Consider the following 115,343-nt stretch of genomic DNA (forward strand, 5'->3'; position numbering starts at 1 on the left):
AGATCCTGTAATTTCTTTTACAGCCTTTTTCTGCCCGAACCCAACCATTACCACCTCTTCAATCTGAGTTGATTTAGTAGCTGTATCCTTTTTTGCTTGTTGCTGTGCAAAAGCAGCCTGTCCCATGAAGAACAATGCTCCAGCACTTAATACACGTAGTTTAACATTCATATTAACAAATTTTAATATATTTTAATGGGCAAATATGTTAATAAATATTAACACTTGCAAGTTTTTAGGAAGCAGTTGCAACACTTTTTTTTCCATTTTAATATAAAAATTACATTAAACAAATAGGATTTAACAACAATACTTAATTTTTATTTCATAAAATATAAATTTTTTACGTCTTCATTTTTTTTTAACGCATTATTACTAATTCAAAAAATATTATTTAGAATCAATATAAATTACAAAAATATAATCCTTTATGAAAATTTACATTTATAAAAATATGAATTTCACGTATTTATAAGAATAAAATTTCGTTTTAATTTTAAATACCGGAATCTGTCATTTCTTGATGAGCACGAGTTTACCCCTACAAACACTTCCACAATATTATAATCAATATAGCCTGTGTTAAAGGTTTAATAGTATCAGAATATTCACGCAAGTTGCAAAGTTTCAATACAAACCATTACATATTTGCAACAAAATAAAATTCATTTTATAACAAATATTACGTCATAAAAATGTGAATTAACAATAATTATAAATTTATATTTAAATAAAACAGAAAATATTAAAAAATGGATAAAAAAAAAGCTGCCTCAAACTGAGACAGCTTACTTTATCTGTATAGAATATATTACTTCAATTTCTTCTTAACAGCTACTTCTTCGTAAACTTCAAGAATATCTCCGGTTTCAATATCATTGTACCCTTTCAGGTTCAGACCACATTCGTAACCTTTTGTTACTTCTTTCACATCATCTTTGAAACGTTTCAAGCTTTCAAGCTCACCATCGAATTTAACGATACCGTCTCTCAACAAACGTACTTTCGACTGTCTTGTAACTTTTCCGGTAAGCACCATACATCCTGCAATTGTTCCAACCTTAGAAATCTTAAATACTTCACGGATCTCAACATTACCGATTACCTGCTCCTGAATTTCAGGAGAAAGCATTCCTTCCATTGCTTCTTTTACTTCATCAATTGCTTTATAGATTACAGAATAGGTTCTGATTTCAATTTCCTCACGGTCTGCAAGCTCTTTTGCATTCGCACCGGCCCGTACATTGAATCCGATGATAATCGCATCTGATGCTGCCGCTAAGTTGATATCAGATTCCGTGATCTGCCCTACTCCTGAGTGAAGAATCTTCACACTGATTTCCTCAGTTGATAATCTTTGCAACTGATCAGAAAGTGCTTCTACGGAACCATCCACGTCTCCTTTAAGGATAATATTCAATTCTTTGAATTCACCTAAGGCAATACGTCTACCTAATTCTTCAAGGGTTGTATGCTTTTTCGTTCTGATCGAAAGTTCTCTCTGAAGCTGTTCTCTCTTATTGGCAATAGCTTTACCTTCACTTTCGTCAGCATAAACACGGAATTTATCACCGGCTGTAGGCGCTCCGTCCAAACCTAAAATGGTTGCTGGAATTGAAGGACCTGCTTGCGCAAGGTTTTTCCCTCTTTCATCGAGCAAAGCTTTTACTTTACCGTGGTTTTTACCTGCCACTACGTAGTCCCCCACTCTTAAAGTTCCGGTTTGCACCAACATGGTAGCAACATAACCTCTACCTTTGTCCAGAGATGCTTCAATAACAACACCGTTTGCTGAACGATCTGGATTGGCTTTTAGTTCAAGCATTTCGGCCTGTAATAAAACTTTCTCCAATAATACATCCACATTATTACCAAACTTAGCAGAGATTTCCTGCGCCTGAACATTTCCACCCCATTCTTCTACCAAAACCGGAGGGTTTAAGCCTGAAAGCTGTTGACGGATATTATCCGGATTCGCGTTAGGTTTATCAACCTTGTTAATTGCAATGATCATTGGCACCTGTGCCGCCTGGGCGTGGGCAATAGCTTCTTTCGTCTGTGGCATTACATCATCATCGGCAGCAATTACAATAATTGCAATATCCGTGATCTGCGCACCTCTAGCTCTCATCGCTGTAAAGGCTTCGTGACCTGGTGTATCTAAGAATGTGATTCTCTGACCGTTTTCCAGCTTCACATTATAAGCACCGATATGCTGTGTAATACCTCCGGACTCACCTGCAATTACGTTAGTCTTTCTGATGTAATCCAATAATGAAGTTTTACCATGGTCAACGTGTCCCATTACGGTAACTACCGGTGCTCTTGACACTAAGCTATCTTCAGTATCGATTTCATCTTCTGAATCTGTATCTTCAAGATCAGCATCAGAGAATTCAATTTTATAACCGAACTCATCCGCTACCAATAATAAGGTATCAGCTTCCAGTCTTTGGTTCATGGTAACCATTACCCCAAGTGAAAAACATGCAGAGATTACTTCAGTTGGAGAAACGTTCATTAAGCTCGCTAATTCTCCTACTGTAATAAATTCTGTTACCTTCAGCGTTCTGTCCTGTGCCTCAAGTTCCTGCTGACGTTCATCCTGCTCTCTACGGAAGGTTCTTTTATCTTTTCTGTGTTTAGCAGATTTTGACTTACCTCCTTTATTGGTAAGTTTTTCAAGTGTTTCCTTGATCTGATTTTTAACCTGCTCATCAGTAAGCTCTACAGGCATTACTCTTTGCCCAGGCCTGTTATTCTGGCCTCCTTTCTTGAATCCGCCGCCCTGGCCTGCCGGACGATTGCCCTGGTTTCCTCCAAAACGGTTTCCACCCTGGCCTCCTTGACCTTGAGGACGGTTGCCCTGGCCACCCTGACCCTGGCGGTTTCCACCCTGAGCTCCCTGGCCCTGAGGACGGTTCCCCTGACCTCCCTGGTTGTTGTTATTTCCTGAGTTTTGGTTATTGCCCTGGCCCGACTGATTATTCTGCCCGCCCGGCTTTTCAATTCTCTTTCTTTTCTTTTTGGCTCCGGAGCCTGGTTTTGGCGCAAACTGAGTTAAGTCAATTTTTTCACCTACAATTTTAGGACCGTCTAATTTTTGGTAGACAGTCTCTATTTTCTGAGGTTCCTGAGATTCCTGAGATTCGGTCTCAGTTTTTTGAGGTTCAGCAGATTTTACTTCAGCAACAGGTTCTGGTTGTTTAGGAGTTTCCTTTACAGGTTCTGCAGGTTTTTCCTCTTCTTTTTTCTCCTCCATTTTTGGTTTGTCTTTTTTCACTGGTCTGTTCCTGGATTCTATCTGAGACAAATCAATTTTATCCAGAACTTTAAATTCCTGTTTTTCAGGGGCTGCTTTCACTTCGGATTCAGCTACAACTTCTTCTTTCTTTTCTTCAACTGGCGCTGGTGCCGGAGCTGCTGCTGGAATTTCAGGAGTTTCTTCCACTTCAGGTTTTGCAGAATCAAGATCTATTTTACCTAAAATTTTAGTTTCTGGTTTATTAGCTTTAGCTCTTATTACTTCAGGGGTTTTCTTTTCTTCAATTTCCAGTTTTTCTTCCGGAACTTTAGTTATTACCACCTCATGGGAAGCTTTACGCTGTTCACCGTCTTTGGCAAACTCAGCCTCCAATGCAGAATATGCCGCTTCTTCTAATTGAGCGTTAGGATTGCTTTCAACCTCGAAACCCTTTGACTGTAAAAACTCTACTAATCTGGACATCGAAATGTTGAATTCCTTAACCGCTTTATTTAATCTTATTTTTGGCATCTATATATTTACGTATTTTTTTAATTCTTAAAATTAAAGTATTTCCTTTTTACTGTTTATTAAAATTTATTTAAAATCTTAATCTTCAAATTCTTCTCTCAGAATACGTTTTACCTCTTCAATTGTCTCTTCTTCAAGGTCAACCATATTTAAAAGACTCTCGGTATCTTTATCCAATACTGATTTCGCAGTAGTAAGACCTACTTTCTTAAATTCATCCAAAATCCACTGCTCGATATCGTCATTAAATTCTCTCAATTCAACGTCGTCATCCTCGCTGGACTCTCTGTATACATCAATTTCATAACCTGTCAACCAAGAAGCCAGTCTGATATTCTGTCCCTGCTTACCGATCACTTTAGAGATCTCTTCAACCGGAGTGTATACTAATGCATAATTCTGCTCCTCATTGATATCAATCTTGTTGATCGTAACGTTTCCTAAAGCTCTTTTTACCAGGATTTCAGGATTTTTAGACCATTGAATAACATCGATGTTTTCATTTCTCAACTCTCTTACAACGCCATGAATTCTGGATCCTTTAACACCCACACAAGCACCAACAGGGTCAATTCTGTCGTCATAAGCATCTACTGCGATCTTCGCTTTCTCACCAGGAATCCTCACTACTTTTTTAAGCATGATTGTTCCGTCCTGAATTTCAGGAATTTCCAGCTCTAATAATTTCTCAAGGAATTTCGGAGCGGTTCTGGAAATAATGATCTGCGGCTTAGATCCTTTAAAATCTACTGTTTCTACAATAGCTCTGATATTTTCTCCTTTTTTAAAGAAATCGGATGGGATCTGGTTTTCTTTCGGCAAAATAAATTCATTCCCTTCATCATCCAATAAGATCACATGTTTGTGACGGATGTGGTGAATTTCTCCTACAACAATTTCCCCGATTTTATCTCTGAACTGCTCATACAGCATAGCATTGTTATGCTCCTGAAGTTTTGTCGCTAAAATCTGCTTCAGAGTAAGGATATTCCTTCTTCCTAACTGAGCAACAGGGATCTCCATGGTAAAATCTTCCCCCACTTCAAAAGTAGGATCGATTTTCTTTGCTTCAGAGATTTCAATTTCAAGATCATCGTCTTCAGACATTTCGTCTTCTACGATAGTTTTATTTAAAAATATCTGAAAATCTCCTTTATCCGGGTTTACAATTACATCGAAGTGATCATCTGAATCAAACCTCTTTCTTAAAAGGGTTTTCAGTGAATCTTCAATAATTGCCATAAGATCAATCTTACTGATCCCTTTTTCGTCTTTAAAATCACCGAAGGATTCAATCAACGCTATATTATCCATTTATTCTTTTTTCTTTTTAAAATTTAATTACTACTAATGCTTTCTTTATCTCAGAGTAAGGAATTTCTTTTTCCTCCTCTACATCCACTTTTCCTTTTCCGATATCTTTCGGCTTCCGGTAGCGTAAAATAAGGGTGATTTTATCATCATCCACTTTGGCAAGTTCGCCCTCTGTTTTGGAAGAGTCTGTTAAAAGCACTTCAATTTCTCTTCCGATATTCTTCTTAAACTGTCTTGGAGTAGACAGTGGCTCGCTTAATCCTGCAGACATCACCTGGAGACTGAAGTCATGTTCTTCACGGTCCATATTGAATTCCACGGCACGGCTTGCATCAAGACAGTCCTGCAGCGTAACTCCGTTATCTCCATCTAAAATCACAGTAATATCATCCCCTGCAGAAATCTTTAAATCAATAAGAAATAAATCTTTTCTAGTTTCAAGGAATTCATTTAATAATTCTTCAATTCTGTTTCTAAACTCCATATTATTGATCTTGATTTACCCGTACGAAAAAAGGCTTTCTTCCGAAGCCTTCCCATTTTTTTCCGTAAATCCAGTGCAAATATACGTATTTTTTTCTATAAATACAAAATGAACTTATTATCAAGCAAATAACACAAAAATTTTATTACAGGAAATTAAGAAAGCCGATGAAGGTATTTTTATTACTTTTGCGTTAGAATTTTAAAAAACAGACATTGTGAATATAACGATTGTAGGAACGGGTTATGTAGGGCTGGTTACAGGAACTACCCTGGCAGAACTCGGCAATTCAGTATACTGTGTTGATATTGATGAAAAAAAAGTTGAAGGCATGAAAAACGGCATTGTTCCCATCTATGAGCCGAACCTTGAAGAAATGTTCCTGAGGAACATCCAGTCTGAAAGGTTGTTTTTCACCACCAACCTCAAAGAAGCTTTGGACAAAAGCGAAGTTGTTTACCTGGCACTGCCAACTCCTCCGGGAGAAGATGGTTCTGCCGATCTTTCCTATGTACTTCAGGTTGCGAACAACATTGGAGAGCTGATGACAGAATACAAGGTAATTGTTAATAAGAGTACTGTTCCCGTAGGAACTGCAGACAAGGTAAGAGAAGTAATCGCTTCTAAAACAGAAATCCATTTTGATGTAGTGTCCAACCCTGAATTTTTAAGAGAGGGTTTTGCCGTAGAAGATTCTATGAACCCCTCAAGGGTTGTTGTAGGGGCGAGCTCTGATAGAGCAAAAGACATCATGTCTAAAATCTATCAGCCGTTTACCAATACAGGAATCCCGATCATTTTTATGGATGAAAAATCATCGGAACTTACCAAATACGCCGCCAACTCATTCCTCGCTGTAAAAATTACGTTTATGAATGAGATTGCCAATTACTGCGAAAAAGTAGGGGCGGATGTTGATAAAGTAAGACTGGGAATGGGAAGTGACGACAGAATCGGACACCGTTTTCTATTCCCCGGAATCGGATATGGCGGAAGCTGTTTTCCTAAAGATGTAAAGGCACTGATTAAATCCGGAAAGCAGGAAGATTTTAATTTCCAGATTCTGGAAGCTACAGAAAATGTTAATGTTGCGCAAAAAGTTATCCTGGTTTCAGAAATTGAAAAATATTTCGGAGGAGATCTTAAAGGTAAAAAAATTGCCATGTGGGGATTAGCTTTCAAAGCCAATACGGACGACATCAGAGAAGCTTCATCTTTAGACAACATCGCTCTTCTGCTGGAAAAAGGCGCAGAAATTGTAGCCTACGATGCTGTAGCTGAAAATAACGTGCAGAAAGTTCTGGGCAGCAGCATTCAATACGCCAAAGGAATGTATGATGCCCTGGAAGATGCGGATGCTTTATTCATCGCTACCGAATGGCCGGAATTTAAAAATCCTAATTTTGAGCTCATGGCTAAAAAAATGAAAAACAACGTTATTTTTGACGGAAGAAATATGTACCCGCTGGAAGTTCCGGAACAAAACGGGTTTTATTATAAAAGTATAGGAAGAAAGACCATAGAAAATAAATAGATGAAAAATATAATCATTACCGGAGGTGCCGGATTTATCGGCTCACATGTCGTAAGAGAGTTTGTAAAAAATAACCCTGATACTACCATCATTAACCTTGATGCGCTTACCTATGCCGGAAACCTGGAAAATCTGAAGGATATAGAAAATGAGCCTAATTATGTTTTCGAAAAGGCTGACATTACAAAACCGGAAGAATTAAGAAGAGTATTTGAAAAATACCATCCGGACGCTGTTGTTCATTTAGCTGCAGAGAGCCATGTAGACAGAAGCATTACAGATCCGATGGCCTTTATCAATACCAATGTAAACGGAACCGCTAACCTTCTGAATTTGTGTAAAGAATTCTGGACACTGAACCCGGATCATACACACGGCAGGTTTCCGGACGAAAAAAGAACGAACCTTTTCTATCACATTTCTACCGATGAAGTATACGGAAGCTTAGGAGAAACAGGATTCTTTTTAGAAACGACTTCTTATGATCCGCAATCTCCTTATTCAGCATCAAAAGCCGCTTCAGACCATTTGGTGAGAGCTTACGGAAACACATACGGAATGCCGTTCATTGTTTCAAACTGCTCCAACAACTACGGACCGAATCATTTCCCTGAAAAGCTGATTCCTCTTTGTATCTCCAATATCATTAATGAAAGACCTTTACCTATTTACGGTGACGGAAAATATACAAGAGACTGGCTGTTTGTGATTGATCACGCCAAAGCGATCCACCAGATCTTCAATGAAGCTAAAACAGGAGAAACGTATAACATCGGAGGCTTCAATGAATGGCAGAATATTGATCTTGTTAAAGAACTGATTAAACAGATGGATGCTAAATTAGGAAAGCCTGAAGGATATTCCGAAAAACTGATCACTTTTGTAAAAGACAGACCAGGACACGATAAACGTTACGCTATTGATGCAGGCAAACTTAACAAAGATCTTGGATGGAAACCGTCCGTAACTTTTGAAGAAGGACTGGGCAAAACCATCGACTGGTATCTTGAAAATAAAGAGTGGCTTGAAAATGTAACCAGCGGTGATTATCAAAAATATTACGAAAATCAATACCATTAATTAATGAAAAAAATCATTTTTATCATTCTTTTATCAATAATCCCGACAGCCATTTCCGCACAGGCAGGTTTTCCCAGACCACTTGATGAGAAGCCCGAAGGAAAGAAACTGGAATTAATTAATACTTTTATAAAGGAAACGCATTATCAGGCAAGGCTAAAATCTTTTTTATCCATCTCATTATCTGCTTATTCTGATCAATATTCCCATGATGAAGCAAAAAAAATATATGATCAGTTTAATCCGGATGAATTTCTTAAAGATAATCAGGCTTTTTATGCCATGTTTAAGCATCTTTCGCTTGAGGACATCAATAAAATCATTAACTTATACCGGAGTCTCGAAGGGGGTGTAAGCTCTGTCCCTATGATCTCTGACAGCCTTATAGGTCAACTTAATGATTATGCTAAAAGAGAACTTAAAAAACTTAATAAATAATAATCCTTAAGATTAAGGAGAACTCCAAATTACAAATGAAAGGAATAATATTAGCCGGAGGTTCCGGAACCAGACTTTACCCTCTTACGATTGCCGTAAGTAAGCAGCTGATGCCCGTTTATGACAAACCAATGATCTATTACCCGCTTTCAACCTTATTGCTGGCAGGAATCAAGGATATTCTGATCATCACAACCCCTCATGATCAGCCTGGTTTTATTAAACTATTAGGGGATGGATCCCAGATCGGATGTAATATAGAATATGTAGTACAGCCGAGCCCGGATGGACTTGCCCAGGCCTTTATTTTAGGTGAGCAGTTTATTGGTAATGACCCCGCCGCACTGGTATTGGGTGATAATATATTTTACGGCTCAGAAATGGGAACACTTCTGAAGAATAAAACCAATCCGGACGGAGGAGTTGTTTTTGCTTATCACGTTTCTGATCCCGAAAGATACGGGGTTGTAGAGTTTGACAATGATTTAAAAGCCGTTTCTATTGAAGAAAAGCCTTTAAAGCCCAAATCAAACTATGCCGTTCCGGGACTTTATTTTTATGATAATGAGGTAGTGGAAATCGCAAAGAACATTCAGCCTTCTGCAAGAGGAGAACTTGAAATCACAGACGTTAATAATGTATACTTAAGCAAAGGAAAACTTGAAGTAGGTGTTCTTGACAGGGGAACGGCCTGGCTGGATACCGGAACTTTTGACTCCCTTCACGATGCTTCCGAATTCGTCAGTGTTATTGAAAAAAGACAGGGCTTTAAAATCGGATGTATAGAGGAAATTGCTTTCAGAAATAAATTCATCAATGAAGAAAAACTTCTTGAAACTGCTGCCAAATATGGTAAAAGCGGTTACGGTGAATACCTGAAGCAGTTGGTAAGAAAATAGAAGCATAATCTTATAAAATCTATAAACTATTGGCCTTATGGTCAATAGTTTTTTTAATGGGGTCATATTAACATGCTCATTATATTCTGATATACAGATTTTAATCACAGCCGAAAATATCAGATTTTCTCTGATAGTAATTTTATAATTAACTTTGAGGAATTTAAAGAACTATTTAAATACATTAATGGAGAACAATAAACCACAGATAATAACTTTCGATAAAATAGGATCGTCACAGCTGGGCTACATTACCATAGCCGAGGCTCAGAAGAATATTCCTTTTGATATTCAGCGTGTATACTGGACCTACTTCACCCCTCATGATGTAACGCGCGGAGGACATGCTCATAAAGAACTCCAGCAGGTTATATTTGCTGTTTCCGGTATTATTACCTTTAATACGGAGGATAAAGACGGGAATAAAGAAACATTTGTTCTGGACCATCCTACCAAGGGGCTCTATATTCCAAGACTGGTATGGAGGGATATCCAGTTTTCCCATAATGCGGTATTGCTGTGCCTTGCCTCAGAAATCTATGACGAAGAAGATTATTTCAGAGATTATGAAAGCTTCAAAGAAACAATCGGTAAAAATCTATAAAAATTCATTAAAATGATCATTGAATACAAAGGAATTAAACTGAGATTTGTTGATGCAGATGATGCTGAATTTATCGTTTCCATCAGAAACAATGAAAAAAAATCAAGGTTTATTTCAAAAACCTCCCCGGATGTGGAAGCACAAAAGCAATGGATCTCGAACTATAAAGTGCGTGAACAGGAACAAAAGGAATACTATTTTATAGCCTATGACGAAAACAATGAAGATTTCGCAACATACAGGGTGTATAAAATAGAATCCGGACTGCCGGAAATAGGAAGCTGGGTTTCCAAACCTGATTATGCCAACATCAAAAACTCAATAAAAGTAGACATGGCTGTAAAAGACTATGTCCTGAATGAACTGAAATTTGATACCATACAGTTTGAAGTAAGAAAACTGAATACCTCCGTCAACAGCTACCACAGGCTTTTCAAACCTGAACTGGTAAAAACTGATGACGAAAATAATTATTATCTGCTCAGCAGAGATACTTTTAATTCCGTACTTCCGGATATTCTTAAAAAATTTAAAATTTAATCATATGTCAATTAACGAATTCATTGAAAAATTTCAGTCTCAGCTGGAAAATACAGACGTAACGATAGCCCCTGAAACAGAGTACAGTAAAGAAAGCTACTGGGATTCCCTTACGGCAATGGTCATCAAAGTAATGATTGAAGACGAATACGGTGTTGATATGGAGCCTGAACAGATCACGGCTCTAAATACTATAAATGCTCTGTATTCGTTTGTTTCTGAGAAAAAACAATAAATACTGAACAATGGCCTTTATCAAACATATTTCAACGTACATCCCCGGAACGGTTGTTTCCAATGAAGAAATTTCAGCCAGATTTCCGGATTGGGAAAGTGATAAGATTCTTGAAAAAATAGGAATCAGAAACAGAAATATTACCGGTGATGACGAATATACTTCCGACATTGCAGTGAAAGCCCTCAACAAGCTTGTGGAAGAATACAGCATTGATAAATCTGAAATTGATTATCTTATCGTCTGTACACAAAGCCCTGATTACTTCCTGCCTGCCACAGCCTGTCTCGTTCAGTCCCAGGCCGGCCTGAGTACAGGCTGCGGAGCCATTGACATTAACCAGGGGTGTTCCGGATACATTTACGGCCTATCACTGGCCAGCGCTCTTGTTGATGCTAAAATGATGAAAAATGTGGTTTTAATAACGGCAGAAACCTATTCAAAGCACATTCATGAAGATGACAAAGGAAACATCAGTCTTTTCGGTGATGCCGCTACAGCAACCCTGATTTCAGAAGACGGAGATTTTGAAATTCTGAAATTCTCAGTAGGGACAGACGGAGAAGGCGCCAAAAACCTCATCGTAAGAAACGGGGCTGTAAGAAATAAGAAGACTGACGACAAAGAGGATAAAGACAATTATCTTCATATGAACGGTCCGAAAATTTTCGACTTCACTTCAAAAGCCATTCCGGGCCTTGTCAAAGAAAACCTGGAAAAGAATGGTTTTGAAAAAAGTGATATTGATACCTTCATCTTCCATCAGGCCAACACCTTCATGCTGGACTTCCTGAGAAAAAGAATCAACATTCCTGTGGAAAATTTCGTAATTGATATGCTGGATTACGGAAATACGGTGTCATCAACAATTCCCATTGCCTTTAAAAACTCAATGAATGCAAGAGATTTAAAAAACATCATGCTTGTAGGCTTCGGAGTAGGTTATTCCTGGGGAGCAGTGTGTTTAAGAAAAAAATAATGAGCATAACGCCCTTTTCAGGGATGTTATCATTAAAAAAAATAATACTATGGTAAAATTTCTTGATCTTCAGAAGATCAATTTACGGTATCAGGAAGAAATAGAAAACAAATTGCTGGAAGTTTTCCGAAGCGGCTGGTATCTGCTTGGCGGTGAGCTTAAAAACTTCGAAACCAATTTAGCTACTTACATCGGGGCAAAATATGCCGTGGGAGTAGCCAACGGACTGGACGCACTCCGTCTTATCTTCCGTGGTTATATTGAAATGGGCGTTATGAAGCCCGGTGACGAGGTTCTTGTTCCGGCTAATACCTATATAGCTTCTGTACTGGCTCTGTCAGACAACGGGCTGGTTCCTGTTTTTGTGGAACCGGATGCAGACACTTACAATATGGACATTTCAAAGATCGAAGAAAAGATCACTTCCAAAACAAAAGCAATTCTGATCGTTCACCTTCAGGGAAGGATTGTTTTCTCCGAAGAACTTAAAAATATAGCTCAGAAATATGACCTGAAGATCGTGGAAGATAATGCACAGGCTATTGGAGCAGAATGGAACGGCATTAAATCGGGAAATCTGGGTGATGCTTCCGGTTTCAGCTTCTATCCGGGCAAAAATTTAGGAGCTTTAGGAGATGCAGGAGCTGTAACAACCAATGACAAGGAGCTGTACGAAGCCATCCGCGCACTGGCCAACTACGGTTCAAACGAAAAATATGTAAACATTTACAAAGGGCTGAATTCAAGGCTGGATGAATTGCAGGCTGCCGTTCTGGATGTAAAACTGAAATACATCAGCCATGAAAACGATACCCGAAGAGAAGTAGCTAAAAGATTCATTTCCGAAATCAACAACCCGAAGATTACTCTTCCTGAAAATCCCGCAGACGAAAAAGAGCACGTATGGCACGTTTTTGTGATCAGAACGGAAAAAAGAGATGAACTTCAGGCTCACCTGACGGAAAAAGGAATTCACACGATCATCCATTATCCTATTCCTCCCCACAAGCAGGAAGCATATAAGGAATATAATAATCTGTCCTTCCCTATTACCGAAAAAATGCATGAAGAAGTACTAAGCCTTCCGATTTCTTCAGTTCTGGAAGAGGAAGAAATCCAGGCCATCATAAAAGCAGTAAACGAGTTTTAGTACACTCGGATTATTACGAAATATAAAAACTATTAGCTTTACAGCTGATAGTTTTTTGCTCATAATAATGAATATTAATATATTAGTTGCTGTTTTCAGTTTATGTGAATAAATATTCACCTATTAAGAAAACGAGATAAAAATTAAATAATTAAATTTGCAAAAACTTACACAAATGAATGAGCCACAACAAAAGTGGACAGATACAATTGAGGACAGTCATTCTCTATTCGACCTGAAGCTTAAAGAGGTCTGGAAATATAAAGATCTGATCTATATGTTTGTAAAAAGAGACTTTGTTTCCAGTTTCAAACAAACAATATTAGGACCGATCTGGTTTTTTATTAATCCGATCTTAACGACGATCGTATATCTTGTTGTATTTGGCAGAATAGCAAAACTACCGACTGATGGTGCGCCTCCCCTTATCTTCTATCTTGCCGGTGTTACTCTCTGGAATTATTTTTCAACCTCACTTTTAGCTACTTCTTACACATTTGTAGGAAATGCAGGAATATTTGGAAAAGTATATTTTCCAAGACTTGTTACCCCTCTTTCTATAGTTATCTCCAATCTTATGCGGTTTGGGGTACAATTTGTTTTATTTATTGTGGTCTGGGCCTATTATCTCAGTAAAGGGGAAGTTCAACCCAACATCTGGATTATCGCCACTCCTTTTCTGATACTTCTTATGGCTTTTTTCGCCTTAGGAGTAGGAATGATTTTTTCGTCACTTACAACAAAGTATAAGGACCTTAGTATGCTACTGGGATTTGGAGTTAGTTTATATATGTATTCTACACCGGTAATCTATCCTGTATCTTCATTGGAGGGCATTTTCAGAAAGCTGGCTTACTACAATCCCCTGACAGGAATTTTTGAATGCTTTAAATACGCATGGCTTGGTGTGGGAGATTTTTCTCCTGCAATGCTGGGAATCAGCTCTGTAATTATCATGATCCTTCTTATGATAGGAGTTGTTGTCTTCAATAAAGTTGAAAAAACTTTCATGGATACTGTATAACGGACATATTAATTCTAAATCAATACAATATGCTGGCTTTAAAAGCAGAAAATATATCAAAACAATACCGACTGGGACAAGTGGGAACCGGTACCTTATCTCATGACCTGAACCGGTTTTGGCATAAAGTAAGAGGAAAAGAAGATCCTTATCTGAAAATTGGAGAAGCCAATGACCGTACCACAAAAGGGAATTCCGAATATGTGTGGTCACTGCGTGATATCAATTTCGAAATCGAACAGGGAAGTGCGGTAGGAATCATCGGCAGAAACGGTGCTGGAAAATCTACCCTGCTTAAAATCCTCAGTAAAGTAACCAAACCTACTACTGGAAAAATACGCACTAACGGAAGAATAGCCTCTTTACTGGAAGTAGGAACGGGATTTCATCCGGAAATGACAGGAAGGGAAAATGTTTACCTCAATGGTGCTATTCTGGGAATGACCAGAAAAGAAATCACCAGAAAATTTGATGAAATTGTCGCTTTCTCAGGCGTTGAAAGATACATTGATACGCCGGTTAAAAGATATTCTTCAGGGATGTATGTCCGTCTTGCCTTTGCAGTGGCCGCGCACCTGGAGTCCGAAATCCTGATTGTGGATGAAGTACTGGCTGTGGGAGATGCTGACTTTCAGAAAAAATGTCTGGGAAAAATGGGAGATGTAACCAAAGGAGAAGGACGCACAATCCTGTTTGTAAGCCATAATATGGCTGCTGTAAAGCAACTGTGTAACTCCGGCATCCTTTTGAAGCATGGGCAGCTTGCCGATCAGGGAAGTATCAATAGTGTTATGGAAAACTATATTGTTAATGAACTTTCGCCGAATTCAGAGTTCCAGTACATTGAAGATTTAAGTAAAAAAGCCCAGATTCATAATGTCAAAATTTTCAATAACAAAAATGTTGAAACCACTGAATTCAGCCATACCGATGACATCAATGTTAAAATAGATTATATCAACCGAAGCGTTACAAAAGGAGTCCGCGTTAATATCGCTATTCTTGACAAGTTTGAAAACGTGATCTTCATTACCCGGAAAACATTTGACAACCTGCATGAGAACAGCTTATCAATACAGATTGAAGGCAACAAGCTCATTCCCAACACTTACATACTTTCCGTTGCATTAGATACCCCGGCGGTTGAACTTTATGATTATATAAAAGGAGGTATCCAAATCAATATTGTTGAAACAGGACATGAAAACTTTCTTACAGGAGATACAGATAACGGAATAATAAATCCTCCTGTAATATGGATGTAAGCATGAAAAAAAAGATATTGGTTTTGTCAACAGGCGACGTAAACGGTGCGTATGAAGCGATGTACAAAGTGGCTCAGATTTTGAAAAATATGGGTCATGAAGTAGTACTTTGTGTCAAGAATAAAACAAAAACCGATGATTTCATAAAGCCGTATATCCACGTACAGCACCAACCTTCTGTTAAAAATCCTTCTTTACTGGAAAGAATCATCCGAAAAATAAAGAAAAAATTCACACAGCAGGAGCCTGATAAAACCATTAAAAAAAAATTAGTCACAGACAGTAAATATTCTTTTTTAAGCAAAGATGAAATTACAGAAAACATCAATGTAGACAGCCTGCTAAAATCAGTTGGATTTACTCCTGATTTCATTTTTACAGGCATGACCATTGATTTTCTCAACAGTACTGATCTTCTCAATATATATAATGTTACCCGGGCAAAAATATATAATATCACAGTAGATATGAACCACTTTACAGGAGGATGTCATTTTTCCTGGGGATGCGAAGGCTATACAAACAACTGTGATCACTGCCCTGCAATCCAGGATGAATCTCAGAAACTGATTGCAAAGAATAATTTGGAAAGAAAATATCAAAATGCGCAGAAAGCTTTTTTCAAAATTATAGCAGGTTCCGGTTTAACCCTTGAACAGGCGAAAAAATCAAAAATATATAGAGATCAGGAGATAATATATAATGTTAACAGCCTAATAGACACCACCCTTCTCAACGACAAGAACAAAAATATTGCTAAAAATATTTTTTCTTTAGCCAATGATCATTTCTATATTCTTACCGGAGCACAGAACATGGACGATCCGAGAAAGGGTTTTAAATATCTCATTGAGGCTTTGGAAATACTGGATCAGCAGCTTCCTGAGGACATAAAACAAAAAATCTGTCTTTTAGTAGTTTCCAATAGCATCAACAAAGAGTTTGAAAGGGTTACGTTTAAGAAACAAAAAATAGATTATATAAAAGACTACAGACTATTATCACTGCTATATCAGGCTACAGATGTTTTTATCAATTCATCTATTGAGGATTCCGGCCCCATGATGGTCTCTGAAGCACTAGCATGTGGAACCCCTGTTGTTGGGTTTGATACTGGAGTAGTAACCAATATGGTCATAGATGATTACAACGGATATAAAATCCCTATGAAAGACAGCCAAAAGCTAGCAGAGGGAATACTGAAGATATTTCAACTTGATCCGTACCAATATTCTGTTTTCTCAAAAAATGCAGTAAAGCAGGTAGAGGAATTTTCATCATATGGATATGTTGAAAATATTTTCACTAAAATTCTGGAATAAAATAAGAGCGGAAAACTCTATAAAAAGATTCCGGTTTTCAAAAATTGAAATTTGACAAAGTTTTCTTCCGGATCATCTAAATATTTAAACAATGAGAAAAATTGCAATATTGGGAGCAAGCTACTTACAACTGCCACTTGTTCAGAAAGCAAAAAAAAATGGATTGGAAGTTCATTGTTTTGCCTGGGATGATGGCAAAGCGGTTTGTAAAGACGTTTCCGACTTTTTTTATGACATTTCAGTTTTAGATAAAGAAAAAATTCTTGAAACCTGTGAAAAAGTTAATATCAATGGTATCATTACTATTGCAACAGATATTTGCATTCCTACCATTTCATATGTAGCCTCTCATCTGAATCTTATTTCCAATACCGAAGAATGCGCCCTGTTAACCACAAACAAATCTGCCATGCGGAAATGTTTTTATGAAAACAGTATTCCTTCACCAAGATTTACAACACTACGATCCTATATGGAAGATTCAATTCAACATTTGAATTATCCTTTGGTAGTAAAGCCTTCAGACCGTTCTGGTAGTCTTGGCGTCGTGAAAGTTTTTAATGAAAGCGAATGTCAGGAAGCAATTGAAAAAGCAATTGAAGTTTCCTTCAGTAAAACCTGCGTTGTTGAAGAGTTTATCGAGGGCAGCGAAGTTAGTGTGGAAACGGTCAGCTGGCAAGGCTGTCACCACATCATTACCATTACAGATAAAATCATAACCGAGGAACCCTATTTTGTAGAACTGGCCCATCATCAGCCAAGTAACCTACCGCAATCCATCCAAAACCAGATAAAAAAGATCACCCTGGAAGTCTTAAAGGTTACAGAAGTTGAGTACGGAGCATCTCATATAGAATTCAAAATAACAGCAGAAGGAAAAGTATATGTTGTTGAAATAGGCAGCAGAATGGGCGGCGATTTTATAGGTTCTGATCTTGTAGAATTATCAACAGGATTTGACTACGTACAATCTGTAATTGATATTGCGATGAATGAATATCAAGAAAAGAATATGACATTTTCCGGACAGCATTATTCAGGAGTGTATTTCTTATCAAAAAACACAGAAATAATTCTGAATTATTTTAAAAATGATCCGATCAATGATGATTTCTCAGTTATAAAAAAAGAGATTCAAAACGATGAACTGAAAGATGTAAAAAGCAGTAACGACCGGTCTGGTTATCTCATTTATCAGGCAGATAAAAGAATAGATTTATTATGAAAAAAGTTGTTTTCCTTGTTTCTGGAGGAGGTGGAACTCTGATATTCATCAATGAAATAGCATCCCTATTAAAGCTTCCCATCAAAATAGTAGGTGTAATAAGCGACAGGAGCTGTAATGCTTTGGATTATGCCCAAAAAAACAATATTCCTTCCCATCAGATAGAGTACAGCAGGCAAAATAATGCCGGTCTTAAAAATATATTACTACAAATTTCGCCGGATATTGTTATAACCAATATTCATAAAATCATTGATAAGGAAATTGTAGATTTGTTTCAGTCGAAGTTGATCAACCTTCATTATTCACTTCTGCCCTCTTTTTCAGGTTTTATAGGAATGAAAACAGTAGAAGCGGCAAAAAAGGCAAACTCAAAATTCATAGGAGCCACTGTACATAAGGTAGACGAGATTGTGGATCATGGTGAAATCTTGGCACAAAGCTGCTTTCCTGTAGATTGGGATACAGCCGGTTTAGTGGAAGATACTGTATTCCGCTCGGCATGTTTGTGCCTGCTGAACGTTTTATTATTCGATGGTTCCAATAAAAAGGAATTCCCTTTCATCAAAATACATAATACTGATGTATCATTTTCTCCTTCTTTATGTTTTGATGTCTCGGATATTAATGAAAAATTTTGGGATCGAATAAAAGAATTAGCATGATGCTCTCTGCTACAAAAGACAGGTTTAAATGCCGAAAAAGTAAATTATTAAGGATATAACACTCCTAAAAATTACTGTCAGCCATTAATACAACAAACTAAATCCAGAAAATCCTGCGGAGATTGTACTATAGAATGTAAATTTGTCTTTGTATCAAAATTTTAAAAATTTGTAAATTCAAGATTCAAAAAATTAAAACACTATGATTCCATTTAATAAGCCGTTTATAGTAGGAAACGAACTTAAATATATTGAAGAAGCGGTAAAAAGCGGCAAAATTTCAGGAGACGGAATTTTCACAAAAAAATGTCATGCTTTTTTTGAAGAAAAATTTGGCTTTCAGAAAGTACTGCTTACCACATCCTGTACCGATGCTTTGGAAATGGCGGCTATATTGTGTGATATTCAGGAAGGTGATGAAGTTATTGTTCCCAGCTATACCTTCGTTTCCTCTGCCAATGCTTTTGTATTGCGGGGTGCTAAAATAGTTTTTGCAGACTCTTATGCCAATAATCCCAATATTAACCCTGCGGAAATTGAAAAATGTATTACAGAAAAAACAAAGGTTATTGTTCCCGTACACTATGCGGGAGTTGCTTGTGATATGGAAGCCATCATGAATTTGGCGAAAAAGCACAACCTTTTTGTTGTAGAGGATGCAGCACAGGCCATTGACAGTTACTATACATTTTCTGACGGTACAAAAAAAGCATTGGGATCCATCGGAGATTTCTCTGCCTTTTCATTCCATGAAACAAAAAATATCATTTGCGGAGAAGGAGGGATGCTTGTCATCAACAATCAGAAATACAATACACGCGCTGAAATAATCCGGGAAAAAGGGACAAACAGAAGTGCTTTTTTCAGAGGAGAAGTAAATAAATATGGCTGGGTAGATCTTGGTTCATCATTTCTTCCATCAGAAATATTATCAGCATTTTTATATGCACAGCTTGAAAACCTTCCGACTATACAGGCTAAAAGAATCAGCATCTGGCAGAATTATTACAGCAGTCTATCTGATTTACAGAAAAAAGGACTGATAAAACTACCGGAAATTCCGGGTTATGCGACGAACAATGCCCATATGTTCTATATTATCTGCAGAAACTACGGGGAAAGATCAAACCTGATCCAATATCTGAAAACAAGAGATGTTCATCCCGTTTTTCACTACCTGAGCCTGAATAAAAGTGAATTCTTTTTGAAAGACAATTCCCCTATTGATATTCCCAACTCAGATCATTTTACAGACTGTCTTTTAAGACTGCCATTCTATTACGAGCTGAAAAAAACAGAACAGGAAAACATCATCAGTCTCATTCTTGAGTATTATTCAACACTGGAAAATTAGCAACAGGAAATATGGGCTTCATAAAAAAACATATTATTAAATTCATATTCAAAATCCTGCATTCAGACGCTTATAAAAAGTATAAGCAGCAACAGAATGACAACTGGGCGAAAAACAACTTCAAAGCCTTTGGAAAACAGTCAAGTCTTCCGGAGATTTTTTGGATCAAAAACCCTAAATATATAGCAATTGGGGATAACTTCAGCTCATTATTCAATTTAAGACTGGAAGCATGGGATAATTTTTACGGAGAATCTTTTCACCCTGAAATCATGATCGGGGATAATGTCATTTTTAATTCTGATGTTCATATTGGAGCCATCAATAAAATCAGTATTGGCAATAACGTATTAATGGCTAGCAGAATATATATTTCCGACCACTCACATGGAAATATCAGTATTGAGGACCTGGATAAAACTCCGGGAGAAAGACCACTATATTCCAAAGGCCCCGTTATTATTGAAGATAATGTATGGATTGGTGAAGGAGTCTGCATATTGCCGGGAGTTACTATTGGTGAAAACTGCATCATAGGGGCTAATTCGGTAGTTAATAAAAGCTTTCCAAAAAATTCGGTAATTGCAGGAATCCCTGCTAAACTGATAAAAACATTAGAAAAATAATTTATGAAAAAAATAAAAACACTTGCATTTTATCTCCCTCAATATCATCCCATTCCGGAAAATGATGAATGGTGGGGAAAAGGATTTACAGAGTGGACCAACGTAGGTAAGGCAAAACCTTTATTTGAAGGGCATGAACAACCCATTTACCCTGCTGACCTGGGGTATTATGACCTACGTGTTCCCGAAGTAAGAGAACAGCAGGCTCAAATGGCTCGTGACTATGGAGTTTATGGCTTTATTTATTATCATTACTGGTTTGGAAACGGAAAACAATTGCTTGAACGTATAGCCTATGAAGTACTGAAATCCGGCAAACCGGACTTCCCATTCTGCTTCTGCTGGGCCAATGAAACCTGGTCCGGAATATGGCACGGTTTAAAAGATAAAGTTTTGGCCGAACAAATATATTCTGATGAAGATCTTATAGCCCATTTTGAATACCTCCTGCCCTTTTTTAAAGACAGCAGATATATCAAAGTAGACAATAAGCCTGTTTTGGTGGTATATGATCCTATTCACCTACAGGACAAAGCCCCGGAATACCTTGAAAAATTCAATACTCTTGCAAAAGAAAACGGATTCAGCGGACTTTATCTTATTGCCAGCAACAAAACTGAAGACAACTATGGCTATCACCACCTGGGATATCAGGCTAAAATATCGAATGCATTTATGAGGGCATGGCGACCCCATATGAATAAAAGACCTTCTATTTCAGCAAAACAATATTACACGAATAGAATCAAAGGAATTTTAGGATTCAAAACGGTCAGCTTTCAAAAACCTGTTGATATTCAAAATGCACCCGATGTAGTGAATGATCTGCATTTTGATGAGACTGATGTGGATACCTTCCCATGCCTTATCCCTAATTGGGATAACACTCCAAGAAGTGGCAACCGCGGAATTATTTTAGGAAACAACAGTCCTGAACTTTTTGAAAAACAGGTAGAAAAAGCTGTAGACTTCCTGAAAGATAAACACTACCCTGAAAATTTTTTAGTTGTAAAATCATGGAATGAGTGGGCAGAAGGAAATATTCTGGAGCCGGACCGTAAAAACGGATTTGGATATTTGAATGCTCTTAAAAAGATTTTGTCAAAAAAAGGGCAACTATGAGTAAAATAAGTATTCTGATTGCGAATTACAATAACGGACATTTTTTTAAAGAATGTTTTGACAGTCTTATTGCTCAGACATTTACAGACTGGGAAGCTGTTATTCTGGACGATGCATCAAAAGATAATTCTCTTGAGCTTATTAAAAACATAATTCAGGATGATTGCCGTTTTAAGATTTATACCAATGAAACCAATAAAGGAGTGGGTTACACAAAAAGAAGACTTGTGGAACTAAGCAATTCTGAAATTTGCGGATTTCTGGATCCTGATGATGCACTGGTAGAAGAAGCATTGGAAATTGTATTTACAGCCCATTCGGAAAATCCTGATGTAGGACTGATATATTCCAATTTTATTTTCTGTGATCATCTGCTCAATAAGATAAAGGTTCATAAAGCCACACAAATCAATGATTTAGATGAAAAATACCTAAACTTTAATGCTGAAATTTCCCACTTTGCTACATTCAAAAAATCCGTTTACAACAAAACATCAGGCATTGATACCTATCTAAAAATGGCTGAAGATAAAGACTGGTATATGAAGATATGTGAAGTGGCCCCGGTAAAGCATATAGACAAAGATCTTTATCTTTACAGAATACATGGCGGTGGAATATCTAATAAAAGTGAAAACCAAGCGAATTATTGGCATTGGCTTGCATTGATAAAAATGGCAGAAAGAAGAAATATTGACATTGAAAGTCTATTTCTTGAAAATTTTGTACGCAGAAAAGAATATGATAAAGAAACTGTCCAAAATAACAACCTTAAAAAGGAACTAAAACAATCCCGCTGGATAAAACTGGGGCATCTACTGGGATTCTGTAAATTTTATAAACACCTGTAATGAATTATACAAAAGTCTCCGTCATCGTTCCCTGCTACAACCAGGCCGTCTATCTGGACGAGTGCCTGCAGTCGGTTCTTGATCAGACCCACCAGAACTGGGAATGTATTATTGTGAATGATGGTTCTACAGATCACACGGAAGCTGTCGCCAAAAAATGGACGGAAAAAGACAGTCGTTTTCAGTATGTGCATAAAAAGAACGGAGGCTTATCTTCAGCCAGAAATGCAGGGCTCGAAAAAGCTTCCGGAGATTATATTCAGTTTCTGGATTCGGATGATACAATTCATAAGGAAAAATTTTCAAAAGGCCTTTCCTCGGATAAAGAGTATCCGTTGATTGTAAGCCAGTTCACCATCTATAAAAACGGCATGCACCTTTCCGGATACAACCGGGTTGAACAGAAATTTTTAACATTTGAAGGCATTGTATTCGGATGGGATCTAAAATTCAGCATACCGATCCACTGTGCTCTGATTTCCCGTAAGCTCCTGGAAGGATTTCTTTTTGATACCTCATTAACAAGCTGCGAAGACTGGCTCATGTGGATTCATATCACCAAAGACAATCCGGAAGCTCTTCTTGTGGATGAACCTTTGGCCCATTATCGCAAAGAAGACAATACCAACAGCATGTCCTCTGATCTTTATAAAATCCTCCAGCAGAGAATCAGGATATTCCCTACTCTGAAAAAACTGTATGGGGATGATCTTCATGACAGACTGATGTATCACATTATAGAAGTACGTTCCAAACAGTATATTCAGCAGAGAAATGAATTCAACAAAGTGACGGGCGGAAGAGCAGTATCCGGATACCTTGCTTTAAAAAAGTATTATTACCGCCTTTTTCAAAAAAAGAACTGATCTTTAATACACACAAATGACCTCATCCGTAGCCCTTTGCACCTATAATGGTGAAACCTATATTGCCGAACAGCTGGACAGCATCCTGAGCCAGACACTTCCGGTATCTGAGATTATCGTTTGTGACGACCAATCTTCAGACAATACGGTAAAGATCCTGAAAGAATATTCGGAAAAATATCCGCACCTCATTAAAATTTATGAAAATCCTGAAAACTTAGGCTATGTAGGAAATTTTGAGAAAGCAATGAGCCTGTGCACAGCTGATCTTGTTTTTCTCTGTGACCAGGATGACCGCTGGTATCCTCATAAAAATGAATACATCACCCGGATTTTTGAAAATAATCATCATACCAATATCATCTGCCACAATATTAAACTCTTCGGAGAACCGGTGAGCAGTATCGAAGAAATCACCTACTGGGATCTTGATCATAACGGACCGGATCAGTTTACCGGACCTCAGGACCTTATTAAAAGAATTTTATTTCAGGGAAATATATTCCCCGGAATGAGTATGGCTATCCGGAATACATTTCTAAAAAAACATCTTCCTTTAAAGAAAATAAATCCTGTTATTATTCACGATTATGAACTGCTGCTGCTGGCTGCTGATAAAAATTCGGTACAGACAGTCTCAGCTATTCTGGGAGAATACCGGATTCATCCTAAACAAAGCATTGGATTTAAAACATTTTCCAGGCTCAGCCCTTCCGAAAGACCTCAGATAACAAGAGATGCTCTTTTTTCGGTATTCCGGAGAAATACTTTTGTAAAGGAAACTGTTTCCGGCCTTCAGCTGGATCCTTCTCTAAAAAATGGATATAAAGAATACTGTTTTCAGTATTACAGAAACTATCTGAAAAGCCTTTCCCCTTTACAACGCCTTATAGCCGGAATAAAAATGAAATACTATTTTCATATCTTTGATTACCTTAAATAAAACTGCCTGGCATCCGTGCCGTAAAAGATATGAAGTATTGTTCCCTGCACATAACACAATTAATGAAAATATTTAACCCATGATCATTGGTAATGGTATCATAGCAAATGCAGTAAGGCCCTATGATAAAGAAGACATTGTCTTTTTTGCATCAGGCGTTTCCAATTCCCTGGAAACCAGAGCCGCAGAATTTGAAAGAGAACTATCTCTCCTTAAATCCGTTCACGAAGAAAACAAAGAAAAAAAGATCATTTATTTTTCCACATTAAGCATCCACGACCAGTCCAAGCAGAACAGCCCGTATGTTCTGCATAAAAAGTCAGCTGAAGATTACCTTATAAAAAGCTCCGGTAATTTTCTGATCCTGAGAATAGGAAACATTGTAGGAAAAGGAGGCAATCCGAATACCCTTTTTAATTTTCTGAAAAAGCAGATTGCTGACCACCGCGAGTTTGCCATGCACCTTAAGGCCAGAAGGTTGCTGCTTGATATTGATGATATTTCAGGATTTCTGAGTAGGCATTGTCTGAATGTTCACAATGAAATCATCAATCTTGCTTTCCCTTACTATTATAACCTGAAGGAGATTGTTCATGCTATAGAAAAACAGGCAGGGCAGAAAGCGAACTATTCAGAAACTGATGAAGGAGATTTCTACAAGGTGGATTTCGATGAAAATATAAACACATTTTTTTCAGGAATAAGTCCCGAAGATTATCTGGAAACCTTAACCCGGAAGTATATTTAAAAGCATCTTATATTTAATGTATAACAAAACCGGACTGAACCTAAAATCCCTATCTGAAAAATGCCAAAGATTCACATAATTATTGTTACCTACAATGCCATGAAATGGGCGGAAAGGTGCTTCACCAGCCTGCGGAACTCTTCAGTTCCCGTAAAATGTTTCGTCATAGACAACGGATCTTCAGACGGTACGCAGGATTATATCAGAACCCATTTTCCTGAAGTAGATTTTACACAGTCAGAAACCAACCTTGGATTCGGGAAAGCTAATAATATAGGCATTGAAAAAGCATACAAAGAAGGAGCAGAATTCTTCTACCTCATGAATCAGGATGCATGGCTGTATCAGGATACCATGGAGAAAATGACTGAAGTATATAATACCCATCCGGATCAGGACAGCATAGGTATCCTAAGCCCTGTTCATATTGATGGTACAGAAAAATACCTGGATATTTTTTTAGATCAGTATATTGCCGCCAATTATGAAAAAACAAGAATGATCTCTGACCTTTATTTTCAGACCCTGAAACCCTATTATGAGATCAGGTTTGTGAATGCTGCCCACTGGCTTCTTCCAAGAAAAACTATTGAAACAGTAGGAGGTTTTAATCCTTATTTTTTCCATTATGGTGAAGATAATGAATTTGTAAACCGTATTCATTTTCATCAGAAGAAAGTATTATTAATACCGGGCAGCAAAGCTGTACATGACGGAATACAGAATCTCCATAAAATAGATTACACAAAATTTGAAAATGTCCGGATTGAGATCAATGCTATGAACCCTAATCTTCCTGATGCGGTGCGTCTGGAAAAAAAAGCACTCAGACAGAGTATGATCAAGAATTTTATCCTTGGCAACATGGCCCAGTATAAAATCTTATCCCGGAAATATAAAAAAATCTCTTCCGATGAAAAGCAATTGATCAGTTTCAGAAATAAGGTAATCCAAAAAGGAGCTACTTTTCTTAATCTGTCGTAAATTAGCACAGACATAAACGAGAAATTAATGATGAAAAACGAAATATTATGTGCGGAATAGCAGGAATTATATGCAGTAATGCCAGAAATTATCAGGAAGAGATCCAAAAGATGACCGATTCTCTGATCCACCGCGGCCCCGATTCCTCACACTTTGAATTTTATGATCATGCAGCTCTGGGACACCGCAGGCTTTCCATTATTGACCTTTCTGACAATGGAAAGCAGCCCATGTTCTCCAATACCCGGAATGAATGTATTGTTCTTAACGGTGAAATTTACGGCTATCAGGATCTTAAGAGAAAATATGCTGAATATCCTTATCACGGCAGTTCAGATACAGAGGTTATTCTGGCGATGTACCAGAGAAAACAGGAAGACCTTATTCATGATCTTCCGGGTATGTTTGCTTTTGCGCTCTGGGATGACCAGAAACAAAAGCTCTTCTGTGCAAGAGACCGTTTTGGAGAAAAACCGTTTTATTATGCTATTGGAAATAACAATGAATTTATTTTTGCCTCAGAGATCAAGGCAATTCTGGCTTCAGGGCTAATCAGGCCTAAAGTAAGCAACGATGCCCTTTCCCACTATCTTCAATACGGATATGTAAGCACTTATCAAAGCATTTACAGCAATATATTTACCCTTCCTCCGGCTCACCAGCTGATCTGGAAAGAGGGAAAATTTACCGTCTCCCGGTATTACAGCCTTCCTGCAAAAGACAGGACCATCAGCCTTTCCGATGCTAAGGATGAATTTCTTTACCTGCTGAAAAATGCAGTAAAAAAGCAGCTTATTGCTGATGTGGAAGTAGGAAGTTTTCTAAGCGGAGGATTAGATTCTTCATCTGTAGTTGCTTTAGTTGATGAATTCCTTCCAAGACAGACCACCATCAGTTTCGGATATGATCATAAAGATAATGAGCTGAAATATGCAAAAGAAATTGCTGATAAATACAATACCAATCATATAGAAGTTCATGAGAAGAAAGAAGATCTTGCCGCATCGCTTTTAAAGATCTCCCCTTTTTTTGATGAACCTTTTGCTGATGCTTCATTCATTCCTCACTACGAGATCTGTAAATATGCACGGGAAAAGCTGACTGTGGTATTATCCGGAGATGTAGGTGATGAACTCTTTGGAGGCTACCATTTCTATACCGTTGAAAATAAATTAAGAAATCATTTCAGCTACAAAAATATTGTTGCCCAGTTTGGTCTGAAACTGTATCAGAAACTGAGAACAACCTCTTACCTTACCCGGAAAAATATAGAATATCCATCCATCATGGATTTCCATCTGAATTCCGTAAGAAATGCCTTCAATAAGCAGGAGCGCTATCAGCTGGGAATCAACTCTGATTATATACAGAACTATAGTTTTACGCCTGACTCCGACTCCCTGAATGATATTATGCGGATAGATCTTGAAAATTATGTCCCGTCTAATATGCTGGTAAAATCAGACCGGATGGCTATGGCCAATTCACTGGAAGTTCGTACTCCGTTCCTTGATCTGGATTTTGCAGAGTTCTGTATACAGCTTCCGGATCAGCTGAAACTGGATGATACTAACGACAAAATCATTCTTCGTGAAGCAATGGGCTCCTATTGGACAGAAACTATCAGAAAACGGCACAAACAAGGCTTTGGACTGGGTGTAAAAAACTGGTTTGCTGAAGACAATCTGATGCAGCTTTCTGATGACCTGCTGAAAAACCCGGATCATAAGGTTTTCAGTTATATAGATTTTAAAGCAGCACAGCAATTCCTGAATAAGGATGAAAAGCACTGGAACATCCTGCAACTGGCGCTCTGGGCAGATAATAACGCAACCATACTATAAGATAATGATTAGAGTTTCAGTTATCATACCCGTTTATAATGCGGCTGAATTTTTAGAAAAAGCAGTAGGATCTGCTCTTCAGCTGGAAGAAGTAAAAGAAATTATCCTTATTGAGGACGGATCAGCAGATGACTCTCTCACGGTATGCCGGAAACTGGCAGCCGAAGACTACAGAATCAGGTTTTTTCAGCATCCTAACGGAGAAAACAGAGGGGCGGCTGCCACCAGAAATCTGGGAATTGAAAAAGCATCTGAGGAATTTATTACATTTCTGGATGCAGATGATTTCTATCTTTCCAACCGTTTTGATGCAGAAAAAGAAATTTTTAAAAACGCTGATATTGAAGGTGTTTTCGGTGCTATAGGCACGGAATATTTAACAGAAAAAGGAAAACAGGAGTTCCAGTCGAAATTTAACAACATCTCACTGAGTACTGTGAATTATCCTGCAGAAGGAGAGGAAATTTTCCGGGGCCTTTTAAGGCTTACCCCTAAATTTTTCGCCACATCAATACCTCTGAATACACTGACCATAAAGAGACAGTCTCTGGACCGTCACGGAATACGTTTTAATCCTGCTCTCCGCCTCCATCAGGATACAGAATTCACCATCAGGCTTGCTTATCATTGCCATCTGAAAACAGGCATTATAGATAAGGCCATTGCTATGAGAGGCATTCATGACAACAACAGGATTACCAAAATTATCAGGTATACCCCGGAATACAATCAACGGCAGCTTTTATACTGGACTTCCCTCTATAACTGGTCTGTATCCCGGAAGTTACCCAATGAGTATAAAAAGAGAATTTATCTCATTTATAAATCATTTGATCTTGCTTTAAAACATGGAGCAGGTAAATATGCCTGCATACTTCTGGAAGCCATTAAAAACCCTGAGATCTTAAAGACGAGATATCGTTTTACCTATTACCGCCGATAAAATGAACATATCAGTAATCATTCCTGTATACAATGCCGAAAAATATGTATCCAAGGCTGTAGAATCGGCCCTGCAGTTTGATGAGGTACAGGAAGTTATTCTTGTGGAAGACCGGTCTCCGGATAACGCACTGCTGGTATGCCGGGAACTTGCCGGAAAATATGAAAGAGTAAAGCTTTACCAGCATCCTGATCAAGGAAACCATGGAGCCGGAGCCAGCAGGAATCTGGGAATGAAAAAGGCTTCTTCTGATTTTATTGCGTTCCTGGATGCTGACGACTATTTCCTTCCCAATCGTTTTGACGCAGAAAAAGAAATTTTTAAAGATCCTGAAATTGAAGGCGTTTTCAATGCCATAGGAACAGAATATCTCACAGAAAAAGGGAAAAAAGAATGCTTGTCTAATATTAATGATCAGTATCTTTTAACGGTTAATTACCATGCAGAAGGGAAAGAAGTCTTCAGGGGACTTTTAGGGCTTACTCCGAAAAAATTCGGTTCATTTTTTACATTGGATGCTCTTACTGTAAAAAGGTCTTCCGTTGAATCCAGGAATCTGTATTTCAATAAGAATCTGCGCCTGCATCAGGATTCTGATTTTATTATTAGGCTGGCTTTTCATTGCCATCTGAAATCCGGAATTATAAATCAGCCCGTAGCCATCAGGGGAATGCATGATGATAACAGGATCACCCAAATTGTAAAATATTCTCCACAATATAATGAGAAGCAGTTTCTCTTCTGGAACTCCCTCTTTCAATGGTCTCAGGCAGTGCAGCCGGATGCAGATGCAGCCCGGCATATTAATCTACAGAAAAAAGCTTTTGAACTCTCTCAAAAAAAAGGGCTTTCTAAAATTTACAAACTATTCACGGCTATTCTTAAAGATCCCCGGATATTAAGAACGAAATACAGGTTTACATATTTGCATTATTAACGGCTTAATTATTGCTGAAGGTGCCAGAGTTTCTATGACTGTCAGCATGAAAAATACATTAATAATATTTCACAAAAACTAGAATTTTAAAATTATTTTTAACTATTTTTGAAAGGAAAAAACAAAAACCATCAACACCGTCTGTTAAAAATACTGATTATGGTTACGGTAAAAGAAACACCGTTTCTATAAATTAAAGGTTCTGTTTTTTAATGAATTCAAACGAGTAATCATTATAAGAAAAAACGCAAATCATTCAAATCTCCACAACAGAAAATGAAGATCTCAGTAATCGTTCCCGTTTATAATGTAGAAAAATTTGTGACTCAAGCTGTTGAATCGGCTCTGCAATTCGAGGAAGTATATGAAATCATTCTGATTGAAGACCAGTCTCCGGATAATGCCCTGGAAATATGCCGCGGTCTTGAAAAAAAATATGACAAAGTAAGACTATATCAACATCCGGATCAGAAAAATCATGGTGCCGGCCCCAGCAGAAACCTGGGAATAGCAAAAGCAACCGGCGATTTCATTGCTTTTCTGGACGCTGACGATTACTTCCTTCCCAACAGATTTGACGCGGAAAAAGAACTTTTCAAAGATCCTAATGTAGAAGGAGTTTACGGTGCCCTTGGTGTACACTACTACTCAGAAAAAGCAAAAGAGCAATATTATCAGCTATTCAGAGACAGGCTGACTACCGTTTACAAAAAACACAGTCCCGATGAACTTTTCCTGGGCCAGATCCATATGCTGGGCAGTTTCGGGCTTTTCAGCATTGATACCCTTACCGTACGGCGGGATTCCTTAATGGAAAAAATGGATACTCTCTTTAAACCCTCCCTAAGGCTTCATGAAGATACCGAATTCCTCTTCAGACTGTCCTATTATCTTAACCTTTATCCCGGCATACTGGATAAAGCAATTGCCATGAGAGGAGTTCATGAAAATAACAGAATTACTAAAGTTGATACGGGCATTGTAGATCCTGCTATCTCAAGAGCCCTTCTTTGGAATGAAGTACGCCGGTGGTCTCAAAGTGAGGACACAATTCCTGACCATGTAAAACTCCACATTAAAAGGATGCAGCGGAGTTTTAAAATTGCCAATGCTCCCAGAACGCACAAGTGGGGAATGGTCATAAAATATTTGTTTACCGATTTCAGGAGCATACGATCCGGATTATACAACATCAATTTCAAACATTCCCTGTTTTCATGAGATGGAGGATGTAAAATGACCTCATACCTTGTCCTCCCAGCTTTAAACCCTGGAAATCAGAAATTGTTATCCCGAACTTAGGCTCAATACTATTCTGTAGCAAATTATAGAATAAAGAATCCATATAATCTTCTCCACTTTATTATATTTGCTGTTGGAAAACTAACACATAAAATGAAAATATCGGTCATTATCCCTGTTTATAATGCGGAAAAGTTTATAACCCAAGCCGTAGAATCTGCACTTCAGCTTGATGAAGTACATGAAGTGATTCTTATTGAGGATAAATCTCCCGACAATGTGCTTCCGATATGCATACAGCTTGCCGGGAAATATGAGAAAGTAAAGCTATTCCAACATCCTGATAAAGGCAATCACGGCGCTGGTCCCAGCAGAAATCTGGGCATAGAAAAGTCCACCGGAGACTTTATTGCATTCCTGGATGCAGACGATTACTACCTTTCCAACCGATTTGAAGCTGAAAAAGAACTTTTTAAAAATCCTGAAGTAGAAGGGGTTTATGGTGCTCTTGGCGTACAGTATTATTCTGAAAAAGCAAAAGAACAGTATTACAACCTGTATAAGGATAAATTAACAACGGTTTATAAAAAGCACAGTCCAAAAGAAGTTTTCCCCGGACAGCTTCATATGCGCGGGAGCTTTGGCTTATTCAGTATTGATACATTAACTATCCGGAAAGAGTCGTTAATGAAAAAAATGAACCCTCTATTCAAAACTACTTTAAGGCTTCACCAGGATTCTGAGTTTTTATTCCGCCTGTCCTTTTATCTTGATCTTTATCCCGGCATTTTAGATAAGGCAGTGGCAATAAGAGGAGTTCATGAGGATAACAGGATCACAAAAGTGGAAGCTAAAGCAGTGAAGCCCGCCAAAACCAAAGTATTGCTATGGAAAGAAGTTAATGACTGGGCTTCAGCCGAGGATGCTATTTCTGATGACGTAAAACTGCATATCAGAAGAATGCACCGTAGTTTTCAGATTGCAGAAGCTCCTGTTGTTAAAAAATGGGGACTGATTTTAAAATATCTTATTACTGATTATCCAAGCATCCGTTCCGGCCTCTATAATATTAATTTCAGGAATTACCTGCTTTAATTTTTACGTTCTGCCCGGATAGAATCTCCAATACGGGCAGTAAGATCTTTACTTGATTCTTTGTACACATGATTTCCGTCTGTATATTGAAACTCACTATACTGATCCGCAAAATTATAATATTTCAAATGGTGTTTCTCTGAAACCTCTTTCATAATACTATTAAATTCCGGAAACTTTTCATTTTCTATCTCTGTAAGATTTTTAGAAGTGGGAATCCGAACCAGATACACTGTTCCTTTATCTTTAAGGTAATGGATGATATCATTCAAAGCCTTTAACCGTTCATCCGAAAGGCTGTAATTCTCCATCATAGCCCTGTATTCCTTTGCTTTCACCACTGTTCGTGCCGCTACGGAATCTTTGTTCATATCCACGTTTACTTCCATCCACCCATCTTTATGAAGAAAGGTATTGGACCTTCCAACCTCTTCACGGTCTGTATATATCTTAAACCAGCTTTTGGTATAGTTTCTCAACAGATATTCATAATTCGGCGACATATCATAAAAATACATGTTCTTAAGCGGTGATTTTTCTTCCGGAAAATCCTCTTCTTTCTTTACAATATGATTCAGGGAAAGATTCCACGGATTTACAGTAAGGATAAAAATTCCGTTTTTTGTTTCCGGATTCAGTTTCCTTTTTAAAGCTTTTAAATAAATCCGGCCGTATGGCGAATAGACAATATTAAGGGAAAAATTATCAAAAGGAACGGCCAGCTTCTCTTTCAAAACCGATGGAACAATTCCCTGTGCTCCTCTGGAATCTCCCAAAATAATATTGTGGGGTTTTTCAACTGCGAAATGCATATAGTCATCATCCGTATTTCCATCTGCATAAGATCCCAGAATAAGGAGAACAGCCGTAATTCCTATGATATAGAATGATATTTTAAATAAAAATTTTCCCATATTAAAATTGTTCATAGATGTAATTACCATTACCAAATACTCCGAAATACATGATCAGAAAAATCAAAGAAATGTAGACCGCTCTTCTGGCTAAAGGATGAAATCTTTTAATATCAAGCCCATGCTCCTGGTCTTTATTGATCCAGTCGATAATCACCAGAATTCCAATCAGCCCTAAAATTTTGATTTTTATAAACTGTGGAACAGAGAATAGGGAGAGGCTGAATATTTTCCCATACATCCCCAGAGCAGCTTTCAGATCGGGGGAAGCAAAAAGTACCAGTGCAAAGCATACTAAAAGCATTGTGAGTACTATATTCCCAAATTCTTTTATTGTAGGAACCGATCCGGAGAACTTTTTCTTTTTATTCAGTTTATCTTTTACAATGAGAGGAATATAATACAGTCCGTGCAGTAAACCGAACAGAACAAAAGTAAATTTTGGGCCATGCCATGCTCCTATCAGAACAAAATTCAGAATAATAGCTGCAATCAGTCCTTTTTTACCATAATCTCTGAACTGAATGACCAACGGAGTAAATACATATTCTGTAAGCCATGAAGTAAGCGACATATGCCATTTCCTCCAGTATTCCGCAATATTCTGGGCAAAAAGTGGAAAAGCAAAGTTTTTAGTGATTTTAAAGCCAAGAAGCCGGGCCAATCCTATAGCCATATCAGAATACCCGGAAAAATCTGCGTACAGTTCAAACAGGAAAAGAATGGCTCCGAAAGCTATTGTACTTCCGGAAAGATGTTCATAATTCTGGAAAATCCCTTGTGTAACGGGTGTAATTGTATTGGCTACAACCAATTTTTTAAAAGCACCTAAAAGAATCTGTCTCGCCGCATCGGCTCCTGATTCAGTGGTAAAGATTCTTTCCTTTTTCAGCTGTGGCAGCAACAGACCTCCTTTATCAATCGGGCCTGAAGTCATACTCGGAAAAAACGCGATATAATTAAAGAATGCCAGTGCATCGTTTTCCGGTTTCAGTTTATTGTTTTTAATATCCAGAAAGTAGCTAATAATCCTGAAGGTATAAAAACTGATTCCCAGAGGCAGAATAATTTCCAGCGTAAGTTTATTTTTAATCCCAAACAAATCTGCAAAAGAATCAATAAAAAATCCGAAATATTTAAAGTAAAAAAGTGTTCCTAAAGCCAGAGTAATCCCTAAGTTCAGGTATATTTTTCTTTTTCGTCCTTCACTTTCTTTAATCTTCGGACCAAGATAATAGGCTATAGCAGAGCTTCCGGCCAACAGAATCATAAACCTCCAGTCCCAAAAACCGTAAAAAACATAACTTGCCGCAAGCAACATACAATTCTGCAGTCTGAGATTCTTTTTACCTACAGACCAGTACAGCACAAAAACAGTACTAAAGAAAAGTAAAAAGGTAATAGAGGTAAATTGCATTGTTATTATTTAAAATCCGTCATTAGAAATGAGAAGCATCTACAAAAAGGTGATTCCCGTTAAAATGCTTCCCGCCGTTGATACAAAGATCAATCACCTGTGCTACATCTCCTCCTTCCAACTTTTCTTTCAGCGGGTAACCTGACAGGATCATATCCTTCATTCTTTCATCCATATTCCTGTGAAAATCTGTAGGAATAAAAGAAGGTGATACAGAATTGCATGTAATTCCGAATTTCACATTTTCCAAAGCCCAGCTTTTACTCATCTGCAGCAGATAAGCCTTATTGGAATTATATACCGAAGTTCCTACAGCTGGCGAAACCAATGATGATGAAAGAATATTAATAATTCTTCCCTCCTTTTTCTTCCTGAAAATATGGATGCATTTTTGAGTAACCTGAAGGGTGGGAACCACATTATTTTTAAAATCTTCAAGAATTTTCTCTGCATCTGTTTTATGGAAATAGGTATCAATAAAAGTTCCGCTGTAATAATTATTAATCAGAATATCCGGATCAAATTCATCTATTGCCGTAAAAAAATCATGCATGCAGCTTTTTGAAGTAAAATCTATCTGAAAAGCCTTTGCCCCGGTATAAGTCTGTTCAATCTCCTTTGCAGCCTCTTCAGAGCGGCAATATGTGAACAGTACTGTATATCCTTTCTCAAGAAGAAAGGTATTGATCTCTTTTCCTATTCCGGATGAACCTCCGGTTAATACCACTTTTTTCACAACAGTTCTTTGATTTGGATTTTACCTGAAGCAACGGTCTGAAGCTCATCATTCACAAATTTAAACTTAAAGGTATTCACCTGTACAGCCTCTGACTGCTCAGTAACTACCGCTTCAAAATGTAAAATATCATTAAGATAGACCGGCTTTTTAAAATTGATAGTCTGTGAAAGAATCATAACATCTTCTATAGGAAGCAGTTCTCCGATAAAGAAGGACAGGAAACCATTCAAAATATTGCCGTGCATCACTTTAGAGCGAAACCCCTTGTTTTTAGCAAATTCTTCATCGGTATGCAGGGCGTTCCGGTCCTCAAAAACAGAGATAAAACCTCTGTAAACATGCTCATTCACTTTGAACTGATGCTGAAATGTCTGATTTTCCTTCAGTATCATTATTTTGTCAATATACAGTCTATCATTTCTCCTACATTATTCCAGCTTTGGATCTCTGAAGAAGTAAAGCGTACTCCAAATGCTTTCTCAACAGCTACAATCAGTTGGATATGAGACAGGGAATCCCATTCTTCAATATCATCGGCTGTTGTTTCAAAATGAAGGACAATATCGTCATTATCCAGTTCGCTATGGAAAATACCTGTGAGCTTAGCTAAAATTTCATCTTTGTTCATAATATTATAAATGTGTGTATTTATTGTTAATATAGACTTCTTTAGACTGATAACGGCTTACATCCAGAACCCATCTTCCGTTTTGTTGTACAAATCCCAGTTTCTCATAATGATCTTTTACCATTTGATTCTTAGCCGTCGGGATATATTCTCCTTCCACATATTGATAGCCGTTTTTTTCCGCAATATCTACAATGGTGTTCAGGGTAAAATCTTCCATTCCTCTCTTCAGGACGCGGCAGCTCATCAGCCAGGTATCAATGAACAACGTTTCGGGAGTTTTCTTTTCGAGAACAACTACACAAATCAATCCGTTATCTCCATATTTGTCTTCTAAAGTGAAGGACAGTGTATAGTGTTTATCAGAGCTAATCATATTCTCTACATCCTGTTCTGTATACCTTACGGTTCTTAAGTTGAACTGGTTGGATCGCTGGGTAAGCTGTGATACCCTTGGTTTTGAAAAGCTGTTGAATGCCTGAACGTCAGAAATCATATCCATACTTTTCAGGAAATCCTCTACATTGGTAAAGCTTTCCAGGTCGTTTGTCCTTTGCGCTTCTACCTGATACTGCCTTGTACGTTCTGCATCATTTTCAGAAAAGCTTGCTGTTTCAAAAAGATTCAGGCTGTACAGGTATTCCAGATATCCGGCCGGATCTTCCGGCAGTTCCGGAACACAGACCTCGGGAAGATTTTCACGAACAATATTTCGTTCAAACGGGTTATCATCCAGAAATACCATAGAATCAAATCCTATATTCAATATACTCTGGATCTTTCTGATATTATCAGCTTTATTGTCCCAGTTGGCTATGAAAACAGCGATATCATCCAATTTAAGAACCATGTCCGGATGTTTTTCAAAGGGTTCTTTTGCTTTGTCTTCATCATTCTTACTGCAGACTGCCAGAATCACACCTCTTTTCTGAAGTGCTTTTACCCAATATTGAAATTCTGTGAATGCTTTTCCAATTCCCAGACTTCCGATCAGAATTTTCTCCAGACCGTCATCTCCAATAATTCCGCCCCAGGTTGTATTATCCAGATCCAGAATCAGACATTTTTTAAATCTCCCTTCCAGAGAAGAAATAATGCCGGTCAGATGATGGGCAACAACAGGAAGGGAATCCAGCGAAAGTACCATCTCTGTATTCACATAAATGCTGGGAGAAAACATAAAATCTCTGCCCCACTTATTCTGAATGGAAAGAAAATCAGCAATGAAGAAATTATCATTTTTTACAGCCAGTTCTGCCGAAAGAAGATAATTCAACTTATTCAGCTGAAAAACAAAGGAAGACTCTACTTTATTGGAAAAGTTTCCAAAAACCTGGTTGTCAATCACCGGAAAATTACAGAATATTACCCTGCTTTTTGTTCTGTTTTGGATTGTGCGGTAAAGTTCTTCAATATAAGATATTTTGCTTTCTGCAAAAACAGAATGAGAATCATAGGATTTATAGTACTGTGCTAATAATTTATGAGAAGACTCAAAAATAATGGTGTAATCTGCGTTAAAATCATAATATTCAGAAGTCGGGTCCAGAATTTGACGGGATATCTGTCCAAAATCTGCCTCGAAAATATCAAAATCAAAGCCTTCATTTACAGCTGTACCCTTTAGAGCAATATTCAGAAACTGAGTAGCGGTATCGCCCAGCAATGCCACCTTAATCTTCTTAAGCCCTTTTCTTTCTTTGCGGAGTTCTTTTTTAAGTTCCGAAAATGTTTTGTACATAAGTTATATGATATTAATTCTTAATGTACCTTTCTTCGTCCAACTCTACAGGATTGATTTTTTTATTCTTTAAACAGATACCCTCCGGTACCAGGATTTTATTGAAAATATGTGAAGTATATAGGTTGGGATTGTTTTTAATTTTCATAATTGTGTCTGTTTTGTTACAAAAATAAAGATTTTTATCAGATTTTCAACCTTTTCAGATAATCTCTCAAAGGTTTTTCAATAAATTGATAAAACAATATTGAGGTCATGATAAGAACGGGAATATAAATCAGGAATATAGTATCGCTGTCCAGATAATATGTTCTCAGAACCTCTCTCAGAATATACAGTACCGGAATATGGGTAATATAAACGGCATAACTTGCTTCACCCAGATATTCCAGCGGTTTTAAAGAAAACAGCTTTGTCAGAAAGCCATTGTTTCCGGATATTAAAATAATAAGAGGGATGAAAAGCAGGGCCATTAACCCGTTATGATAAAAAAGCGGTACAAAGATCATCGCAAGAAGTATGGCTGCAAAAATCAGAATGACCGGAATATCATAATTTTTCTGTTTAAAATTCCTGATAAAGAAAATCCCTGCAAGGTTTCCTACAAGAAATTCGTTAATATGCATCAGGGGGAAATAATACAGAAATTCATGGCTTTCGGTATGGGGTCCTTTATAGGAAGGGGAAGCTTCATAAAGATGAGAAAACACCTGACTGACAATCCAGATCACTCCGGCAGCCACCCAAATGGTTTTATTCTTTTTTGAATAAAAGTGGTTATACAGCAGAGGAAAGAGCAGATAAAATAAAAACTCTACAGAAATAGACCATCCCGGGAAATTCAGAATCATTGCTTTACCGGGAATCCAGCTCTGTAATCCAAAAAGATACAGAAAACTATCAGTTATATTAAATTTCGAATACCGGGTTACCAGATAAAGCACCAATCCAAGCACATATAACGGATAAATCCTGGCAAATCTGTTTTTGTAATAGTTAACATATTCTATCTTCTCCTTTTTATGATAAGCTATAATCATAATAAATCCGGACAGGATAAAAAAGTAGCTTACCCCTACATTGGCTTTCAGAAAGATGTTTGAAATATAATCAATCTTATACAGAAACATATCTTTATTGAAATGGGAAATGACAATCGCCATAGCTGCCAGAAACCGGGTAAAAGTGATCTGAGTTATCTTCATTCACGAAAACTGTTCAACAGCCTCTCGTATTTTTTAGTTAGATTAACGAATAGCTTCCGGAAATTTATTTGATAAAAACACCGATATACTTCCCTTCATATTCTACAACGGTGGTTTCTATATTATTTTTCTCACAAAAATCCTGATAGGCAGAGTTATCACCGATATCATCGCTGATGAAAACACCTCCTTTTCTCAAATGCTGATAAAGTTCGCCATAGGCCCACATTCTTCCGTTATAACTTTTATCAGAATCATAATGCAGGACATCAAAAACCTGATTTTCAGAAAATATTTTCGGAAGTGACTCCCTGTCTGCAAAACGAAACAGCTTCCAGTGGCCTTTAAGCTGTTCCGGAACCACATATCCTACGTACTGGTCGCCATCCTGCGCCAGATACGGCATATCTGAACTATACAGGGTTCCCTCTCTTTTTACCAGCGAAAAAAGGGAAGCCAGTGATGACCATCCGTAAGCTACGCCAGTTTCTACCACATTTTTGGCATTGGTAAATTCACAGGCATAATAGATCAGTTCCAGAGCTCCGGGACCGCCCATTTTCACAGGACATGCTTTCTCTTTCTGTTCTGCCACCGATAACGCTTCTCTGTAATCGGTACGGAAAGGATCAATATCAAGTCCGAATAGCCTTAAAACAGCTTCTTTTTGAGAAACAGCCCTTTCAGCAGCCCAGGAATTGGTTTTTTCCTTCCCCTTGAATGCATTGCTCCTGTTTACTGTATTTTTAATGATTTTCCGGCCAAGCTCCGGATAAAGGTCAGGTCTTTTAAGATACCCTATAAATGTTTTGAGAACTCTTGTTATTTCGCTCACTGTGTTGTCTTTAATACCGCAAAAATAAATATTTTTTTTTCATTTATCTAAAAACCGATTATATTTGTGATACTCAAGTGAAATGAAAAAAAATAAAACTCAGCTATGTTCTACAATTTTTTCGAAAAAATATACAGAAAACAGCAGCTTTCTATCTTGAAAAAGCACCCCGGCGTATTTTTTGAAAATATCAAACTAGGTACCGGCGGACGCTTTGTTCTTGACAGGAATTTAAAAAAAGTAAGCATCGGAAAGTCTGTAGAGTTTAGAAATTACACCTGTATGCTTGTGCTGAAAGATGCCACCTTAGAAATAGGAGACCGTTTTTTTATGAACAACTTCTGTTCAATCAACTGTCTGGAGCGTATTTCAATTGGTGAAAATACACTATTCGGAGAAAATGTAAAGCTATACGATCATAATCACACTTATGAAACGTCTCCCGTTTTCAAAGTACATACCTCAGAATTTACAACAGCTCCCATCATCATCGGAAAAAACTGCTGGCTCGGAAGCAATGTTACGGTATTGAAAGGCGTAACAATTGGTGACAACTGTATTATTGGGGCCGGTTGCACAATCTACAGAGATATTCCTGAAAATACAACCGTAGTAAACGAACAAGAATTAATTTTTAAGGCAAGAGAATGAAGTTTTCGATATTAATTGCTCACTATAATAATGCTGTTTTTTTCAGAGACTGTTTTGAAAGCATCATTAAACAAACCTACTCCGACTGGGAAGTCATTATTGTAGATGACTGCTCTGAACAGTCAGAAAAAGAATCCCTGAGAGCATTAATTGCCGGCGACTCCCGCTTTTTTCTGTATGAAAATGAAGTAAACAAGGGAGTGGGCTATACCAAAAAGAAATGTGCAGAACTTGCAACGGGCAGCATCTGCGGCTTTGTAGATCCTGATGACGCATTAACGCCCGATGCCCTGGAGGAAAGCATAAAAGCATACACATCTCCCAATATCATTGGCACTTATTCTCAGTTCTATATGTGTGATGAAAACCTTTCAATCACAAAAACGTTTCCCTATTCTAAAAAGATCCGGAACGGAGAAAAAAAATTCCTGAACACACAGTTTGAAATTGCGCATTTTTTCACGTTCAGAAAAGAGCCCTATCTTTCCACTGAAAAAATAGATGAAACCATCAGCTCATCTGTAGATCAGGATTTATATCTGAAACTCTATGAAAAAGGAGATCTGTTTTTCATTACCAAAAAGCTGTACCTTTACAGAATTCACACCCAGGGAGTTTCCCAGGATAAAGGAAAAAAAGAAAAACTGTATAAAAACTGGCACACTGTACTGTATAACACCCTTAAAAGAAGGCACATACAAAAAATTTATGATAAAAACATAGAGGATATTGAAAACATTCCGGCCTTCATTTTCGGGAAACAAAATACATTCATTTCAAAAATTGTAAGAAAACTAGCATGTCTGAAAATAAAAAAATAAAAGTCCTTTTCAGGCACCGTTCCATGGAAATGGGTGGAGTGGAAAAGGTAATTCTCAGCATCATCAAAAATCTCAATCCTGAAAAATTCGACATTACGGTATGTCTGAATCTTAATCAGGGCGAGCTCAGGAATGAATTTCCACAACATGTAAGAAAAGTATATCTTGCAGACGGAAGAGAAGACTTCTCTACCAACCCTCTGATTCACAAACTACAGCTTATCCGCAGAAGGCTGAAGCTTGCCAAAGCTCAGAAAAACCATACAGTAACAGACCGCCTTTTAGGACACAAAAAATTTGATGTAGAAATAGCTCCTACCTATTCTGCTTTTTCATCCGTCATCAATTCCAGTAATAAAGACTCAAAAAAGATAGGATGGTTTCACTCGGAAATCAATATCCCGGGCATGAAACCTCTGCTTCCGGGTATTCTTGAAAATTTCCCGCAGTTTGATCATATGATCTACTGTTCTCAGAAAATAAAAGATATTATGCATCAGTCATATCCTGATCTATCGTATCCGGCTGAAAGCGTAGTTATTAATGCTATTCCTATAGAGGAAATTAAAAAGAAGGCCGAAGAGAAAATTGAAGACCTTCCTCAAGGCCCTGTTTTTGTTTCCGTAGGCCGTCTTCACAGCAGAAAAGGTTATCATAAGCTCATTGATGCCCATAAAAGACTTATTGATGAAGGATTTCACCACAGCATTGTCATCCTTGGCAACGGTGAGGAAATGAAAAATCTTACCGAACAGATTCAGGCCAATAATGTTCAGAATACTTTTATTTTAAGTGGTAACAGAATGAATCCCTATCCCTACATTAAAAATGCGGATTACTTTATTCTTCCTTCCGAATCCGAGGCCTGGCCATTGGTGATCGCTGAAGCACTAATTCTTCAGAAGCCCATTATTGCAACCGATACAGGAGATGTGGGAGTCATGATCAAAGACCGTGAAACCGGATACCTCATCAACTATGATACGAATGAAATATATGAAGCCATGAAAGTTTTTCTGACCGACCCTGAGCTCATTACCAGAATCAGAACCAACCTCGAAACCATAGAGAGCCAGTTTGACAATCAGAAAATTTTTGATGCTGTAGAAAAAATCATCGAAGATCTTGTGATTAAATAATTATTGGGCCGAATAACCGCCATCTACTACCAGATTAGTCCCGGTAATCCATTTGGCAGCGTCTGAAAGCAGGAAGATGCATGCATTGGCCACATCTTCAGGTTTGCCTATTCCCAGCGGATGTTTTTTCAGAATCTCCTCAGCCGCTTCTTCTCCGATATTTTCGAACATCTTTTCCAAAATTGGAGTATCTACCATGGCAGGGCTGATGCTGTTTACTCTTATTCCGCTTCTTGAAAGTTCCATTGCCAGGGAACGGGCCCCGGAAACCACGGCTCCTTTGCTGGCAGAATAGGCGGCTTTTCCAATTTCTCCAACCATTCCCGCAACTGAAGAAATGAATACGAAGGCTGAAGTTTCGGCTTTATATTTTTTAAGGGAAAGAATTTTGGCGATCTCAAAACCGGAGATTACATTGACTGCAAAAATATCATGATAAAGCTTGGGCGAATGCTTTTTAAGAGGCAGTGTCTTCTCTATTCCTGCACAGTGGATAAACCCTGAAACTTTTCCTAAAACAGCTATTTTTTCAGCAATTAACTCTTCCAGGTTTTCACCTTCTGCAATATCGGCAATAATAATTTCAGCCTTGGTATCAGGAGAAAGCATAGATATGGTTTTCTGCAGCTCTGCTTCATTTCTTGCCATAAGTATAAGATCTGCCCCGGCGTTGCTGCATTCTACAGAACAGCTTCTCCCGATTCCGGAAGAAGCCCCTGTAATTAGAATTGTTTTATTTTTTAATGAAAACCGATTCATTAATCCTCAAAGTTTTCTTTACCGATGATATTAACCAGATCAGATACTTTTTCAATATCCTTAAACTGCTTTGTATCGATTTTTTTATTAAAATTCTCATCTACAAATGCAATAACAGAAAGGAGGCTGATAGAATCATAGCTTTCCAACTCTTTCAGATTGGTATCAAGCGTAAGGGTTTCATCTTCTTCTAATTCTTCCTGTAATTTTTCTAAAAAAACGGATGTCTTCATATATTTTTTATTTATGGCTTATGTTATAATTAAATTTCAATGATGGTGGCTCCCCATGAATAACCCACTCCAAAACCGGCTATCAGGACTCTGTCTCCTTCTTTCAGCGTTCCTTTATCCATCATATCTTTCAGGGCAATCGGAATGGTAGCCGACACTGTATTCCCTGTATTTTCCATGTTAATATAGAACTTTTCTGCCGGTATTTTTGTTTTTTTCCTTAAATAATTCAGCATAAAAGAATTGGCCTGATGAAAAACAAAATGATCAATATCATCCATCGTCAGACCATTTGTTTCCAATGTTTCTTTTACCAGTCCCGGAATATTTTCAATGGTAAAATTAAAGATCTCCGGGCCGTTCATATAGAGATTTTCAGGATCAAACTCATTTTCAGGATTCAGCTTAAAATCTGCTTTGAAAGCTCCTTTTTTTACGATAAGATTTTCAGCGCCGCTTCCGTCTGTACCCAGGCAGAATTTGTAATCTTTGGCACCAGCATCCTTTTCGATGATGATTGATGCTGAGGCATCTCCGAATATACTGCGATTAGCCTTATCCTTAGGATTGATATGTTTGGTATAGGTTTCCGCGGTGACCAATAGAATACGCTCTGCAATTCCTGCAGCTATTAATCCTTTAGCAAAAGCCATTCCATAGACAAACCCGGAACATCCGAGATTGAAATCCATCGCTCCGATATTTTTTCTGAGGCCAAGCCTGTCCTGAAGAAGGCATGCTGTAGTGGGAAGGAAATAATCCGGACTTTGGGTACAGAAAAGGATAAAGTCTACCTTGTTTCTGTCATAGCTCTCAAAAAGCTTTTCGGAAGATTTTACGGCAAGCTCTAAAACGGTTTCATTATCCGAGGAAATGTGGCGCTGCCTGATGCCTACTTTTTCATGAATCCTTTCAGAACTCCATTCAGGGAACTCTTTTTCCAAATCTTCGTTGGTGAGAACCAGCTCCGGCAAGTAATATTCTATTTTGGAAACTTTTATCATATTAAATAAATTCTTTTTCTTTGCAAAAGTAAAAAACAAATTTACAATAATGATCCTCATATTCAGAATAGTATTAAAAATACATTCCGCCTACCATGCATTTCTTAACAAGGCCAGCCTTGAAGTGGCTAAGTTTCGTGGTATGAAGGTTGGAAAAAGCTTCAATATGCCGGACAAAATTTATTTTGGAACCGAGCCCTATCTTATTGAAATCGGAGATCATGTGAATATTGCCGCTAATGTAAGATTTGTAAATCATGGAGGAACTACAACCCTTCTGAGAAGACTCCCGGGTTATGAAGATGCAAGAATTTTCGGGAGGATAAAAATCGGAAATAATTGTACCATTGGCCTCAACTGTGTAATCATGCAGGATGTACAGATAGGAAACAATTGTATTTTGGGTGCCAATTCTGTTTTATCACAATCTATGCCAGACAATACCGTATTTATTGGTAATCCGGCACAATTTCTCTGCACGATAGAAGATTACGGGGATATTGTTTTAAAGAACAACCCTGAATATCCGCGGGAATTGGAAAAAGACAGGAAAAAGCTGGATGAATATATCAAGGCCAATCTTCCTTATAAATTTAAAAAGGCAAGAAGAATTAAATAGCCTATAGAGGCAGGTCTCAAAAGACTACAGTTCCCCCAATCCTCTGCTAAGTTCTTTTTTGTACTTTTGCAACAGTCACACTGTGACGAATTAAAAACCAAATGAAAAAAAAAATACTATTTGTCTACTATCAGAATATCAAAATTGGTGGAGTAGCTAAAGTTCTTGCTAATCTTACTTCAGAACTGGCAGATGAGGATTACGATATCGAGATTCTTTTTCTTATGGCTCCCCGTCCTGATTTTTACAGAATCCACCCCAACATCAAAAAACACTATATCAATTCTTTTGCAGACCCATATTCAAGGTTTGCCACACATATCAATAAAAAATACAGCTCTTTTCCCAAGATCTACACCTTATACTCCTATCTCTATGACTGGGGCTCCTACAGGGTACTCAGAAAGTGGATCAGGGAAAACCACCACCGTTATGAAACCATTGTAACATGCTGGTATAAGCTGGCTACCATGCTTTCTTTTGAAAAGGAAATCAGCAGGAAGACCATTGCATGGGAACATTCGTCTTTCCGTATAGGAGGGTTAATTTATGATAAAATATTAAGAAGAAATTACAGGAAACTAAAGTCTATAGTATCTATCAATAAACCGTCTGTACAATATTATCAACAGTTCAACAAGACTTTTTTTATTCCCAATCTTTCAGATGGACTCTATGAAGAATTAGAATTTACGGTTCCCGAAAAAAAAGAAAACCTCATTAGCTTTGCAGGAAGACTGGATAAAACTAAAAATGCCATAGAACTAGTTAAAATATTTCATGAGACTCCGAAACCTTCCGGCTGGAAACTACAAATTATCGGAAACGGACCGGAAAAAGACAATATATCACAATATATTAAAAGTAACCGGCTTGAAGACCAGGTCTTTCTTCTTGGAGGAAAATCTTCTGAAGAAGTGGCTGAATTGCTTCAAAAATCAAAGATTTTTATCTTCACGTCTTTAAGTGAGGCGTTCGGGCTTGTTCTTGTGGAAGCTATGTTCTGCAGCAATGCGATCATTTCTTATGACTGCGAATTCGGACCGGCAGATATCATCAATGAAAAAAATGGCTTTTTAATTCCTTTGCATGACAGGAAGATGTTTGCGGAAAAACTTGGACATCTTATTCAGGATCATGAATTCCTGACAAACCTTATGAAATCTTCTTTCGAAGAATCAAAAAAATGGAGAAAGGAAAAAATAATACAGCAGTGGAAAGAGATACTTTAGACGACGGAATCCATATATCTGTTATTATTCCTGTATATAATTCAGCGGCTTCCCTTCAGAAATGTGTTAACTCTGTTCTCAACCAGACTTTCTCCAATTTTGAACTCCTTTTAATCAACGACGGATCTTCCGATCATTCTCTGGAGATGATGAATTCCTTTGCTGAAAAAGACAGAAGAGTTAAAGTAATTGATAAAATTAAGAACAGCGGAGTAAGCGATACCAGAAATACAGGTATTTCCCATGCAAAAGGAAGAAACATCTGCTTCATTGATTCTGATGACTGGATAGAAAACAATTATCTTCAGATTTTCGTAGAACAATATGAATCGCCCGCTGTACTTCTGATTCAGAATATTATCCGGGGGCAGCCGAGGGATCTGCTATGCAAGACGTATAAGATGCAGACCGACTTTACGGAGCTGTTGGTCAGAAACAATCTCCTTTATTTTGGAGGGCCATGTGCTAAATTTTTTGAAAGAGAAATTATTGTAAAGCACAACCTGAGCTTTAACAAAGAGGTCAGCTACGGCGAAGATCTGATGTTTTTTATGGAGTACATCAAACATGTTCATTTCATAAAAATTCTGGATGAAACTCTTTACCATTATGAATATACTGACGGGTCCCTGAGCAGGATAAAGCATTCTTTTGCCTCATTATTCATCCTCCATACTGCGGTAAGGGATTTTATTGCATTTCAGAAACGGAAAGATAAAGCGGCTAAAAAATATCTTTACCAGTTTGACTGGGATTTTGTTGAATCTTCTATAGATCAGGGAATTATCGGAAGAGATTTAAAAAAGGAAGAATCAGACCTTTATCTTGATAAAATCAGGAAATCTATAGGTACAGATCATTTTTTATACACCGGCTATTACCGAAAAGTTTTATTTTTGCTTCTTAAGACCAGGCAATTCCGTTTATTGCTGAAACTTAAAAGATTTTTAAACACATAATTTTATTGCTTTGAAGAAAAAAATATTGATTAGAATTGGTTCCTTGCGTCATGGCGGTGCAGAAAAAGCACTCATTAATTTTCTGAAAAACATCCCTTCAGATAAATATGAAATTGACCTTCTGATCAATTTATACTCAGGACAGTACATTAAAGATGTTCCGGCATGGATCAATCTGCATTACCTCATCAAAGGGGAAATGATTACCACCAACAGACCACACGAAATTCCGGTGAAGGCTTTCCGCGTTCTTTATCAGAAAATGTTCCTGTTGTTTCCGGCTCTTCTCTACAGGCTTATTCTGAAAAATAAGAAATACGATGTAGAGATTGGTGCTATTCACGGAATGTATAAAGAGATACTGTCCAGTCCTTTAAAAGATTCAAAAAAAATCATCTGGATTCAAAACGATATTTTTAGTTTAAAAGAATTTACTCCTAATGTGATCCGGGAGTTTTTCAGGTTTGATAAAATACTTGTCATTTCAAATAAACTGGAAGAGGGAATGCTGCAACATGCCCAGAATGAAAGGGAGAAGAAATCTATTATAAAAATTTACAATCCCATTGACAGAAATGATACCTTACAGAAAGCCCACATGCCTGTTGATGATATGCCTTTTACAGACAGCAGTGATCCTGTATTTGTTTCCGTAGGAACGGTATATCCGCAAAAAGGATATGACAGGCTTCTTCAGGTTCACAAAAAATTACTGGATGAAGGACTGAAACACAACCTCCTGATTATTGGTGACGGCTACGACCTTGAAAATATCCAGGCCCAGCTGAATGCACTGAATTTACAGAAAACAGCCAAAATGCTGGGATACAGAAGCAACCCCTACCCTTATATGGAACATTCTGATTTTTATATAATGTCTTCCAGGCATGAAGGGTACCCTACTATTATTGCCGAAGCCCTAATCTTAAAGAAACCTATTTCTGCAACGGATATTTCCGGAATAAAAGATCTTCTGCAGGACGGAAAGCTAGGGATCATTACCCAAAACTCTGAGGAAGGAATTTACGAGGGAATGAAAAAATTTCTTACGGACAAGGAGCTTGCTGAACATTATAAAAAAGAAATCAGTACTACAGAACTTCCTTTTGTACTGGAAAAATCGGTACAGCATATTCAGGAAATCATAGATAACGTATAAAAACAACTGCTATGGCTGAGCATTCTATTATTCAAAAAGATTTTTACCGGGAAAGCGGACAATGGCTGTCCCGTTTTCAGATCTGGAAAAAATGCATCAACCCGAATCTTCATTTTATTTATATCCTGAGAAAAGCCCAGCAGCACAGAAAAAATTCTGTTTCAAGAATTTTCTGGAGGCTTATTTTAAGGCACTATCAAATCAAATACGGATTCCAGATTTACCCTGAAACACAGATCGGGGAAGGCTTTTATCTCGGCCACTGGGGAAGCCTGGTGATTAATCCAAAAGCAAAGATCGGGATCAACTGTAATATTGCACAGGGCGTAACCATCGGACAGCAGAACCGGGGAAAAAATGCAGGCTTTCCCATTATAGGCAACGAAGTATGGATAGGTGCCAATGCTGTTATTGTAGGAGGTATAACAATAGGAAACAACGTCCTGATTGCCCCGAATTCTTATGTAAATTTTGATGTTCCTCCCCACTCTGTTGTAATGGGAAATCCAGGTGTAATCTACCCTAATGAAAATGCAACAGAGGGCTACATCAATCATAAAATATAAAACTTTATTTTTTTCATAGTTTCCAATCATAAAACTGTTGTTTATTAAAATGGAGTCGTCAGACTGAGGTCGTTTTTTTATGCAGAATTAAAAATATTTTAATATCTAATTTCAATTTTATAATTAATAGTTCGTAATTTTATCATTATTTTTTGAGTTTGGATTATTGCTGTTTCAGAAAAATTACTCTGAAAATGGCTATTAATGATCTTTTTAAATATGATTTTAAGCATATTTTAATATTAAACTTTGTTAAAAGTATCTGCCTTTACGGCAAAAATTATATTTTTGCATGATTATTGATTTAGTCTATTGAATTTGAAAATAATTTAAACGAAATAAATAATTATAAACCTTAAACATTTAAATTATGTCACAATCGTACGAAGTTATTTTCGAAAACAACAAGAAGTGGGTAGAGTCTAAAATTGCAGAAGACCCGAATTTCTTTCATGAACTGGCTAAAACTCAGACACCTGATTATCTGTACATCGGATGTTCAGACAGCAGAGCAACAGCTGAAGAAATCATGGGAGCAAAACCGGGAGAAGTTTTTGTCCACAGAAACATTGCCAATGTTGTTAATACTTTAGACATGAGTTCCACAGCGGTTATTCAATACGCGGTAGAACATCTTAAAGTAAAACACATTGTAGTATGCGGACATTACAACTGTGGTGGTGTAAAAGCAGCGATGACTCCTCAGGACTTAGGATTATTAAATCCATGGCTGAGAAACATCAGAGACGTTTACAGATTGCACCAAACTGAATTAGACGCTATCGAAGACGAAGGAAAACGTTATGACAGACTTGTGGAACTTAATGTTCAGGAGCAGTGTATTAACGTGATCAAAATGGCCTGCGTACAGGAAAGATACATTTTAGAAGAGTATCCTATCGTACATGGCTGGGTGTTTGACCTTAGAACAGGTAAGATCATTGATCTTGAGATTGATTTTGAGAAAACCTTAAAGGATATCCAAAAGATCTACAACCTTACAAGTTCTGACTGGGTAATGAGCAGAAAAATCAAATAATTTTTCTGACAAAAAGAGGGTAAAAATGAAATTCTGGAGTATTATTATTTTGATGTTCTTCCTTAACTTTACAGCGCTGCCGGGCATTGCTGCGGTTGCCGGCTGGGAGCTGGTAAGAACCAATGTAGTAATTAACGAAGAAGAGCCTCACTCTCACCCGTCATCTTTTATTGTTTACGAAAAGACCCTTCCGAAAACTTTAGATGTATTCGATTATCTGAAGTTCTCCGAACCTGATCTTCAGGGCGTGTCTTTTGTGCTGGTAGATGATTCCTTTCATCTGTCGCCATTACTCACTATATTTTCTCCGCCTCCGGAAGCTTAATTTTTAAGTATAGTTAGATTTATTTAATAGGTATTCATATCAGATCCTGGTATTGAATCCGTGTGCTTTAAAATTAAATTTCCAATCTTTTATAATTGATTATCAAAGGATAGATCAATCGGTTATAGTATTTTTCAAAAACATCATGAAAAAAACATCATTATTAGGAGGAATCAAGGAGAATTTCCCTTCAGGACTCGTTGTATTCTTAGTAGCGTTACCTTTATGTTTAGGAATCGCTTTAGCATCGGGGGCACCGCCATTATCGGGAATTATTGCCGGTATTGTAGGAGGTATTGTTGTAGGATTCATCAGCAATTCAAATATTTCAGTATCCGGACCGGCTGCCGGACTTACTGCCATTATTTTAACAGCCATTACAGATCTCGGCGCTTTTGAGCTTTTCTTATGTGCCGGAATTATCGCAGGGCTAATCCAGCTGGTACTAGGATTTGTCAGAGCAGGAAGTATTTCCAACTACTTCCCGAACAATGTTATTGAAGGCATGCTTGCCGCTATCGGAATCATTATTATTTTGAAACAGATTCCTCATGCAATGGGATTTGATAAAGATTACGAAGGCAATCAGTCTCTTTTTGACAATGGGATTAATTTCAATTATTTCTCAGAACTTTTCGGAGCCGTTCATGCCGGAGCTATTATTGTAACCCTGGTTTCGGTAGCTATTCTTATTCTGTGGGATAAAATTCCTGCCTTAAAAAGAATGAAAATGCTTCCGGGAGCACTGGTAGCGGTAGTCGCAGGAATTCTTATGAACGAAGCATTTAAGCTTTCCGGAAGTTCTTTGGCAATCAGCCCTCAGCATTTGGTTTCACTTCCGGTTCCGCAGTCTTTCGATGACTTTAAGAACCTTGTAACCATGCCCGATTTTACCGGATTCACTAATGTTAAAGTATGGATTGTAGGAGCAACTATTGCCATTGTAGCCTCTATTGAAACCCTTCTTTGTATTGAGGCATCCGACAGACTTGATAAGCAGAGAAGAATAACCGACACCAACCTTGAGCTTAAAGCGCAGGGCATTGGAAATCTTGTGAGCTCATTCATTGGAGGACTTCCTATGACTTCAGTAGTAGTAAGAAGTTCCGCCAACGCTAATGCAGGAGCAACCTCTAAACTGTCTGCCATGATTCATGGCGTACTGTTATTGGTTTGTGTACTTACCATTCCGTTCATCCTTAACCTGATACCGCTTGCAACGCTTGCTGCCGTACTTATTCTGGTAGGATACAAACTGGCAAAACCGGCTACTTTCAAACACTTCTGGCATCTTGGAAAATTCCAGTTCATCCCCTTTGTTGCAACTGTAGTAGCTGTAGTAGCTACAGATCTTCTGAAAGGTGTGGGTATTGGTTTGGCTATCTCCGTTTTCTATATCCTTCAGGGAAATATGAAACGTGCTTATTATCTAAGCAGAGAAAAACTAAATAATGCAGACGGAATTACTATAAAACTTGCGGAAGAAGTATCTTTCTTAAATAAGGCTGCCATTAAAAAAACTTTAAAAAATATCAAGCCCAATTCTGCCGTGACCATTGATGCAAGAGGAACTTCATATATTGCCACAGATGTATTAGAAATGATTCAGGATTTCGCTAATATCCGGGCAAAAGAAGAAGACATTGATGTGGAACTTTTAGGCTTCAAAACTTCATATGCAGATTATGAAAGAGATGAGGATTCTCACATCCTGATTACGCACAGAAGGGCCATGTAAAAGCAAGTAGTAGTTAGATATAAATTGATTGGAAATTAATTTTTAAAAGTACAACAGAAGACCATCGGAAATTCCGATGGTCTTTATTCTGATGTAGTATTGAAGAACTGGTAAAACCTGTAATATAATCTTATTTACCGTTATAAGCAGACATTGTATTATTAATCCCTGCAAAAACAAATGAAAGACATGCTTTCGCAAATTTTTCAATCCTCTCCGGCAGCTTTTCTGCTTCTTCACTACTCCAGGTTCCCAGAACATAATCCACCTGACGGCCTTCAGAAAAATCTGCAGATATTCCGAAACGAAGCCTTGCGTAATTCTGAGTATTCAGTACTTCATTGATATTTTTAAGACCATTATGACCTGCATCTGAACCTTTCATCTTCATTCTCAGTGTACCGAACGGCAGTGCCAGGTCGTCTGTGATGATCAGTACATTTTCCAGGGGAATATTTTCTTTCTGCATCCAGTATCTCACGGCATTCCCGGAAAGATTCATATAAGTGTCAGGTTTAAGCACAAAAACTTTTCTCCCTTTGTATTTCCCCTCAGACATCCAGCCGAAATTAGTTGTATTGAAAGGAGCTTCCAGGGTTTCCCCAATCTTTTCAGCAACCTTAAATCCTATATTGTGACGTGTATTTTCGTATTCTGCTCCTTTATTTCCGAGACCGACTATTAAATATTTCATTAGAAATTTTTTACAAAATTAAGGGATAAAAAACAAAAAGCCCAATCTTCAAAAGACCGGGCTGCATATTTTAAGAAATTATTTTCTAGAAAGGCTTATAAATATAGTTAACACCAAACCCTTTTGTCATATAGGTCTGAAGATCATAATTATAATTAGTTGTTCTGATTAGTGAAGTAGGAATCGGAGGCATAAGGTCTGTTACCGATACTCTCTTAGGGTTATTCGGAGACAGGATATGACTTTCTCTATCATTAATCTCTGTTGAAAGAAGTCTTGAAATCTTATACGCTGAAGGAAGCAGGGTAAAAGGACTTATTTCATTATCATAAGCAAAATACTCGTAAGCATACTTTTTGGTAACCGCTCCCGGTACACCGCCGGCCATAGTTCCGTAAATTCTTACCGTTTTAGCAACATTATCCCCTAAATATGTATATTCTGTTTCTGAATAATCTTTAAAAGTGAATGGAACTCCTGGAGCTTCAGGACCATTTTTCATTGAAATAGTACTCAGCTTGCCTGTAGATGCATCGTATTTTAACTCATAAAGAGACTTTGTTCTGTTCAGAAGCGTCTGAGGTCCCGGAGCCGTTGCCGGAGGTACAGGAGCTGGTCTTCTGAAAGTCAGTCTGTTCTCTGAAATGGTTACTAATTTATTATTAGGTCCGTAAGTAAATAGCTGCGTATAAGAAATACTGTCCTTATCCAATTTTCCGTCTGCGTTAAGGTCAAGAAAACCGTTAAAAGTAACCTGGCTTATTTTATCTCCGCTATAAGCAATATCTGCTACTGAAGCACTATCCATAAGCACTTTGGTTAAAAGAAGACCGCTGTAATGGTATTCTGCCAAGGTATCTTTGTCTGTAATTTCTCTGTACAGTGCTCTTGGCCCAATCAGACCGCTAGTGTTATTTAAATCTATTAAAGGATCCCCGTTATCATCCAGCATATCTTTGCAGGAATATATTGAAGAAAACCCTGCTATCAATACAATAAAGTAGAAAAGTCGTTTCATTTCCAGGTAATTGTTTATTTTTTGACAAATATAACTTTTTTTTGTATAAAAGCTATCTTTTTATTTATATTCCGATAAATCCGATAATCAAAAAAGGATTATAAAACTCTGTAGGTATATTTAAGTTTCTGATCCTTGTTAGATACAGGATAGTTCTGATTATCATAAATATAATCCAATGGGGTACTGGTAGGTAAGGCAGGTGCCGGAGGTGCTACATATACCGAAGTAGGATTATTAGGAGATATTCTGTAGAAAGTCTCAGGACGCACTAAACTCCATGCCATAAAAAAGCTTTTCGGAAGTGTGGAAAACGGACTGATCTTGGAATCATAGTTCTGGAAGCTGTACATTGTTTTCTTGGCAGTGGCCATATCCGGAGCTCCTTCTCCGTCCATTACTCCTCTGGTACAGTCTCCTTTAAAAATATTATTTCCAATATATGTAAAGTCAATCAGTACAAAATTGGTGTAGGCATATGTACCGCCGTATTTTTTCTTTTCAAGGACTTTAGTAAGCTTTCCTGTGGTATCGTAAGTAAAAGTATACTCACTGATATAAGAATTGGCCGCTGTAGGAGCAACAGCCGTACAGGTGGCATTATACATATTTCCTTTACTGTCTTCAGTAATCGTGAAATCATAAGAAACGCTCCCTGCCAGGCTTCCTATAAACTTTATTCTGGATATTTTATCTCCTGTATAATTTACCGTACCGGTATAAGAAGTACCGGTATTACCGTCTTTAAACATTCCGGTTACCAGTTTTCCTGAGCTGACAACATATTCTTCCTGAACAGTATTGTCAAAAGTGATCTTTTCCAGCACCCTTGCAGGAGGAGGGGTTCCATTGCCATTATTCCCGCCGTTACCGGCACTCGGTTCAAAATCATCAGAACCACTATTGTTACATGAGGCCATGAATCCAAGCAGTACACCGGCAAAAATTTTTAAAAGATAGTTTTTTCCCATTGAAAAAATATTTTAGTGAGTTCACAAATATAATCCATTTTTTCGACCAAATCATTCATTTTCATAACAAATTAAAAGCAAATCTTTTCTTTTCATAAAAAAAACCTAAAAACATGATGCTTTTAGGTTTTTATAAGGTATAATAATGATATTTTAATAAGGCTGCAGTACGGAAGTTGTTAATACCGACTGGGACATTTCATTATTAAGGAAATTAACATTTACAGCAGTACCTATTCCGAGGGTCCCGTTATTAAGGGTTCTCTTTGTACAGGCTACCTTAACGCTGTAATTATTTTTGGGCATAAGGTTACTAAGTGTTGCATTAAGATTAAAAATCTTATAGGCCCCTTCATCTCCCAACAAAACTTCAGTTCGGACTGCCCTAAGCTTATTATCTACAAAAACACCACAGGCAAAACCGGCTGAAGAACTTCCGTTTCCAGTTTTCTGAGCAGTTGTCTGAAAGGTAAATACCACTTTGTTTACATTATTGGTAATAGAAAATGTATCATTAGTACCCTGAAGCACTACCCAATCACTGTTCAGGTCTGTATTTTCTGTATAAGGAACAGGTGACCCGTTTCCTGTAAAAGTAACACCAGTCTGGTCTGCTACCGTATTCAGGGAAAATACAGACATACTTCCCTGGCCGTCAGCAATTTTGATATTCTTCCAGTCATTGATATTCATTTCTGAGTTATTATGAAAAATGGCTCCCTCTGATCCGGCAGACCCTTTCAGAAGATTGGTTCCTCCGGTTCTCAACTCACCCCTTACATTCAGGTCTCCGTTTACATCTAATGCATTAACAGGGGTAGAGGTATTTATTCCCACCTGAGCCCCGGCAAAAAAAGCGAACAGTAAAGATTGTATAATTAATATTTTTTTCATGACCGGATTAATTAGTAATAGGATTAAAGAACTGAGGAATTTCATACACGTCTACTTTTAAAGAAGACTGGGTAATAAAATCATTGATATTATCTGCTGCATAGGTTCCAATAGCCAGAACAACATTATTTGCTGTTTCATAAGACCCGATTCTTGAGCAGGCAACACTTATGTTGTGTTCTCCTATAGGAAGATTTTCAATTACCCCGATCTGGTTATGGGTAATGAAAGTACTGGCTGCACTACTCGCCTTCAGATTTCTCTGCCTCATATTAACCAGTTTATCATTCACAAAAATTCCGCACGCATAGTCTATTGAAACATCGGTTGGCTTATTGGAAGGCAGGTTAGCCTGTACTACCGTTTCAAACTGAAAATAGGTTTTGCTTTGTGTACTGTATACTTTGACCTTCTCAGACAATCCGGTAATTTTTTTAAACCCTGAAAGACTGGAAAATTCTGCTCCTTTTACAAAAACAGTGCTTCGGGCAGCAGTACCAAACTGTTCAGTATTGGTAAATTTCACCCCTGTCCTGTCTGAAAAGGAATTATTGAATATCAGGTAAAATTTATTCGGTTCATATTCCGGGATACGCAGTGATTTCCAGATAGGCGGATAACCTTCTCCCTGAGAAACAAGTATCTGGTCATTATTTCCTTGCGAAAGACTGTTGTCTGTTGTATTCAGAACAACTATTTTATTTCTCAGGTTCAGGTCTCCGTTCACGTCCAGTTTGGCTTTCGGAGTATCTGTATTGATACCCACCTGTCCGGACAATAACAATCCTGCTCCAAGAAATAGAGTTAATATTATCTTTTTCATCAGTTGATTAATTGTTTTTATAAGTAACATACTCAATGACATCTATCTTCATAATAGATTCAAGAGTAAATGCATTGGAAACCGTATTGGTGTCTGATATATTACGTCCTATAGTAAATTGAGAACCTGCATTGGAGGTAGAGATCTTACGGCAGGCTACCTCAAGCGTCTGTGCACCAATAGGTACATTCTGTTCAGTATAGTTAAGGGTAAAAATATACTCCTGTATTCCTGCTTTTTCGCTGTTATTGTTTGAAGCGATCCTGTCCGGGCGCACGGCAACAAGCCTTCCGTTTCTGAAAACACCGCAGGCAAAACTTATGTTCTGAGAAGTCTGCGCATTCGGGGCTTTTATTTCTACACCAGTCTGGAACTGATAAGTAAGTCTGTTTTTACCGTTTTTGATATTAAAATTATTTTTCAGACCTTCAATTTTCACCCATCTTCCTTTTGATGTATCGGTAATATCATCTCCTACATTATTCTTGTAGACGCCATCTCCGGCAGCCAAATTGGAAAGGGTACTTATTCCGTTCTGATCTGAAGACACATACGAATTGATTAATTTGTACTGTCCCTCTTCCATAAAGGAAACATTCAGTGATTTCCATACAGGAGGCTTTCCTTCTCCCTGTGAAACCAAAACCTGGCCGTTGAGCCCGGCACTTCCTGCCTGAGCTGAACTTCCTCCTACTCTAAGTTCTTTTCTTAAGGTGGTTTTCCCGTTTACATCGAGAATAGATTTTGGGGAGCTGGTCCCGATTCCCACCTGAGCGCTGACACACAATGAAACAAGTCCAAAAGCGCAACTAAATATAATTTTTTTCATAATTGGGCCACAAAGGTACAAATTATCAATCAAAAAAAACAATCTAATTAATTCTAACTATGTAGAAATAAAGCATTTACAGCATCGAATTACTTGTACAAAAAAGTAGAATTATTTCTACAAGTGATTAATATGCCCTTTATTTTGGCAGCAAAATCTTCGTTAAGCCCTGTAACAGAAGCGTTTTAACAATTATTTTTACTCATTACTCTGTGATTTTCAGGAACTTTTTCAGGAGCCATTTATTTAAAATAACCATTAAAAATTTTTCAATAAAAAAGATCTGAAAGGTAAATTTTCAGATCTTTTATACATTTTAATGAAAAACTATTTGTTTTCAGAGACTTAAAAACAGGCTTTTATTGATAAAATCATCCTATTGCTTTGATTCATGTCCGATGATTGCCTTAAGAAGTCCATTCACTTCATCTACATTTTTAACCCTCTCTTTTCTCATCATCAGCTGATTACCTTCCTTCCCTATTTTCTCTTTCAGCTGTGCTTCAGCCGGATTTTGAGTCAAATAATTGATGATATGCCTGAAACGGTTGGTCTGGTAAAACTTATCCTGAGGATTTCCCGGAAAATATCCTAAGAAAATCCCGTTCTTCATCACGATTTTATCAAATCCGATATCTGCAGCCAGCCATTTCAGAGAAACACTTTTTAACAAATTAACAGCTTCTTTGGGAAGCGGGCCAAAACGATCAATCAATTCAAGCTCAAACTGATGAAGTTCCTTCTCATTATTGATCTCTGCAATTTTCTGATACAGCAGTAGTCTCTCTTCCGTATTGGAAATATAAAAATCAGGTAACATCAATTCGAGATCAGTATCAATATTCACATCTTTTACAGACTTGAAGAGTTTCTGGCGGTCTTCCTCATTTTCAAATAAATTTTCAAAATCGGCATCATCTTTCAATTCTTCCAGCGCTTCCTGCATTAGTTTCTGATAGGTTTCAAAGCCCATCTCATTGATAAAACCACTCTGCTCTGCACCCAGAAGGTCCCCGGCTCCCCGGATTTCAAGATCTTTCATCGCAATCTGAAATCCGCTCCCTAAATCAGAGAACTGCTCAATTGCTTCCAGACGTTTACGGGCATCAGAAGTGATCATATCATAAGGAGGTGTGATCAGATAGCAGAACGCTTTTCTGTTGCTTCTTCCTACCCTTCCCCTCATCTGATGAAGATCTGCCATTCCGAAACGATGGGCATCATTAATAAAGATGGTATTGGCGTTCGGAACATCCACACCACTTTCTACAATGGTTGTAGAAACAAGAACATCATATTTCCCGTCCATAAAGTCCAGAACATTCTTTTCCAGCTGTTTTCCTTCCATCTGCCCATGCCCTGTAATAACCCTGGCATCCGGAACCAGTCTCTGGATAAGCCCTGCAATTTCTTTAAGATTTTCAATCCTGTTATTGATAAAATAAACCTGTCCGTCTCTTTGAAGCTCATAGGAAACAGCATCCCGGAGCGTCTCTTCATTGAAGCCTATCAAGTGGGTATCAACAGGCTGTCTGTTAGGCGGTGGTGTTTTAATTACAGAGAGGTCTCTTGCTGCCATCAGGGAAAACTGCAGCGTTCTGGGAATTGGAGTTGCCGTAAGGGTAAGGGTATCAACATTGCTTTTAAGTGTTTTCAGCTTATCCTTTACAGAAACACCGAACTTATGCTCTTCATCAATAATCAGCAGTCCAAGATCCTTAAATTTCACAGAACTGCCTGCCAGCTGATGGGTGCCGATGATGATATCTACCTTACCGTTTTTAAGATCTTCCAGGGTTTCAGCTTTCTGCTTAGCTGTTCTGAACCGGTTCACGTACGCAACGTTCACAGGAAAATCCTTCAGTCTTTCTTTAAAACTCCTGTAATGCTGGAACGCCAGAATAGTGGTAGGAACCAGCACAGCAACCTGCTTCCCATCGGTTGCAGCTTTAAACGCTGCACGCATTGCAACCTCCGTTTTTCCGAAACCTACATCACCGCATACTAAACGATCCATCACTGTATCCGATTCCATATCTCTTTTCACATCAATAGTGGCTTTTTCCTGATCAGGGGTATCTTCATAAATAAAACTTGCTTCCAGCTCATTCTGCAGATAAGAATCCGGGGTATACGCAAATCCCTTTGCCGTTTTCCGTTGTGCATATAACCTGATAAGATCGAAAGCGATCTGTTTTACTTTAGCCTTTGTTTTCTGTTTCAAAGATTTCCAGGTTGGCGAACCAAGTTTGCTGAGCGTAATCTCTTTTCCTTCCGGACCGTTGTATTTTGAAATCTTATGCAGAGAATGGATGCTCACATACAGCAGGTCTCCATTCTTATAGGTCAGCTTGAAGCATTCCTGGATCTTTCCGTCGTTATTGACTTTTACCAGCCCCATAAATTTTCCGATGCCATGATCAATATGGGCAATATAATCCCCGATTTTCAATGACATGAGGTCTTTTAAGGTAAGCTGCTCAGATTTGGCAAACGTATTTTTTGCTTTATATCTTTGGTATCTGTCAAAAATCTGATGATCCGTATATACCAATAATTTATGTCCGTTATCTATAAAGCCTTCGTGCAGCTCAGATTTAAAACTTTTAAAAGGCAGTTCGTGTTCCAGCTCTTCAAAGATGGATTCAAGTCTTTCTTTTTGTTTTTCTGTGGAAAATGAGATCCATGTATCGAAACCTGCATTTTGCTTTTCCTCAAGATCTTCGATAAGCAGCTCAAAATTTTTGTGGAAAGACGGCTGTGGAAGCTGTTCCATCCTGATCTCTGTAAGATCCCTGATTCCTTCCATTGAAATCCCTGCAAAATCAACCGTTGTAAATTTTTTATAATCAAATAAAAACTCCTGATCTGAAATAAACAGTTCCTGGGGCCTTCTATGCGCAATATCTTTACTCAGCGTTTCATATTTTTCAAGAGATTTTTCATAGAAAGTCCTGATTTTCTGCATTCCGGCCGCTCCATTCCGGGAAACGATAAAGCTTCCTTCCGTGAGAAGCTGCAGTAATGAAACTCTTGTTCCGGTAACCGAAAAGTTCATATTTGAAACCAGCTGAAACTCTTTTACCTTCTCTACTGAAAGCTGTGTTTCAATGTCAAATGTTTTAATACTTTCCACTTCATTCCCAAAGAAGGTAATACGGTAAGGCTTTTCATGAGAATAAGAAAACACATCTACAATTCCTCCTCTTACTGAAAACTCACCAGGCTCGGAAACGAAATCGGCCTGCTGAAAATGATAATGTGTAAGAAGTTCATCCACAAAATCAAAGTCCAGCTGATCGCCTGTTTTAATATGATGAGAGATGGCTTTAAAATCTTCTTTTTTAAGGACTTTTTCCGATAAAGCACCAGCATAGGCAACAATCACCTTCGGAGATTTCCCCGAATTTATTTTATTCAATACCTCTGTTCTCAAAACGAGATTGGCATTCTGCGTCTTCTCTACCTGATAAGGTTCCATATGCGTTGCAGGAAAATATAAAACCTTCTCTTTTCCCAGCAGATCTTCCATTTCAGTATTCGCATACAGGGCATCTTCCTTATCATCTACCAGGTAAAGGATATTTTTTTTTCTTGTGAGAAAAAGTTCAGCGGTAAAAATAGAAGCCGAGGATCCGGCACTCCCCTTCACGGAAATGTGCTGGCTGGTTTCAAGCTGATCAAAGATTTCTTTACCAAATTCTTTCTGAAGCAGATCGGGAAGAAACTTTTCATTGATAGGTTTTAGCTGCATAAATAGTAGTAGTATAAACGACAAAAGCGATTTCGGAAGTTCTCCGAAACCGTGTCTGAACTGCAAAGATACGGATATTTTTCTCGGTTTTAAGAATTCAGCCTATGTATAAAATTTAACAAAATCTTAAAACAGATACCCAAATCTTAATTTTTTACCAATTCATTTAATTATACGTTAAAATAATCTTGTTTTTACCTCATGGCACAAAGTTTGGAAATTTCCTTTTACCAAACTTTTAAAGAAATAATATTATGAAAAAAGCAATTAAAATTTTTGGAATCTGTATGCTGGTATTTTTTACGGCATTATCTTTTTCATCGTGCAGCAGAGACGATGATCCGGTAAATAATGACTTCTTTGCAGGAACCTATAAAGGAAGTATTTCCTATAATGACGGATCCACCAACATTAATACAGACAACGGAAGCGTTTTTGTGACCAAGATCGCCAGCGGAACAAAATATAATTTTGCATTTTCCAACAGTATCCCGGATCTGAACGGAATAGAATTTGAGCAGAAAGGCGATCACTCCCTGGTTATGATAGGATCTAACGCAACATCTTACATCAGAATTGACAATAATGAGCTGAAGATCTTATATGCGAAAGACGGCAAAACATGGACTGCCAACTGTACACGATAACCCAACTATTCTTATTTATATCAAAGCCTGTTTCATTTTAAACAGGCTTTTTTAATACCCAGCATCAATGCTTTAATTTTTTTTTAAGCAGTAATAAACTTTAGTTAAGGTTAAAAACCTCCGTTTTTTCAGCCCGTTTTTTGCTTACCTTTACTTAAGAAAACAAACAATAAACCCTATGAAAAAATTATTAACTGCAATGTCTCTGGTGCTAGGACTAGGACTTGCAACTGCCCAACAGACTGCTCCTGCTTCCGGCACAGCCCCTCATCAGACTACAAAAACTGTAAAAGCCCCTGAAGCTAAAACAGCAAAACCTGCAGCTAAAATGAAAAAAGACGGTACACCGGACAAAAGATATAAAGAGAATAAAAAACTAAAAAAAGACGGCACTCCTGATAAGAGATACAAAGAAAACAAATAAACTCAACATATAGTTGTTATTTTCATAATCAAATTTCGAAGAACCGGTGAAACTTTTCACTGGTTTTTTTGTGGCTTATAGCATAGGAATTCAAAAAAATCTGCTCAATCTACTGAATCCGCGAGAGATTTACCACAGTCATTAACAAATAAAATCCCCAAACTTTTACCCCTGCATAAAAGAAAATGGTTTAAGATTCTCTACTTATTTATAAATTTGGACCATGTTAAACTTCATCAAGAAAAATGCTGCATTGATCTGGGCAAAAAAACACGTCCGGAAAACTGAAGAATTCAAGAAAAATGCTGAACAGAACCAGGAGGCTCTGCTTCTCTCTCTTGTAAAAACGGCTCAGAAAACGCTTTTCGGGCGGGAGCATGATTTTGAAAATATTCATTCGGTGCAGGAATTCCAGAAAAGAGTTCCCATTGCAGATTATGAAGATTTAAAACCCTATATCGAAAGGGTAAAAAGGGGGCAGGCCAATATCCTGTGGACTGAAACTCCTGAGTATTTTGCCAAAACATCAGGTACAACTTCAGGTTCAAAATACATTCCTATTTCCAAAGAAGGAATGCCTTTTCAGATTGCGGGTGCCCAGAGTGCTCTTTTCCATTATATTGCCCAAAAGAATAACGCCGATTTCGTTAAGGGAAAAATGATCTTCCTCCAGGGAAGTCCTGAGCTGGAAGAGGTTTTCGGAATAAAAACCGGTCGTCTTTCCGGTATTGTTGCCCACCATATTCCGGGCTATCTTCAGAAGAACCGTCTTCCCAGCTGGGAAACCAATATCATGGAAGACTGGGAAGCCAAGGTAGACAAAATCATTGAGGAAACAGAGAAGGAAGACATGACGCTAATCTCCGGCATTCCGCCGTGGCTGGTGATGTACTTTGAAAAACTGACTGAAAAACATGGTAAAAAGATCAAACAGCTTTTTCCTAATTTACAGCTAATCGTAACAGGAGGAGTTAATTACGAGCCTTACCGGGATAAAATGGAAGATCTGCTGGGCGGAAAGGTAGATACTATACAGACATTCCCCGCCTCTGAAGGATTTTTTGCCTTTCAGGATGATTACACAAAGGAAGGCTTACTTCTTTTAACCAACCATGGAATTTTTTATGAATTTGTTCCATTGGAAGAATACGGAAAACCCGGTGCACGACGGTTAACGTTAAAAGAGATTGAGCTCCATAAGGATTATGCTCTTATCCTGACCACCAATTCCGGTCTTTGGGCCTATTCTATTGGGGATGTAGTAAGATTCATCAGCAAAGATCCTTACAGAATTCTGGTAAGTGGCAGAACCAAGCATTTCACGTCTGCTTTCGGAGAGCATGTTATCGCTTTTGAAGTAGAGGAAGCGATGAAAGCAGCTTTGGAGAGGTTTTCCGCACAAATTACAGAATTTCATCTTGCCCCACAGGTAAATCCTGATGAAGGTCTTCCTTATCATGAATGGCTGATAGAATTTGAAAAAGAGCCTGAAAATATGGATCTTTTCAGAAGCGAGCTTGATGATCAGCTCCGGAAACGCAATACTTATTACGATGATCTGATTACCGGAAACATCCTGCAGAAACTTCAGATCACAAAACTGAAGAAAAATGCCTTTCATGAATATGCCAGATCTCAGGGGAAACTGGGCGGGCAAAATAAAATCCCGAGGCTTGCCAATGACCGGAAAATTGCAGATCAGTTAGAACTTCATAAATTTTAAAGATATTTTTTCAATTCCAAAAACGTATATTGGAAAAAAATTATAAATTTGAAAAATTAAAAAATAATAATGAGAGCATCTGTACTTTTAAAATCAGCTTTATTAACCTCTTTATTTGTCATCTCCTCTTGTGCTACTACAAAGTACAGTGATGATATTTCAAAAAATAACTACTCTAATCTGGAAGCCGGAAGAATGTATATCGTTACTATGAAAGACGGTTCCCCAAAACAGAAAATGCTCTTTAGAAATGTAGACGGGGATAATCTTATCGGAACTGCCGGCAAGAAAGACAGTACAGAAGTAATTATTCCAAAATCTAATGTAGCTGCAGTGAAAGACAGATCCAAAGCCAGAGTAACAGCTGGTGCCACTGTAATTGGTGCTGCAGGTGTAGCCGCCATTGTGATCAGTTCTCTGAGAGCAGACTAAAATAGATTTTATCTTTCAGAACTTATTTGATTTATCATTTAAAAAACAAATATACAAACAGCCTTAAATAAATATTTAGGGCTATTTTTGTGCATGATTTCTTTTACTCCGTTAAAAACATTAGAAAATATTGAATTCAGGAATCTTCTTACGGGAAGATTTTTTATTGTTTTAGCTTTCAGGATGCTTGCTACTTTATTAGGGTGGTGGGTATATCAGCTCACTAAAGATCCGTTTTCAATAGGACTGATAGGTCTATCGGAGGTAATTCCTGCAGTAAGCTGTGCTTTATACGCAGGCCACGTCATTGACATGAATGAAAAAAAGAGATTACTGCTTATCTGCAACTATGCTTATATTTTTCTGATCGGACTGCTGCTAATTCCAGCTTTTCTCAATGTACAGATGCATTTTAACGGGCATCAGATTACCTACTTCATCTATGGTGTCATCTTCTTTACGGGCATTGCGCGGGCTTTTATAGGACCTATTGTACCTTCTATGATCCCGAAGATTGTGAAAAAAGAAAATCTCCCGAATGCGGTTACACTGAATCAGGCTACATTTCTGATCTCTTCTGTATGCGGACATGCTGCAGGCGGGCTTCTTATTGGATATTTCGGAGTAAAATGGACATTGGTAGTCATCCTTTCTCTGATATTTGTTGCATCGCTTTTCTTCTGGCAGCTGAACAAACAGTACTCAGAATACAAAAAGGAAATGGTAAATGTTGTTGACAGCATGCGTGAAGGAATTTCTTATATTTTCAAAACGAAAGAAATTTTAGGCGCGTTATGCCTTGATATGTTTGCTGTACTTTTTGGCGGCGCCGTTGCCATGATTCCTGTTTTTGCCACTGATATACTGGATGCCGGAGCGGAAGGCTTCGGATTACTGAACGCGGCCTCTGATATTGGCTCTATGTGTATCATTACTCTTCTTTCTCTTGTTCCTTTACGTAAAAACCAGGGAAAAATCCTTCTTGCAGTGGTTACCGGATTCGGGCTTTGCATTATTGGTTTCGGGCTTTCTAAACTTTATTGGCTGTCATTTATGTTTTTAGTGATGAGCGGAATGCTTGATGGTATTTCTGTTGTCATCCGCGGAACGATTGTACAGCTTAAAACTCCTGACCATATCCGGGGACGGGTTCTGAGTGTCAATTCAATTTTCATTATGTCCAGCAATGAAATGGGCCAGTTTGAAAGCGGTCTGATGGCTAAGCTGATGGGTGTTGTACGGTCTGTTGTATTTGGAGGAAGCATGACTGTTCTGATTGCTTTACTCGTAGGGAGCACCAATCCTAAGCTGAGAAAAATGCAGTATTAATTTTTCAGCAGCCAATATAATTTCCTTCTTTTAAACCAGAACGGAATTCAGAAGAAAATCGCTTTAATTTTCCTCTTAACGTAAATACAATTCATCTGCGAACATTTAATCTTCCTGTACTTCAATAGGAGGAGACATTCATATTACTAAAATTCAACGATAATTAAAAAAAGATTAAAATGATAAACAATTGATAATCAAACAGTGTTTTTTAGGTATATTTGATTGTTAAAAATTCATTTTAATAAAAATACCATACCGGAACAGCTCATTCTCTTTGGTATTTATTTGTCCTGTTTTTAAAGCAGCAATGTTATTCATGTATTATGAAGAATACCAAAGCTGCAGCATTATACAGATCAATGAATATCAATGACTGATTAATATTCAGGAAATTTCCAATAGTTCATCAGGCTATTTGAAAATGTAATCTGTAAAAACAGGCCTACAATTATTGGAACGATATGAATTAACATTTTTAAATGATCACATATGAAAAAAACTCTATTCTTTTTAATTTTATTTTTATCCAGGCTCTTTTACGCTCAGCAGGACTGCATTACCGCGATGACCGTTTGTGGGAATTCCAATATTTCCTATATTCCAAGCGGGCCTGGAGTTCAGGAGCTGCCGGATGGAAGTTGCGGTCTCTACGAAGAAAAATATTCCGTATGGTATAAATTCACCATTGCAACAGGAGGTACATTAACTTTCGTAATCACTCCTTTACAAACTACCGCTACGGATTATGACTTTTATGTATGGGGACCTAATGTAACATGTGCTAACAAAGGAAACAGTATCAGATGTAACACGTTGTATACCACTGGTGCTACAGGCCTTAATATGACCACTACTTTTCCTTTTGCTGGTTTTGGTACAGGAAACGGAGGCGACTGGGTAAGATACATGGATGTGCTGCCTGGAGAAACATATTACCTTCTGGTGAACAATTACAGTTCCAACACAAACGGATTTTCATTGACATGGGGAGGAACAGCAACCCTGGCTTCACCTTTCAACGATCCGGCAATTACACCTCATCCGTTTGTACCTCCGGGAGTTCCTTCGGTTAATCCGGCCAACCCGCCAGAGGTAATTATCTGTACAAATCCAGCCGTTTTTGATTTTTCAACTTTAACACCAGGAATCGTAAACGGTAACTCTAATTTCGTTGTCACCTATCACACCAGCCAGAACGAGGCTCTTTCCGGAAACAATCCTATTCTGACACCGCAAACAGTAAACACTACCGGAGTTTATTATTACAGCATTCATTATGAAGACCCGACCAACCCCAATAACCCGATAAATTCCTGTCGGCAGACCGGTAAGTTCAAATTTAAAAACGGAAGTATTGTTGCCACAGATGCTACTTTAACCATGTGTAATAATAACGGGGCAGGAACGGCGGTTTTCAACCTGACAACAGCCAACGTATATAACGATCCGGCGGGTACAGCTATAAAAAAATATTACCCGACCATGGCAGACCTGAATGCCGGCACAAATGAAATCACCAACCCTTATGCTTACCTTTCATCAACAAATGTTGTTTATGTACTGGTAACAACTCCGGAAGGATGTTCCGCAATAGCTAAGATCAACTTAAATCTCTATGCTGTAGTTGCCGTAAACGATGCAAGTCTGAGATCCTGTTTTATAGAATCTAATCCTGCAACCGCTTCATTTAATCTTACCAATGCAACAGTAACTACACAAACCGGTACAACGAAAAGATATTTCCCATCATTAACTGATGCAGAAAACGCAACCAATGAAATTTTAACACCTCTTACGTACATTGCTCCAAGCGGTGTAATCTATGTAAGGGTAACAGACGCCCGAGGCTGTTATTCAATTGCTAAAGTGACATTAACGGTTATTGCTCCGGTAAAATCTAATGTTCTGGAGGACAAAATCATCTGTATTGAAGATAAAACCACCCTGGATGCAGGACCCGGATTCACCAGCTATGAGTGGAGCACGGGAGCCACTACACAGTCTATCAGCAATGTGGGAGTAGGAACTTACTGGGTAAAGCTGAATACAGCAGGATGTATCACTACACAGAATGTAAAAGTGTATGCTTCTGAACAGCCGGTAGTATCCAATATTGATATCAGCAGCAATACCATCAAAGTGAACGTAATAGGAGGAACTCCGGCTTATAAATATTCTATTGATAACGTCAACTGGCAGGATTCCAATGTATTTACCAATTTAGCCAGAGGAGATCACAAAATCTACGTAAAAGATGCTTATGACTGCGACCCCATTGAAATAGGCGTAGTAGTACCTAACCTGGTGAATGTAATCACTCCAAACGGAGACGGCATCAATGATGTGATAGATTATTCTGCTATGGCTGGTAAACAGAACCTTATATTCAGTATTTTTGACCGGTACGGAACAAAAATCCACCAAGCTGATAAAAACAATGGATACAAATGGGACGGAACTGTAGCCGGTAAAAAGGTCCCTACCGGAACCTACTGGTACTCCGTAACCTGGAACGAAAACGACAAAAAGAATACTTCGTTTAAATTCTCAGGATGGGTGATGGTAAAAAACAGAGAATAATTTAATATTTAAATACCAGAGCTTATCAATGAAAAGACTGCTTCAATGATGAGGCGGTCTTTTCGTTTAATTGATTTTCATAACACGTTGACAATATACTATTTCAGCATCAAACGGATCAGCCTCAATACGTTTTATCTATTACACAATAAATTATCAAAAAAAATGTTTTCATCTGTATAAAAAAGGGTGTTGATAATAAAAACAGAAATTCCCACACACCAATCCCAAGTTAGCAATATTAAAATATTAACCCTCAATACTCTTATTTTATTAAATATATCACAAATTCTTTAATTTAATTTTAATAATTTTCTATATTTGCTTAATAAAAAATTCCCCTTTATGAATAAACTTTTATTAATTTTAAGCTTTTTCATGGCTGGCACCTGGGCATCTGCCCAAACGTTTTCAGATCAGGCTTTACAGCAGTCTGCTTTGAAACTTAACAATGCCCAGTCAGAAACTGACTATGACTCTCTTTTCAAAATATTTTCAGAGGCTAAAACTTCTGAAAAGTGGCAGGCCAATTATTATGCTGCTGCAACCCTGTATCTGAAGACTGCTTTCCTTCTGGCAAATGCTCCCGACAAAAATCTTAGTGAATCTAACGAACTGGCGAATAAATTTGCAGCTCAGGCTCTGGCATCTGAAAAGAACAATGGAGAAATCAATACTCTTTTGGGACTCATCCATTTTCAGAAATTCAGAATAAAAACAGCTACAGACCCTCAAAAGGAGCTAAAAACTGTTACAGGATATATGAAAAAAGCAGAAACGGTTTTAAAAAACAGTCCGAGGCTCACATTCTTAAAAGCAGAACTGGCTGAAAGATCAGGCAACAAAACCGAAGCTGTTAAATTACTTCAGAAAGCAACAGCAGAATTCAATACTTCAAACTCTTCTACCGGCAGTCCAAACTGGGGCAGGCAGTTATTTGAAGCAAAATAATAATAAAATGATTGTAAGGACGCAAAAAGCAGGGCTCTTGCTATTTTTGGTTTCATTACCTTGAGGATTTCAGGGTATACAATATACCTACAATATTTCTTTAAAAATAACAAGCACAGCAGCATTCCTTTCGAAATTAAACAGTTTTAAATATTTGTTTTTTTAAATCCCCCTTTATGAAAAAAGCATTATTCATTTTCTTAATTATATTTTCGCATATCCTATATGCACAGTCAGACTGTACCTCTGCAATGGCAGTCTGTGGAAACTCCAATATTTCATACACCCCAAGCGGCCATGGAGATATCGAAGAAGAGCTGGGAGGATGTCTGTCTGTAGATGAGACATTTTCTGTATGGTATTCTTTTACTGTAGAGACCGGCGGAACCCTAACCTTTGAAATTGTCCCTAATAATCAGGGAGATGATTATGATTTCGGGGTATATGGCCCTAATAAGCCGTGTGGTAATTTAGGAGGACCTATCCGTTGTTCATATTCAGGAACCAGCGGTAATACCGGTCTTAGTATGACAGCCACTGATACTACAGAAGGTGCCGGCGGAGACAAATGGGTTAAATACCTTGACGTGCTTCCGGGACAGACTTATTATATCGTTATCAATAACCACAGGGAAACAGCTGACGGCTTCCAGCTTTCATGGGGAGGAACAGCCACCCTGTCTTCTCCGTTCACAGACCCTAATGTACAGCCATATCCGTTTAATCCACCAGGACTTCCAGCGGCAAATCCGGCTGACCCGAGAGAAGTAATTATTTGTACTAATCCTACGGTTTTCGATTTCTCAACATTGTCAACAGGAATTCTTAATGGTAACCCGAACTTCAGAATTACTTACCATACAAGCCAGAATGATGCATTAATAGAAAATAATGCTATTACTACCCCTATTACTGTAAATACAACAAGTATTTACTATTACAGTATCAGTTATACCGATCCTACGAATCCGGCCAACCCAATTAATAAATGCAGGCAAACCGGTAAGTTCAAATTTAAAGACGGAACTATTGTTGCTACAGATGCCACCCTTACTCAGTGTAACAACAATAATGCAGGTACTGCAACCTATGACCTGACTACAGCAAATGTATTCGGAGATCCAACTGCAACCAAGAAGTACTACCCTACGATGTTCGACCTGAATGCCGGCACGAATGAAATCACAGGTACTTCTCTGGCCCAGTTTGTTTCTGCTGAAGGAAAAATTTTCGTAAAAGTAATTTCTCAATTTGGATGTATTGATGTTGCGGAGATCACACTTAAATTCCATCCGGTTGTTACAGTAACCGATGCTTCTTTAAGAACATGTTTCCTTGAAAGCAATCCTTCTCTTGGAGTATTCAATCTTACTAACGCAACAGTAACCACTGTAACCGGTGCTACTAAAAAATATTATCCTTCACTTACGGATGCAATAGATGGCACTAATGAGATTTTAGCTCCTCTTACCTACACAGCCCCAAGTGGCCTAGTCTATGTAAAAGTATTTAACAATCAGGGTTGTTATGCAATTGCTAAAGTGACATTAACGGTTATTGCTCCGGTAAAATCTAATGTTCTGGAGGACAAAATCATCTGTATTGAAGATAAAACCACTCTGGATGCAGGGCCCGGATTCACCAGCTATGAGTGGAGCACGGGAGCCACTACACAGTCTATCAGCAATGTGGGAGTAGGAACTTACTGGGTGAAGCTGAATACTGCAGGATGTATCACTACACAGAATGTAAAAGTGTATGCTTCTGAACAGCCGGTAGTATCCAATATTGATATCGCCAGCAATACCATTACAGTGAACGTAATAGGAGGAACCCCGGCCTATCAATACTCTATAGATAATGTTAACTGGCAGGATTCCAATATATTTACCAATTTAGCCAGAGGAGATCACAAAATCTATGTAAAAGATGCTTATAATTGTGACCCCATTGAAATAGGCGTAGTAGTACCTAACCTGGTGAATGTAATCACTCCAAACGGAGACGGTATCAATGATGTGATAGATTATTCTGCTATGGCTGGTAAACAGAACCTTATATTCAGTATCTTTGACCGGTACGGAACAAAAATCCACCAGGCCGACAAAACAAACGGATATAAATGGGACGGAACCGTAGCAGGGGTGAAAATCCCTACCGGAACCTACTGGTACTCTGTAACCTGGAATGAAAACGACAAAAAGAATACTTCGTTTAAATTCTCAGGATGGGTAATGGTGAAAAACAGAGAATAAGTCTTTGATAAAAACATAAAAACCGCTCTACGGGGCGGTTTTTTTTAACATAAATGCTGGATTAAATAATTTGTTTAACTTGTTTCATTAAAAAAATCGTTTAAAAATGAAAAAAACACTACTTCTTTTTATCCTATTTCTATCGCAGGTATTTTACGCGCAGTCTGACTGTGCTACTGCAATTCCGGTGTGCGGGAACTCGAATATCTCGTATGATCCTAAAGGACCGGGAAATGTGGTAGACATACCAAAACCACCGAATAATACCGTACCTGATTACCTTTGTCTTAGAGACGGCGAACACTTTTCCGTATGGTACTCGTTTACAATAGGACAATCCGGCACCCTTACATTTGAAATCACACCTAACGTAGATCCGGACGGACCACACAATAATGAAAACAGTGCTGATTATGACTGGGCCGTATGGGGACCAAGCCCTGTCTGCGGAAGTATCGCTACTTTAGGAGCTCCTATCCGTTGTAACTATGCTCCCAGAACAGGAGACTGGCCTTATCCTACAGGTCTGGCAGATCCTGCACCGAACGGCAGCTACGAAGCTCCAATGAATGTTGTAGCCGGCCAGACTTATGTATTACTGGTTGACAATTTCAGTCATAATACTTTAGGATTCTCTTTAACATGGGGAGGAACAGCTACTCTTGCGTCACCTTTCAACCATCCTACGCTTTCTCCTAATCCATTCCTTCCTCCGGGAGGAGCGGGACCAACTCCTACATCTCCTCGTGAAGTGCCAATATGCTCACTTCCGTCTTTATATGACTTCTCTACCCTTAGCAATAATATCGTTAATGGTAATGAACATTTCTCTGTAACGTATCACCGTAATAACAACGATGCTCTTACAGGTGATGCTCCTATAGAAAACCCTATTATCGTAAATGGAACATCCACTTATTTCTACAGAGTAAAATATACTGACCCTGATGATCCTAACAATGCACTGAACAAGTGTTTCATTACAGGAAGTTTTAAATTTAAAGAAGTTAAAATTACAGCCAGAGATGCTACTGTATTAGGCTGTAATAACATGGAAGAAGGTACAGCAGAATTCGATCTGACTACAGCAGATATATTCACGGGTCCGGTTACGAAGAAGTATTACCCTACCATGGCCGACCTGAATGCAGATACAAATGAGATCACCGAACCGGCAAACTATGTTTCCAATGAAAAAATAGTATATGCCAAATTAATTTCCGTGCATGGATGTACAGCAATAGCTGCTATCCGATTATCATTCTATCCGGTTGTGAAGCTTAAAGATGCTGTTATTGAAGAATGTTATCTGGAGAATAATGTTACATCATCCGTATTCAATCTAACCCTTGCAGATGTTGGAGCGCTTGATGCGGATGTTAAAAAATATTACAAGACATTAGAAGATGCTGTTGAAGAAACAAACCCTATTCAAAACCCTGAAAATCACTTAACTGAAAGCACAATTGTTTATGTAAGGGTAACGAATGCCACTCAATGTTATTCAATTGCTAAAATTACTCTGAGAGTACTTCCTCCGGTAAAATCCACCGTATTGAAGGATAAAATAATCTGTGCTGAAGCCAAAACAACATTGGATGCAGGACCTGGATTTGACGGATACGAATGGAGCACCGGTGAAAAAACTCAGTCTATCAGCAATGTAGGAATAGGAGTACACTGGGTAAAACTGAAAACCGGAAAATGTTTCACTCTTCAGATGGTAACAGTACGTGCTTCCCAGCAACCTGTTATCTCTAACGTAGAAATCACCAACAATACCATCAAAGTAAATGTTACGGGAGGAACTGCACCATATAAGTATTCAATAGATGGCTTGAACTGGCAGGATTCTGACACATTTACAGGACTTCCAAGAGGTGAAAATGATATATACGTAAAAGACGCATATAACTGTAACCCGATTCACATCACCATTACAGTACCTAACCTGATTAATGCAATTACTCCGAACGGAGATAAAGTAAATGATGAGATTGATTACTCTGCACTCTCTTACAAAAAGAATCTGATCTTCATTGTTTATGACAGATACGGAAACAAATTGCATGAAGCAGATAAGTTTAAAGGCTACAAATGGGACGGAATGGCATTCGGCAAAAAAATCCCAACCGGAACCTATTGGTATACAATATCATGGAACGAAAATGATAAAAACAGTACCGAAGTTAAATACTCTGGCTGGATACTGTTAAAAAACAAAGATTAAACAACTTTAAAATATCCTGGAAAATCACCTCAGCAATGGGGTGATTTTTTTATCCACAAACCTTATCTTCTGTTGACAGCCTATTCCGGAAGATTGCGAACAATTTGTTGAATACTCATTTTAAATTATTTTCTAAATAAACTATCTTTGCACTATGGCGCAGAAAGAAACATTATCATCCCTTACCCACGGAAACTTTGCAAAAGAACTGTCAATTGCGGATGGAAAAATGCCTCCAAATGCAGTAGACTTTGAAAGACTTGTGATCGGAACTTTTTTAATTGACAAAAAAGGTCTGGACCACTCTATTGACCTTCTTACTCCGGAAGTTTTTTACGACCCCAGACATCAGATTATCTTCTCTTCGATTTTAAAACTCTACGAAGGCAACCATCCTGTAGATTTAATGACCATTATTCAGGATCTGAAGAAAACAGATAAACTCATTCTGGCAGGAGGTGATCATTACATCATCGATCTTACGATGGGAGTAAGTTCATCTGCCCATATTGAATATCATGTACGTGTTATTCTTGAAAAATATATTTTAAGAAGTCTGATTAATGTTTCAGCCAACGTAATTGATTCTTCCTATAAAGAATCTACCGATGTTTTTGAACTTTTAGATAAAGCCGAACAATCATTTTTTGAAATCACCAACGGAACGATTAAAAAAGGATTTGATACCGCCAACTCATTGGTAAAACAGGCTATTGATACCATCAAGTCTCTGAAAGACAAACAGGGGCTTTCGGGAGTTCCCTCCGGGTTCAGGGATGTAGATAAAGAAACAGGAGGCTGGCAGAACTCCGACCTTATTATTATTGCCGCACGTCCGGCAATGGGTAAAACAGCCTTTCTTCTTTCCATGGCCAGAAATATTGCTGTAGGACATAAAATCCCGATGGCACTATTCTCCCTGGAGATGGCATCTGTACAGCTTATCACCAGAATGATCGCATCAGAAACCAGAATCTCATCTGAAAAACTGAGAAAAGGAACTCTTGATGATGAAGAATGGCAAAGGCTGTTCTCTAATGTATCTGAACTGGAAAATGCACCCCTTTATATTGACGAAACCCCTTCCCTTTCTATATTTGACTTCCGTGCCAAATGCCGAAGACTGGTTATGCAGCATGGCGTAAGGCTTATCATGGTGGATTACCTTCAGCTGATGACGGCCGGAGGTGGCGGAAAAGGAGTAGGAAACCGTGAACAGGAAATCTCTATGATCTCCCGTTCATTAAAGGCTATTGCAAAAGAACTGAATGTCCCGGTAATTGCGCTTTCCCAGCTTTCACGAAGCGTGGAAACCCGCCCAGGAAAAAGACCTCAGCTTTCCGACCTGAGGGAATCCGGAGCTATTGAGCAGGATGCGGACATTGTATCATTCATTTTCAGACCTGAATATTACAAAATTGCCGTGTGGGATAATGACGAAGAAGGACAGGAAACCTCTACCGAAAATCAGGCGGAGCTGATCATTGCAAAACACAGAAACGGTGCTACTGCAGACGTAAGATTATCCTTCCTGAAACATTTTGCTAAATTTGGAGATATTGAAGCAGCTCTTGACGGAGGCTCAGGAGGATATCCTTCCAACTTCGGATCTAATGAACCTAGTGGATTTGACAGAATAAAAACTACAATTCAGCCTGGTGCAGCATTTGATCTTCCGGACAGCTCAAAACTTTCAGGATCTTCTATGAATGATTTTGATGATGATGACGATTTCCCTTTTTAATTTTTTAGCATTGTAAGTCCTTGAAAATCGATATATATACTGACGGAGCCTGCAGCGGAAATCCCGGAAAAGGAGGATACGGCATTCTTATGCGGGTACCTGAAAAAAATTATCAGAAAACTTTTTCCAAAGGTTTCAGAAAAACCACCAATAACAGAATGGAGCTTCTTGCTGTTATTACTGCACTGGAAAAACTGAAATCAACAGAAAATGACATCCATATTTATACAGACAGTAAATATGTTGCCGACGCTATCAATCAGAACTGGCTTTCAGGATGGATCAAAAGGGGCTGGAAAAATGTAAAAAATCCGGATCTCTGGAAAAGATTTGCAGAACTTTATAAGATGCATACACCTAAAATGCATTGGATAAAAGGACATGCCGGACATTTCGAGAATGAATTATGCGATAAACTTGCTGTGGCTGCAGCAGCTTCTGCAGATCTGGAAGTTGACAAATATTTTGAAGATCTGGAAAACCACTCTCTTTTCTGATTTAATTTTTATCAATTCTAAATTTAAATTGAAATCATTCACTATTTCATCCAAGCTTTAGGTATATTTTGAGTATTTTATATCATTATAAGTAAAATTAACATTATATTTATTAATCAGGATTTAATATATTTACACTTTTAATAAAAGTAAATCTGATTCAATGAATAAAAATTTATTGTCTTATATTCTTCTCCTGTTTTGTTTTTTACCAGGAGACTTATTTTCTCAGACCTATCAACTTGCAGGAAACCCGGTAAATACAACAGGATGGACCATGGTTTCACCAGCCCAGGTCAATACTGATTTTATACAGCTTACTCCTGATGCCAATGACCAGTCCGGTTCTATCAGGCTGAATGATCCCATCAATCTGAAATATTGTGACAAATGGAAAGTGGAGTTTGATTTCAGAATGGATTCTAACCAGACATCCAATGGAGACGGAATTGCATTCTGGTATTTAGCCAATCCTCCGGCTACAAGTGTAGCAGGTGCCGGTATTGGCGTTTCTCAAAATGCTGTTGGTTTTATTGTAGGATTTGACACCTATAATAATACGACTGGCGCAACAATGAGCAAAGTACATGTTGCTTACGGACAGGTTGTTAACACCAATGACACGAACAATATAGAGTTTTTCAATGTTCCCGGAAGCTCTTTTCACTCACCGGATCTGAATTCAACCCAGCCTTTCCAGGGGACCACTTTCAAACATGTTGAAGTAACAGCCCAGGTAGACCCGGCAGCTCCAGCCAACTGGATTGTACAGATAAAAATTGATAACAATGTAATCTGCAACCAATCTTTTGCTCCTTCAGGTACTACAGCCACAATGACTACGGGGTATTTTGGTTTTTCAGCATCTACAGGAGGCGCAAGATCCAGGCATTCCATTAAAAATGTAAAAATCTATACCGATAAGGTTTCTATCCTGCAACCTACTGCCACACAGTCTTTCTGTCCGGACCCTGCGACCGGATACGGATCTGTAAATTTAACAACCTTCAATTCCCAGTTTGTTAACAATCCATCTGCGTACACCTTCACCTATTTACAGGGATCAACGCCGATAACCAATCCTACCAACTTCCAGTTCAACACCAATACAACCGTTACTGTTATTGTAAAAGACAATGCAGGAGTATTATGCGACAATCCGGACGGAAAAATTCAACTGGTACTTGCACCCTTCACGGCAGACAACAGAACCCTTACTGCCTGTAATAACAATAAGTCAGGTAAGGCAACTTTCAATCTTAATTCCGCCAACGTAACCGGTGTTCCCGGAGTTAATAAAAAATACTACAGAACCCTTAATGACTTAAATGCAGGAATTAATGAGATTACCAACCCTTCAAGCTACCTGTCTCCTGCAGGAAACGTATATGTAAAAGTAACAACTCCCCAGGGATGTACAGGAACAGCCGTAATTACTCTTGCATTCTACCCTGACACCCCTGTAAAAGAAGCAACACTGACATCCTGTTTTATAGAAACCAACATTACCAACGGGATATTTGATCTTACTTCTGCCGATGTAACTTCATTAGCCAATCCTCCAAAAAAATACTATACAAGTATCGCAGATGCTCTGGCTGGCACCAATGAGATTATGAATCCTAACCAGTATATGTCTGCCAGCACTGCTGTATTTGTAAAAGTTACGGATACCAATGGATGTTTTGCCATCGCAAAAATCAACCTTGTTGTACTTCCACCGGTAAGATCTTCAGTTTTAAAAGATAAAATCATTTGTGTGGATGCCAGAACCAATCTTGATGCTGGCCCGGGCTTCGATGGCTATGAATGGAGCACAGGAGCAACAACCTCTTCTATTCAGGGGGTAGGTGTCGGTCAATATTGGGTAAGATTAAAAACAGGAGCCTGTATTACCACCCAATTCGTCAAAGTTATTGCTTCTGCCAACCCTGTTGTTACCAGTATTGAAATCAGCAATACAACCGTTATTGTGAACGTATCAGGAGGCACTCCTCCTTATAGATACTCTCTGGATGGCCTCAACTGGCAGGATTCAAATACTTTCACAGGGCTTCACAGAGGAGAAGCGAAAGTACATGTAAAAGATTTCTATAACTGTGAGCCTGTAGCTGTACAGATCACCGTTCCAAATCTGATCAATGCCATTACTCCTAACGGAGATAACATCAACGATGTGATTGACTATTCCGCACTGTCTTACAAAAAGAATTTAGTATTTACAGTATACGACAGATACGGTAATAAGCTGTATGAAGCCGATAAAATGAGAAATTTCACTTGGGACGGTACAGCATCAGGAAAGAAGATCCTTACAGGAACTTACTGGTACAGCATCACATGGAATGAAAATGATAAAAACAATACCGCTACAAAATATTCCGGCTGGATATTGGTAAAAAACAAGGAATAATTATCTCCTATAAAAATCACTCCTCTCCCGGGGTGATTTTTTTATAAACAGAAATAAAATTATTGAAACCCTATAAAAACAACTGCAATAAATTATCCATTTCCTATACATACCTTAAATTAATTAACAAATTGACAATTTTTATTATGTAATTGACAATTATACATTACATACCACAGATCAAAATAAATATATTTACAAGTACAACCCAAAATCTATCCACTTCATGAAAAGAAAACTACTCATTTATTATTTAACCATTTTATTAGGCTTCTCTGGGCAAATGTTTTCCCAGACTTACCAGCTTACAGGCAATCCTGTAAATACCACCGGTTGGGATCTCGTTTCGAATGCTGCCGTTAGTGGTGATTTTGTAAGACTTACCACAGATAACACCAGCCTCTACGGAGCTATAAAACTAGCTACCCCCATTACATTAAGCTATTGTGATAAATGGAAGGTAGAATTTGATTTTAGAATTGATGGTAATGGAACCGCTCAATATGGAAGAGGTGACGGCTTTACCTTCTGGTATCTTGCCAATCCCCCTACAGGATTCGTTTCAGGAGGAGGTTTGGGAGTTCCCGGAAATGCGTCAGGGCTGATGGTTGGTTTTGATATTTTCAACAATACCACGGAAGGCCAGATGAGCAAAGTACACCTTTTATACGGAACAAATGATACTGCCGGAAACAATATCGAATTTAACAATACTCCCGGAAGTACATTTCACTCTCCGGACCTGAATCCTACACAGCCATTCGTAGGACCGGAATTTAAACATGTAGAAGTAAACGGAGAAACAGATCTTACCAATCCCGACAGATGGATTATTAAAATCAAAATCAACGGCGTACAGATTGTTGATCAATCCTTCGCTCCTTCCGGAGGGGCAGTAGGAATGTCTCAGGGATATTTTGGATTTTCAGCTGCCACCGGAGGTGCAAGTGCCAGACATTCTATTAAAAATGTAAAGGTTTATGTAGATAAAGTTCCTATCCTCAGCAATACGGTAACACCTTTTGTCTGCACCAATCCCGCTACAGGAAACGGCTTTGTTGACCTTACTGCCTACAATTCCCAGTTTGTTAACAACCCCGGCAATTATGTTTTCACTTATTATGTATCGGGAAGTTCAACCCCTATCGCCAATCCATCCAACTTTCAGTATTCGGGAAACACAACAATCAAAGTGGTTATCAAAGATCCAAGCTCTACCCTGTGTGACAACGGGGATGGCGTCATACAATTGAACCCTACGCCATTCGCTGCATCTGACGCTACACTTATCGGATGTAATAATAACAATGCGGGAACCGCAACATTTGATCTTACCACTGCAGCAGTTACCACCATTCTCGGATGCACCAAAGAGTTTTACAACACCATGTATGACCTCAATAACGGGATCAATCAGATAACCAACCCGACTGCTTACCCTTCAGGAGCTGCAACCCTGTTTGTAAAGGTAACCACTCCTCAGGGATGCGTAAGCACATCAAAAATAACACTAAGCCTTCATCCAACAGTAACCGTAACGGATGCTTCTTTAAGATCATGCTTCCTTGAGACCAATCCTTCACTGGGAACATTCAATCTGAGCAATGCTACCGTAACCACAGTAACAGGAGCCACTAAAAAATACTACCCTTCCCTGACAGATGCTATTGACGGAACCAATGAAATCTTAAATTTCCTTGCCTATACAGCACCAAGTGGTGTAATCTATGTGAAAGTTTTCAATACACAGGGATGCTACTCCATTGCAAAGGTTACCCTGACTGTTATTGCTCCTGTAACATCCAATGTTTTAGAAGATAAGATCATCTGTATTGAAGATAAAACAACACTGGACGCAGGACCCGGCTTCGCCAGCTATGAATGGAGCACCGGAGCAACCACAAGGTCTATCAGCAACGTAGGAGTTGGAACATATTGGGTAAAGCTGAACACAGGAGGTTGTATCACCACACAAACCGTAAAGGTTTATGCTTCCGAACAGCCGGTAGTCACAAGTATTGACATTTCAGGAAGCACCGTGACCGTTTTCACCAATGGCGGAACTCCTCCTTATCAATATTCTATGGACAATATAAATTGGCAGGAATCCAATATCTTCACCAATGTAGCCAGAGGAGAAACTAAAATATATGTTAAAGACAGCTATGATTGTGATCCTATTGTCATTAATATTACCGTACCCAATCTTATTAACGTGATTACTCCAAACGGAGACGGAGTAAATGATGCTATTGATTATTCCGCACTGGCAGGAAAGCTCAATCTGGAAATAGGAATATTTGACAGATACGGATACAAACTCTTCCAGGCAGACAAAACCAACAAATACAGATGGGACGGAACAACAAACGGAAGCAAAAAAGTTCCTACCGGAAATTACTGGTATTCCATCACATGGAATGAAAATAACAAAAACAGCACCCCAATAAAATTCTCTGGATGGATCATGGTAAAGAATAGAGAATAATTCATCATTATCAGTTTTAATATTTGAAATCACTTCGGAAACGGGGTGATTTTTTATTGGGTTAAAAAAATTCAGTCCGGGATAAAAGCTGCTGATTTAGCCGGAAACCGGAAGAGAAAGTTATAAAGGTCTTCAATGCAATAAATACGGATTGTTATTCATTTTATGACATTAAAATTTTAGTGGCATTCAGTACCTATAACTAAAAATAACTTGCAGACTCCTAGGCCTGAGGCACATAAAGTAAAAACCCGGAGCATTTTAACTCCGGATTGAATATTTATTTCCCCAATGATATGATTAATTTTCTTAAGAACTAGGAGCCCAAAAAGACCATTTCTGCCCATTAAAAATAATAAGCCGATACCTAGACGGGTCCGTACCCGGTTTCAGAAAAGCAATCATTCCCGGCGCTGGATTTTTAATCGCTGTATAATCACTCACAATAGGCAATACCATTGCTTTATTTGAGGATTCAAGGATTAATATTCCATCTGCAGCACTGGCATTCGCCCCTATAATAACTTTTGCAGAAGAAACATCTGTGAGCGAAGCCTGAGCAGTCTTCACAATATTTTCCACAGCACTGCTATAGCCGGATTGCCCACTTAGATCAGTCCAGCTTGGTGAAGTATTATTGGTATTCTTCACTTTAACCTTATACTCTGTATTCCCGGAAACATCAAATATAATGGTACCCGGCTTAGACTGCGCTGAATTATCTGCTGGCAGAGTTTCTACATACGGAACAACAATTCCTTTATTCTGTGAGGCAGCAAAATCTAAAAGTACTGACGTTTTATCAGCCGCAGTACCCGCATCACCCCCCAGTACAACCTGAGATTTCACCAAACCGGAAAGCAGCAGAGAAATTATAATGCTATTTTTCATTTTTAATAACTTTAAATTATTGATAAACTATTTCAAATACTACGGACAACTTTCTGTGCTAAAGCATCGCCACCCTGTGGAAGTTCCGTTTATATTAATTTTCAGACATCCTTTTCCACTATTTTCATCCCCGTCGAAAACCATCATTCCTATCTGTGGATTGGAAATTGCTGTTTCAGGACTATCTATCCTGTTGATGACAAAGCCTTTTGTTTTGCTTTCTAACACAGTAAATGCACCTTCTCTTATCATAGGCCAGTTTCCTCTATCAACCCCTGCCCTGCCTAAACTGGTTATTCCGTATTTTGACGGATTAGAGCCTATAGCAGCTGTTCCGGGATTTTCATAGCAGCTTGCACATCTGTTTACTGTTATCGTTCCTGTTGCATTCACAGTTCCACACCCTCCTGTAAGAGGTATTGAATAATTAAACGTTCCGGTAGCAGTTGGTGTACCTGAGATTGTGATTGTATTTGATGCCCAGGCTGCTGTTACACCTGCAGGAAGACCGGTAGCTGTTCCTATCCCGGTTGCTCCTGTAGTTGTAAAGGTAATATTGGTCATTGCAGTATTTACACATGCTGTTTGGTTTGGTGCCGTTGATGTTGCTGTATTATTAGCATTAACTGTAAGTGTTGCCTGTGCATTGGCCCCGCAGCTGTTATTTGCATTGGAAAATACTACTTTGAAAATATACCCGCTCATAGCAGCTGTAACAGAGTTCAGAGTAAGTGTTGTACTGCTTCCACTTGCCAGAGCGGTACCACTTGATCCGGAATGGGTAACCCCTGCCGGAAATGTAAATGAAGATACATTGGTGAAAGTAGAACCGGAATTTGAACTTACCATCCAGACATAATCTGTGTTTGTGGGTGTACCGGTTACTGTTGCCGTCGCAGAAAAGGATGTATTCGCTCCGACACATACCGTCCGGTTAACCGGCGCTGTTGTAACCGAAATAGTAGAGGCTGCTGTTGATGAACCTATACCTTGTCCCACATCGGAGGATCCATCCGTATTATTGGCTACTCCGGCAGTACCTGAAGAATTAGATGTATTCGGATTCACCAATTCCGGAACACCGTTGGCCCCAGCCAGCGTACTGATAATCTGTGCCTGAGTTCCGGTTGTTACACCGTCAGCTTTTACTGCGATCCTGCCTTCAGAATTTAAATGAGCCAGTGTAACATTTTCTGACCCTTCTATAGCATCAGGACAACCATCATTATCACTGTCTGTATCCAGATAATCGGGAGTTCCATCACCATCAGTATCTAAGGTTCCGCAAGGAGCTGTAAAAGTTATATCATCTATTGCAAAATCATTTTCAGATAAATTCGTACTCTCATTAAGAAGTTCTATTTTATAGGCACCGCTTGTCGTTGGCGTAAAGCTGAGCGAAGTTTGAAGCCAGTTGGTACCTCCTCTCATTCCTGTTGTAGTTGTAGCCAAAACTGTATTATTGGACACTGAAGATACTCTGATTCTGATATTAAATCCTGAACTAGCGAAAGTTGTGAGAGCCGCCGCATGCCAAAAAGCATACGTATAGGTAATTCCAGCTGTAAGATTTACATTTTGTCCATAAAACACCGCACGGGCAGTATATCCATTAACGGCTAAATAAGCATCTGTACTGGTCCCGGTAGTATGGCCGTTATAATTCCAAAGTCCAGGATTATTATGGGGCTGTGGTACAGCATTACTAATGACAGCATAATCTCCTGACAAATTTAAACGTCCGGTTCTAAAAGTATATCCATTTCCAGGCGGAACGGCCAAATTACGATTACTAGAAGTTGTACCAAAAGTTCCATTAAACTCACCATTTACTAAATTACCACATCCTTCATCAGCATCAAGTATACCATCATTGTCATCATCCAGATCAACAGTATTAGCAACCCCGTCTCCGTCAGTATCCTGCGCTTTTACAGCAACTGTTCCTAAAAGCATAGCTGCCAGAAAGAAAAATAAAATCGAAAGTTTTTTCATTGTATGTATTTATTGTATTCATCTATGTTTTTTAAACCTTCCTTATGTTGTATAAAACTCCAAGACTCCAAAGCATTCAGAAATACTCGGCAAAAAAACATAAGCTATATAGGGATTAAGGTATATTGAAAGTACTATATAAAGGAGCTACAGTATAAGTTTCACAAAATTAAAAACACAAACACAATGAGCATATGATAAACACACTCGATTACACTCTTTTGTACACTCAATGATACTAGCTCCGTTAATTAATAGGAAAAACCAGAATAAGAAGATTTTATAATCAGAAAGTTTTTACACTTTAATTCCTTCCTGTTTTAATTAACAGATATTTTATTTTAAGCTTATTTATTCACATTCAATTCTTAAATTTGTCCTATGAATTATTTGGAAGCTTTAAGCAGAAGATATTCTGTGAAGAAATTTAACCATGAGATTATTCCTCAGGAAACCCTGCATAACATTCTTGAATCAGGAAAACTGTCGGCCAGCTCACTGGGACTTCAGCCTTACAAAATTTTTGTTGTTGAAAGTGAAGAAATGAAGCAGAAATTAGTCCCGGCGTTCTATAATCCTTCTCAAATTTCTACATGCTCCCATCTCATCGTGATCATTTCTAAGAAAACCATTGAAGAAAACTACATCCGGGGATATTTCAACCATATTTCTGAAGTAAGGGAAACTCCTGTAGAAAATCTTGATCTTTTTAAAAAAAGTATTACCCAGCATATCAGCCAGAAAACCCAGGATGAAATTTTTACATGGGCAGAAAAACAGTCTTATATCGTTTTGGCCAATCTTATGTATGCTGCCGCTATCGAGAATATTGACTCATGCCCTATGGAAGGCTTCCGGCAGGATGTGATAGAAGAAATCCTGAATATCAATCCCGCCACTGAAAAAGTAACCGTTACCCTCGCTTTAGGGTACCGCTCCGAGGACGATCACTTCCAACACATGAAAAAAGTACGAAAACCAAACGAAAAATTGTTTAAATTTATTTGATATTAAACGATTGTACCTAAAGCAAGCATATGATAAAAGCGGATGTATTAGTAATTGGTTCCGGTATCTCGGGACTTTCTTATGCCATAAAAGTTTCTGAACAGCTTCCTGATGCCAAAATCATCATCGTAACCAAATCTGACGAGGACGAAAGCAATACAAAATATGCACAGGGCGGACTGGCCGTGGTCACCGATTTCAAAAACGATAATTTCGACAAACATATTGAAGATACCATGCGTGCCGGCGATGGCGAAAATAAAAGGGATGTAGTGGAAATGGTGGTAAAGGAAGCGCCTGCAAGATTCAATGAAATTGTGGAATGGGGCGCCAATTTCGACATGAAAAACGGGAAATTCGCGCTGGGAAGAGAAGGCGGACATACGGAGAACCGTATTGTACACCACAAAGACATCACCGGATTTGAAATTGAAAGAGCCTTGCTGGAAACAGCCAACAGCAGCCCTAATATTGAAATCCTGGATCATCATTATGTTATAGACATCATCACCCAGCACCATGTTCCGGGAAAAGAACTGAACGAAGGTGATATCCACTGTTATGGTGCTTACATTCTTGATGAAAAATCAAAAAGAATCAAGAAAATCACCTCAAAAATCACTTTGGTTGCTACCGGAGGAGCCGGACATGTTTACAAAAACACAACCAATCCTACAATTGCCACCGGTGACGGAATTGCTTTTGTTGCCCGTGCCAAAGGAAAGGTTTCCAACATGCAGTATTATCAGTTTCACCCAACCGCACTTTACAGTAAGATTGATGGTATGCTTTTTCTGATTTCAGAGGCGGTGCGTGGAGACGGAGCTAAATTAAGAACAAAAAAAGGCGAAAAATTCATGCACAAATATGATGAGCGTGAAGAACTGGCCTCCAGAGATATTGTGGCAAGAGCCATTGACAATGAAATGAAGATTTCCGGGGACGAATATGTCGGCCTGGACTGCCGCGAAATGGATCATGAAAAATTCCTGGAACACTTCCCGAATATTTATAAAAAATGTAAAGATGAAGGAATAGACCCGTTCACACAGCTGATTCCTGTAGTTCCTGCCTGCCATTATCTGATGGGGGGCATTGAAGTAGACAGAGACGGGCAGTCCTCCATAAGAAACCTTTTTGCGGTAGGTGAATGCACCAATTCAGGGCTTCACGGTGCCAATAGGCTTGCTTCAAATTCGTTACTTGAAGGCTTGGTTTTCGGGCACAATGCAGCTATGAAAACAGTAGAACTGCTAAATGAAAACAACTTCAATTTTGATGACCTGAAAGCGGTACCGGAATGGGATGAGGAGGGCATGAAAATTATGGATGAAATGGTTATCATCAGCTATCTCAGAAAACAGCTTCAGGAAATGATGAGTGACCTGGTAGGTATCGTGAGAAGCAACAGACGTTTAAATATGGCACTCCAGAAGCACCAGGAGATTGCTGCTGCTGTGGATGAAATTTACCGTTATTCCATTCTTTCTCCTCAACTGTCAGAATTAAGAAACCTCACCACCGTTGCCCACCTCATCATTACCGAATCTATGGAAATGAAAGAAAATAAAGGAGCATTTTACAATAAAGATCTAGCCTAAACAACAGAATATCATGAAAAGACCCAGCTACGTTACCGATAAAGCATTAAAAACATTTATAAAAAACGCACTTGAAGAAGACATTCAGGATGGCGACCACTCTACTCTTTCCACAATTCCCCAGGATCTTCAACAAAGCGCAAAGCTTTTAGTAAAACAGGATTGTATTCTGGCAGGAGTAGAATTGGCAGAAATTATTTTTAAAACTTTTGATAAAAATCTGAAAGTTGAAACCTTCATCAAAGACGGAGCTGCCACAAAGGTAGGAGATATTGCCCTTATTGTAACCGGAAGCGCAAGGTCTATCCTTTCCACCGAAAGACTCATCCTGAACTGTATGCAGCGAATGAGCGGAATTGCTACTTTAACCCACGAGTGGGACTCAAGGCTGGTAGGAACAAAAACCAAACTTCTGGATACCAGAAAAACAACCCCTAATTTCAGAATATGTGAAAAATGGGCAGTAGCCATAGGCGGAGGAACCAACCACAGATACGGATTGTATGACATGATTATGCTGAAAGACAATCACATCGACTACAACGGAAGCATTACCAATGCTGTGAAAATGGCTAAAGACTACATCAAAACCCATAAGAAAAAACTGAAAATTGAGGTAGAAACAAGAAATCTTAACGAAGTTCAGGAAGCTATTAACGCAAAAGTTGACAGGATCATGCTTGACAATATGGATGTTCCCACCATGAGACAGGCTGTTGAAATGATCAACGGATTATGTGAATCTGAAGCATCCGGCGGAATTACCCGCGAAATGTTAAAAGAAATAGCCTCTACCGGAGTTACATTTATCTCTGCCGGAGCCCTTACTCACTCGGCTGAGAATATCGATTTGAGTCTCAAAGCCGTGAAATAGCGTTATATTTTTAATAAAAAGAGTCCCTATTTGTTAAAAATTCAACAATATGATTTTTTTCATGTAAAAATTCAATTTTTATTTATTCAATTGAAAATCAGCAAATTAAATCTTATTAAGATTTAGTAAAAATTAACATTGAGTTAATAATAGTTAAATTTTATTTTGCGAATTTTGCAGAAAATTAAATCTAATTATTACTAACGATTATGAAATTAATCAACAAATCGATGCTGTCTGCAGTAATCACACTTTCTACAGCCAGTGTCTATTATGCTCAACAAGTTCAGGATACGGTAAAAACCAAATCCAATGACATTGAACAAGTTGTAATCACCGGTGTTGCCGATATCGCTAAAGATAGAAAAACTCCGGTAGCAGTTTCAACAATCAAAGAAGCTCAGATTGTTGAAAGATTAGGAAACCAGGAATTTCCAGAGATTTTGAAAACAACTCCATCTATCTACGCTGTGAAAGGCGGCGGTGGTTTTGGTGACGGAACGATGAAAGTTAGAGGTTTTGACACAAATAATACTGCAGTAATGGTTAACGGTGTTCCGATCAACGGAATGGAAGACGGAGCTGTATATTGGAGTAACTGGTTGGGAATGTCTGATGTTACTTCTGCCATGCAGATTCAGAGAGGTCTGGGATCATCCAAACTTGCTATTGCTTCTGTAGGGGGAACAGTAAACATCGTAACGAGAGCTGCTGACAAAAAAAGAGAAGGAAATGTAACAGTAGGATTAGGTAATGATGGATATCTGAAAACCTTATTCTCTTACAACACAGGTAAATCTGCCAACGGATGGTCTACATCATTCTTGATGTCCAGAACTGCAGGTTCAACTTATATTGATGCAAGTAAATTTGAAGCCTATAACTATTATATTGCTTTAGGTTACCAGCCAAACGCTAAACACGACTTCCAGTTTACGTTTACAGGAGCTCCACAATGGCATATGCAGAACTTCCAGAGTTCAATTGCCAACTTTATTAAATACGGAAATGGTGTAGACGAACCAAACAGAAGATACAACTCTAACTGGGGATACATGGAAGGAGAGGTAATGTCTCAGTCTATCAACTTCTACAGTAAGCCGGTTGCATCCATAAACTGGGATTGGAAAATCAGTGAAAAATCCAAATTATCATCAGTAGCTTATGCTTCTTGGGGACGAGGAGGTGGAAGTGGTGTTATTGGAGCTATCTGGAATGGAAAGTATGACAGCAAGGGTCAGAAAATATATTCCAACATCAACAATCTACCTAAAACACAAGACGGTTTAATTCGTTTCGATGATATTAAAGCTTGGAACCAAGGTAAACCAGTAACTGATTTCGGACCTGATAATGCAACTCCAGGCGTTGCCAACAGAAATAATGGTCTTGTAAGAAGAGCAAGTATCAATTCACACGACTGGTACGGATTCCTTACCAATTTCCAGCATAAAATCAATGATAACTGGAATTTCTCAGTCGGATTGGATGCTAGATATTACTATGGGTATCATCCAGGTGTTCTTACGGATCTTTGGGGAAATTCAAAGTACATTGAAAAAGATAACATGAATATTCCTGGAGGATATGATGTAACTGCAGTACAAAAGCCTGTTCCATCTGCCAATCCTTTTGTAAAAGCGGTTAAAGATGATAGTCAGATTGTTTATCGTAACTATAACGGAGAAGTTCTTTGGGGTGGAGTTTTCGGACAATTGGAATACTCTAATGATAAAATCTCCGCATTCATTCAGGGATCTGCTTCAGAACAAGGATTCAGAAGAATAGACAACTGGATTGTGGACGGTGTAACAAAACAGCTGGGACAGACTGTTAACAGAAAAACGGATATGAAATACATGTTCGGATTTAATGCAAAAGGAGGTATTAACTATAATATTGATAACCAACACAACGTTTTTGTTAACGTAGGTTATTATTCAAAGCAACCTCTTTATAATGCAGTTTACAACGGTCCCCTTTCAGACGGAAGAGCAACAGGTAACCAACAGCTTGTAAACCCGTTACTAACTAATGAAAAAATTGCATCCGCAGAAGTAGGCTATGGATTCAGAAGTGGAATTTTCAATGGTAATGTGAACCTTTATTACACATCTTGGAAAGACAGATACCAGAGATTCACCAATCTTCCAAACATTCCAATCGATCCTTCCATGCCAGCAACAAATCCAGGAAATTCATATAACAGACCTTATGCAAACGTTACAGGAATTCATGAAATTCACATGGGTGTTGAATTTGAAGGAAACTTAAAACTTACTAATTACCTTACTATTAACGGGATGCTATCTCTTGGTGACTGGTTCTATAAAGGAAATCCTACCGGAAACCTATACGACGAAAACGGAACTCCAATTCTTCTTAACGGCAAGTCTGATGTAGTTCTGGCTTTTGACAAACTAAAAACATCTGATGCAGCACAAACAACTGCCTCTTTAGGATTTACATTAAAACCCGTTAAAGATTTAAGCGTATTTGCAAACTGGAACTATTACAGCAACTATTATGGTTTAGTGAACTTTAACGCTGACTATCTTGTAGCAGATGACGGATCAATTTCAAGAAATGCTCAGAAAGGAGCTCTTAAATACCCAAGCTATAACTTATTTGACCTAGGTCTATCTTATGCATTCAACCTGAAAAACGGACATAAGCTTATCCTGACAGGTAATGTTTATAACCTTCTTGATACTACTTATATCTCTGACGGTAAATCATCAAACCACGTAAAAGATCTTGCTGATTTCAAAGATATTAAAACCGGAGGTGTTGTAACTTCTACGGCTCAACAGCAATATGATGCTTACAGAAACAATCCACTAAACTTCTACAAAGGTTTAGATACCAGCAACACTGTTTATTTCGGCTTCGGAAGAACATGGTCTGCATCAATCTCATATAGATTCTAATATTATAGATTTTATACCTATCAAATCCCGGCTTTTCGCCGGGATTTTTGTTATATTTGTGTACAAAAAAATTGATTATGGATTTTTACAAAATTTTACTTAATGCCCACAAAGGATTCGGGTATCTTGAGCTTCTTTTAGTAGCATTATTTATTATTGCGCTTTTAGCAACCATGTTCGGCTTCAGTGGCAAAGTGAACAAATTTTTGAAGAAGACCACGCTCTTTACGATGATCTTCTTCCACATTCAATTTCTTCTGGGAATCATCATGCTGATAATTAATTTCACAAAAGGAATGGATATGGGCTCTGTGATGAAAAATGCAGATTTAAGATTTCAATATGTAGAACATCCGTTTTCAATGCTTATTGCAGCCGTATTGATGACCATTATCAACAAAAAGGTAAAATCCAATGATACCATTTCTTTGGGAATTGTGATCATGGGTCTTATTGCGGCAGGTCTATTTGCATTCGCATTCCCATGGACAAGAGTCTTCGGGGCTTAAAACATAAAAATAAGTTATCATTTATGAGTTAACTTTTTAATAGTTTAATCTTTAAATTTTTTAATTAAATCAATGAAAGTAGCTGTAGTAGGTTCAACAGGAATGGTTGGACAAGTTATGCTTAAAGTTTTGGAGGAGAGAAACTTCCCTGTAACAGAATTAATTCCGGTAGCATCCGAAAAATCTGTAGGCAAGAAGGTGAAGTATAAACAGAAGGAATTTACGATTGTAAGCATGAAGGACGCTATAGCTGCCAAACCTGATATTGCTATTTTCTCTGCCGGAGGCTCTACTTCCCTGGAATTTGCTCCTCTTTTTGCAGAAGCAGGAACAACGGTTATCGACAATTCTTCAGCCTGGAGAATGGACCCGGATAAAAAACTGGTTGTTCCGGAAATCAATGCCAATGTACTGACCAAAGAAGACAAGATCATTGCCAATCCGAACTGTTCCACCATTCAGCTGGTGATGGTTTTAGGACCTTTGAATAAAAAATATGATCTTAAAAGAGTAATCGTTTCCACTTACCAATCGGTAACAGGAACCGGTAAAGCGGCTGTAGACCAGCTGAATTCAGAGATCAGCGGAGATGATTCCATAGCCAAAGTATACCCTTACCAGATCTTTAAAAATGCTCTTCCTCACTGTGATGTATTCAGTGATGATGATTATACCAAAGAAGAGATCAAGCTGATGAAGGAACCTAAGAAAATTTTAGGGGATGATACCTTCAATCTGACGGCAACTGCAGTGAGAGTTCCGGTACAGGGTGGCCACTCAGAAAGTGTGAATATTGAGTTTGAAAATGAATTTGATCTTGACGAAGTAAGAAAAATCTTATCGGAAACCCCGGGTGTAATCGTTATGGATAACGTAAAAAATAACGAATATCCAATGCCGCTCTATTCCGAAGGTAAAGACGAAGTTTTCGTAGGCAGGATAAGACGTGATCTTTCACAGCCCAAGACGCTCAACCTCTGGATTGTAGCAGACAATCTGCGGAAAGGAGCAGCAACGAACGCTGTACAGATTGCAGAATACTTAGCAGCCAACAACTTAGTTTAAACTAACAAAATAAAAAAGAGTCTCAAAATTGAGATTCTTTTTTTTATCAAACCTATGGATAACAAGAAGAAAAACAATAAAGATAAAATAGGCTTTCAAAAACTAATTGCTGTTTTTGGTGTCATTCTTTTCATCGGAAAGATTATCGCATGGAAGCTCACGAACTCAGATGCTGTATTTTCAGATGCCATGGAAAGTATCGTGAATGTAATCAGTGCATTTATGGGCCTCTACTCTCTTTATCTTGCCGCAAAGCCCAAAGACGAAGACCACCCTTACGGCCACGGAAAAGTAGAATTTGTTACTTCCGGTATAGAGGGAGCACTCATTGCCATTGCAGGCATGATGATTATTTATGAAGGAGTTCACAGTCTTATTGTCGGAAAAACTCTTGATAAGCTGGATCTGGGGATATGGATTATAACCGCAACAGCTGTTGTCAATTATCTTCTGGGCTATATTTCCATTAGGAAAGGACAGGCAGAAAATTCACTGGTGCTTATTTCTTCCGGAAAGCATCTTCAGTCTGATACCATAACCACTCTTGGCGTAGTGGCCAGCTTAGTCATTGTATATTTTACCAAAATTTATTGGCTGGACTCAGTGGTAGCTCTTGTCTTTGGGGTTTACATTATTTTTGTAGGCTATAAAATTGTGAGAAAATCCTTAAGCGGGATTATGGATGAGCAGGATCCGGAACTTCTTAACCAGATCATCAGGGTTTTGGAAGAAAACAGGAAAACAGAATGGATTGACGTTCACAACATGAAGATCCAGCAATTCGGAGCTTCTCTTCATATTGATGCTCATATTACTTTACCATGGTATTACAGCCTCCGCGATGCCCATAACGAGATGGAGAAAATGATCGTTCTTCTTGCCAGAAATATCAAAAGAAATATCGAATTCAATTTTCATATGGATGATTGCAAAACCATCTCATGCACGGTCTGCCAGATCAAAGACTGCCCGGTCCGCGAAAAAGACTTTGTAAAAAGGGTGAAATGGACGCCTGAAAATGTAACAAGTGTTGATAAGCATTCTGTGGAATGATCATAAGCAACAGGTTCCTTTCTCAGCCTTCTTTCCCTATAAGCATCTGTCTTCTGTAATAAAATACCGGAACAATCAGCAGCAGAGTCATAGGCTGAATAACGAACCTTCTCATATAAAAAGAAAAAAGATACCCTATATTGAAACGGTCGTAGATACAGTAAAGATAGATAGGAAATGTAATAACAAAGATCATCATGATCAGAAGAGCTCCCTGCATCGTCCAGTCCCGTTTTTTAAACAGACACTGAATGATCAGACAGGAAAAAAGCAGATTCAGTAAAAACCTGAAAAGGTGTGATATGATCAGCTTTCCCCATTCAAACTGTGGAAATTCAATATTCTTATTCGCTTCATGAAAATAATCCAGAAAAGGATCATAAAAAATCTGCCCTTCAAGCAGCCTCACACCTGCAAGGCCGCAGATTCCCATTATTACCAGCAGCCAGTTAAGAATTTTCATGTTTTAAAGCAAAAAATTTAATCCATATCAGCCAAAGGATCACCACCGTACCATAGATCATGGCAGGAAAAACAAAATCATGAAACATTTTCCCATATTCAGGATGATCAGTCATTACAATATTCAGGGCTGCAATTCTTATGAGGTTCATTACGTACAGCAAAACGAGGCCGGCAAGAGCAAACACAAACGTTTTAGCCCGCTTATAAAAAGCAAATACAAAAGCCACAAACAAAATCATTACAGAAACGGCATTACAGCCTTCTACCATTCTGGTTGCATAGTCTTTTTTTACATAAAACCAGACCTGTTCATTTTTGATATCGTCATAAAGACGTGTCGGATACCCCAGCGCATTCTGGATGCTGCTTACCTGCCCGGCAATCATTCTTGAAAAAAGATCAAGACCGTCCTCTTTTCCGCTGTTCAGATAAAACTGATACGCAAAAAGCAGCACCATATAGATGATGATGAATCTCAGCAGAATATGTAAAACAGGTTTAAAATCCTTTAGCATACTGCAAAGATAGAAATTAGGGTGAAAATGAAGAGGAAAAGTTAAGGTTTTGGTAATGAAACATCGAAGCAGAAAGATAAAAAAATACAGAAGCCTTTGAATCAAATAAAATCTCAACCCATATATACAACCCTGATAATCTATACCTTACAACAACCACAACCCTTCATCCGGGAATTATTCTCTACTCACAGTAAATTAGTATATTTGTTCCATATTATGACTTCCAAAAACGCAAAACGATTTTTTGAAAATTATCTGGGTGAACCTTCTTCTGAGTTTATTACACTGGCTCAAAGCGGCTCTGCGAGAATGAATTTTCTGGCAGCATCCGGAACCCGAAAATATATTGTAACCAGCAATGATAATATTCCGGAGAATGAAAGTTTTCTTTATTATTCTGAAATTTTTTCTGAACTCAATCTTAATACACCTAAAATATTTGCTGTTTCTGATGACAGAAGGATGTATGTGCAGGAATATCTCGGGCAAAATACGTTTTCAGAGCTTATTACCAGAGAGGGGCTTTCTGACCGGGTACAACGGCTGGTAAAGCAAACTCTGGAAAAACTTTTCCAGCTTCAGAAGCTTACCCAGGGAAAAATAGACTTCTCTAAAACTTTTGAATATGAAAATTATGATGAACTTCCGGTAATTCATGATCTGTACTACTTTAAAAACTTTGTTGCAGATGTGCTTGAGCTGGAATACAAAAAGTCTGCTTTACTGAAAGAGTTCAAGCAAATTGCCGCACTTATTGAAACCCTGGAACCCAAAGGGATTATGATCCGTGATTTTCAGGCCAGGAATATCATGGTGAATGAAAATGATCAGGTATCTTTCATCGATTATCAGTCTGCCATGAAAGGACCGCTGATGTATGATGTGATCTCTTTTCTTTTTCAGGCCAAAGCCAATTTTCCGGAAGATTTTAAAAACAAAATGCTTGATTTTTATATTTCATTGTTTGAAAACACAGAAACCCAACTTCAACTAAAAAATTCGGTAAAACCAATGCAGATGATGAGATTTTTGCAGGTACTTGGTGCTTACGGGTTTAGAGGACTAATTCAACGGAAACAGCATTTTCTGGCCAGCCTGGAAACAGGTATCAGAAATATTGCCCGCTTCGCAGAATCCTGGGAGCAGATGGATGGCTATCCTGAACTGAAAAAAGTGATCAAACAATTAACAACTGAGGATACAAAATTAAAAATTAATGTAATTTTAAACCATTAAGAATCTTTATTCATAAATATTACAAGAAACTCTGAATAATTCTGGTTAATAGAAATCTTAACTTTCCTTACAACATAATCAACCTTAATGGTTCAAATAAAAAAAGAAGAAATGCTACACATTGACATACACAGTTTTTCGTACAAAAAAGGAGGAATTCCTAAAGACGACTCCGGAAACGGGGGCGGCTTCACTTTCGACTGCAGAGGAATTCTGAATCCCGGAAGAATTGAAGAATATAAATCCCAGACCGGAAATGATCCCGGTGTTCAGGAATATCTGGAAACCCAGACCGAAATGCCCAAATTTCTTGAACTGGTAAAAAATATCATTTCGATCAATATCGATAATTACCTGGAAAGAGGATTTGAAAATCTTCAGATCAGTTTCGGATGTACCGGAGGGCAGCACAGATCTGTGTACTCAGCAATCAAAATCGCCGAATTTATCCGTGAGAAGTATCCGGAAGGCACAGAAATAAGTCTTCACCATGACGAACAGCACCACCTCAACATTAACAACCAGTAATAGGCAATAAGTAGTTTTATTTGCGATTATTCATTACCTATTATCCATCACTTATTACCTATACTATGAAGGCTCTCATTTTCGCAGCAGGAAAAGGAACAAGACTAAAACCTTTTACAGATCATCACCCAAAAGCTTTGGCTAAAGTAAATGATGTACCTCTTCTGGAAAGGAACATCCAATACCTGAAAAGCTTCGGAATCACCGATTTTGTAATTAATATTCATCATTTTGGGGATCAGATTATTGAATTTTTAAATAAAAACAGTAATTTCGGATGCAGCATTGAAATCTCTGATGAACGAGAAGAGCTGCTGGAAACCGGAGGCGGCTTGATTTTTGCCAGAAAATTCCTCGATCATGGGGAAGATTTTCTGATTATGAATGCGGATATTTTAACGGAAATCAACATCAATGCACTGGTAGAATACCACAAAAAGATAAAAGATTTTGCTACATTAGCAGTTTCAGACCGGGAAAGCTCGAGAAAACTTCTCTTCAACAATGATATGGTTTTGAGAGGCTGGCTGAATGTACAGACTGGAGAGCAGAGACTTGCAGAATTCAACAAAGGTTTTAAACCTCTTGCCTTCAGCGGCATTCACTGTATCAATCCCGTTATCTTTGAAAAAATAAAAAGAACCGGCAAATTCTCTGTTATGGAAGAGTATCTTGATCTTATGCAAACCGAACATATCCACGGTTTTGTACATAACAGCATCCTGGTGGATGTAGGAAGACCAGAATCTGTAATAGAGGCCGAAAAACATTTTAAATAATTTTGCAATGGAAATAGATGGAACCAGAGATGAAAGTTTAGTAAATCCGGAACTTGATATTAACGAAACAAAACTACACAACAGTTTCAGACAGAAAACCTGGGATGAAACCATTACCAAAGACAGCTGGATGGTTTTCAAAGTAATGGCGGAATTTGTGGATGGTTATGAAAAACTGGCTAAAATAGGCCCGTGCGTATCTATATTCGGTTCTGCAAGATTGAAGCCTGAAAGCCAATATTACGAAATGGCTGTAGAGATTGCTGAAAAAATCACCAAACTGGGCTTCGGAATCATTACCGGAGGCGGACCGGGAATCATGGAAGCAGGAAATAAAGGTGCTTCCAATGCTCACGGAAGATCCATAGGACTTAATATTGATCTGCCGTTTGAACAACATTTCAATCCGTACATCAATAAATCATACTCTATGAATTTTGACTACTTTTTCGTACGAAAAGTAATGTTTGTAAAGTATTCTCAAGGTTTCGTAGTAATGCCGGGCGGTTTTGGAACCCTGGATGAGCTTACGGAAGCAATGACCCTTATCCAGACCAATAAAATAGGAAAATTCCCGATTGTTCTTGTAGGAAGCGAATTCTGGGGCGGTCTGCTGGATTGGTTTAAAGCAACCCTGCTTAAAGAAGGAATGATCGCAACTGACGATCTTGACCTGTACAGGGTCGTAGACACCGCGGATGAGGCTGTGGCTCACATCAAAGCATTTTATGATAAGTATTCTGTGAATGTTAATTTTTAATTGGCATATTATTTGTGACTTATAGAATAAGCAAGTATGATTGTAAATCTATTAATTAAGATGAAAAAACTTTTATATATATCAGGAATTTTAACATTTTTTGTGTTAATGAGTTTTATGTATGTAGACTTTTTCTCTTCAATGACCAAAGTGGATTATATCGACGGAAGCAAAACATTGAAGTTTACCACAAAAATGAATACCAACCATATCTCTGATGCTATTAAAATCAATCCCAATACAGCCGGATTTGAAGCAGAAGTAAAAAAATATGTGAACAATAATTTTGATGTGTACATTAATGGGGCTCCGAAAACGATTACCTTCACAGGAAGCCAGGTCAGCGGAGAAACAGTATGGGTATATTTTGAAACCGGAGGTGTTTCAGATATTAATACCTTGAGGATTAAAAATACGATTCTTTTAAGCTCTTTTCCTAAGCAGAACAATGTAGTCAGCGTCTCTTACAAAGGAAGCCAGAAAGTAATGAGCTTCCAGCGGGGCAAGGAAGTGAATGAAGTATCGTTCTAAACAGAATAAATTAAATATAACCACTGCTGATGCGGTGGTTTTTTTGTGGGACTGTCTCGTCCTGAAAAAGGTTGACTAAAAAACCATAAAACCAGTCATCCTTATGAAATTAAAAAAAACATCTGCCCCTGTACAAGAATACAGTGAGGCATTCAAAAGGCAAGTTGTCTCTGAATATGAACGGGGATTATACACCAAATCCCAATTACAAACCCGGTATAATATTCGGGGTAATTCATGCATTTCGAGTTGGTTAATAAAATATGGTAACTTTACTTATGAAAAACAATTAAGTAAAGGCAGACCTATGAAAGATCCACAGAAGCAAAAGATTAAGGAGCTTGAAGCAGCATTAGCTAAAAAGAAAGAAGAACTTAAGGTGTTTAAGAAATTTATAGAAATAGCAGAGCGTGAACTCAAGATTGAAATTGTAAAAAAGTCTGGTTCCAATCAATCCAGGAAATAAGGTCAGGTACCAGGTTGTCTCTGGAAAGTGTCTGCCGATTGTTTGGATATAACAAACAAGCTTATTACAAAAGAACCACTCATCGCTCTTTAGCTAATAATGAGGAGGAGGTATTGGCAATGGTATTGTCAATTCGTAAAAAGATGCCTAAAATAGGAACCCGAAAACTTTATTTCTTACTTAAAAATGATTTCGAAAAGCAAAACCTTCGTATAGGAAGAGATCAGCTATTTAACATTTTAAGGGCCAATTATCTTTTAATACCCAGAAGACACAGTTACTTTAAAACAACCAACTCCAGACATTGGATGAAAAAATATCCCAATATTATTAAAGAGAAAGAGTTGCAATGTTCAGAAAAAGTCTGGGTTGCAGATATTACTTATCTGAAGACTAAAGATAAAAATTATTATCTTCATTTGATTACCGATGCTTATTCAAAGAAAATTGTAGGATATGAATTGAGTGATAATTTACAAACCAGTTCCACATTAAAAGCATTAAAGCAAGCCATAAATAGCCGGATATACAGGCATTGCTTAATTCATCATTCAGACCGCGGTCTGCAGTATTGCAGTAAAGAATATACACAAATATTAAAGAAAAGCAATATTCTTATCAGTATGACAGAAAACTCAGATCCCTATGAAAATGCGGTAGCTGAAAGAGTGAATGGTATTCTGAAATATGAATTTGGATTGATTGATACCTTTGAAGATTTTAAAAACCTCTCACGACAGCTTGACCAATCAATTTACTGTTATAATAATTTAAGACCTCTTTTTTCCTTAAATTATAATATTCCAAGCCAAGTACAAATGAAAAATAATGTGAAATTAAAGACCTATAAAAAAACAAAATCAGAATAGGAAAATTCCTACCCTGATTAAGTATATTTGAAGTATTAAACTAGTCAACCTTTTTCAGGACTAGTCATAAAATATTCTTATCTATTGATTATAGGGCCTGAATATTATCTAACTGAATTGTTGTCGTAACTCCACTTCCGTTTCCGGTATATTCAAACAGGATAAATCCGTTTCCTGTTAATGATGCCGGAATATTATAAGTACCTGCCGGTGCTAATGTTCCGTAACCACTTGTAGGGGTTTGCGGGATTGTGAATGCAGAAGTAATATCTACTTTTGTAGCAGCGCTAATATCTCCAAGCGGAGTATAGTTGGTAGTATAATATACTTTTAAAGCATTACCATTCCAGAATCCAACATTAACGTCAAATTTAAATTGGCTGGCTGCTGTAAAGTCAACCGGTACTGCAAAATAAGTTACATAGTTTCCAGAACCAGAATTCGCTCCTAACTGGATATATTTGTTACTGTTGAACGTTTTTAACTGCCAGTATCTGTTCCCTAACAGAGGATCATTTACATATTTAGGATATACCTCAAGGTTGGTAGGAGTAGTTGGGTAGCTTTCAAAGTCTTCAAGGAACGATCCTGAATAAGCAATTGCAGTTCCTCCTTTAGGCGGCGTTGCATCAATTCTATTTCCTTTAAAGTTAACATCTTTAGTATTTCTGATAAGCATCTGCCATGTTGAATTATAGCGGCTAACTACAAAGGTAATATCTCCGTTACCTGTTGGAACTAAACTAGCTCCTTCGGAGAAGAATCCTGAGTTTCTCAGCGTTGCAGAGCCCCCTGCAGCATCTTCCAATCCACGGTCTGTATCTACACCAGCACCTCCTACATAATCAATATATGTTTTATTAATAGGATAAATATCGTTAATAGAGAACTGTGCATTAGAAACTTTAACCAATGTATTGATGTACTGTTCACTCTTGGCAGCATTAAGGTCAGGTAATACCAATGGTTTAATATTAACAACCTCAAGGCCGTTACCTCCACAAACTCCGGAAACATATTTGCCTAATAAAGAAGCAGGAACTCTTCCGATGTTATAAGTAGGATCTACAGAACCAATTTTAACTGTTCCTCTGTCAAGTCCTAATCTTAAGCCTTTAGCGTTAATTCTGATGTGTGCCCCTACTGGGAAATCAGCATAGTTGCTGGATTTGTCAACTTCAATCTGAAGACCTGCCGTTGGGTTTTCCGGCTTATCCTGGAAAGAGATGGTTTTATAGAAGTTTCCGCTTTCATCAGAAGAAATCACATAACCGTCAAAGATCTGGTCTGTTTCAATTAGTTTATATCCGGTAGAAGGTGCCTGAGCTTTAAAATCTGCAAGCGAAATGTTTGGGGCTGCAAATTTATTCTCACACTGAATTGGAGGGGTATCCCACTCATCTTTTTGTACACAGGAGGTAATAGCCACTGCTGCAACTGCAATTCCTGTTACCGAACTTAAGTATTTCTTTATGTTCATTTTGATAATTTTTAAATTAATGTAATTGAATAGCCTGATTAAAATCTAAACTGTAAATTCACGAAATATGATCTTCCTTGGGTATACCAGTATTTTGGTGCGAACAATGGAAATTCTCTGTCATGGTCCTCAACAAAATTATTATACTTAGCATTTCTTGTCTGCTCAAATCCTCCTGTAATATACTTTCTGTTATCTAAGATGTTATTTACTGTAGCAGAAAGTAATACATAATACTTACCAATCATCCAAGATTTACCGGCATTAGCATTCAGGAAGAAAGACGAAGGAAGTTTATTCGGCTGTAAAACTCTCCTTAATTCTGACTCTGTCAAATTCTGGAATGGACCAGATGTTTGATCATTCTGAGCAAATGATTCTGTTCTTACCAACGCTGCAGGATCCAGGTAATTTTCATCAAAATAGTTCCAGTTGGCACCTACCCACCAATATTTAGGGTTGTTGTAGCGGAATCCTAAAGAGAAAGCCTGCTGAGGAGTTCCTCCCTGACGGTAAGACTTGATATAGGATTTTCCCATATTTGCATAAGGAAGCCCGTTGGAGAAGACACCTACAGCGTCTGAAGCAAAGTAAGTGGTAGGATCATTCTGATACGTATACTGACCAATACTTGCTAAACCTTGTAGAGATAACGTAGGCAACACCTTCACATCAACCCCTAATTCCAAGCCCATATTTCTTTTCTTCACATCGGTCATGATCTGGGAAACAAATGCACTCTGAACATTGGTTTGGTTACCATCTGCGTCAACGCTCTCTAATTCCAGACCATCTGCAAAGAATCTCTGAACTGTAGTTTCGTTATCAGTATCCACTAGGAAACCTGTAAATCTCATTTTTAAGAAAGGTGTAGCAATAACATAACTAAGATCATTAGCATTAACTACCATATTTTTCACCCCAGGCGCAACAGATCCGTTAACTCTTGGGTTCACAAACAAGTCTTCCAGATAAGGTGCCTGAGAATAATATGCTCCGTTATAAACCAGGAAGTTTCTTCCGTTCAGCTTATAGATAAGCTGTCCTTTAAGACCATAGTTCCAGTAGTTGTAATCTCCTCCTTTTCCGAATGAATCTTTGTATAAATAGTGTTTGAATAATCCTTCTCTGTTGGAAGTGGAATATCCTGCCATAGCAGAAACAAATACATCAAATTTTCCGGTTGAGAATTTCACTCCCGGGTTCACTTTTACTTCCTGTCTTCTGAAAATATAATCGTAGCCCATTTTATCGCCTACTCTCTTCGTTACATTTTCTTCACCATCATTAAATAAACCTGATTTTCCTGGCTGGTTTGTTGCTGCAAACGGATCTCTGTTCAGTACAAAATCTGCACCCAGAAGGTCATTCACCTCTCTGTATTGCTCAGAATAATAGTTTTGATAGGATACGTTCAATAAGAATTTAGTAGTATCGGTAAAGTTATGTACAAAGTGCGTTGCTGCATTCCAGATTTTATCATCGCTTACATCATTCACTAAATAATATAAAGCTCTTTTACCTGTCTGACCGTAATAAGTACCCGGAGCCTGAGACATATTTCTTCTGTAAAGTTTATCCCAATCCAGCTGGGTAACTCTCGGATCTCCTGACTGCCATGCTGACAAAGCAGCGGTGTAAGCCTGTTGTGCAGTGGTTCCTTCCTGACCCTGAGGAATTGGTATTGAAGCATCAGGATTCAAAGAATCGAAATAACTTGGTAAATTCCTGTAGTAGGTAGGTGAAGGATTCTGTACATTCTGCCAGTCTAAACGGGAACCTTTATCTTTTCCAAATTGATAAGAAACAGAAGTCCAGAGTGAAGATTTTTTATTAATTTTCCAGAAATCCTGGATCTGGAAGATCGGCTGGAATCCTTTTCTTACTCTCTCACTTCTCTGCTCTCCATCCTGATAACCCCAATAAGAATTATAGTGTACTCCTCTGTAATTATAAACTTCCTGGGTACTAGGACTTGCTGTAGATCTTCTGTAAGGAGCCCCGATGAAATTGAAAGTCATCGTATGGCTGTCACTGAATTTCTTTTCAATTCCCAGATATGCTCCGTAAGCATCATAGAAAGTTCCTTCCTGGATACCTTCTTCAGCCCATCTTCTTGCCCCCATTACAGTGAATGCCCATCCGTTTTTGTTCATTCCTGAAGAATACCGTAAAGAAGTTCTGTTTCTGTAATTTCTGTTGGTTAAGGATTGTGTAAACTGAAATCCTTTTCTATACTCACTAGCTTTTGTGTTTTTGTAAACCACAGAGCTGTTACCACCAAAAGCGTATTCAGACGGAGAGTGATTCGCTGAGATCTCAGGATATCTTGTAATTTCATTAAGACCACCCCAGTTTCCGAAATCAACATTTCCATTATCAGATTTCAACATTGAAACTCCATTCAGCATTGATTCTCCGGTTCTCCCATCAATTCCTCTCGGGCGGAACCAGTAAAATCCAAGGTCAAAAGCAGCAATTCTGCTGAAGATGTCCTGTGAAGACTGCAGCAAACCTACTGTAGAAGCCTGTCCGCTACCTCCGTCGTCGTCATCGTCACCCTCAATGATAGCCAGACCTTGATCTGCGTTTGTAAGAGCAGAATATAGGGTAATAGTCCCTAAATCCTTTCTTTTCTCATCTGCTGCTACATCAAACTCCATTATTTTGGTTTCGAAGTTCGGTTTCGCAATCACAATTTGGTAATGGCCCGGCTGAAGGTCTACAAACTGGAAATATCCAATTTTGTCAGCCGTTACATCATTCTCACTCCCTTTAAGATCTACTTCAGCCTTTTCAACAGGCTTTCCTTCCGCATCCTTAAGATACGCAAACACAGTAGTCTGCGCAAAATAGTAGGAAGCAGGAAGTAAAGTAAATAAAGAGACTAATGATAGTTTTTTAATCATGAGTATATTTATTTTTTTTAATACTTTTCTTCTTAATTTTCAACAGTTTAAAACTTGGGGGCACAAATTTAATCAAAATTTAGAATTTAAAACTTTTTTAACGTTATTTTTTCTTAACATTGCACACTTTTATGAATCATTATATAAAAGAATTATATTTATACTGTTTTAAATTTACAAATATTTAAAATGGGATGAATTAAAAAAAGGTAAATTTGTCGTTTAATTAATTTTAATACTCTAGAGGATGAAGAGATTTATGAGTTTTATGGCCGTCATTTTTTCAATAATGGCTTTTGCACAACAGGGGAAACTTAGGAAAGTAGCTGCTGTTGGCTTTTTGAATGTAGAAAACCTTTGGGACACTATACGTTCAGCAGATTATATTGATGGAACTAAAGACATCCGCAATCCTGCTTTCCACAGAAGCATTCCAATTGATTCTATCAAGTTTTTAGAAGCTGAAAAGCACGACGGGCCATGGAGCGATGATGCTTTAAAGGGTAAAAAAGCAGTAAGATACCAAAGTGGCTCAGAAGAGTTCACTCCAAGCAGTGCCAAAAACTACAACACCAAAATCTATAAAGCGAAACTTGCCAACGAAGCTAAGGTTATATCTGAAATGGGTGCTCAGTACACCAAAACAGCGCCTGCTGTGGTAGGCCTTATTGAGGTAGAAAACAGACAGGTAATTGAAGACCTTATCAAGCAGCCTGCCCTGGCAAAATATGATTACGGAATTGTTCACTACAATTCTTACGACTACAGGGGTATTGATGTTGCCCTGATCTATCAGAAAAGAAGATTTACGGTAAGCAACTCTTTAAAGAAAGAATTAAAGATCTTTGATGAAAAAGGAAAAAGAGAATACACCCGGGATATCCTGGTAGTAACAGGATTCCTTGATAATGAAAAAGTAGCTTTCTTCATGAACCACTGGCCTTCCAGAAGAGGAGGTGAAGCAGTCTCCCTTCCGAAAAGAAATGCCGCCGCCGCTTTACTTAAGCAGCAAATGGACAGTGTAAGAGCAGCAGACCCTTCTACCAAGCTTTTCGCAATGGGTGACTTCAATGATGATCCTGTAAGTGCAAGTTTAAAAAACCACTTAAAAGCAGTGGCCAGCCCTAAAGATCTAAGCGAAACAACACCGTACCTTAACTTAATGTACCCTTTATACAAAAAAGGAATTGCTTCTTTAGCGTATCAGGATGCTCCGAACCTGTTTGACCAGATCATCGTTTCTAAAAATGTAATCTCTGATCAGGTAACAAAAGAATATTCTGTTTACAAGGCAGAAATTTTTGCTCCTGCCTATCTGGTGAATAAAGAAGGTAATTACAAAGGTTATCCTTTCAGGTCCTGGAACGGAGACCAGTTCACCGGTGGATACAGCGACCACTTCCCGGCTTTTGTCGTCCTCCAGAAAGAACCATAAAAAATAAAAACGGCACTCATTTTTGAGTGCTTTTTTTATGTAAATTCATGATTATGAAAAATATACTTATCATCCTTTTGCTTTCATGTCTTCCTCTAAGCTGTTTTTCCCAGGACAGCCCTAAGAAGAATGAAGAGAAATCTGAAATGAAACCGTCTAAAAATGAAGACGGTGAATGGGAACTTACGGTAATGGATTCTCAGTTTGACTATTTTTTAAATGCAGTGGCCAAACCAATCAACCAGTATTCTGAATCTTATCTGAAAACAAAAAACACCTTTCTGGTCACAGAATGGAATTCTTACTATAATTCCGGCAAATACAGGAATATTATACAATCCGGAATCGATTATGATCCTAAAGAAAAATATGGGATAAAATTTGAGTATAAGCTGTATCAGGTATTCGCTTATGTCAATTGGCGGTATAAGCTGAAAATGAATGGTCTTTCCGGAAGTGATGTAACACGATGATATATTGCTACATTTCATTTATTTAAATAACCAAACGTAAAAAGGTTCAGAATTGCTTCTGAACCTTTTATTTTTATAATAGCTGAAAATTATTTGTTGAATAATTCCTCTACTTTATCCCAGTTTACTACATCAAAGAAAGCAGAAACATAGTCAGGTCTTCTGTTCTGGTAGTTCAGGTAATAAGCATGCTCCCAAACATCCAATCCAAGAACCGGAGTTCCTTTTACATCTGCCACAGGCATTAGTGGATTATCCTGGTTTGGAGTAGAAGATACTGATACAGAACCGTCAGCATTCTTTACCAGCCATGCCCATCCAGAACCAAATCTTGTTTTAGCCGCATCAGAGAAGTCTGTTTTGAATTTATCAAAACCTCCATAGTTTTCGATAGCTGCTTTTACGTTTCCTACAGGCTCTTTGCTTCCTCCCGGCGTAAGGATTTCCCAGAACAAAGAGTGGTTAAAGTGCCCTCCTCCATTATTTCTTACTGCTGGCTTATCAGTTCCTGTTTTGCAGATTTCTTCAATTGTTTTGTCTGCAAGATCAGTTCCTTCAATAGCTTTATTTAAATTGTCGATATATGCCTGATGATGTTTTGTATAGTGAATCTCCATTGTTTTTGCATCAATAGTAGGCTCCAATGCATCATAAGCATATCCTAATTTTGGTAATTCAAATGACATAATTTTTATTTTTAATGTTATACCCAAATTTAGCCATTATTTAAGCTATAATCAAAAACTGGGGATTACTTTAATAAATCTTTAACATTGATATATTGATTTAGAATGAATTAAATTTTTAAAAGATACAAAATATTTTAATCTGCACCGATATATTAAAGTTCTTATTCTTACCATTTTTCATGAATCATCAGTCTTCTTTAAATAAAAAAGCACGGAAGTCTATAGATCTCCGTGCTTTTCTTTAACAACAATTAAATTAACTTATTTATTCATAGACATCAGGAACTCTTCGTTGTTCAATGTTCCTTTGATGTTTTTATTCACAAATTCCATGGCTTCCACAGGATTCATTTCAGAAAGATACTTTCTCAGGATCCACATTCTCTGGGAAGTCACTTCATCAAGAAGAAGATCATCTCTACGCGTACTGGAAGAAACAAGATCAATGGCAGGATAGATTCTTCTGTTGGCAATTTTTCTGTCTAACTGAAGTTCCATGTTCCCTGTTCCTTTAAATTCTTCGAAGATCACTTCATCCATTTTAGAACCGGTATCAATAAGAGCCGTTGCAATAATCGTTAATGAACCTCCACCTTCAATTTTTCTGGCAGCCCCGAAAAATCTTTTTGGCTTGTGAAGGGCATTCGCATCAACACCACCGGAAAGAACTTTCCCGGATGCAGGTGTTACTGTATTGTAAGCTCTTGCCAGTCTGGTGATAGAATCCAGTAAGATTACTACATCATGACCGCATTCTACCATTCTTTGGGCTTTTGCCAGAACAAGGTTTGCTACTTTTACATGTTTTTCGGCTGCTTCATCAAATGTAGAGGCGATCACCTCTGCATTTACACTTCTTTCCATATCAGTAACTTCTTCAGGACGTTCGTCAATCAGAAGAACCATCATGTATACTTCAGGGTGGTTGGAAGCGATAGAATTGGCAATATCTTTAAGAAGCATGGTCTTACCCGTTTTAGGCTGGGCAACGATCATAGCTCTCTGTCCCTTTCCGATTGGGGCAAACAGGTCAACGATTCTTGTGGAAATTGTTGAATTGTTTCCGGCAAGATTGAATTTCTCTTCAGGGAAAAGCGGGGTTAAATATTCAAATGCGACACGGTCTTTGATAAAAGCAAGATCACGGCCGTTAACTTCTGTAGGTTTTAATAATGAAAAATATTTTTCACCTTCTTTCGGAAGTCTTACAATTCCTTTAACTGTATCTCCGGTTTTCAACCCATAATTTCTGATCTGTGCGGTAGAAACGTACACATCATCAGGGGAAGAGATATAGCTGAAATCTGATGAACGCAGGAACCCGTAATTATCAGGAAGGATTTCTAAAACTCCTTCAATGCTTACCATCCCATCGAAATTAAATTCTTTCTTAGGCTCGGTATGCTCTTCAGTCTTCTCAGCATGTCTGTGCTGATTCTGATTCTGATTTTGGTTCTGGTTTTGATTTTTATGCTGATTTCCGCTGTTTTGCGGATGATTGTGTCCTCTTTGGCTTTGAGGTCTGGCCTGAGACTGAGGGTTATTAGGCCTTTCTTCTGACGGAGCAGATTCTTTCGGTTCTGTGTTTTTTGGAGCTTCAGTCTTTTCCTGTGGGGCAGTTTCTGTATTGCCTGTATTGGCAGTAACTCTTTTTCTTTTCTTCTTGGCTGCTGTCTGTGCTGGTACTTCTTCAGGAGCCGCAGGGGCTTCAGCTTTTGGTTCTTCCGGTTGGGCTTCCTGAACTGCCGGAGCTATTTCTTCCTGCTTTTGTTCAGCTTTGGGTGCTTTTTCTGCCGGAGCTTTCGCTTCTGCTTTAGGCTTGGCCGCAGCTTTTTTGGGGGCCGCTTTTTTCGCAGGAGCTTTTGCAGGCTTCTCTGCTGGTGTCTCTTCAGTAGTCACACTGGTTTCTGTGGCGTTGAAATAATCTTTTGAGACTTTAGGATTAGAAGCCTGAAAGTCAAGAATAGCAAAGATCTTATCATTTTCATTGCTGTTTCTTGCAACTTTAACGCCCAAATCTTTTAAGATTTTAGTCAGTTCCGTTACGGATTTTGACCTTAACGTTTCTATGTTAAACATATTTAATGTAAAAATGTAATTAATTGTGAGTAAGAAAAGTAAGTCCGGTGACTTTTGTTTTCAAGTACATTGTATAATGCAAATCTACACTTATTTTTGAATTGTGCAAAATTTATATTATTTTTGCCTGGAATTTGAGATTCAATGCTACAGAGAATACAGACCATATGGACATTATTAGCAGTTTTAGCTGCTGTTTTTCTTTTTATTTCAGGACAGGATGTTGCTGTTTTCGGTAATATTCCGGTGATTGATATAAGCTGCATCGTGCTTGTTCTGGCAGGAGCATTGAGTATTTTCAGCTTTAAGAACAGAAAAAGACAAATTTTGCTGAATACCATCAGCATCATTATAAACGTTTTGTTGATTGGTGTATTGACGTACTGGTTACTAAACTTATCCGGAGGAATTCAGTTTCCTGAGAAGGGTATTGAGCCGGTTTTCCCATTGATCGCGGTGATCTGTCTGCTTATTGCAAACACCTATATCCGCAGAGATGAGAGGCTCGTAAAATCTGTAGACCGACTTCGATAGCCTTACAACGATTTTTTGAGTGAGAACAGTTCCGAAAGGAGCTGTTTTTTTGTTTCAACACCCTCAATTTAAACATTAAGCCGCCATTTGATCTCTTCTCAATATATATTAACGTGAGCTCAGGTGTGAAAAGCAGGAAGACAGGAGAAGGAAGCTGCAAGTTAATTTTAGGTATAGGTATTGAAAGTCACCAGAAAGTTAAATTAAATAAAAACAGATCAATTATTTGCTCTTGATGACTTTCATAACTTCCCTCTTCCGTCATCCAGCTTCAAACCTGCATCTATCAGATATTCTTATATTCTTATCCCGAACTGAGGTTATATTATTAATTTTATATATCTTCATGCAACATTTCCGCTAAGCATACGACAGATCATTCTAAAATAGTAATCAACATGAAAAAATTAGCATTTCTAGCTTTATCGGTATTTTCAATAGGTATCTCCGCTCAGGAAGTATCCAGAGAAAGAGTACAGACCATCCTTTCAACACTGGCTTCAGACGAAATGAAAGGCCGTGAGATCTGGACCCCGGAAAATGATAAGGCGGCCGAATACATCGCATCACTCTTTAAAGAAAACAATCTTGAATACTGTACCGGCAATTCTTACCTGATCCCATTCGAATACAAAGGAAAGAAAGCCTATAATGTATGCGGAATCAAAAAAGGAAAAACGGACAAATTTTTAGGATTTTCAGGGCACTTCGACCACATAGGAACCAGCGATAAAACCGGAGATAATATTTATAACGGTGCTGATGATGATGCCAGCGGAATTACTACCTTAACGGGTATTGCCGAATATTTTAAAAATAAAAAACCGGATTTCTCAATGGTGTTTATTGCATTTAACGGAGAGGAAAAAGGAATGCTGGGCTCCAAAGCTATCTCTACAGATGCCAACCTGGATAAAATCTACAATAATATGACCGCTCTTTTCAATTTTGAAATGGTGGCTACGGAATCCCAATGGGGTAAAAATGCACTGTTTATGACAGGCGACGAGTTTTCTGATCTTGATGAGCTGGTGAATAAAAATGCTGCCAACGGAATGAAAATCAATCCGGATCCTTATGCTTCACAGCAATTGTTTTACAGATCAGACAATGTAAGTTTCGTTAAAAAGAAAATCATTGCCCATTCATTCTCTACGGTAGATATGACAAAAGCCCACCACTACCACAACGAAAGTGATGATGTAAGTGTTGTGGATTTTGAAAACCTGACGAATATCATCAACAATTTCGGGAAAACGCTTGAAAAATTAAAGCCTTCCAATTTTGCTCCGAAATATAATGATAAAGTAAAATTTTAATAGAATAAAACCGCCGAAATGGCGGTTTATTCGTTATAAGCTCTTTCAGTCATCTTTAATCTGAGATGACAATAACATTCACTGCATATCGGACTTCGGATAAGAATTGTAACAAAATCAAATTTATAAACACCTATTAAATAAAGTAAAAAAAGATTTAGAACGTCTGTTCCTTTAATTTTACGTAATTTTGCTATCCAATTTTTCATTGAATGAAACCATTACAAAGAATACTTCATTTCGCAAAACCCCACCGGAAATACCTTTTCGGGAGTATGTTTTTCAATATCCTTTACTCATTGCTCAACATTTTATCCGTAGGAACAATGCTTCCTATTCTAGGATTGATGTTTGGCACCATTGAAAAACAGGATAAAGCTCCTGTATGGTCCGGAGAAATAGGCGATTATTTTGAATTTTTAAAGAATAAGGCTTATTATTTTGTACAGACAGAAATTGACCAGCATGGAGCTGTGCAGGTTTTAGCTGTTCTTTGTGCCATCACTGCAGTGTCATTTTTATTGAGAAATATTTTCAGATATATTGGCGCTTTCTTATTGGTTAACTACCGTGTGGGTATTACCCGTGATTTAAGAAGTGCCATGTATAATAAGTTTCTGCAGCTTCCTGTTTCTTTCTTTACGGAACAGAGAAAAGGAGATATGATGTCCAGAATTTCTAATGACATCGGAGGTGTGGAAGGTGGAATTATGGGGGTATTGGTTGATCTTATCAACGCTCCGTTCATGATTATCTCTTCTCTGATCGCTTTATTTCTATTATCCCCACAGCTTACCCTGTTCTCCTTAGTTGTTTTTCCTGTTATGGGACTTCTTATTTCGTGGACCGGGAAAAGCCTGAAAAAGCAGGCTTATCAGGCACAGGCGGAATTAGGAAATCTTTTTTCACTGGTAGATGAAACGTTAAAATCTTCAAAAGTAATCAAGATCTTCAATGCAGATAAAATCCTGAAGAACAGATTTAATCAGACAACGACCAACTGGCAGAATTTTGCCATTGATATGAGCAGAAGACGGGAATTAGCCTCTCCTATGAGCGAATTTCTAGGTTCAATTACCATTCTTATCATTACATGGTATGCCGGAACGCAGATTCTTGAGGAGCAGACGATGCAGCCTCAGGCTTTCCTTGTTTTCATAGGGATGTTTTTCCAGATCCTTGATCCTGCTAAAAAATTATCCAGCGCAATTTCTTCCATTCAGGGAGGAATGGCAAGTTTAGACAGGGTGGCAGAAGTTCTTGATTATGATCTGAAAGTAGAAGAAATTGCAGAACCCGTGTCTATCTCTACACTGAACAGCCAGATCGAATTCAGAAATATTGGTTTCTATTATGATAAAGATAATGTGATTCTTAAAAACTTTTCACTTGTTATCCCTAAAGGAAAAACCATTGCCCTTGTAGGACAAAGTGGAAGTGGAAAGACAACAATCGCCAATCTTCTTGCCAGATTCTATGACGTAAGTGAAGGAGAAATCCTGGTTGACGGAACCAATATCAAACATTTAAAGCTGAATGAATACCGTAAGCTTTTAGGAATGGTTACCCAAGAGTCCGTTTTATTTAATGATACGGTTTACAACAACATTTTAATGGGTAAACCAGAAGCAACAAGAGAAGAAGTAATTGCAGCAGCTAAAATAGCCAATGCCGATTCATTCATTACCCAGCTTCCTGAAGGCTATGATTCCAATATCGGGGATGATGGAGGAAAACTTTCCGGAGGACAGAAGCAAAGGGTTTCCATTGCCAGAGCAGTATTGAAAAATCCTCCTGTGATGATCCTTGATGAAGCTACTTCAGCCCTGGATACAGAATCCGAAAGATTTGTACAGGATGCCCTTGAGAAAATGATGGAAAACAGAACCTCGCTGGTGATTGCCCACAGGCTTTCCACCATTCAGAAAGCAGACTGGATTGTTGTAATGGAAAAAGGGGATATTGTAGAACAGGGAACCCACCATGAGCTGATCGCGAAAAAAGGAATGTACCACAAACTGGTAGAACTTCAGAATTTTGACTAATCGTTTATTGAATTAAATTTCATTCAAATGAACCCTATACAAGAGTACTTCTACAGAATCGATGAACCTGAAAGAAGTACTCTTTTGTTTTTACGCAAAAAGATCCTTGAATCTGATCCTGAAAATATCACCGAAACGCTAAGCTTCGGGCTTCCCTTCTTCAAGTATAAAAAGAAAATGCTGTGCTATCTCTATTACAGTAAAAAGCATAAGAAACATTATGTAAGCTTTTATCACGGAGACCGGCTTCATCATCCTGAGCTGCTTCAGGAAGACCGGAAAAAGTTTAAAATACTTCTTATTGATATGGAAAAAGATCTGCCCGTGGAGCTCATTATAAGCCTTACGGAAGAAGTTAAGAAATACATAAAATAAGAAAACAAAAAAAGACCGTTCAGTACGAACAGTCTTTTGATTTTATAATTTTTTGCAGCTTTTAATCTTTCATTCTTGCGATCACATCCAGACCTCCTTTTGTAATATCTCCGATCTTACAGATGATCTCGGTATCCAACGGCAGGAATACATCCATTCTTGATCCGAATTTAATGAAACCAAACTCATGTCCGGCTTTTGCCTGATCGCCTTCATTACAGTAGAAAACAATTCTTCTGGCCACATATCCTGCAATCTGTCTGAATACTACTTTATGATTCGTTGGTGTTTCTACTGCCACGGTTGTTCTTTCATTCTCTGTAGAAGACTTCTCATGCCATGCTACAAGATATTTTCCCGGATGATATTTTTTGTAGATTACCTTTCCTGAAACAGGATAACGGCAGATATGCACATTCAGGGGAGACATAAAAATGGAAACCTGAATCGCTTTTCCCTTCAGGAATTCATTTTCCTCCACTTCTTTAATCATCACCACTTTCCCGTCTACCGGAGCAACTACATTCTCCCTGTGTTCTAAGATATCACGGTTCGGAACTCTGAAAAACCAAAACACCAGGCTGTAAATAATCAGCAGAGGCATAATGATCAGCAGCGACCACATCTTTAAAAAATAGATTGCCAGCGCCCCCAGTATAATAAAAACGATGGTGGCTACGGTGATCGTTCCTTTCGATTCTCTGTGTAATTTCATGAGATTAAATAAATTTTTCTAAAATAAAGTACAAATATACGACAGGAACGCAGATAATAAAACTATCCAGCCTGTCTAATACTCCTCCGTGTCCCGGAATGATGTTTCCGCTGTCTTTTACGCCGAAATTTCTTTTCAGCTGGCTTTCCACCAGATCCCCCAGTGGGGCAAAAGCAGCGACCAGGAACCCTACGATCATCCAGTTCCCTCTGAGTTCGGGCTGATAATGTTCTATAAAGTAGGATAAAACCAATGTTAGCACTACCCCACCTGCATACCCTTCCCAGGTTTTTTTAGGCGAAATTTTAGGAGCCATTTTATGTTTTCCGAAAAACTTGCCTACCAGATAAGCAAAGGTATCACTGCTCCAGATCAGAATGAACAAAAAGAGTACTTCCAGCGAAAAAGTTTCATTATAGCTGGAATATTTGGGAAGCCCTAATGCAAAGCTGAACGGAAGTGCCACATAAATCACGGTAAAGATCAGTTTTCCGCTGTCGTAATACAGTTCATTAGGGTATTTGAATAAGGTAACCACAGCAATTGCAATGAGAGCCAGGGCCAGTATTTCGCTCAGCCTGAAATCAAAGAAGAAATCGTGGTGAAAATATCTTTTGGAAAAAACATAGAAAATAAAAATGACCAACGGAAATACAATCCATTTTTCATAGCCTTTTCCAAATTTCATGATTTTGATACATTCCCAGGAACCTACAACCAGCAAAAGGGTAATTAATCCGTGATACAGATATTCCTGTTTGATAAGTCCCGGAGAAATGCTGTTGATGAGCTGTGCTCCCAGCGGAGTGGTACACAGGATAATCACAGCCACGTAAACAAGTCCGGAAAGGGTTCTTTGAATAAGGTTTTTGTCCAAAATGTAGAGTTTATAAGTTGATGCTTAATCTTCAAGCAGCAATAAAAAAAGTTTTGTATTGGTATTGGAAGAATCTAATTTCGACTGGCTTCCGCTGATGGAAGTCAGGTTCTTAATATTACCGTTTCTTTTTATTTTTCCCATTGCATCATTCAGGTTGTTCACAATCTGGGATACATTGGCCATAATAATGATTTTATTGGGCAGTCTTGAAGAATGGTAGTGAAGAATATTGTTGTGGGAAAGCATAATCCTTCCGTCATAAGCAATAAGGTATTCACAGGTAATGAACGCAGCATTATTGGAATGTTCCAGCTCTGAAGTGTATGGCGTTTTTATAACGTTTAAAAAACTCTGCAGTTCTTTGTCCCAGCAGAAAGTACTGCTGATACCTTCTATCTTGATAATTTGATTTAAAGTCTGTAGAGCCTCCGCTTCATCCGCACAATAATTAAAAAATCCCCCTGAATGCGTAAATAACTGCGCAAACTTATAATCAAGATCCGCATTTTTCAGCGAATCCCCTAGCTTCTCCAGGCTCTGTTGATCCTCTTCCTCAGGCTGGTTGGTCAGTTTGCTTACAATCCTCTTGAATAAATTCAACTTAATCTATTTTTAGTCAACTTTATACAAAAATAGAAATAAATTACAATAGATTCTAAAAATGTCTATTTAAATATGAAAAAACCTGACAATTTTAAGACTGTCAGGTTTTTATTTATCTGTTTTTCAGAAGTTTTAAAGCTGTGTAGGACTCTCAGGAGCCTGGATTTCACTTTCTTCTTCTTTTTCTCTGATCTGAGGTTCCTCAGTTTCTGTTTTTTCCTTTTCTTTCTCAGGAATGGTATTTGTTACGGGTTTCTCTGTCAATTCAGGATCCCATGCTCTTTTCCCGAATATTTCTTCCAGGTCTTCGCGGAAAATCACTTCTTTTTCTAAAAGCTTATTCGCTAAAGCATCCAGTTTATCTTTATTATCAGTAAGAATTCTTACTGCTCTTTCATACTGGTTTTCGATGATTGATTTGATCTCTGCATCTATTTTGGTAGCAGTTTCTTCAGAATAAGGTTTCCCGAAACTATATTCAGATTGGCCTGAGCTGTCGTAATATGAAATATTCCCGATATTTTCACTCAACCCGTAGATGGTAACCATCGCCTGAGCACGTTTTGTTACTTTTTCAAGATCGGATAATGCTCCTGTAGAGATATTATTGAAAATCACCTGTTCAGCAGCTCTTCCTCCCAGTGTGGCACACATTTCATCAAGCATTTGCTGAGTAGTCGTCAGCTGTCTTTCTTCCGGCAGATACCAGGCAGCCCCCAGAGACTGTCCTCTTGGAACAATAGTCACTTTTAAAAGCGGTGCCGCATGTTCTACAAGCCAGCTCACAGTTGCGTGTCCTGCCTCGTGGAAAGCTACTCTTCTTTTCTCAGATGGCTTTATGGCCATGTTTTTCTTTTCAAGACCGCCGATGATTCTGTCTACGGCATCCAGGAAATCCTGTTTTGTTACTGAAGTATGGCTATTTCTTGCTGCAATTAATGCTGCTTCGTTACATACATTGGCAATATCTGCTCCACTGAATCCAGGAGTTTGTTTTGCTAAGAAATCTCTGTCAACATTCTCGTCAAGCTTAATCTTCTTCAAATGTACATCAAAGATCTGTCTTCTTTCGTGAAGTTCAGGAAGGTCCACATAGATAGAACGGTCAAAACGTCCTGCTCTCATCAAAGCTTTATCAAGGATATCAGCTCTGTTGGTTGCTGCCATTACAATAACGTTCACGTCTGTTCCGAAACCGTCCATTTCCGTAAGAAGCTGG

General features: G+C 38.2%; 102 protein-coding genes and 1 pseudogene (1 of these 103 running past the window's edge). 70 read left to right on the top strand and 33 right to left on the bottom strand.

What is annotated here, in order from left to right:
- Nucleotides 1–811 precede the first annotated feature (811 nt).
- The 3 genes from infB to rimP all read right to left on the bottom strand — a co-directional run bounded on the left by infB (nt 812) and on the right by rimP (nt 5,573).
- Nucleotides 812–3,775, bottom strand: coding sequence for a translation initiation factor IF-2 (infB, locus tag AOB46_RS07590; protein WP_062697938.1), 2,964 nt, complete (start codon nt 3,773–3,775; stop codon nt 812–814).
- Between the two features lie 78 nt (nt 3,776–3,853).
- A complete protein-coding gene (gene nusA, locus AOB46_RS07595) occupies nt 3,854–5,089 on the bottom strand; it encodes a transcription termination factor NusA (RefSeq protein WP_062697940.1) in 1,236 nt (411 codons plus the stop codon).
- Between the two features lie 16 nt (nt 5,090–5,105).
- Nucleotides 5,106–5,573: a ribosome assembly cofactor RimP gene (gene rimP, locus AOB46_RS07600; RefSeq protein ID WP_062697943.1), complete on the bottom strand. Its 468-nt coding sequence runs from the start codon at nt 5,571–5,573 to the stop codon at nt 5,106–5,108.
- A gap of 217 nt (nt 5,574–5,790) precedes the next feature.
- Between rimP and AOB46_RS07605 the strand changes: the two genes are divergently transcribed.
- The 27 genes from AOB46_RS07605 (at nt 5,791) to AOB46_RS07735 (ending at nt 32,088) form a co-directional block, all read left to right on the top strand.
- A complete protein-coding gene (locus AOB46_RS07605) occupies nt 5,791–7,107 on the top strand; it encodes a UDP-glucose dehydrogenase family protein (RefSeq protein WP_062697945.1) in 1,317 nt (438 codons plus the stop codon).
- Nucleotides 7,108–8,187 carry a dTDP-glucose 4,6-dehydratase gene (rfbB, locus tag AOB46_RS07610; RefSeq protein ID WP_062697947.1) on the top strand — a complete coding sequence of 360 codons (1,080 nt, stop codon included), beginning with the start codon at nt 7,108–7,110 and terminating at the stop codon, nt 8,185–8,187.
- Nucleotides 8,188–8,190: 3 nt separating this feature from the next.
- The gene (locus tag AOB46_RS07615; RefSeq protein ID WP_062697949.1) at nt 8,191–8,625 is read left to right on the top strand and encodes a hypothetical protein; all 435 of its coding nucleotides are present in this window, start codon (nt 8,191–8,193) and stop codon (nt 8,623–8,625) included.
- Between the two features lie 35 nt (nt 8,626–8,660).
- A complete protein-coding gene (rfbA, locus tag AOB46_RS07620) occupies nt 8,661–9,524 on the top strand; it encodes a glucose-1-phosphate thymidylyltransferase RfbA (protein WP_062697950.1) in 864 nt (287 codons plus the stop codon).
- A gap of 187 nt (nt 9,525–9,711) precedes the next feature.
- Nucleotides 9,712–10,128 carry a sugar 3,4-ketoisomerase gene (locus AOB46_RS07625; RefSeq protein WP_062697952.1) on the top strand — a complete coding sequence of 139 codons (417 nt, stop codon included), beginning with the start codon at nt 9,712–9,714 and terminating at the stop codon, nt 10,126–10,128.
- A 12-nt stretch (nt 10,129–10,140) separates the two neighbouring features.
- On the top strand, nt 10,141–10,668 hold the full coding sequence (locus AOB46_RS07630; RefSeq protein WP_062697954.1) for a GNAT family N-acetyltransferase: 528 nt from the start codon (nt 10,141–10,143) through the stop codon (nt 10,666–10,668).
- A gap of 4 nt (nt 10,669–10,672) precedes the next feature.
- Entirely contained in the window at nt 10,673–10,903 is a 231-nt protein-coding gene (locus AOB46_RS07635; protein WP_062697956.1) for an acyl carrier protein, read from the top strand.
- Nucleotides 10,904–10,913: 10 nt separating this feature from the next.
- Complete coding sequence (locus AOB46_RS07640; protein WP_062697958.1) at nt 10,914–11,882, top strand: ketoacyl-ACP synthase III; 969 nt, start codon at nt 10,914–10,916, stop codon at nt 11,880–11,882.
- 49 nt (nt 11,883–11,931) lie between these two features.
- Complete coding sequence (locus tag AOB46_RS07645; RefSeq protein WP_062697960.1) at nt 11,932–13,032, top strand: DegT/DnrJ/EryC1/StrS family aminotransferase; 1,101 nt, start codon at nt 11,932–11,934, stop codon at nt 13,030–13,032.
- Between the two features lie 175 nt (nt 13,033–13,207).
- Nucleotides 13,208–14,056 (top strand): ABC transporter permease, encoded by an 849-nt coding sequence (locus AOB46_RS07650; RefSeq protein ID WP_062697963.1) that lies wholly within the window; start codon nt 13,208–13,210, stop codon nt 14,054–14,056.
- A gap of 29 nt (nt 14,057–14,085) precedes the next feature.
- Nucleotides 14,086–15,321: an ABC transporter ATP-binding protein gene (locus AOB46_RS23340; RefSeq protein ID WP_082377041.1), complete on the top strand. Its 1,236-nt coding sequence runs from the start codon at nt 14,086–14,088 to the stop codon at nt 15,319–15,321.
- Nucleotides 15,322–15,323: 2 nt separating this feature from the next.
- Entirely contained in the window at nt 15,324–16,643 is a 1,320-nt protein-coding gene (locus AOB46_RS07660) for a glycosyltransferase (protein WP_157845046.1), read from the top strand.
- 91 nt (nt 16,644–16,734) lie between these two features.
- Nucleotides 16,735–17,868, top strand: coding sequence for an acetyl-CoA carboxylase biotin carboxylase subunit family protein (locus tag AOB46_RS07665; RefSeq protein WP_062697967.1), 1,134 nt, complete (start codon nt 16,735–16,737; stop codon nt 17,866–17,868).
- A complete protein-coding gene (locus tag AOB46_RS07670) occupies nt 17,865–18,533 on the top strand; it encodes a formyltransferase family protein (RefSeq protein WP_062697969.1) in 669 nt (222 codons plus the stop codon). Before AOB46_RS07665 ends, AOB46_RS07670 begins: the two co-directional genes overlap by 4 nt.
- A 202-nt stretch (nt 18,534–18,735) precedes the next feature.
- Nucleotides 18,736–19,887, top strand: a complete 1,152-nt coding sequence (rffA, locus tag AOB46_RS07675; RefSeq protein ID WP_062697971.1) for a dTDP-4-amino-4,6-dideoxygalactose transaminase — start codon at nt 18,736–18,738, stop codon at nt 19,885–19,887.
- Between the two features lie 11 nt (nt 19,888–19,898).
- Entirely contained in the window at nt 19,899–20,513 is a 615-nt protein-coding gene (locus AOB46_RS24040) for a DapH/DapD/GlmU-related protein (protein WP_062697973.1), read from the top strand.
- A gap of 3 nt (nt 20,514–20,516) precedes the next feature.
- Nucleotides 20,517–21,635: a glycoside hydrolase family 99-like domain-containing protein gene (locus tag AOB46_RS07685; RefSeq protein ID WP_062697975.1), complete on the top strand. Its 1,119-nt coding sequence runs from the start codon at nt 20,517–20,519 to the stop codon at nt 21,633–21,635.
- On the top strand, nt 21,632–22,486 hold the full coding sequence (locus tag AOB46_RS07690; protein ID WP_062697977.1) for a glycosyltransferase family 2 protein: 855 nt from the start codon (nt 21,632–21,634) through the stop codon (nt 22,484–22,486). The genes AOB46_RS07685 and AOB46_RS07690 overlap by 4 nt, the downstream gene beginning before the upstream one ends.
- Nucleotides 22,486–23,352 (top strand): glycosyltransferase family 2 protein, encoded by an 867-nt coding sequence (locus AOB46_RS07695; RefSeq protein WP_062697979.1) that lies wholly within the window; start codon nt 22,486–22,488, stop codon nt 23,350–23,352. The genes AOB46_RS07690 and AOB46_RS07695 overlap by 1 nt, the downstream gene beginning before the upstream one ends.
- A gap of 16 nt (nt 23,353–23,368) precedes the next feature.
- Nucleotides 23,369–24,295 (top strand): glycosyltransferase, encoded by a 927-nt coding sequence (locus AOB46_RS07700; RefSeq protein ID WP_062697981.1) that lies wholly within the window; start codon nt 23,369–23,371, stop codon nt 24,293–24,295.
- 79 nt (nt 24,296–24,374) lie between these two features.
- Nucleotides 24,375–25,043 carry an NAD(P)-dependent oxidoreductase gene (locus AOB46_RS07705; RefSeq protein WP_062697983.1) on the top strand — a complete coding sequence of 223 codons (669 nt, stop codon included), beginning with the start codon at nt 24,375–24,377 and terminating at the stop codon, nt 25,041–25,043.
- A gap of 60 nt (nt 25,044–25,103) precedes the next feature.
- A complete protein-coding gene (locus AOB46_RS07710) occupies nt 25,104–26,027 on the top strand; it encodes a glycosyltransferase family 2 protein (protein WP_062697985.1) in 924 nt (307 codons plus the stop codon).
- A 47-nt stretch (nt 26,028–26,074) separates the two neighbouring features.
- Nucleotides 26,075–27,871, top strand: a complete 1,797-nt coding sequence (asnB, locus tag AOB46_RS07715; RefSeq protein WP_062697987.1) for an asparagine synthase (glutamine-hydrolyzing) — start codon at nt 26,075–26,077, stop codon at nt 27,869–27,871.
- A gap of 4 nt (nt 27,872–27,875) precedes the next feature.
- Complete coding sequence (locus AOB46_RS07720) at nt 27,876–28,814, top strand: glycosyltransferase family 2 protein (RefSeq protein WP_062697988.1); 939 nt, start codon at nt 27,876–27,878, stop codon at nt 28,812–28,814.
- A 1-nt stretch (nt 28,815) separates the two neighbouring features.
- On the top strand, nt 28,816–29,751 hold the full coding sequence (locus AOB46_RS07725; protein ID WP_062697990.1) for a glycosyltransferase family 2 protein: 936 nt from the start codon (nt 28,816–28,818) through the stop codon (nt 29,749–29,751).
- 276 nt (nt 29,752–30,027) lie between these two features.
- Complete coding sequence (locus AOB46_RS07730; protein ID WP_062697992.1) at nt 30,028–30,972, top strand: glycosyltransferase family 2 protein; 945 nt, start codon at nt 30,028–30,030, stop codon at nt 30,970–30,972.
- A gap of 174 nt (nt 30,973–31,146) precedes the next feature.
- Nucleotides 31,147–32,088 carry a glycosyltransferase family 2 protein gene (locus AOB46_RS07735; RefSeq protein WP_062697994.1) on the top strand — a complete coding sequence of 314 codons (942 nt, stop codon included), beginning with the start codon at nt 31,147–31,149 and terminating at the stop codon, nt 32,086–32,088.
- Here the strand turns inward: AOB46_RS07735 and AOB46_RS07740 are convergent.
- The 8 genes from AOB46_RS07740 to AOB46_RS07775 form a co-directional block, all read right to left on the bottom strand.
- On the bottom strand, nt 32,085–33,002 hold the full coding sequence (locus AOB46_RS07740; RefSeq protein WP_241489177.1) for a hypothetical protein: 918 nt from the start codon (nt 33,000–33,002) through the stop codon (nt 32,085–32,087). The two genes, AOB46_RS07735 and AOB46_RS07740, sit on opposite strands and share 4 nt — an antisense overlap.
- A 1-nt stretch (nt 33,003) precedes the next feature.
- Nucleotides 33,004–34,419 (bottom strand): MBOAT family O-acyltransferase, encoded by a 1,416-nt coding sequence (locus tag AOB46_RS07745; RefSeq protein WP_082377042.1) that lies wholly within the window; start codon nt 34,417–34,419, stop codon nt 33,004–33,006.
- Nucleotides 34,420–34,441: 22 nt separating this feature from the next.
- Nucleotides 34,442–35,155 carry an SDR family NAD(P)-dependent oxidoreductase gene (locus AOB46_RS07750; RefSeq protein WP_062697998.1) on the bottom strand — a complete coding sequence of 238 codons (714 nt, stop codon included), beginning with the start codon at nt 35,153–35,155 and terminating at the stop codon, nt 34,442–34,444.
- Nucleotides 35,152–35,550, bottom strand: a complete 399-nt coding sequence (locus tag AOB46_RS07755) for a MaoC/PaaZ C-terminal domain-containing protein (RefSeq protein WP_062698000.1) — start codon at nt 35,548–35,550, stop codon at nt 35,152–35,154. Before AOB46_RS07755 ends, AOB46_RS07750 begins: the two co-directional genes overlap by 4 nt.
- Nucleotides 35,550–35,786, bottom strand: coding sequence for an acyl carrier protein (locus tag AOB46_RS07760; protein WP_062698002.1), 237 nt, complete (start codon nt 35,784–35,786; stop codon nt 35,550–35,552). The genes AOB46_RS07755 and AOB46_RS07760 overlap by 1 nt, the downstream gene beginning before the upstream one ends.
- A 4-nt stretch (nt 35,787–35,790) precedes the next feature.
- Entirely contained in the window at nt 35,791–37,527 is a 1,737-nt protein-coding gene (locus tag AOB46_RS07765; RefSeq protein WP_062698004.1) for an HAD-IIIC family phosphatase, read from the bottom strand.
- 185 nt (nt 37,528–37,712) lie between these two features.
- Nucleotides 37,713–38,732: an acyltransferase family protein gene (locus AOB46_RS22890; RefSeq protein ID WP_082377043.1), complete on the bottom strand. Its 1,020-nt coding sequence runs from the start codon at nt 38,730–38,732 to the stop codon at nt 37,713–37,715.
- A gap of 64 nt (nt 38,733–38,796) precedes the next feature.
- Nucleotides 38,797–39,567, bottom strand: coding sequence for a class I SAM-dependent methyltransferase (locus AOB46_RS07775; protein WP_062698006.1), 771 nt, complete (start codon nt 39,565–39,567; stop codon nt 38,797–38,799).
- Nucleotides 39,568–39,672: 105 nt separating this feature from the next.
- Here AOB46_RS07775 and AOB46_RS07780 point away from each other — a divergent pair, with 105 nt between their 5' ends.
- From AOB46_RS07780 to AOB46_RS07790, 3 genes are read left to right on the top strand one after another with little or no spacing between them, the layout of a single operon-like run.
- On the top strand, nt 39,673–40,218 hold the full coding sequence (locus tag AOB46_RS07780) for an acyltransferase (RefSeq protein WP_062698008.1): 546 nt from the start codon (nt 39,673–39,675) through the stop codon (nt 40,216–40,218).
- A complete protein-coding gene (locus tag AOB46_RS07785) occupies nt 40,215–41,039 on the top strand; it encodes a glycosyltransferase family 2 protein (RefSeq protein ID WP_062698010.1) in 825 nt (274 codons plus the stop codon). The genes AOB46_RS07780 and AOB46_RS07785 overlap by 4 nt, the downstream gene beginning before the upstream one ends.
- On the top strand, nt 41,018–42,178 hold the full coding sequence (locus tag AOB46_RS07790) for a glycosyltransferase (protein ID WP_062698012.1): 1,161 nt from the start codon (nt 41,018–41,020) through the stop codon (nt 42,176–42,178). Before AOB46_RS07785 ends, AOB46_RS07790 begins: the two co-directional genes overlap by 22 nt.
- On the opposite strand, the gene AOB46_RS07795 is transcribed toward AOB46_RS07790, so the two are convergent.
- Genes AOB46_RS07795 through AOB46_RS07805 form a run of 3 tightly spaced genes read right to left on the bottom strand, consistent with a single transcriptional unit; the run spans nt 42,179 to nt 44,174 of the window.
- On the bottom strand, nt 42,179–42,937 hold the full coding sequence (locus tag AOB46_RS07795) for an SDR family NAD(P)-dependent oxidoreductase (protein ID WP_062698014.1): 759 nt from the start codon (nt 42,935–42,937) through the stop codon (nt 42,179–42,181).
- Nucleotides 42,937–43,170, bottom strand: coding sequence for a phosphopantetheine-binding protein (locus AOB46_RS07800; protein ID WP_062698016.1), 234 nt, complete (start codon nt 43,168–43,170; stop codon nt 42,937–42,939). Before AOB46_RS07800 ends, AOB46_RS07795 begins: the two co-directional genes overlap by 1 nt.
- A gap of 29 nt (nt 43,171–43,199) precedes the next feature.
- A complete protein-coding gene (locus tag AOB46_RS07805) occupies nt 43,200–44,174 on the bottom strand; it encodes a 3-oxoacyl-ACP synthase III family protein (RefSeq protein ID WP_062698460.1) in 975 nt (324 codons plus the stop codon).
- Between the two features lie 49 nt (nt 44,175–44,223).
- Between AOB46_RS07805 and AOB46_RS07810 the strand changes: the two genes are divergently transcribed.
- From AOB46_RS07810 to AOB46_RS07845, 8 genes are all read left to right on the top strand, one after another.
- Nucleotides 44,224–44,793 (top strand): acyltransferase, encoded by a 570-nt coding sequence (locus AOB46_RS07810; protein ID WP_062698018.1) that lies wholly within the window; start codon nt 44,224–44,226, stop codon nt 44,791–44,793.
- 101 nt (nt 44,794–44,894) lie between these two features.
- Nucleotides 44,895–46,025: a glycosyltransferase gene (locus AOB46_RS07815; RefSeq protein ID WP_062698020.1), complete on the top strand. Its 1,131-nt coding sequence runs from the start codon at nt 44,895–44,897 to the stop codon at nt 46,023–46,025.
- A complete protein-coding gene (locus AOB46_RS07820; protein WP_062698022.1) occupies nt 45,980–46,984 on the top strand; it encodes a glycosyltransferase family 2 protein in 1,005 nt (334 codons plus the stop codon). The genes AOB46_RS07815 and AOB46_RS07820 overlap by 46 nt, the downstream gene beginning before the upstream one ends.
- 10 nt (nt 46,985–46,994) lie before the next feature.
- Entirely contained in the window at nt 46,995–48,143 is a 1,149-nt protein-coding gene (locus AOB46_RS07825; RefSeq protein ID WP_062698024.1) for a glycosyltransferase, read from the top strand.
- 11 nt (nt 48,144–48,154) lie between these two features.
- Entirely contained in the window at nt 48,155–48,709 is a 555-nt protein-coding gene (locus AOB46_RS07830; protein WP_062698026.1) for a serine O-acetyltransferase, read from the top strand.
- Between the two features lie 370 nt (nt 48,710–49,079).
- Complete coding sequence (locus tag AOB46_RS07835; RefSeq protein ID WP_062698028.1) at nt 49,080–49,748, top strand: carbonic anhydrase; 669 nt, start codon at nt 49,080–49,082, stop codon at nt 49,746–49,748.
- 25 nt (nt 49,749–49,773) lie between these two features.
- Nucleotides 49,774–50,073, top strand: coding sequence for a hypothetical protein (locus AOB46_RS07840; RefSeq protein ID WP_062698030.1), 300 nt, complete (start codon nt 49,774–49,776; stop codon nt 50,071–50,073).
- 145 nt (nt 50,074–50,218) lie between these two features.
- Complete coding sequence (locus AOB46_RS07845; protein ID WP_062698032.1) at nt 50,219–51,811, top strand: SulP family inorganic anion transporter; 1,593 nt, start codon at nt 50,219–50,221, stop codon at nt 51,809–51,811.
- A gap of 130 nt (nt 51,812–51,941) precedes the next feature.
- Here the strand turns inward: AOB46_RS07845 and pth are convergent, their stop codons facing one another.
- From pth to mfd, 7 genes are all read right to left on the bottom strand, one after another.
- Complete coding sequence (gene pth / locus AOB46_RS07850; protein WP_062698034.1) at nt 51,942–52,505, bottom strand: aminoacyl-tRNA hydrolase; 564 nt, start codon at nt 52,503–52,505, stop codon at nt 51,942–51,944.
- Nucleotides 52,506–52,590: 85 nt separating this feature from the next.
- Nucleotides 52,591–53,523, bottom strand: a complete 933-nt coding sequence (locus AOB46_RS07855; protein WP_062698036.1) for a hypothetical protein — start codon at nt 53,521–53,523, stop codon at nt 52,591–52,593.
- 98 nt (nt 53,524–53,621) lie between these two features.
- Entirely contained in the window at nt 53,622–54,494 is an 873-nt protein-coding gene (locus AOB46_RS07860) for a hypothetical protein (RefSeq protein WP_062698038.1), read from the bottom strand.
- A gap of 153 nt (nt 54,495–54,647) precedes the next feature.
- Complete coding sequence (locus AOB46_RS07865; protein WP_062698462.1) at nt 54,648–55,388, bottom strand: hypothetical protein; 741 nt, start codon at nt 55,386–55,388, stop codon at nt 54,648–54,650.
- A 7-nt stretch (nt 55,389–55,395) separates the two neighbouring features.
- On the bottom strand, nt 55,396–56,211 hold the full coding sequence (locus AOB46_RS07870) for a hypothetical protein (RefSeq protein WP_062698464.1): 816 nt from the start codon (nt 56,209–56,211) through the stop codon (nt 55,396–55,398).
- A gap of 7 nt (nt 56,212–56,218) precedes the next feature.
- Complete coding sequence (locus AOB46_RS07875; RefSeq protein WP_062698039.1) at nt 56,219–57,040, bottom strand: hypothetical protein; 822 nt, start codon at nt 57,038–57,040, stop codon at nt 56,219–56,221.
- 376 nt (nt 57,041–57,416) lie between these two features.
- Nucleotides 57,417–60,794 (bottom strand): transcription-repair coupling factor, encoded by a 3,378-nt coding sequence (gene mfd / locus AOB46_RS07880; protein ID WP_062698041.1) that lies wholly within the window; start codon nt 60,792–60,794, stop codon nt 57,417–57,419.
- 254 nt (nt 60,795–61,048) lie between these two features.
- Here mfd and AOB46_RS07885 point away from each other — a divergent pair, with 254 nt between their 5' ends.
- The 13 genes from AOB46_RS07885 to AOB46_RS07945 all read left to right on the top strand — a co-directional run bounded on the left by AOB46_RS07885 (nt 61,049) and on the right by AOB46_RS07945 (nt 80,510).
- Complete coding sequence (locus AOB46_RS07885; protein WP_062698043.1) at nt 61,049–61,441, top strand: hypothetical protein; 393 nt, start codon at nt 61,049–61,051, stop codon at nt 61,439–61,441.
- A 178-nt stretch (nt 61,442–61,619) separates the two neighbouring features.
- Entirely contained in the window at nt 61,620–61,865 is a 246-nt protein-coding gene (locus AOB46_RS07890; RefSeq protein WP_082377044.1) for a hypothetical protein, read from the top strand.
- Nucleotides 61,866–62,088: 223 nt separating this feature from the next.
- Complete coding sequence (locus AOB46_RS07895) at nt 62,089–63,588, top strand: GH3 auxin-responsive promoter family protein (protein WP_062698045.1); 1,500 nt, start codon at nt 62,089–62,091, stop codon at nt 63,586–63,588.
- A 69-nt stretch (nt 63,589–63,657) separates the two neighbouring features.
- Nucleotides 63,658–64,020 carry a hypothetical protein gene (locus tag AOB46_RS07900; RefSeq protein ID WP_062698047.1) on the top strand — a complete coding sequence of 121 codons (363 nt, stop codon included), beginning with the start codon at nt 63,658–63,660 and terminating at the stop codon, nt 64,018–64,020.
- A 93-nt stretch (nt 64,021–64,113) separates the two neighbouring features.
- Nucleotides 64,114–65,349, top strand: coding sequence for an MFS transporter (locus AOB46_RS07905; protein ID WP_062698049.1), 1,236 nt, complete (start codon nt 64,114–64,116; stop codon nt 65,347–65,349).
- Nucleotides 65,350–65,841: 492 nt separating this feature from the next.
- Nucleotides 65,842–67,932: a T9SS type B sorting domain-containing protein gene (locus AOB46_RS07910; protein WP_062698050.1), complete on the top strand. Its 2,091-nt coding sequence runs from the start codon at nt 65,842–65,844 to the stop codon at nt 67,930–67,932.
- Between the two features lie 345 nt (nt 67,933–68,277).
- A complete protein-coding gene (locus AOB46_RS07915) occupies nt 68,278–68,883 on the top strand; it encodes a hypothetical protein (protein WP_062698052.1) in 606 nt (201 codons plus the stop codon).
- Nucleotides 68,884–69,059: 176 nt separating this feature from the next.
- The gene (locus tag AOB46_RS07920; protein ID WP_062698054.1) at nt 69,060–71,138 is read left to right on the top strand and encodes a T9SS type B sorting domain-containing protein; all 2,079 of its coding nucleotides are present in this window, start codon (nt 69,060–69,062) and stop codon (nt 71,136–71,138) included.
- A 106-nt stretch (nt 71,139–71,244) separates the two neighbouring features.
- Nucleotides 71,245–73,368: a T9SS type B sorting domain-containing protein gene (locus tag AOB46_RS07925; RefSeq protein WP_062698056.1), complete on the top strand. Its 2,124-nt coding sequence runs from the start codon at nt 71,245–71,247 to the stop codon at nt 73,366–73,368.
- Nucleotides 73,369–73,522: 154 nt separating this feature from the next.
- Nucleotides 73,523–75,112, top strand: a complete 1,590-nt coding sequence (gene dnaB, locus AOB46_RS07930) for a replicative DNA helicase (protein ID WP_062698058.1) — start codon at nt 73,523–73,525, stop codon at nt 75,110–75,112.
- Between the two features lie 20 nt (nt 75,113–75,132).
- A complete protein-coding gene (gene rnhA / locus AOB46_RS07935; protein WP_062698060.1) occupies nt 75,133–75,609 on the top strand; it encodes a ribonuclease HI in 477 nt (158 codons plus the stop codon).
- Between the two features lie 163 nt (nt 75,610–75,772).
- A complete protein-coding gene (locus tag AOB46_RS07940) occupies nt 75,773–78,022 on the top strand; it encodes a lectin-like domain-containing protein (protein WP_062698062.1) in 2,250 nt (749 codons plus the stop codon).
- A gap of 226 nt (nt 78,023–78,248) precedes the next feature.
- On the top strand, nt 78,249–80,510 hold the full coding sequence (locus AOB46_RS07945; RefSeq protein ID WP_082377045.1) for a T9SS type B sorting domain-containing protein: 2,262 nt from the start codon (nt 78,249–78,251) through the stop codon (nt 80,508–80,510).
- Nucleotides 80,511–80,819: 309 nt separating this feature from the next.
- Here AOB46_RS07945 and AOB46_RS07950 read toward each other — a convergent pair whose 3' ends face one another.
- A complete protein-coding gene (locus tag AOB46_RS07950; protein ID WP_062698066.1) occupies nt 80,820–81,401 on the bottom strand; it encodes a hypothetical protein in 582 nt (193 codons plus the stop codon).
- Nucleotides 81,402–81,440: 39 nt separating this feature from the next.
- The gene (locus AOB46_RS07955; protein ID WP_062698068.1) at nt 81,441–83,396 is read right to left on the bottom strand and encodes a thrombospondin type 3 repeat-containing protein; all 1,956 of its coding nucleotides are present in this window, start codon (nt 83,394–83,396) and stop codon (nt 81,441–81,443) included.
- A gap of 381 nt (nt 83,397–83,777) precedes the next feature.
- Here AOB46_RS07955 and AOB46_RS07960 point away from each other — a divergent pair, with 381 nt between their 5' ends.
- From AOB46_RS07960 to AOB46_RS07990, 7 genes are all read left to right on the top strand, one after another.
- Nucleotides 83,778–84,404: an NAD(P)H-dependent oxidoreductase gene (locus tag AOB46_RS07960; RefSeq protein WP_062698070.1), complete on the top strand. Its 627-nt coding sequence runs from the start codon at nt 83,778–83,780 to the stop codon at nt 84,402–84,404.
- 29 nt (nt 84,405–84,433) lie between these two features.
- Nucleotides 84,434–86,005, top strand: coding sequence for an L-aspartate oxidase (nadB, locus tag AOB46_RS07965; protein WP_062698072.1), 1,572 nt, complete (start codon nt 84,434–84,436; stop codon nt 86,003–86,005).
- Nucleotides 86,006–86,018: 13 nt separating this feature from the next.
- Nucleotides 86,019–86,879, top strand: a complete 861-nt coding sequence (nadC, locus tag AOB46_RS07970; RefSeq protein ID WP_062698074.1) for a carboxylating nicotinate-nucleotide diphosphorylase — start codon at nt 86,019–86,021, stop codon at nt 86,877–86,879.
- A 209-nt stretch (nt 86,880–87,088) separates the two neighbouring features.
- Nucleotides 87,089–89,809 carry a TonB-dependent receptor gene (locus tag AOB46_RS07975; protein ID WP_062698076.1) on the top strand — a complete coding sequence of 907 codons (2,721 nt, stop codon included), beginning with the start codon at nt 87,089–87,091 and terminating at the stop codon, nt 89,807–89,809.
- A gap of 77 nt (nt 89,810–89,886) precedes the next feature.
- Complete coding sequence (locus AOB46_RS07980) at nt 89,887–90,318, top strand: hypothetical protein (protein ID WP_062698078.1); 432 nt, start codon at nt 89,887–89,889, stop codon at nt 90,316–90,318.
- Nucleotides 90,319–90,390: 72 nt separating this feature from the next.
- Nucleotides 90,391–91,383: an aspartate-semialdehyde dehydrogenase gene (locus tag AOB46_RS07985; protein WP_062698080.1), complete on the top strand. Its 993-nt coding sequence runs from the start codon at nt 90,391–90,393 to the stop codon at nt 91,381–91,383.
- A 54-nt stretch (nt 91,384–91,437) separates the two neighbouring features.
- Complete coding sequence (locus AOB46_RS07990; protein ID WP_062698083.1) at nt 91,438–92,436, top strand: cation diffusion facilitator family transporter; 999 nt, start codon at nt 91,438–91,440, stop codon at nt 92,434–92,436.
- Nucleotides 92,437–92,458: 22 nt separating this feature from the next.
- Here AOB46_RS07990 and AOB46_RS07995 read toward each other — a convergent pair whose 3' ends face one another.
- Together AOB46_RS07995 and xrtF are read right to left on the bottom strand one after the other, a co-directional pair.
- On the bottom strand, nt 92,459–92,899 hold the full coding sequence (locus tag AOB46_RS07995; RefSeq protein ID WP_062698085.1) for an exosortase F system-associated membrane protein: 441 nt from the start codon (nt 92,897–92,899) through the stop codon (nt 92,459–92,461).
- Nucleotides 92,886–93,416, bottom strand: a complete 531-nt coding sequence (gene xrtF, locus AOB46_RS08000; RefSeq protein ID WP_062698087.1) for an exosortase family protein XrtF — start codon at nt 93,414–93,416, stop codon at nt 92,886–92,888. Before xrtF ends, AOB46_RS07995 begins: the two co-directional genes overlap by 14 nt.
- Before the next feature lie 219 nt (nt 93,417–93,635).
- On the opposite strand from xrtF, the gene AOB46_RS08005 reads away from it, so the two are divergent.
- The 6 genes and pseudogenes from AOB46_RS08005 (at nt 93,636) to AOB46_RS23075 (ending at nt 98,619) form a co-directional block, all read left to right on the top strand.
- Nucleotides 93,636–94,655 (top strand): aminoglycoside phosphotransferase family protein, encoded by a 1,020-nt coding sequence (locus tag AOB46_RS08005; RefSeq protein WP_062698089.1) that lies wholly within the window; start codon nt 93,636–93,638, stop codon nt 94,653–94,655.
- A gap of 111 nt (nt 94,656–94,766) precedes the next feature.
- On the top strand, nt 94,767–95,183 hold the full coding sequence (locus AOB46_RS08010; RefSeq protein WP_062698468.1) for an RNase adapter RapZ: 417 nt from the start codon (nt 94,767–94,769) through the stop codon (nt 95,181–95,183).
- Between the two features lie 65 nt (nt 95,184–95,248).
- Complete coding sequence (locus AOB46_RS08015; protein ID WP_062698091.1) at nt 95,249–95,962, top strand: NDP-sugar synthase; 714 nt, start codon at nt 95,249–95,251, stop codon at nt 95,960–95,962.
- 7 nt (nt 95,963–95,969) lie between these two features.
- The gene (locus tag AOB46_RS08020) at nt 95,970–96,722 is read left to right on the top strand and encodes a TIGR00730 family Rossman fold protein (RefSeq protein WP_062698092.1); all 753 of its coding nucleotides are present in this window, start codon (nt 95,970–95,972) and stop codon (nt 96,720–96,722) included.
- Between the two features lie 60 nt (nt 96,723–96,782).
- Complete coding sequence (locus AOB46_RS08025; protein WP_241489179.1) at nt 96,783–97,253, top strand: DUF6702 family protein; 471 nt, start codon at nt 96,783–96,785, stop codon at nt 97,251–97,253.
- Between the two features lie 103 nt (nt 97,254–97,356).
- A pseudogene (locus AOB46_RS23075) lies at nt 97,357–98,619 on the top strand (IS3 family transposase).
- A 57-nt stretch (nt 98,620–98,676) separates the two neighbouring features.
- Here AOB46_RS23075 and AOB46_RS08040 read toward each other — a convergent pair.
- Both AOB46_RS08040 and AOB46_RS08045 read right to left on the bottom strand, forming a co-directional pair.
- Nucleotides 98,677–100,068: a DUF5689 domain-containing protein gene (locus tag AOB46_RS08040; protein WP_062698100.1), complete on the bottom strand. Its 1,392-nt coding sequence runs from the start codon at nt 100,066–100,068 to the stop codon at nt 98,677–98,679.
- 38 nt (nt 100,069–100,106) lie between these two features.
- Nucleotides 100,107–102,977, bottom strand: a complete 2,871-nt coding sequence (locus AOB46_RS08045) for a carboxypeptidase-like regulatory domain-containing protein (protein ID WP_062698102.1) — start codon at nt 102,975–102,977, stop codon at nt 100,107–100,109.
- Nucleotides 102,978–103,224: 247 nt separating this feature from the next.
- Between AOB46_RS08045 and AOB46_RS08050 the strand changes: the two genes are divergently transcribed.
- Nucleotides 103,225–104,412: an endonuclease gene (locus AOB46_RS08050; RefSeq protein ID WP_062698104.1), complete on the top strand. Its 1,188-nt coding sequence runs from the start codon at nt 103,225–103,227 to the stop codon at nt 104,410–104,412.
- Between the two features lie 53 nt (nt 104,413–104,465).
- On the top strand, nt 104,466–104,885 hold the full coding sequence (locus tag AOB46_RS08055) for a DUF6146 family protein (RefSeq protein ID WP_062698470.1): 420 nt from the start codon (nt 104,466–104,468) through the stop codon (nt 104,883–104,885).
- An 89-nt stretch (nt 104,886–104,974) separates the two neighbouring features.
- Here the strand turns inward: AOB46_RS08055 and AOB46_RS08060 are convergent, their stop codons facing one another.
- The gene (locus AOB46_RS08060) at nt 104,975–105,571 is read right to left on the bottom strand and encodes a superoxide dismutase (protein WP_062698106.1); all 597 of its coding nucleotides are present in this window, start codon (nt 105,569–105,571) and stop codon (nt 104,975–104,977) included.
- Between the two features lie 264 nt (nt 105,572–105,835).
- Nucleotides 105,836–107,653 carry a transcription termination factor Rho gene (gene rho / locus AOB46_RS08065; protein WP_062698108.1) on the bottom strand — a complete coding sequence of 606 codons (1,818 nt, stop codon included), beginning with the start codon at nt 107,651–107,653 and terminating at the stop codon, nt 105,836–105,838.
- A gap of 144 nt (nt 107,654–107,797) precedes the next feature.
- Between rho and AOB46_RS08070 the strand changes: the two genes are divergently transcribed.
- The 4 genes from AOB46_RS08070 (at nt 107,798) to AOB46_RS08090 (ending at nt 111,926) form a co-directional block, all read left to right on the top strand.
- Nucleotides 107,798–108,187, top strand: a complete 390-nt coding sequence (locus AOB46_RS08070) for a DUF4293 family protein (RefSeq protein ID WP_062698110.1) — start codon at nt 107,798–107,800, stop codon at nt 108,185–108,187.
- Nucleotides 108,188–108,585: 398 nt separating this feature from the next.
- Entirely contained in the window at nt 108,586–109,506 is a 921-nt protein-coding gene (locus AOB46_RS08075) for a M28 family metallopeptidase (RefSeq protein WP_062698112.1), read from the top strand.
- 212 nt (nt 109,507–109,718) lie between these two features.
- The gene (locus tag AOB46_RS08085; RefSeq protein WP_062698116.1) at nt 109,719–111,551 is read left to right on the top strand and encodes an ABC transporter ATP-binding protein; all 1,833 of its coding nucleotides are present in this window, start codon (nt 109,719–109,721) and stop codon (nt 111,549–111,551) included.
- Between the two features lie 27 nt (nt 111,552–111,578).
- Nucleotides 111,579–111,926 (top strand): DUF1801 domain-containing protein, encoded by a 348-nt coding sequence (locus AOB46_RS08090; RefSeq protein WP_062698118.1) that lies wholly within the window; start codon nt 111,579–111,581, stop codon nt 111,924–111,926.
- Nucleotides 111,927–111,987: 61 nt separating this feature from the next.
- Here the strand turns inward: AOB46_RS08090 and AOB46_RS08095 are convergent, their stop codons facing one another.
- The 4 genes from AOB46_RS08095 to ftsH form a co-directional block, all read right to left on the bottom strand.
- Complete coding sequence (locus tag AOB46_RS08095; RefSeq protein WP_062698120.1) at nt 111,988–112,641, bottom strand: phosphatidylserine decarboxylase family protein; 654 nt, start codon at nt 112,639–112,641, stop codon at nt 111,988–111,990.
- A 4-nt stretch (nt 112,642–112,645) separates the two neighbouring features.
- On the bottom strand, nt 112,646–113,518 hold the full coding sequence (locus tag AOB46_RS08100) for a phosphatidate cytidylyltransferase (protein WP_062698122.1): 873 nt from the start codon (nt 113,516–113,518) through the stop codon (nt 112,646–112,648).
- Between the two features lie 24 nt (nt 113,519–113,542).
- Nucleotides 113,543–114,121 (bottom strand): LUD domain-containing protein, encoded by a 579-nt coding sequence (locus AOB46_RS08105; protein WP_062698124.1) that lies wholly within the window; start codon nt 114,119–114,121, stop codon nt 113,543–113,545.
- A 135-nt stretch (nt 114,122–114,256) separates the two neighbouring features.
- Nucleotides 114,257–115,343, bottom strand: partial view of an ATP-dependent zinc metalloprotease FtsH gene (gene ftsH, locus AOB46_RS08110; RefSeq protein WP_062698126.1) — the 3' portion only. Its footprint extends 938 nt past the window's final position; only the last 1,087 of its 2,025 coding nucleotides appear in the window; the start codon falls outside the window, past its right edge; the stop codon is at nt 114,257–114,259.

It is taken from the genome of Chryseobacterium indologenes, assembly GCF_001295265.1.
In the GTDB taxonomy this organism is placed as follows: Bacteria; Bacteroidota; Bacteroidia; order Flavobacteriales; family Weeksellaceae; genus Chryseobacterium; species Chryseobacterium indologenes_A.

Coding starts and splice junctions, on each gene's coding strand:
- AOB46_RS07660 (WP_157845046.1), top strand. CDS start 15,324: ATGAAAAAAAAGATATTGGTTTTGTCAACAGGCGACGTAAACGGTGCG.
- AOB46_RS07790 (WP_062698012.1), top strand. CDS start 41,018: ATGTCTGAAAATAAAAAAATAAAAGTCCTTTTCAGGCACCGTTCCATG.
- AOB46_RS07885 (WP_062698043.1), top strand. CDS start 61,049: ATGAAAAAAGCAATTAAAATTTTTGGAATCTGTATGCTGGTATTTTTT.
- AOB46_RS08075 (WP_062698112.1), top strand. CDS start 108,586: ATGAAAAAATTAGCATTTCTAGCTTTATCGGTATTTTCAATAGGTATC.
- AOB46_RS07955 (WP_062698068.1), bottom strand. CDS start 83,396: ATGAAAAAACTTTCGATTTTATTTTTCTTTCTGGCAGCTATGCTTTTA.
- AOB46_RS08070 (WP_062698110.1), top strand. CDS start 107,798: ATGCTACAGAGAATACAGACCATATGGACATTATTAGCAGTTTTAGCT.
- AOB46_RS07625 (WP_062697952.1), top strand. CDS start 9,712: ATGGAGAACAATAAACCACAGATAATAACTTTCGATAAAATAGGATCG.
- AOB46_RS07735 (WP_062697994.1), top strand. CDS start 31,147: ATGAAAATATCGGTCATTATCCCTGTTTATAATGCGGAAAAGTTTATA.
- AOB46_RS07990 (WP_062698083.1), top strand. CDS start 91,438: ATGGATAACAAGAAGAAAAACAATAAAGATAAAATAGGCTTTCAAAAA.
- pth (WP_062698034.1), bottom strand. CDS start 52,505: ATGAAATATTTAATAGTCGGTCTCGGAAATAAAGGAGCAGAATACGAA.
- AOB46_RS07710 (WP_062697985.1), top strand. CDS start 25,104: ATGCCAAAGATTCACATAATTATTGTTACCTACAATGCCATGAAATGG.
- AOB46_RS07730 (WP_062697992.1), top strand. CDS start 30,028: ATGAAGATCTCAGTAATCGTTCCCGTTTATAATGTAGAAAAATTTGTG.
- AOB46_RS07870 (WP_062698464.1), bottom strand. CDS start 56,211: ATGAAAAAGATAATATTAACTCTATTTCTTGGAGCAGGATTGTTATTG.
- AOB46_RS07665 (WP_062697967.1), top strand. CDS start 16,735: ATGAGAAAAATTGCAATATTGGGAGCAAGCTACTTACAACTGCCACTT.
- rho (WP_062698108.1), bottom strand. CDS start 107,653: ATGTTTAACATAGAAACGTTAAGGTCAAAATCCGTAACGGAACTGACT.
- AOB46_RS07940 (WP_062698062.1), top strand. CDS start 75,773: ATGAATAAAAATTTATTGTCTTATATTCTTCTCCTGTTTTGTTTTTTA.
- AOB46_RS08060 (WP_062698106.1), bottom strand. CDS start 105,571: ATGTCATTTGAATTACCAAAATTAGGATATGCTTATGATGCATTGGAG.
- AOB46_RS22890 (WP_082377043.1), bottom strand. CDS start 38,732: ATGAAGATAACTCAGATCACTTTTACCCGGTTTCTGGCAGCTATGGCG.
- AOB46_RS07700 (WP_062697981.1), top strand. CDS start 23,369: ATGACCTCATCCGTAGCCCTTTGCACCTATAATGGTGAAACCTATATT.
- AOB46_RS07945 (WP_082377045.1), top strand. CDS start 78,249: ATGAAAAGAAAACTACTCATTTATTATTTAACCATTTTATTAGGCTTC.
- AOB46_RS07905 (WP_062698049.1), top strand. CDS start 64,114: ATGATTTCTTTTACTCCGTTAAAAACATTAGAAAATATTGAATTCAGG.
- rffA (WP_062697971.1), top strand. CDS start 18,736: ATGATTCCATTTAATAAGCCGTTTATAGTAGGAAACGAACTTAAATAT.
- nadC (WP_062698074.1), top strand. CDS start 86,019: ATGAAAAGACCCAGCTACGTTACCGATAAAGCATTAAAAACATTTATA.
- AOB46_RS07785 (WP_062698010.1), top strand. CDS start 40,215: ATGAAGTTTTCGATATTAATTGCTCACTATAATAATGCTGTTTTTTTC.
- AOB46_RS07915 (WP_062698052.1), top strand. CDS start 68,278: ATGAATAAACTTTTATTAATTTTAAGCTTTTTCATGGCTGGCACCTGG.
- AOB46_RS07705 (WP_062697983.1), top strand. CDS start 24,375: ATGATCATTGGTAATGGTATCATAGCAAATGCAGTAAGGCCCTATGAT.
- AOB46_RS07910 (WP_062698050.1), top strand. CDS start 65,842: ATGAAAAAAACTCTATTCTTTTTAATTTTATTTTTATCCAGGCTCTTT.
- AOB46_RS07745 (WP_082377042.1), bottom strand. CDS start 34,419: ATGCAATTTACCTCTATTACCTTTTTACTTTTCTTTAGTACTGTTTTT.
- AOB46_RS07900 (WP_062698047.1), top strand. CDS start 63,658: ATGAGAGCATCTGTACTTTTAAAATCAGCTTTATTAACCTCTTTATTT.
- AOB46_RS08015 (WP_062698091.1), top strand. CDS start 95,249: ATGAAGGCTCTCATTTTCGCAGCAGGAAAAGGAACAAGACTAAAACCT.
- AOB46_RS08095 (WP_062698120.1), bottom strand. CDS start 112,641: ATGAAATTACACAGAGAATCGAAAGGAACGATCACCGTAGCCACCATC.
- AOB46_RS07890 (WP_082377044.1), top strand. CDS start 61,620: ATGAAAAAATTATTAACTGCAATGTCTCTGGTGCTAGGACTAGGACTT.
- AOB46_RS08045 (WP_062698102.1), bottom strand. CDS start 102,977: ATGATTAAAAAACTATCATTAGTCTCTTTATTTACTTTACTTCCTGCT.
- AOB46_RS07640 (WP_062697958.1), top strand. CDS start 10,914: ATGGCCTTTATCAAACATATTTCAACGTACATCCCCGGAACGGTTGTT.
- AOB46_RS08010 (WP_062698468.1), top strand. CDS start 94,767: ATGCTACACATTGACATACACAGTTTTTCGTACAAAAAAGGAGGAATT.
- AOB46_RS07855 (WP_062698036.1), bottom strand. CDS start 53,523: ATGAAACGACTTTTCTACTTTATTGTATTGATAGCAGGGTTTTCTTCA.
- AOB46_RS07875 (WP_062698039.1), bottom strand. CDS start 57,040: ATGAAAAAAATTATATTTAGTTGCGCTTTTGGACTTGTTTCATTGTGT.
- AOB46_RS07645 (WP_062697960.1), top strand. CDS start 11,932: ATGGTAAAATTTCTTGATCTTCAGAAGATCAATTTACGGTATCAGGAA.
- AOB46_RS07840 (WP_062698030.1), top strand. CDS start 49,774: ATGAAATTCTGGAGTATTATTATTTTGATGTTCTTCCTTAACTTTACA.
- AOB46_RS07765 (WP_062698004.1), bottom strand. CDS start 37,527: ATGTACAAAACATTTTCGGAACTTAAAAAAGAACTCCGCAAAGAAAGA.
- dnaB (WP_062698058.1), top strand. CDS start 73,523: ATGGCGCAGAAAGAAACATTATCATCCCTTACCCACGGAAACTTTGCA.
- AOB46_RS07650 (WP_062697963.1), top strand. CDS start 13,208: ATGAATGAGCCACAACAAAAGTGGACAGATACAATTGAGGACAGTCAT.
- AOB46_RS07725 (WP_062697990.1), top strand. CDS start 28,816: ATGAACATATCAGTAATCATTCCTGTATACAATGCCGAAAAATATGTA.
- AOB46_RS07720 (WP_062697988.1), top strand. CDS start 27,876: ATGATTAGAGTTTCAGTTATCATACCCGTTTATAATGCGGCTGAATTT.
- AOB46_RS07630 (WP_062697954.1), top strand. CDS start 10,141: ATGATCATTGAATACAAAGGAATTAAACTGAGATTTGTTGATGCAGAT.
- AOB46_RS07760 (WP_062698002.1), bottom strand. CDS start 35,786: ATGAACAAAGATGAAATTTTAGCTAAGCTCACAGGTATTTTCCATAGC.
- AOB46_RS07860 (WP_062698038.1), bottom strand. CDS start 54,494: ATGGGAAAAAACTATCTTTTAAAAATTTTTGCCGGTGTACTGCTTGGA.
- rfbA (WP_062697950.1), top strand. CDS start 8,661: ATGAAAGGAATAATATTAGCCGGAGGTTCCGGAACCAGACTTTACCCT.
- AOB46_RS07925 (WP_062698056.1), top strand. CDS start 71,245: ATGAAAAAAACACTACTTCTTTTTATCCTATTTCTATCGCAGGTATTT.
- AOB46_RS23340 (WP_082377041.1), top strand. CDS start 14,086: ATGCTGGCTTTAAAAGCAGAAAATATATCAAAACAATACCGACTGGGA.
- AOB46_RS07865 (WP_062698462.1), bottom strand. CDS start 55,388: ATGAAAAAAATATTAATTATACAATCTTTACTGTTCGCTTTTTTTGCC.
- AOB46_RS08005 (WP_062698089.1), top strand. CDS start 93,636: ATGACTTCCAAAAACGCAAAACGATTTTTTGAAAATTATCTGGGTGAA.
- rfbB (WP_062697947.1), top strand. CDS start 7,108: ATGAAAAATATAATCATTACCGGAGGTGCCGGATTTATCGGCTCACAT.
- AOB46_RS07960 (WP_062698070.1), top strand. CDS start 83,778: ATGAATTATTTGGAAGCTTTAAGCAGAAGATATTCTGTGAAGAAATTT.
- AOB46_RS07670 (WP_062697969.1), top strand. CDS start 17,865: ATGAAAAAAGTTGTTTTCCTTGTTTCTGGAGGAGGTGGAACTCTGATA.
- asnB (WP_062697987.1), top strand. CDS start 26,075: ATGTGCGGAATAGCAGGAATTATATGCAGTAATGCCAGAAATTATCAG.
- AOB46_RS07740 (WP_241489177.1), bottom strand. CDS start 33,002: ATGGGAAAATTTTTATTTAAAATATCATTCTATATCATAGGAATTACG.
- AOB46_RS07985 (WP_062698080.1), top strand. CDS start 90,391: ATGAAAGTAGCTGTAGTAGGTTCAACAGGAATGGTTGGACAAGTTATG.
- AOB46_RS07950 (WP_062698066.1), bottom strand. CDS start 81,401: ATGAAAAATAGCATTATAATTTCTCTGCTGCTTTCCGGTTTGGTGAAA.
- AOB46_RS07755 (WP_062698000.1), bottom strand. CDS start 35,550: ATGATACTGAAGGAAAATCAGACATTTCAGCATCAGTTCAAAGTGAAT.
- AOB46_RS08020 (WP_062698092.1), top strand. CDS start 95,970: ATGGAAATAGATGGAACCAGAGATGAAAGTTTAGTAAATCCGGAACTT.
- AOB46_RS07975 (WP_062698076.1), top strand. CDS start 87,089: ATGAAATTAATCAACAAATCGATGCTGTCTGCAGTAATCACACTTTCT.
- AOB46_RS07810 (WP_062698018.1), top strand. CDS start 44,224: ATGATCCTCATATTCAGAATAGTATTAAAAATACATTCCGCCTACCAT.
- AOB46_RS07805 (WP_062698460.1), bottom strand. CDS start 44,174: ATGATAAAAGTTTCCAAAATAGAATATTACTTGCCGGAGCTGGTTCTC.
- AOB46_RS08085 (WP_062698116.1), top strand. CDS start 109,719: ATGAAACCATTACAAAGAATACTTCATTTCGCAAAACCCCACCGGAAA.
- AOB46_RS07780 (WP_062698008.1), top strand. CDS start 39,673: ATGTTCTACAATTTTTTCGAAAAAATATACAGAAAACAGCAGCTTTCT.
- AOB46_RS07690 (WP_062697977.1), top strand. CDS start 21,632: ATGAGTAAAATAAGTATTCTGATTGCGAATTACAATAACGGACATTTT.
- AOB46_RS07845 (WP_062698032.1), top strand. CDS start 50,219: ATGAAAAAAACATCATTATTAGGAGGAATCAAGGAGAATTTCCCTTCA.
- AOB46_RS07980 (WP_062698078.1), top strand. CDS start 89,887: ATGGATTTTTACAAAATTTTACTTAATGCCCACAAAGGATTCGGGTAT.
- AOB46_RS24040 (WP_062697973.1), top strand. CDS start 19,899: ATGGGCTTCATAAAAAAACATATTATTAAATTCATATTCAAAATCCTG.
- AOB46_RS07685 (WP_062697975.1), top strand. CDS start 20,517: ATGAAAAAAATAAAAACACTTGCATTTTATCTCCCTCAATATCATCCC.
- rimP (WP_062697943.1), bottom strand. CDS start 5,573: ATGGAGTTTAGAAACAGAATTGAAGAATTATTAAATGAATTCCTTGAA.
- AOB46_RS07635 (WP_062697956.1), top strand. CDS start 10,673: ATGTCAATTAACGAATTCATTGAAAAATTTCAGTCTCAGCTGGAAAAT.
- xrtF (WP_062698087.1), bottom strand. CDS start 93,416: ATGCTAAAGGATTTTAAACCTGTTTTACATATTCTGCTGAGATTCATC.
- AOB46_RS08040 (WP_062698100.1), bottom strand. CDS start 100,068: ATGAACATAAAGAAATACTTAAGTTCGGTAACAGGAATTGCAGTTGCA.
- AOB46_RS07800 (WP_062698016.1), bottom strand. CDS start 43,170: ATGAAGACATCCGTTTTTTTAGAAAAATTACAGGAAGAATTAGAAGAA.
- nadB (WP_062698072.1), top strand. CDS start 84,434: ATGATAAAAGCGGATGTATTAGTAATTGGTTCCGGTATCTCGGGACTT.
- AOB46_RS07815 (WP_062698020.1), top strand. CDS start 44,895: ATGAAAAAAAAAATACTATTTGTCTACTATCAGAATATCAAAATTGGT.
- AOB46_RS07920 (WP_062698054.1), top strand. CDS start 69,060: ATGAAAAAAGCATTATTCATTTTCTTAATTATATTTTCGCATATCCTA.
- AOB46_RS07615 (WP_062697949.1), top strand. CDS start 8,191: ATGAAAAAAATCATTTTTATCATTCTTTTATCAATAATCCCGACAGCC.
- nusA (WP_062697940.1), bottom strand. CDS start 5,089: ATGGATAATATAGCGTTGATTGAATCCTTCGGTGATTTTAAAGACGAA.
- AOB46_RS07820 (WP_062698022.1), top strand. CDS start 45,980: ATGGAGAAAGGAAAAAATAATACAGCAGTGGAAAGAGATACTTTAGAC.
- mfd (WP_062698041.1), bottom strand. CDS start 60,794: ATGCAGCTAAAACCTATCAATGAAAAGTTTCTTCCCGATCTGCTTCAG.
- AOB46_RS08055 (WP_062698470.1), top strand. CDS start 104,466: ATGAAAAATATACTTATCATCCTTTTGCTTTCATGTCTTCCTCTAAGC.
- AOB46_RS08050 (WP_062698104.1), top strand. CDS start 103,225: ATGAAGAGATTTATGAGTTTTATGGCCGTCATTTTTTCAATAATGGCT.
- AOB46_RS07895 (WP_062698045.1), top strand. CDS start 62,089: ATGTTAAACTTCATCAAGAAAAATGCTGCATTGATCTGGGCAAAAAAA.
- AOB46_RS08025 (WP_241489179.1), top strand. CDS start 96,783: ATGAAAAAACTTTTATATATATCAGGAATTTTAACATTTTTTGTGTTA.
- AOB46_RS08090 (WP_062698118.1), top strand. CDS start 111,579: ATGAACCCTATACAAGAGTACTTCTACAGAATCGATGAACCTGAAAGA.
- AOB46_RS07995 (WP_062698085.1), bottom strand. CDS start 92,899: ATGAAAATTCTTAACTGGCTGCTGGTAATAATGGGAATCTGCGGCCTT.
- AOB46_RS07830 (WP_062698026.1), top strand. CDS start 48,155: ATGGCTGAGCATTCTATTATTCAAAAAGATTTTTACCGGGAAAGCGGA.
- AOB46_RS07695 (WP_062697979.1), top strand. CDS start 22,486: ATGAATTATACAAAAGTCTCCGTCATCGTTCCCTGCTACAACCAGGCC.
- infB (WP_062697938.1), bottom strand. CDS start 3,775: ATGCCAAAAATAAGATTAAATAAAGCGGTTAAGGAATTCAACATTTCG.
- AOB46_RS07835 (WP_062698028.1), top strand. CDS start 49,080: ATGTCACAATCGTACGAAGTTATTTTCGAAAACAACAAGAAGTGGGTA.
- AOB46_RS07795 (WP_062698014.1), bottom strand. CDS start 42,937: ATGAATCGGTTTTCATTAAAAAATAAAACAATTCTAATTACAGGGGCT.